At 62.3% G+C, this 114,623-nt stretch carries 106 protein-coding genes and 1 pseudogene (1 of these 107 running past the window's edge); 46 read left to right on the forward strand and 61 right to left on the reverse strand.

Annotated elements, in window-relative coordinates; all coding sequences use genetic code 11:
* Positions 1-184: 184 nt before the first annotated feature.
* From hpnK to M0D66_RS30680, 3 genes are read right to left on the reverse strand one after another with little or no spacing between them, the layout of a single operon-like run.
* The gene (gene hpnK, locus M0D66_RS30670) at positions 185-1,009 is read right to left on the reverse strand and encodes a hopanoid biosynthesis-associated protein HpnK (RefSeq protein WP_200619384.1); all 825 of its coding nucleotides are present in this window, start codon (positions 1,007-1,009) and stop codon (positions 185-187) included.
* On the reverse strand, positions 999-2,276 hold the full coding sequence (hpnI, locus tag M0D66_RS30675) for a bacteriohopanetetrol glucosamine biosynthesis glycosyltransferase HpnI (protein WP_266212442.1): 1,278 nt from the start codon (positions 2,274-2,276) through the stop codon (positions 999-1,001). The genes hpnK and hpnI (M0D66_RS30675) overlap by 11 nt, the downstream gene beginning before the upstream one ends.
* A 12-nt stretch (positions 2,277-2,288) precedes the next feature.
* Positions 2,289-2,798, reverse strand: a complete 510-nt coding sequence (locus M0D66_RS30680) for a hypothetical protein (protein ID WP_308112721.1) — start codon at positions 2,796-2,798, stop codon at positions 2,289-2,291.
* 183 nt (positions 2,799-2,981) lie between these two features.
* On the opposite strand from M0D66_RS30680, the gene M0D66_RS30685 reads away from it, so the two are divergent.
* Complete coding sequence (locus M0D66_RS30685; RefSeq protein ID WP_093642916.1) at positions 2,982-3,641, forward strand: response regulator transcription factor; 660 nt, start codon at positions 2,982-2,984, stop codon at positions 3,639-3,641.
* Entirely contained in the window at positions 3,641-5,041 is a 1,401-nt protein-coding gene (locus M0D66_RS30690) for an ATP-binding protein (protein WP_093642919.1), read from the forward strand. Before M0D66_RS30685 ends, M0D66_RS30690 begins: the two co-directional genes overlap by 1 nt.
* A 13-nt stretch (positions 5,042-5,054) precedes the next feature.
* Here M0D66_RS30690 and M0D66_RS30695 read toward each other — a convergent pair whose 3' ends face one another.
* The 3 genes from M0D66_RS30695 to hpnJ form a co-directional block, all read right to left on the reverse strand.
* Complete coding sequence (locus M0D66_RS30695; RefSeq protein ID WP_200619409.1) at positions 5,055-6,080, reverse strand: flippase-like domain-containing protein; 1,026 nt, start codon at positions 6,078-6,080, stop codon at positions 5,055-5,057.
* Between the two features lie 77 nt (positions 6,081-6,157).
* Entirely contained in the window at positions 6,158-7,342 is a 1,185-nt protein-coding gene (gene hpnI, locus M0D66_RS30700) for a bacteriohopanetetrol glucosamine biosynthesis glycosyltransferase HpnI (RefSeq protein WP_093642923.1), read from the reverse strand.
* A complete protein-coding gene (gene hpnJ / locus M0D66_RS30705; RefSeq protein ID WP_093642926.1) occupies positions 7,339-8,760 on the reverse strand; it encodes a hopanoid biosynthesis associated radical SAM protein HpnJ in 1,422 nt (473 codons plus the stop codon). Before hpnJ ends, hpnI (M0D66_RS30700) begins: the two co-directional genes overlap by 4 nt.
* Before the next feature lie 264 nt (positions 8,761-9,024).
* Here hpnJ and M0D66_RS30710 point away from each other — a divergent pair, with 264 nt between their 5' ends.
* From M0D66_RS30710 to M0D66_RS30720, 3 genes are read left to right on the forward strand one after another with little or no spacing between them, the layout of a single operon-like run.
* Positions 9,025-10,086 carry an aliphatic sulfonate ABC transporter substrate-binding protein gene (locus tag M0D66_RS30710; RefSeq protein ID WP_211701348.1) on the forward strand — a complete coding sequence of 354 codons (1,062 nt, stop codon included), beginning with the start codon at positions 9,025-9,027 and terminating at the stop codon, positions 10,084-10,086.
* A gap of 43 nt (positions 10,087-10,129) precedes the next feature.
* Positions 10,130-11,029 carry an ABC transporter permease gene (locus M0D66_RS30715; RefSeq protein ID WP_093642932.1) on the forward strand — a complete coding sequence of 300 codons (900 nt, stop codon included), beginning with the start codon at positions 10,130-10,132 and terminating at the stop codon, positions 11,027-11,029.
* Positions 10,981-11,799: an ABC transporter ATP-binding protein gene (locus tag M0D66_RS30720; RefSeq protein WP_266212443.1), complete on the forward strand. Its 819-nt coding sequence runs from the start codon at positions 10,981-10,983 to the stop codon at positions 11,797-11,799. The genes M0D66_RS30715 and M0D66_RS30720 overlap by 49 nt, the downstream gene beginning before the upstream one ends.
* Positions 11,800-11,899: 100 nt before the next feature.
* Here M0D66_RS30720 and M0D66_RS30725 read toward each other — a convergent pair whose 3' ends face one another.
* Positions 11,900-12,103 carry a cold-shock protein gene (locus M0D66_RS30725; RefSeq protein WP_007181784.1) on the reverse strand — a complete coding sequence of 68 codons (204 nt, stop codon included), beginning with the start codon at positions 12,101-12,103 and terminating at the stop codon, positions 11,900-11,902.
* A gap of 311 nt (positions 12,104-12,414) precedes the next feature.
* On the opposite strand from M0D66_RS30725, the gene M0D66_RS30730 reads away from it, so the two are divergent.
* Both M0D66_RS30730 and M0D66_RS30735 read left to right on the forward strand, forming a co-directional pair.
* A complete protein-coding gene (locus tag M0D66_RS30730) occupies positions 12,415-13,860 on the forward strand; it encodes an NAD-dependent succinate-semialdehyde dehydrogenase (protein ID WP_093642937.1) in 1,446 nt (481 codons plus the stop codon).
* A gap of 152 nt (positions 13,861-14,012) precedes the next feature.
* Positions 14,013-14,588, forward strand: a complete 576-nt coding sequence (locus M0D66_RS30735) for a GNAT family N-acetyltransferase (RefSeq protein WP_266212444.1) — start codon at positions 14,013-14,015, stop codon at positions 14,586-14,588.
* Between the two features lie 75 nt (positions 14,589-14,663).
* Here the strand turns inward: M0D66_RS30735 and kdgT are convergent, their stop codons facing one another.
* Positions 14,664-15,686, reverse strand: a complete 1,023-nt coding sequence (gene kdgT / locus M0D66_RS30740) for a 2-keto-3-deoxygluconate transporter (protein WP_266212445.1) — start codon at positions 15,684-15,686, stop codon at positions 14,664-14,666.
* Between the two features lie 303 nt (positions 15,687-15,989).
* On the opposite strand from kdgT, the gene kduI reads away from it, so the two are divergent.
* The 3 genes from kduI (at position 15,990) to kdgR (ending at position 18,645) form a co-directional block, all read left to right on the forward strand.
* Positions 15,990-16,826 carry a 5-dehydro-4-deoxy-D-glucuronate isomerase gene (gene kduI, locus M0D66_RS30745; protein WP_266212446.1) on the forward strand — a complete coding sequence of 279 codons (837 nt, stop codon included), beginning with the start codon at positions 15,990-15,992 and terminating at the stop codon, positions 16,824-16,826.
* 61 nt (positions 16,827-16,887) lie between these two features.
* Positions 16,888-17,643, forward strand: a complete 756-nt coding sequence (gene kduD / locus M0D66_RS30750; protein WP_266212447.1) for a 2-dehydro-3-deoxy-D-gluconate 5-dehydrogenase KduD — start codon at positions 16,888-16,890, stop codon at positions 17,641-17,643.
* A gap of 120 nt (positions 17,644-17,763) precedes the next feature.
* Positions 17,764-18,645 carry a DNA-binding transcriptional regulator KdgR gene (gene kdgR / locus M0D66_RS30755; protein WP_211701343.1) on the forward strand — a complete coding sequence of 294 codons (882 nt, stop codon included), beginning with the start codon at positions 17,764-17,766 and terminating at the stop codon, positions 18,643-18,645.
* A 67-nt stretch (positions 18,646-18,712) separates the two neighbouring features.
* On the opposite strand, the gene M0D66_RS30760 is transcribed toward kdgR, so the two are convergent.
* The 3 genes from M0D66_RS30760 to M0D66_RS30770 form a co-directional block, all read right to left on the reverse strand.
* Positions 18,713-19,645, reverse strand: a complete 933-nt coding sequence (locus M0D66_RS30760; RefSeq protein WP_256455058.1) for a TauD/TfdA family dioxygenase — start codon at positions 19,643-19,645, stop codon at positions 18,713-18,715.
* Positions 19,646-19,816: 171 nt separating this feature from the next.
* Entirely contained in the window at positions 19,817-20,671 is an 855-nt protein-coding gene (locus tag M0D66_RS30765; protein ID WP_200619393.1) for a Crp/Fnr family transcriptional regulator, read from the reverse strand.
* Between the two features lie 260 nt (positions 20,672-20,931).
* Complete coding sequence (locus tag M0D66_RS30770) at positions 20,932-21,486, reverse strand: cytochrome b (protein WP_234486674.1); 555 nt, start codon at positions 21,484-21,486, stop codon at positions 20,932-20,934.
* Between the two features lie 541 nt (positions 21,487-22,027).
* Here M0D66_RS30770 and M0D66_RS30775 point away from each other — a divergent pair.
* The 3 genes from M0D66_RS30775 (at position 22,028) to M0D66_RS30785 (ending at position 22,935) form a co-directional block, all read left to right on the forward strand.
* The gene (locus tag M0D66_RS30775) at positions 22,028-22,153 is read left to right on the forward strand and encodes a hypothetical protein (RefSeq protein ID WP_266212448.1); all 126 of its coding nucleotides are present in this window, start codon (positions 22,028-22,030) and stop codon (positions 22,151-22,153) included.
* Between the two features lie 60 nt (positions 22,154-22,213).
* Complete coding sequence (locus tag M0D66_RS30780; protein ID WP_093642955.1) at positions 22,214-22,612, forward strand: hypothetical protein; 399 nt, start codon at positions 22,214-22,216, stop codon at positions 22,610-22,612.
* A gap of 74 nt (positions 22,613-22,686) precedes the next feature.
* A complete protein-coding gene (locus M0D66_RS30785) occupies positions 22,687-22,935 on the forward strand; it encodes a hypothetical protein (RefSeq protein ID WP_093642958.1) in 249 nt (82 codons plus the stop codon).
* A 139-nt stretch (positions 22,936-23,074) separates the two neighbouring features.
* On the opposite strand, the gene M0D66_RS30790 is transcribed toward M0D66_RS30785, so the two are convergent.
* The 3 genes from M0D66_RS30790 to M0D66_RS30800 all read right to left on the reverse strand — a co-directional run bounded on the left by M0D66_RS30790 (position 23,075) and on the right by M0D66_RS30800 (position 25,572).
* Positions 23,075-23,323, reverse strand: coding sequence for a hypothetical protein (locus tag M0D66_RS30790; RefSeq protein WP_093642961.1), 249 nt, complete (start codon positions 23,321-23,323; stop codon positions 23,075-23,077).
* A 268-nt stretch (positions 23,324-23,591) separates the two neighbouring features.
* The gene (locus M0D66_RS30795; protein WP_093642964.1) at positions 23,592-24,764 is read right to left on the reverse strand and encodes a 4-hydroxybenzoate 3-monooxygenase; all 1,173 of its coding nucleotides are present in this window, start codon (positions 24,762-24,764) and stop codon (positions 23,592-23,594) included.
* 175 nt (positions 24,765-24,939) lie between these two features.
* On the reverse strand, positions 24,940-25,572 hold the full coding sequence (locus M0D66_RS30800) for a TetR/AcrR family transcriptional regulator (protein WP_200619394.1): 633 nt from the start codon (positions 25,570-25,572) through the stop codon (positions 24,940-24,942).
* 270 nt (positions 25,573-25,842) lie between these two features.
* Here M0D66_RS30800 and M0D66_RS30805 point away from each other — a divergent pair, with 270 nt between their 5' ends.
* The gene (locus M0D66_RS30805; RefSeq protein WP_200619395.1) at positions 25,843-26,157 is read left to right on the forward strand and encodes a hypothetical protein; all 315 of its coding nucleotides are present in this window, start codon (positions 25,843-25,845) and stop codon (positions 26,155-26,157) included.
* A 65-nt stretch (positions 26,158-26,222) separates the two neighbouring features.
* Here M0D66_RS30805 and ilvA read toward each other — a convergent pair whose 3' ends face one another.
* The 3 genes from ilvA to mprF all read right to left on the reverse strand — a co-directional run bounded on the left by ilvA (position 26,223) and on the right by mprF (position 31,896).
* A complete protein-coding gene (gene ilvA, locus M0D66_RS30810; protein ID WP_266212449.1) occupies positions 26,223-27,794 on the reverse strand; it encodes a threonine ammonia-lyase, biosynthetic in 1,572 nt (523 codons plus the stop codon).
* A 287-nt stretch (positions 27,795-28,081) separates the two neighbouring features.
* A complete protein-coding gene (locus M0D66_RS30815) occupies positions 28,082-29,347 on the reverse strand; it encodes a virulence factor family protein (RefSeq protein ID WP_266212450.1) in 1,266 nt (421 codons plus the stop codon).
* Positions 29,344-31,896, reverse strand: a complete 2,553-nt coding sequence (gene mprF / locus M0D66_RS30820) for a bifunctional lysylphosphatidylglycerol flippase/synthetase MprF (RefSeq protein ID WP_266212466.1) — start codon at positions 31,894-31,896, stop codon at positions 29,344-29,346. Before mprF ends, M0D66_RS30815 begins: the two co-directional genes overlap by 4 nt.
* Positions 31,897-32,145: 249 nt before the next feature.
* Here mprF and M0D66_RS30825 point away from each other — a divergent pair, with 249 nt between their 5' ends.
* The 3 genes from M0D66_RS30825 (at position 32,146) to M0D66_RS30835 (ending at position 33,211) form a co-directional block, all read left to right on the forward strand.
* The gene (locus tag M0D66_RS30825) at positions 32,146-32,298 is read left to right on the forward strand and encodes a hypothetical protein (RefSeq protein WP_211707459.1); all 153 of its coding nucleotides are present in this window, start codon (positions 32,146-32,148) and stop codon (positions 32,296-32,298) included.
* A gap of 112 nt (positions 32,299-32,410) precedes the next feature.
* Complete coding sequence (locus tag M0D66_RS30830; RefSeq protein ID WP_266212468.1) at positions 32,411-32,542, forward strand: hypothetical protein; 132 nt, start codon at positions 32,411-32,413, stop codon at positions 32,540-32,542.
* A 126-nt stretch (positions 32,543-32,668) separates the two neighbouring features.
* On the forward strand, positions 32,669-33,211 hold the full coding sequence (locus tag M0D66_RS30835) for a PaaI family thioesterase (RefSeq protein WP_200652108.1): 543 nt from the start codon (positions 32,669-32,671) through the stop codon (positions 33,209-33,211).
* A gap of 104 nt (positions 33,212-33,315) precedes the next feature.
* Here the strand turns inward: M0D66_RS30835 and M0D66_RS30840 are convergent, their stop codons facing one another.
* Entirely contained in the window at positions 33,316-33,462 is a 147-nt protein-coding gene (locus M0D66_RS30840; RefSeq protein ID WP_167378516.1) for a hypothetical protein, read from the reverse strand.
* A 236-nt stretch (positions 33,463-33,698) separates the two neighbouring features.
* On the opposite strand from M0D66_RS30840, the gene M0D66_RS30845 reads away from it, so the two are divergent.
* Positions 33,699-35,096: an MFS transporter gene (locus tag M0D66_RS30845; RefSeq protein WP_266212451.1), complete on the forward strand. Its 1,398-nt coding sequence runs from the start codon at positions 33,699-33,701 to the stop codon at positions 35,094-35,096.
* Between the two features lie 22 nt (positions 35,097-35,118).
* Here M0D66_RS30845 and M0D66_RS30850 read toward each other — a convergent pair whose 3' ends face one another.
* The 9 genes from M0D66_RS30850 to M0D66_RS30890 all read right to left on the reverse strand — a co-directional run bounded on the left by M0D66_RS30850 (position 35,119) and on the right by M0D66_RS30890 (position 46,083).
* Entirely contained in the window at positions 35,119-35,772 is a 654-nt protein-coding gene (locus tag M0D66_RS30850) for a glycosyltransferase family 2 protein (protein ID WP_200652109.1), read from the reverse strand.
* The gene (locus tag M0D66_RS30855; protein ID WP_266212452.1) at positions 35,769-36,371 is read right to left on the reverse strand and encodes a class I SAM-dependent methyltransferase; all 603 of its coding nucleotides are present in this window, start codon (positions 36,369-36,371) and stop codon (positions 35,769-35,771) included. The genes M0D66_RS30850 and M0D66_RS30855 overlap by 4 nt, the downstream gene beginning before the upstream one ends.
* 24 nt (positions 36,372-36,395) lie before the next feature.
* Entirely contained in the window at positions 36,396-37,565 is a 1,170-nt protein-coding gene (locus M0D66_RS30860; RefSeq protein WP_266212453.1) for an acyl-CoA dehydrogenase, read from the reverse strand.
* A gap of 183 nt (positions 37,566-37,748) precedes the next feature.
* A complete protein-coding gene (locus M0D66_RS30865) occupies positions 37,749-39,722 on the reverse strand; it encodes a PAS domain-containing sensor histidine kinase (RefSeq protein WP_266212454.1) in 1,974 nt (657 codons plus the stop codon).
* 159 nt (positions 39,723-39,881) lie between these two features.
* On the reverse strand, positions 39,882-41,444 hold the full coding sequence (locus M0D66_RS30870; protein WP_093644909.1) for a DHA2 family efflux MFS transporter permease subunit: 1,563 nt from the start codon (positions 41,442-41,444) through the stop codon (positions 39,882-39,884).
* A 79-nt stretch (positions 41,445-41,523) separates the two neighbouring features.
* A complete protein-coding gene (locus M0D66_RS30875; RefSeq protein WP_200619405.1) occupies positions 41,524-42,765 on the reverse strand; it encodes an HlyD family efflux transporter periplasmic adaptor subunit in 1,242 nt (413 codons plus the stop codon).
* Positions 42,766-42,807: 42 nt separating this feature from the next.
* Positions 42,808-44,331, reverse strand: a complete 1,524-nt coding sequence (locus tag M0D66_RS30880; protein ID WP_266212455.1) for an efflux transporter outer membrane subunit — start codon at positions 44,329-44,331, stop codon at positions 42,808-42,810.
* Between the two features lie 71 nt (positions 44,332-44,402).
* Positions 44,403-44,840, reverse strand: a complete 438-nt coding sequence (locus tag M0D66_RS30885) for a MarR family winged helix-turn-helix transcriptional regulator (RefSeq protein WP_093644915.1) — start codon at positions 44,838-44,840, stop codon at positions 44,403-44,405.
* Positions 44,841-45,033: 193 nt separating this feature from the next.
* Positions 45,034-46,083 carry an NAD(P)/FAD-dependent oxidoreductase gene (locus tag M0D66_RS30890; protein WP_266212456.1) on the reverse strand — a complete coding sequence of 350 codons (1,050 nt, stop codon included), beginning with the start codon at positions 46,081-46,083 and terminating at the stop codon, positions 45,034-45,036.
* A gap of 260 nt (positions 46,084-46,343) precedes the next feature.
* On the opposite strand from M0D66_RS30890, the gene M0D66_RS30895 reads away from it, so the two are divergent.
* Positions 46,344-47,453 carry a porin gene (locus M0D66_RS30895; protein ID WP_266212457.1) on the forward strand — a complete coding sequence of 370 codons (1,110 nt, stop codon included), beginning with the start codon at positions 46,344-46,346 and terminating at the stop codon, positions 47,451-47,453.
* Positions 47,454-47,455: 2 nt separating this feature from the next.
* Positions 47,456-48,574, forward strand: a complete 1,119-nt coding sequence (locus tag M0D66_RS30900; RefSeq protein ID WP_266212458.1) for a nucleoside hydrolase — start codon at positions 47,456-47,458, stop codon at positions 48,572-48,574.
* 62 nt (positions 48,575-48,636) lie between these two features.
* Here the strand turns inward: M0D66_RS30900 and M0D66_RS30905 are convergent, their stop codons facing one another.
* Complete coding sequence (locus M0D66_RS30905) at positions 48,637-49,563, reverse strand: LysR family transcriptional regulator (RefSeq protein WP_054039623.1); 927 nt, start codon at positions 49,561-49,563, stop codon at positions 48,637-48,639.
* 83 nt (positions 49,564-49,646) lie between these two features.
* Here M0D66_RS30905 and M0D66_RS30910 point away from each other — a divergent pair, with 83 nt between their 5' ends.
* Positions 49,647-50,993, forward strand: coding sequence for an NCS2 family permease (locus M0D66_RS30910; RefSeq protein WP_266212459.1), 1,347 nt, complete (start codon positions 49,647-49,649; stop codon positions 50,991-50,993).
* Between the two features lie 111 nt (positions 50,994-51,104).
* On the forward strand, positions 51,105-52,202 hold the full coding sequence (gene add / locus M0D66_RS30915; protein ID WP_266212460.1) for an adenosine deaminase: 1,098 nt from the start codon (positions 51,105-51,107) through the stop codon (positions 52,200-52,202).
* A gap of 44 nt (positions 52,203-52,246) precedes the next feature.
* Here add and M0D66_RS30920 read toward each other — a convergent pair whose 3' ends face one another.
* Positions 52,247-53,107 carry a LysR family transcriptional regulator gene (locus M0D66_RS30920; RefSeq protein ID WP_200652121.1) on the reverse strand — a complete coding sequence of 287 codons (861 nt, stop codon included), beginning with the start codon at positions 53,105-53,107 and terminating at the stop codon, positions 52,247-52,249.
* Between the two features lie 165 nt (positions 53,108-53,272).
* On the opposite strand from M0D66_RS30920, the gene M0D66_RS30925 reads away from it, so the two are divergent.
* Positions 53,273-54,673, forward strand: a complete 1,401-nt coding sequence (locus M0D66_RS30925; protein WP_093644925.1) for a DHA2 family efflux MFS transporter permease subunit — start codon at positions 53,273-53,275, stop codon at positions 54,671-54,673.
* 3 nt (positions 54,674-54,676) lie between these two features.
* On the opposite strand, the gene M0D66_RS30930 is transcribed toward M0D66_RS30925, so the two are convergent.
* The gene (locus M0D66_RS30930) at positions 54,677-55,450 is read right to left on the reverse strand and encodes an SDR family NAD(P)-dependent oxidoreductase (protein ID WP_211701326.1); all 774 of its coding nucleotides are present in this window, start codon (positions 55,448-55,450) and stop codon (positions 54,677-54,679) included.
* 251 nt (positions 55,451-55,701) lie between these two features.
* On the opposite strand from M0D66_RS30930, the gene M0D66_RS30935 reads away from it, so the two are divergent.
* Positions 55,702-56,631 carry a LysR family transcriptional regulator gene (locus tag M0D66_RS30935; protein WP_093644929.1) on the forward strand — a complete coding sequence of 310 codons (930 nt, stop codon included), beginning with the start codon at positions 55,702-55,704 and terminating at the stop codon, positions 56,629-56,631.
* Between the two features lie 180 nt (positions 56,632-56,811).
* The gene (locus tag M0D66_RS30940; protein ID WP_093644931.1) at positions 56,812-57,054 is read left to right on the forward strand and encodes a hypothetical protein; all 243 of its coding nucleotides are present in this window, start codon (positions 56,812-56,814) and stop codon (positions 57,052-57,054) included.
* Between the two features lie 63 nt (positions 57,055-57,117).
* Here the strand turns inward: M0D66_RS30940 and M0D66_RS30945 are convergent, their stop codons facing one another.
* From M0D66_RS30945 to M0D66_RS30955, 3 genes are all read right to left on the reverse strand, one after another.
* A complete protein-coding gene (locus tag M0D66_RS30945) occupies positions 57,118-57,834 on the reverse strand; it encodes a Crp/Fnr family transcriptional regulator (RefSeq protein WP_093645034.1) in 717 nt (238 codons plus the stop codon).
* A gap of 228 nt (positions 57,835-58,062) precedes the next feature.
* On the reverse strand, positions 58,063-58,305 hold the full coding sequence (locus tag M0D66_RS30950) for a hypothetical protein (protein WP_200621712.1): 243 nt from the start codon (positions 58,303-58,305) through the stop codon (positions 58,063-58,065).
* 117 nt (positions 58,306-58,422) lie between these two features.
* The gene (locus tag M0D66_RS30955; RefSeq protein WP_093644935.1) at positions 58,423-58,674 is read right to left on the reverse strand and encodes a DUF1488 domain-containing protein; all 252 of its coding nucleotides are present in this window, start codon (positions 58,672-58,674) and stop codon (positions 58,423-58,425) included.
* A gap of 136 nt (positions 58,675-58,810) precedes the next feature.
* Between M0D66_RS30955 and M0D66_RS30960 the strand changes: the two genes are divergently transcribed.
* Together M0D66_RS30960 and M0D66_RS30965 are read left to right on the forward strand one after the other, a co-directional pair.
* Positions 58,811-58,990 carry a hypothetical protein gene (locus tag M0D66_RS30960; RefSeq protein WP_093644937.1) on the forward strand — a complete coding sequence of 60 codons (180 nt, stop codon included), beginning with the start codon at positions 58,811-58,813 and terminating at the stop codon, positions 58,988-58,990.
* 223 nt (positions 58,991-59,213) lie between these two features.
* The gene (locus M0D66_RS30965; protein WP_266212461.1) at positions 59,214-60,302 is read left to right on the forward strand and encodes a glycosyltransferase family A protein; all 1,089 of its coding nucleotides are present in this window, start codon (positions 59,214-59,216) and stop codon (positions 60,300-60,302) included.
* 29 nt (positions 60,303-60,331) lie between these two features.
* Here the strand turns inward: M0D66_RS30965 and M0D66_RS30970 are convergent, their stop codons facing one another.
* From M0D66_RS30970 to M0D66_RS30980, 3 genes are all read right to left on the reverse strand, one after another.
* On the reverse strand, positions 60,332-61,057 hold the full coding sequence (locus M0D66_RS30970) for an amino acid ABC transporter permease (protein WP_266212462.1): 726 nt from the start codon (positions 61,055-61,057) through the stop codon (positions 60,332-60,334).
* A 2-nt stretch (positions 61,058-61,059) separates the two neighbouring features.
* Positions 61,060-61,785 carry an amino acid ABC transporter permease gene (locus tag M0D66_RS30975; protein ID WP_266212467.1) on the reverse strand — a complete coding sequence of 242 codons (726 nt, stop codon included), beginning with the start codon at positions 61,783-61,785 and terminating at the stop codon, positions 61,060-61,062.
* Between the two features lie 106 nt (positions 61,786-61,891).
* Positions 61,892-62,713: an ABC transporter substrate-binding protein gene (locus M0D66_RS30980; RefSeq protein WP_266212463.1), complete on the reverse strand. Its 822-nt coding sequence runs from the start codon at positions 62,711-62,713 to the stop codon at positions 61,892-61,894.
* Between the two features lie 303 nt (positions 62,714-63,016).
* Between M0D66_RS30980 and M0D66_RS30985 the strand changes: the two genes are divergently transcribed.
* The gene (locus M0D66_RS30985) at positions 63,017-63,238 is read left to right on the forward strand and encodes a hypothetical protein (protein WP_054039606.1); all 222 of its coding nucleotides are present in this window, start codon (positions 63,017-63,019) and stop codon (positions 63,236-63,238) included.
* A gap of 127 nt (positions 63,239-63,365) precedes the next feature.
* On the opposite strand, the gene M0D66_RS30990 is transcribed toward M0D66_RS30985, so the two are convergent.
* From M0D66_RS30990 to M0D66_RS31035, 10 genes are all read right to left on the reverse strand, one after another.
* Complete coding sequence (locus M0D66_RS30990; protein WP_200652126.1) at positions 63,366-64,679, reverse strand: MFS family transporter; 1,314 nt, start codon at positions 64,677-64,679, stop codon at positions 63,366-63,368.
* Between the two features lie 424 nt (positions 64,680-65,103).
* Positions 65,104-66,822 (reverse strand): SpoVR family protein, encoded by a 1,719-nt coding sequence (locus M0D66_RS30995; RefSeq protein ID WP_200621706.1) that lies wholly within the window; start codon positions 66,820-66,822, stop codon positions 65,104-65,106.
* The gene (locus tag M0D66_RS31000) at positions 66,819-68,090 is read right to left on the reverse strand and encodes a YeaH/YhbH family protein (protein ID WP_054039600.1); all 1,272 of its coding nucleotides are present in this window, start codon (positions 68,088-68,090) and stop codon (positions 66,819-66,821) included. Before M0D66_RS31000 ends, M0D66_RS30995 begins: the two co-directional genes overlap by 4 nt.
* A 187-nt stretch (positions 68,091-68,277) precedes the next feature.
* Positions 68,278-70,200 (reverse strand): PrkA family serine protein kinase, encoded by a 1,923-nt coding sequence (locus M0D66_RS31005; RefSeq protein WP_054039598.1) that lies wholly within the window; start codon positions 70,198-70,200, stop codon positions 68,278-68,280.
* Between the two features lie 826 nt (positions 70,201-71,026).
* On the reverse strand, positions 71,027-71,788 hold the full coding sequence (locus tag M0D66_RS31010; protein ID WP_211707467.1) for a hydratase: 762 nt from the start codon (positions 71,786-71,788) through the stop codon (positions 71,027-71,029).
* 315 nt (positions 71,789-72,103) lie between these two features.
* The gene (locus M0D66_RS31015) at positions 72,104-73,906 is read right to left on the reverse strand and encodes a methyl-accepting chemotaxis protein (RefSeq protein WP_211707468.1); all 1,803 of its coding nucleotides are present in this window, start codon (positions 73,904-73,906) and stop codon (positions 72,104-72,106) included.
* Between the two features lie 483 nt (positions 73,907-74,389).
* Positions 74,390-75,430, reverse strand: coding sequence for a LacI family DNA-binding transcriptional regulator (locus M0D66_RS31020; RefSeq protein WP_093644957.1), 1,041 nt, complete (start codon positions 75,428-75,430; stop codon positions 74,390-74,392).
* A 435-nt stretch (positions 75,431-75,865) separates the two neighbouring features.
* Positions 75,866-76,828, reverse strand: a complete 963-nt coding sequence (locus tag M0D66_RS31025) for a sugar ABC transporter substrate-binding protein (RefSeq protein WP_211707469.1) — start codon at positions 76,826-76,828, stop codon at positions 75,866-75,868.
* A gap of 348 nt (positions 76,829-77,176) precedes the next feature.
* Positions 77,177-78,154: a magnesium/cobalt transporter CorA gene (gene corA / locus M0D66_RS31030; protein WP_093644961.1), complete on the reverse strand. Its 978-nt coding sequence runs from the start codon at positions 78,152-78,154 to the stop codon at positions 77,177-77,179.
* 247 nt (positions 78,155-78,401) lie between these two features.
* Positions 78,402-78,842 carry a hypothetical protein gene (locus tag M0D66_RS31035; RefSeq protein ID WP_211701320.1) on the reverse strand — a complete coding sequence of 147 codons (441 nt, stop codon included), beginning with the start codon at positions 78,840-78,842 and terminating at the stop codon, positions 78,402-78,404.
* Positions 78,843-79,117: 275 nt separating this feature from the next.
* Here M0D66_RS31035 and cydX point away from each other — a divergent pair, with 275 nt between their 5' ends.
* Both cydX and M0D66_RS31045 read left to right on the forward strand, forming a co-directional pair.
* A complete protein-coding gene (gene cydX, locus M0D66_RS31040; protein ID WP_093645038.1) occupies positions 79,118-79,267 on the forward strand; it encodes a cytochrome bd-I oxidase subunit CydX in 150 nt (49 codons plus the stop codon).
* On the forward strand, positions 79,264-79,884 hold the full coding sequence (locus tag M0D66_RS31045; RefSeq protein ID WP_211708996.1) for an ATP-binding protein: 621 nt from the start codon (positions 79,264-79,266) through the stop codon (positions 79,882-79,884). The genes cydX and M0D66_RS31045 overlap by 4 nt, the downstream gene beginning before the upstream one ends.
* Before the next feature lie 192 nt (positions 79,885-80,076).
* Here the strand turns inward: M0D66_RS31045 and M0D66_RS31050 are convergent, their stop codons facing one another.
* From M0D66_RS31050 to M0D66_RS31060, 3 genes are all read right to left on the reverse strand, one after another.
* The gene (locus M0D66_RS31050; RefSeq protein WP_093644967.1) at positions 80,077-81,174 is read right to left on the reverse strand and encodes a saccharopine dehydrogenase family protein; all 1,098 of its coding nucleotides are present in this window, start codon (positions 81,172-81,174) and stop codon (positions 80,077-80,079) included.
* A 224-nt stretch (positions 81,175-81,398) separates the two neighbouring features.
* Positions 81,399-81,857, reverse strand: a complete 459-nt coding sequence (locus M0D66_RS31055; protein WP_054039581.1) for an Lrp/AsnC family transcriptional regulator — start codon at positions 81,855-81,857, stop codon at positions 81,399-81,401.
* Between the two features lie 151 nt (positions 81,858-82,008).
* Positions 82,009-82,893 carry a LysR substrate-binding domain-containing protein gene (locus M0D66_RS31060; protein WP_200621325.1) on the reverse strand — a complete coding sequence of 295 codons (885 nt, stop codon included), beginning with the start codon at positions 82,891-82,893 and terminating at the stop codon, positions 82,009-82,011.
* A gap of 187 nt (positions 82,894-83,080) precedes the next feature.
* Here M0D66_RS31060 and M0D66_RS31065 point away from each other — a divergent pair.
* Positions 83,081-83,597 (forward strand): annotated as a pseudogene (locus M0D66_RS31065) (Spy/CpxP family protein refolding chaperone).
* Positions 83,598-83,775: 178 nt separating this feature from the next.
* A complete protein-coding gene (locus M0D66_RS31070) occupies positions 83,776-84,213 on the forward strand; it encodes a PGDYG domain-containing protein (RefSeq protein WP_200621327.1) in 438 nt (145 codons plus the stop codon).
* A gap of 110 nt (positions 84,214-84,323) precedes the next feature.
* Here M0D66_RS31070 and M0D66_RS31075 read toward each other — a convergent pair whose 3' ends face one another.
* The 8 genes from M0D66_RS31075 to M0D66_RS31110 all read right to left on the reverse strand — a co-directional run bounded on the left by M0D66_RS31075 (position 84,324) and on the right by M0D66_RS31110 (position 92,312).
* A complete protein-coding gene (locus M0D66_RS31075) occupies positions 84,324-84,692 on the reverse strand; it encodes a DUF3022 domain-containing protein (RefSeq protein ID WP_093644975.1) in 369 nt (122 codons plus the stop codon).
* A gap of 100 nt (positions 84,693-84,792) precedes the next feature.
* Positions 84,793-85,596 (reverse strand): YhfC family intramembrane metalloprotease, encoded by an 804-nt coding sequence (locus M0D66_RS31080; protein ID WP_266212464.1) that lies wholly within the window; start codon positions 85,594-85,596, stop codon positions 84,793-84,795.
* Between the two features lie 82 nt (positions 85,597-85,678).
* On the reverse strand, positions 85,679-86,788 hold the full coding sequence (locus tag M0D66_RS31085; protein ID WP_211708994.1) for a LacI family DNA-binding transcriptional regulator: 1,110 nt from the start codon (positions 86,786-86,788) through the stop codon (positions 85,679-85,681).
* Positions 86,785-87,750 carry a D-glycerate dehydrogenase gene (locus M0D66_RS31090; RefSeq protein WP_211708993.1) on the reverse strand — a complete coding sequence of 322 codons (966 nt, stop codon included), beginning with the start codon at positions 87,748-87,750 and terminating at the stop codon, positions 86,785-86,787. Before M0D66_RS31090 ends, M0D66_RS31085 begins: the two co-directional genes overlap by 4 nt.
* A gap of 4 nt (positions 87,751-87,754) precedes the next feature.
* Positions 87,755-89,050: an MFS transporter gene (locus tag M0D66_RS31095; protein WP_211708405.1), complete on the reverse strand. Its 1,296-nt coding sequence runs from the start codon at positions 89,048-89,050 to the stop codon at positions 87,755-87,757.
* A gap of 231 nt (positions 89,051-89,281) precedes the next feature.
* Positions 89,282-90,265 carry a sugar kinase gene (locus M0D66_RS31100; RefSeq protein WP_211708404.1) on the reverse strand — a complete coding sequence of 328 codons (984 nt, stop codon included), beginning with the start codon at positions 90,263-90,265 and terminating at the stop codon, positions 89,282-89,284.
* A gap of 143 nt (positions 90,266-90,408) precedes the next feature.
* Positions 90,409-91,182 (reverse strand): sugar phosphate isomerase/epimerase, encoded by a 774-nt coding sequence (locus M0D66_RS31105; protein WP_211708403.1) that lies wholly within the window; start codon positions 91,180-91,182, stop codon positions 90,409-90,411.
* Positions 91,183-91,331: 149 nt separating this feature from the next.
* Positions 91,332-92,312, reverse strand: a complete 981-nt coding sequence (locus M0D66_RS31110; protein WP_211708402.1) for a LysR family transcriptional regulator — start codon at positions 92,310-92,312, stop codon at positions 91,332-91,334.
* 120 nt (positions 92,313-92,432) lie between these two features.
* Here M0D66_RS31110 and M0D66_RS31115 point away from each other — a divergent pair, with 120 nt between their 5' ends.
* From M0D66_RS31115 to M0D66_RS31150, 8 genes are all read left to right on the forward strand, one after another.
* Positions 92,433-93,524: a YeiH family protein gene (locus M0D66_RS31115; protein ID WP_093644989.1), complete on the forward strand. Its 1,092-nt coding sequence runs from the start codon at positions 92,433-92,435 to the stop codon at positions 93,522-93,524.
* Between the two features lie 145 nt (positions 93,525-93,669).
* Positions 93,670-94,407, forward strand: coding sequence for a glutathione S-transferase (locus M0D66_RS31120; RefSeq protein WP_211708401.1), 738 nt, complete (start codon positions 93,670-93,672; stop codon positions 94,405-94,407).
* A 112-nt stretch (positions 94,408-94,519) separates the two neighbouring features.
* Positions 94,520-96,253: a ClcB-like voltage-gated chloride channel protein gene (locus tag M0D66_RS31125; protein ID WP_211708400.1), complete on the forward strand. Its 1,734-nt coding sequence runs from the start codon at positions 94,520-94,522 to the stop codon at positions 96,251-96,253.
* Between the two features lie 132 nt (positions 96,254-96,385).
* On the forward strand, positions 96,386-97,723 hold the full coding sequence (locus M0D66_RS31130) for a C45 family peptidase (protein WP_093644996.1): 1,338 nt from the start codon (positions 96,386-96,388) through the stop codon (positions 97,721-97,723).
* A gap of 338 nt (positions 97,724-98,061) precedes the next feature.
* Positions 98,062-98,316: a hypothetical protein gene (locus M0D66_RS31135; protein ID WP_211708399.1), complete on the forward strand. Its 255-nt coding sequence runs from the start codon at positions 98,062-98,064 to the stop codon at positions 98,314-98,316.
* A gap of 22 nt (positions 98,317-98,338) precedes the next feature.
* Positions 98,339-98,569 carry a DUF2795 domain-containing protein gene (locus tag M0D66_RS31140; RefSeq protein WP_093644998.1) on the forward strand — a complete coding sequence of 77 codons (231 nt, stop codon included), beginning with the start codon at positions 98,339-98,341 and terminating at the stop codon, positions 98,567-98,569.
* Positions 98,566-99,435 carry an AraC family transcriptional regulator gene (locus M0D66_RS31145; RefSeq protein WP_266212465.1) on the forward strand — a complete coding sequence of 290 codons (870 nt, stop codon included), beginning with the start codon at positions 98,566-98,568 and terminating at the stop codon, positions 99,433-99,435. Before M0D66_RS31140 ends, M0D66_RS31145 begins: the two co-directional genes overlap by 4 nt.
* Positions 99,436-99,570: 135 nt before the next feature.
* Positions 99,571-99,960, forward strand: a complete 390-nt coding sequence (locus M0D66_RS31150) for a cupin domain-containing protein (protein ID WP_211708397.1) — start codon at positions 99,571-99,573, stop codon at positions 99,958-99,960.
* Between the two features lie 16 nt (positions 99,961-99,976).
* Here the strand turns inward: M0D66_RS31150 and M0D66_RS31155 are convergent, their stop codons facing one another.
* Entirely contained in the window at positions 99,977-101,026 is a 1,050-nt protein-coding gene (locus tag M0D66_RS31155; RefSeq protein ID WP_211708396.1) for a LysR family transcriptional regulator, read from the reverse strand.
* A 256-nt stretch (positions 101,027-101,282) separates the two neighbouring features.
* Here M0D66_RS31155 and M0D66_RS31160 point away from each other — a divergent pair, with 256 nt between their 5' ends.
* A complete protein-coding gene (locus M0D66_RS31160) occupies positions 101,283-101,495 on the forward strand; it encodes a hypothetical protein (RefSeq protein ID WP_175052980.1) in 213 nt (70 codons plus the stop codon).
* Between the two features lie 47 nt (positions 101,496-101,542).
* Here M0D66_RS31160 and M0D66_RS31165 read toward each other — a convergent pair whose 3' ends face one another.
* Positions 101,543-102,160 carry a TetR/AcrR family transcriptional regulator gene (locus M0D66_RS31165; RefSeq protein WP_054039549.1) on the reverse strand — a complete coding sequence of 206 codons (618 nt, stop codon included), beginning with the start codon at positions 102,158-102,160 and terminating at the stop codon, positions 101,543-101,545.
* 219 nt (positions 102,161-102,379) lie between these two features.
* Between M0D66_RS31165 and M0D66_RS31170 the strand changes: the two genes are divergently transcribed.
* Genes M0D66_RS31170 through M0D66_RS31180 form a run of 3 tightly spaced genes read left to right on the forward strand, consistent with a single transcriptional unit; the run spans position 102,380 to position 108,235 of the window.
* Positions 102,380-103,573, forward strand: a complete 1,194-nt coding sequence (locus tag M0D66_RS31170) for an efflux RND transporter periplasmic adaptor subunit (RefSeq protein ID WP_211708395.1) — start codon at positions 102,380-102,382, stop codon at positions 103,571-103,573.
* Positions 103,570-106,692 (forward strand): efflux RND transporter permease subunit, encoded by a 3,123-nt coding sequence (locus M0D66_RS31175; protein ID WP_200652140.1) that lies wholly within the window; start codon positions 103,570-103,572, stop codon positions 106,690-106,692. The genes M0D66_RS31170 and M0D66_RS31175 overlap by 4 nt, the downstream gene beginning before the upstream one ends.
* Positions 106,693-106,696: 4 nt before the next feature.
* Positions 106,697-108,235 carry an efflux transporter outer membrane subunit gene (locus M0D66_RS31180; RefSeq protein WP_211708393.1) on the forward strand — a complete coding sequence of 513 codons (1,539 nt, stop codon included), beginning with the start codon at positions 106,697-106,699 and terminating at the stop codon, positions 108,233-108,235.
* Between the two features lie 758 nt (positions 108,236-108,993).
* Here M0D66_RS31180 and M0D66_RS31185 read toward each other — a convergent pair.
* Both M0D66_RS31185 and M0D66_RS31190 read right to left on the reverse strand, forming a co-directional pair.
* Entirely contained in the window at positions 108,994-109,845 is an 852-nt protein-coding gene (locus M0D66_RS31185) for a lipid A biosynthesis lauroyl acyltransferase (RefSeq protein ID WP_234475406.1), read from the reverse strand.
* 443 nt (positions 109,846-110,288) lie between these two features.
* A complete protein-coding gene (locus M0D66_RS31190) occupies positions 110,289-112,790 on the reverse strand; it encodes a penicillin-binding protein 1A (protein ID WP_200621343.1) in 2,502 nt (833 codons plus the stop codon).
* A 443-nt stretch (positions 112,791-113,233) separates the two neighbouring features.
* Between M0D66_RS31190 and M0D66_RS31195 the strand changes: the two genes are divergently transcribed.
* Positions 113,234-113,848 carry a hypothetical protein gene (locus M0D66_RS31195; protein ID WP_211708392.1) on the forward strand — a complete coding sequence of 205 codons (615 nt, stop codon included), beginning with the start codon at positions 113,234-113,236 and terminating at the stop codon, positions 113,846-113,848.
* A 472-nt stretch (positions 113,849-114,320) separates the two neighbouring features.
* Positions 114,321-114,623, forward strand: the 5' end (the start) of a protein-coding gene (locus M0D66_RS31200) for a PspA/IM30 family protein (RefSeq protein ID WP_093645018.1). It continues 378 nt past the right edge of the window; only the first 303 of its 681 coding nucleotides appear in the window; the start codon lies at positions 114,321-114,323; the stop codon falls past the right edge of the window.

Consider the following 114,623-nt stretch of genomic DNA (forward strand, 5'->3'; position numbering starts at 1 on the left):
CCTCAGTTGGAGAATTATCCCCTTTAGAGGTGTCCAGGTTCATTGAACCACTACAGTGCCCCCCCGCACAGGGGGAACGCTAATAGACCACTAACAAAGCAAGGAAAGGCACCAAGGCCAGAACAAGGAAAAGCCAAAACCCTAAGAACACTGACAAACAAGCGTCGCGCAGACAACAAAAAAATCAACTACTGAGCACATCTCCAAACCCACCAACCCGAACCCCCACCCCCCGAATCGCCTCAGCAACCCTCGGCGACAACAGCGCCTGTAACTCCTCGACGTGTCGATAATCCCTCATCCCATGACTCAAAACCCGATCCCCCGCAAACGCCGGATGACAATAAATCTCCCCCACCCCACGAGGCAAATCGGCAAGCGCAGCAAGCCACACCTCCTCATCCATACGCCCACTATTGGCAATTCCAACCACATAATCGTTGTGCACGATTCCGGCCCGGTTCAACCTCGCCCGCACCCATGAAATCCACGGCCGCAACCACAGCGGCGCACCAACCTCGAACGGCAAGCGCATCGCCCGCATCCCGTACTCGCGGCCAATCTCCAGAATCAACTCGAGCACCGTCGGATGCAAATGAAAATGCTTGTGCGTGTTGACGTGATCGAGCGTCAACCCCGTCCGCGCAAAAGCGTCGAACTGCGCGCGAATCTCTCGCGCCAGCTGTTTGCGAACGTGCGGCAAAAAGAAAAACCGCACCCCGTCCCGCACCATGTTGTCGCCAAAGCGGCCATGCTCGTCGAGCAATGCCGCAATCCCCGCGCGCGGCGTGACCGCGTCGCCGTCCGCCAGTACCAGATGCAGACCGACCCGCAGCCCCGGGAGTTCGCGGGCACGCGCCACCGCATCGGCCGCGGCAGGCGCGCCGATCATCAGGCTCGCGGCCGTCAGCACGCCGTGCCGGTGCGCCTGCTCGACCGCCAGATTTACCCGTGAATGCAGGCCGAAATCGTCGGCAGTAACGATCAGGCCGCGCGGCTCAACCACCATCCGAAGTCTCCATGACATCCATCACGCCCATTGCCTTCGCGCGCGTCGTCGACGCGGAGGCCTCAACGGGAACGCGTGCGCCGCGCCACACCACATGCGAGCCGAACGCGCCCGCGAGCCATTGCAATGCCAGCAAGGTATCGCGCAACGGCACGAGCGGCAAGTCGTGCCAGAAAGTACGTTCGTGACGCGCGGAACGCAAATGCAGCAGCATGCGCGCGGCAAAACCGGCCGCCGTGCCGGTGCCGCTCACCAGCGCCGCCCACAAATGCACGCCGCCGGATGGTCCGCTCGCGAGACTGCCGGTGAGCCAAGCGCCGGCCAGGAGCCACGGCGTCGGAAACGTGATGAACAGAAATGCAAAGCCAAGCGGGTTCACCGAGCGGATCGTGCGCAGCCAACGCGTCTCACGCTGCCACAAGGCGGAAAAAGTCGGTTCGATAACATCGGTGGCCACCATCACGCGCGAAAGCACCGTGCTAAGGCCGAGCGCGCGCACGTGCTCGGCAAGCCAGTAGTCATCCGCGAGGCAGTTTTTCAGCGCGTCGAAACCGCCAATGCGCTCGAGCGTCGCGCGGCGCAAGGCCAGCGTCGCGCCGAAACCGAAGCGGCGCGAGCCGGCCGCGTGCGCGACCCGCACCGACGGCGCGAACCACTCGTTGATGAAGAGCGCGCCGACCCGCGGCCAGAAACCGCCCACACCTTGCGCCACGTAGAGGCAGGTCACCACGCCCACGCGCGGATCGGCGAGCGGCGCCGCCACGGTGTCGAGATAGTCGGCTTCGACAGCGATGTCGCTATCCGCGATCACGATCACGTCATGGCGCGCCCGCTCGGCCATATTGATCAGATTGCTGACCTTGAGATTGCTGCCGTGCACGCGTGTATCGACGGCGAGCTCGATGTCGTGCATCGGATAGGCGGCCTGCAAACGGCGCACCACGGCGATGGCGGGGTCGTCCGGCGACGAGACCCCTAGTACGAGCTGGAAATGCCCGTGGCGCTGGTCGCAGAAGGTTCTGAGATTTTCGTAGAGACGCGGCTCGGCGCCGCACAGCGGCTTGAGCACGCTGACGCCGACATTCGTGAAAGGAGGTAGGGAATCCGAAGCCCGGGCGGCAGCCGGGACGCTAGCGGCCCTCGCGCGCGCGCCGCGGCGCACTGCGAAGAACGGCATCGCCACCGCGGCCAGCATCGCATAGAGCGAGGCCGAGACGCAGCCGGATAACAGGATCCATTGGCATGCTGTCAATGCGTGCGCCGCCATCGCCTGTTGCCTTCAGTGCCCGGCGAGCATGAATGGTTTGCCGGTGAAGCGTAGATGAAGAACGACGAACCAGCGCCGCGGGCAGTCCGCTTCAATCAACATGGGGCGGCCGGCAGGCGTGGCGTAGTGGCCCTGAATGGCGAGATTGAAAGCGGCCTGCGCGAATTGGCGCATCACGATGACGCCGCTCACGATCAGCGCCAGAGCAAGAGCCTGAAACCCCGTGGAACTGAAAACCTGCTGCGAAATCGGCAGAACCAGCAGTGCCAGCAAGGCGAGCACTTCGGTAACCATGGCCGTGAGCGAAGCCGCCATTAGATGGGCTCGCAGCATGTCGGTGGTGACTGGCTTCATGGCATGGTCTCGTGACCTGAAGGAACGCGCGGCATCATGCAGTGACGCGATTCGCCGGCACATGCACCGGTAAATCGCGCCGACAAAGGCGCCAACCGTACATTCCATCGATGTGCTTACGATTAAGTTGCGATGATCTGACAACATGACGTAGTTTCGCGCGCCCATGTCGGCCACGCGACAGTAACCTGCTGAGGGGCGATAGTAGCGATTCAAGCTGAAGGAAACCTTAAGGAAGAAAGAGGTATAAAGCGTCCAACGAACATGATCGCTACACTTCGGATGTGTGACTCGGCGCTTGCTTAAAAACCGTCGCCGCTATGCAATAGACATCAAACGGAATCTCTCCCCATGCGCGTACTCCTCGTAGAAGACGACGACCTGATCGGCTGCGGTATTGAAGCGGGACTGCGTCAAGCCGGTTTCACGGTCGACTGGGCTCGCGACGGCCACAAGGCCGGTCTCGCCCTTGACACCACCGCCTATGCGCTCGTCCTGCTCGATCTCGGCTTGCCCAGGGTGTCGGGTATGGAATTGCTGAAGCGGCTGCGCGACGCCGGCAAGGATGTGCCCGTGCTCGTGCTAACCGCCAAGGGCACGGTGGTGGATCGCGTCGGCGGCCTCGAAGCGGGAGCCGACGACTACCTCGGCAAACCCTTCGACCTGACCGAACTGATCGCCCGTTGCCGGGCCCTGCTGCGCCGCGCGCAGGGGCGCAGCGTCGAGGTGATCCGCTATCAGGATCTGACGGTCAATCCCACCGCGCAAACCGTCGAAATCGGCAATACGCGCGTGCCCCTCACCTCGCGCGAATGGGCGATCCTGATGCAGCTGCTGACCAATCAGGGCATTCCCCAGTCGCGCTCGCGCCTCGAAGAGAGTTTGTATGGATGGCAGGAAGAAATCGAGAGCAATGCGATCGAGGTCCATGTGTCCAACCTGCGCAAAAAGCTCGGCGCCAAGCTGATCAGAACCGTGCGTAATATCGGCTACGTGGTGGAGAAAGCGTAATGTCGGCATCGATACGCCGCCGTCTGATGATGCTGGTGCTGACCAGCATCGTGCTGATCTGGGGCATCGCGCTGATCTCGAGCTATCGTCAGGCCACGCGCGAAGTCGGCGAATGGGAAGAAGCACGTCTTGCGGAACTCGCGCAAATCCTCGCGCTGCTCGACGAGCGCAATCTGACCACGCTGGCCAATGCGCGCATCGACGTGCGCGAAGAAGAAAAAGGCGGCGAACCCGGCGCGAACAATAGCGACGACGACGATTCCTTGCCGCGCGACGCGCTATTTCAGGTGCGCAGCGCGAACGGCGACGTGCTGGCGGGCAGCCCGCAATTGCGCGTGCTGCAAGCCTGGGATTTGCCTGTGCCGCCCGCAAGCGGCGCGCAAAACATGACGCTGGGTGGCCAGATGTGGCACACGTTCACCTTGCGCGATACTGCGCTCGGCCACACGGTGCGCGTGTTCGAACCGGCCAATACCCGTAGCGATCTGGTGAGCGGCGTCGCGAGCCGGATCGCCCGCCCTACGCTGATCGCGCTGCCGGTGCTGGCGCTGCTGGTGTGGTTCAGCATCGGCTGGAGCCTGGTGCCGCTCAAGGTCCTCTCCGGCGCCATTCGCGCGCGCGATATCAACCGGCTGGAACCTGTCGATATTGGCCGCGCGCCGACCGAGGTGCGCCCGCTCGTCGACGCAATCAATCTGGTGCTATCGCGCTTGCGGCACTCTATCGAACGCGAGCGCGCGTTTACCGCCGACGCGGCGCATGAACTGAAAACGCCGCTTGCTGCCATCAAGGTGCAGGCGCAAGTCGCACTGGCCGAACCGGACACGGCGCTGCAGCGGGTGGCGATGGAACGCGTGGTGCAAGGCGTCGATCGCAGCGCGCGGCTCGCGGAGCAGTTGCTGCTGCTTGCGCGCCTGGATGCGCACGAAACGCTCGCCACGTCGCCACTCAGGCCCGCGGCCGTGGCGAAAGACGCACTGCTCGCCAACGAGCCCAATGCGCAGCAAAAGGACATTCGCGTAACGCTCACCGGCGACATGCGCGCCGAGATCAATGCGGAGCCCGTCTTGATGGGCATCCTGCTCGACAATCTGCTCGATAACGCGATCAAGTATGGACGCACCGGCGGCAGCATCGAAGTCGCCGTGCGGTATGACGCCGGCCGGGTGCAGCTCACCGTGCGCGACGACGGCCCTGGTGTCGCGCCCAGCGATCTCGCACGCCTCACGAACCGGTTTTTCCGCGCCACCGGCAATCAGGCCACTGGCAGCGGACTTGGCCTCTCGATCGTCGCGCGAATCGCGGAGCATTTCGGTGCGAGCCTGCATCTCGGCGCAGGGGTCGGCGAGCACGGCCTCGCCGTGGAAGTGTCGTTTCCTGCTTATGCGGGCGTGGAGTAATGACGGTGGTGTACTAACGCTGGCTGGCTTCGCCCACGACCGCCCGCCCCGCGGATTCCGCCCGCTTCGGCTCGCGATTGGCCGACTCGGCAAATTGCCACGCAATGAGTCCGGGTACGAAGATCAGCAGATCGCGAATGCGCCGCGCGCCGGCAAGCGCAAGGCAGATGGAAGGATCGAGGCCGAACGCGCCGCCGATCAGAATGAAACCACCCTCCTGCACGCCCAGACCGCCGGGCACAAAGAACGCCGCACTGCTGATCGCCTGGATCAACGATTCGATCACCACCGCCTCGACCAGCGTGACGTGCACGCCGAGAAAGTACAGCGCGAGCCAGATTTCGAGCGAGGTCAGGAAGCATTGCAGCGGTTGCCAGAAGAACAGATAGCGCAGCACCACGCCGCGCCGGCGCCAGATCAGCTTGATGGCCTGGTCGATCTGAGCGGATTGTCCGACGAGCGCGGCGAGCTTGCCGCTTGTCATACGATTGAGCACGCGCGTGATGCGCTCGAACGGGCTGGCATGCTGCACGAGTGCGAACAGCACCAGCAGCGGCGTGAGCACCACCACGCCCCACGCCAGTTGCCCGGCGAGCCGCAGCGTGTCGGACTGCGCATGCGCGAACAGAAAACCGATGCCGACCATCGTGAACAGCAACTGGCTGATCACCGTGAGCTGCATATCGACGATGATGCTGCCGACCGCCGTAGAGGGCCGTACGCCCCAACGCTTGAGCATCCGGAACGACACCACCTCGCCGCCGATACGCGCCACCGGCAACATGCAATTGACGGATTCGCGCACCCAGACCAGATGCAGCATATTGGCAATACTGGGCCGGTTCGCGCCGCGAATCAGCGAGCGCCAGTCGCAGGCATTGGCGATCATCGGCAGCACGTGCGCGAGCGCCGCGAGAACGAGGCCGGCTCCCGCCGCGCGCAGTGCGCCAAGCACGGCGCCGGGATTGTCCTGCCAGACCAGCCACAGCGACACCAGCAAGCCGGCAAGCGCGGCGAAGCGGCCGAGATGCTTCATCATGCGGCCACCCTTTGCACGTGCTTCAGGCACGCTGCATCGTCCTCATTACGCCCTTCCGGATACCCGCGCATCATTGCTTACCCAGCCTGCTGTTCATCCGTCATTCCGTCCTGCGCCGCCGACAGCAGGCCGTCGCCATCCACTTTGAAACTGAAACCGCGCCAGATCACGCGCGAGGACCAGAAGCTCGCCACGAAAATCGAAAACGATACGATATCCCATAACGGCAACAGCCACAGGTCGCGATGCGCCTGCTGCAGCGCACGATCGGACACCAGTTTCAATACGAGTCGGACGCAGACGGCGACCAGTGCAAGCGACCACGCCCACCATGCGCCATCCGAGAACGCGGTGGCGAGCAGCGCAAAGGCTAGCGGGAAAATCAGCACCGAGCCGAGGTGGCCGAGCGGATCGATGCTGCGGATCGTGCGGCTCCAGCGCAGTTCATGCGCGATCAATTTCGTCGCGCTGTTTTCAACGCAGGCATGCGAGATCGTGAACGGCGGAATCACCACTTTCTCGCCGATCATGCGCACGGCCTCGCCGATCGCATGATCCTCGGCCAGGTGCTGCACGAATGGCGTGAAGCCACCAATTTTTTCCAGCGTATCGCGCCGCATCGCGATGCTCTGTCCAAAGCAGGGGCGCGCGAGACCGAGCGCAAGCCCCGTCACCACGCCGGGCAGGAACTGATAGTTGGTCGCCTTGGCCGACAATCTCGGCCAGAACCCGGGATCCGGCGCGCCGCGATACACGCAGGTGACGAGACCGACGCCAGGCTTCTGCAATTCGCCGACTACATTGCGCAGATAATCCGGCCCGACGCTCACGTCACTGTCGGCGAATACCAGCACGTCGTGCCGGGCCTGCGGCAGCATGTTGAGGATGTTGCTGATCTTGCGGTTCGGGCCGTACAGACGTGCGTCGGCGACCACGGTGATGTCCGCTTCCGGATGCAGCCGCCGCAGATCGTCGACGGCCTGCAATGCGGGGTCGGCCGAATCGTGCACGCCGAACAGGAATTGCACCGGGCCCGGATAGTCCTGCTGACAGAAGCTCGAGAGATTGGTGAGTAACGCCCACTCGTTGCCGTGCAGCGGCTTGACAATCGTAACCGGCGGAAAGCTGGTCGGCTCGGACACCGCTCGCGCGAAGAACCGGCCGATCAGGGCACCCGCCAACACCGTGTAGGCGATGCCGAAAACCGCCCCCGCCGCACACGCATAGGCCAGCGTGACGGCGAGCAGATGCACGGCGTTCACGCCTCGTGGGCGCGCAGGAAGCGGAAGAATTCGACGCCTTCACGCAGGCGCCGTTTCATCATGTCCCAGCTCGTGAGCATCTCGCGCAGAATTTCCCAGATCTTCGACGGACGGAAATAGAAGCGCTTATAGAAGTTTTCGAGCTGGTGGTAAATCTCGTCACGCGACAGATGCGGATAGCCGATCGCGGCGAGCTGCACCCCTGACTTGCTGACGAGGTTGATGACCTTGTTCTCTTCCAGCCAGCCGTTTTCGACCGCCTGGTTGTAGAGCGTCGTGCCGGGATAGGGAGCCGCGAGCGACACCTGAATCGTATGCGGATTGATTTCCTTCGCGTACTCGATGGTCTTCTGGATCGTGTCCTGCGTCTCGCCAGGCAGGCCGAGAATAAAGGTGCCGTGAATCTTGATGCCGAGCTTGCGGCAATCTTCGCTGAAGCGGCGCGCAATGTCGGTGCGCAGACCCTTCTTGATGTTCAGGAGAATCTGGTCGTCGCCCGATTCATAGCCCACCAGCAGCAGGCGCAGGCCGTTTTCCTTCATGATCTTCAACGTCGCGTACGGCACGTTCGCCTTCGCATTGCACGACCACGTCACACCCAGTTTGCCGAGACCGCGGGCGATCTCCTCGACGCGCGGCTTGAAGTCGGTGAAGGTGTCGTCGTCGAACATGATCTCCTTGACTTCAGGCATGTTGTCGCGAATCCACTTCACTTCTTCGAGCACGTTCTCGGTCGAACGCGTGCGGTAGCGATGCCCGCCCACCGTTTGCGGCCACAGGCAGAACGTGCATTTCGAACGGCAGCCGCGGCCCGTGTAAATCGACACGTACGGGTGCTTCAGATAGCCGATGAAATAGTTGTCGATCTTCAGATCGCGCTTGTAGACGGGCGCCACGAACGGCAACTCGTCCATGTTCTCCAGGATAGGGCGCGCTTCGTTGTGCTCGATCGAACCGTCGGCCGCGCGATAGCTCAGACCTTTGATGCCGGCGAACGGCTTGCCTTCGGCAACTTCCTGGCAGGTGAAGTCAAATTCTTCACGGCAGACGAAATCGATCGCCTCGCTCGCGGTCAGCGAATTGTGCGGATCGACCGCGACCTTCGCGCCGACCATGCCGATCAGCACCGAAGGCTTGCGCTTCTTCAGGTCTTCGGCGAACAGTGCGTCGGTGGGGAAAGACGGTGTGCTGGTGTGGATCACCACCAGGTCATATTGCTGTGCTATGTCGAGCGACGCTTCGACGGACAAGCCGTCGGCGGGGGCATCGAGTACGCGGCTATCGGGCACGAGCGCGGCGGGCTGCGCGAGCCACGTCGGATACCAGAACGAGCGTACTTCACGCTTGGCCTGGTAGCGCGATCCCGCGCCACCATCGAAGCCGTCATACGACGGCGCTTGCAAGAAGAGGGTTTTCATGAATGCTCCAGCAAGCCTTAGATCGGCGCTTTCAGTTTTCTGTCGGAAAACTATCGGAACTATTGCCCGCGGGGATACGGGTGGTCGCGGAGATACTACGGAGCAAAGCTGAAGGAAACCTTAAGGAAAATACTCCCGGCCCGCCTGGCCACGTCCGCCATAGCGTCCAACCTGCTTTGATTGTGAGTTTTTATTCGTTCAGTTCGGCATGCGCATTGACTACATTGATCGGTCACAACTAAACGACCATCACAGGACCAGTCAATGAAAATCCCGCGGGGCACGGCGCGCTTTTCGCTTTCTTCGATTTCCTTACACCCGCGGCATGCGCGACGTCTGCAAGCCGGCCTGAGCGCGTTGCTGATCGCGGCAACGGCCACGCTCGCCCTCCTTGCACCGGGTATCGCACGCGCCGCGCCGCCGGCCGAACTGAAACTCGACTACGCTTACTATTCACCGGAAAGCCTCGTCATCAAGCGCAACGGCTGGCTCGAGCAGGAACTCGCGCCGCAGCACACCGAGGTCAAATGGGTGCTGAGCCTCGGCAGCAATCGCGCGCTCGAGTATCTGAACAGCGGTGCGATCGACATTGGTTCGACGGCGGGTCTGGCCGCCGTGCTCGCCAAAGCCAACGGCAACCCGATTCGCGCAGTGTACGTTTTCTCGCGCCCGGAATGGACCGCTCTCGTGGTGCGCAAGGACTCGCCGATCAAAACCCTCGCGGACCTGAAGGGCAAGAAGATCGCCGCCACCAAGGGCACGGACCCGTTCCTCTTCACACTACGCGCGCTGCACACCGCGGGCCTCTCGCGCGACGACGTGGAGATCGTCAACCTTCAGCATCCGGACGGGCGCACCGCACTCGCCAACGGCCAGGTGGACGCCTGGGCCGGCCTCGATCCGCACATGGCCGCCGCGCAAATCGACGACGGCGCGAAGCTGCTGTATCGCAACGTCGACTTCAATACGTGGGGCCTGCTCGACGCCCGCGAGGATTTCATTCGCGATCATCCCGAGACGCTCGCGCAGGTGCTCAAGGTGTACGAAAAAGCGCGCCTGTGGATCGCCGCGCATCCGGACGAAACTGCGAAGATCATCTCGGAAGAATCGAAGCTGTCGCTGCCGGTCGCCAAACTGCAACTGAGCCGCAACGATTTCAGTCATCCGCAGCCGGGCACTCAGCAACTTGCCGCGCTCAAGGCGGCCGCGCCGATTCTCACGCAGGAGCAACTGGTGAAACCGGGCACAGATCTGAATCAGGTCATCGACGCCTTGATCGACGTGAAGACGGCGCAACCTGTTATCGCCGCGAACAGCGGCCAGTGAGCCGGTGCGCCCACCGCTCCCGATGACCCTCCGACCGACTCCCATGGCTACTGACGAATCGCTCGGACTTCAGCACCGATCGCACACAACGGATGAACACGCGAGGCATCGCGCGCCGCAAGCCGCCGATGCAACGCGGGTCGCGCCGCGCCCGCGCGACCCGCTCAAGCGCTGGCGTATTGCCGGATTGATCCTGCCGCTTGCCTTTCTTGCCGCGATCGAAGTGCTGGTGCGTGCGTCGGTGTTGCCGGCGCACCTCGTGCCGGCGCCGAGCACGATTGCTGAAACGCTGTGGCAACTGGGCGGTGAGCGTCTGGCCCGCCACATCGGCGCCAGCTCGATGCGCGTACTCGCGGGTTTCGGCATCGGCTCCGCACTCGCCCTTCTGTTCGGTGGGGCGATGGGTTTGAGCCGCCGCCTCGACGCCCTTCTCGACCCTGCGTTTCAGGCCCTGCGCGCGATTCCGTCGCTCGCCTGGGTGCCGATTCTGCTGCTGTGGATGGGCATCGACGAGGCGCCGAAAATCACGCTCGTTGCCATCGGCGCGTTTTTTCCGGTGCAGTTGAGCGTCGTGGCGGGCATTCGTGGCGTCGACAGAAAACTGATCGAACTCGGCGAAGTCAACCGGTTGAGTCCGCGGGCGCTATTCACGCGCATCCTGTTGCCCGCGTCATTGCCGCAGATCTTCACCGGACTGCGCACGGGCTTGAGTCTCGCGTGGATGTTCATGGTCGCCGCCGAACTGATTGCCGCCACTCGCGGCCTCGGTTATCTGCTGAGCGATGGCCGCGAAACTGGCCGGCCCGATCTCGTGTTCGGCGCAATTCTGTTGCTCGCACTGCTCGGCAAGCTCAGCGACAGCATTCTTAAAACGATTGAAGCGCGCGTGCTGTCATGGCGCGATACCGCGGACGAACCATCTTCCTCGCGAGGTGCGCGTTGAACGCGGCAGATCTTTCAAGTCAGGCGCCGCTGCTCCAGGTTCGTGCCGTGAGCAAGCGCTACGAAGCGCGCGCGGTGCTCGAACGCGTGACGTTCGGTATCCGGCGTGGAGAGATCGTGAGCCTGGTCGGCCCGAGCGGCTGTGGCAAGAGCACGTTGCTGCGCGTGCTGGCCGGCCTCGATCGTGACTTCGAGGGAGAGATTTTGCTCGACGGGCTGGCGCAAGACGGCCCTTCGCCGCGCCTCGGCGTGATCTTTCAGGAGCCGCGGCTGCTGCCGTGGCTGAGCGTGGCCGACAACATCGCCTTTTCCGCCGGTCCACGGCGAGGTGCGGACCCGCGTGTGGACCAACTGCTCGATGAGGTCGGTCTGGCCGGCACCGGCGCGGCGTTGCCCAAGCAGCTTTCGGGCGGCATGGCGCAACGCGTGGCGCTCGCGCGCGGCCTCTTCTCCCAGCCCGACCTGTTGCTGCTCGACGAGCCGTTTAGCGCCGTCGACGCGATGACCCGCATGCGTCTGCAGGACCTCTTGCTGTCTCTGACGCGCGCGCACGGCACCGCGGCGCTGATCGTCACGCATGATCTGGATGAGGCGCTGTATCTGTCCGATCGCGTCCTGCTGCTCAACACGGCGGGTCAGCGTGGCGCCCGGCTGGTGCGCGACATCGACGTAGCCGCAGCGCATCCGCGTGACCGGCGCGACACGGCGCTCGCCGGCGTGCGAAACGAATTGCTCGATGGGATGGGTGAGACGCGAAACGCTTACGCGTAACCCGACTCGCGTCGTGCGTTAGAAGCGCGAGCACATCGCGGTTGGGCGCGATCAACCACTCCCGGTCCGCCCGCCTGCGCGCGCGGACCGGTCACTGCTTTTACACCGGCTTGATGTCCGCCGCCTGCTTGCCCTTCGGTCCCTGCTTGATTTCGAAGCTGACCTTCTGGTTTTCCTGCAGCGATTTGAACCCTTCGCTGCGAATTTCCGAGAAATGGGCAAACAGATCCTCGCCACCGTCGTCCGGTGTGATAAAGCCAAAGCCCTTTGCGTCATTGAACCACTTCACTGTACCGGTTGGCATGTCGATTCCTCGTTTGCACCTTGGTTGATTGGGTTGCATTCACCAGCTTGCGCCGGTTCTTGCTACTGCTGCTTGACTTTACGCCTGTTTGCGCGGCGCCGCTCACGTAACCCTCAGCTACCCGTTTGTCCACCGCGGCAATCGGAGTAGCAAAGCCCGTGCCGCCCGTCGCCCGTGGGCTCTGCGCCGATGCGATTGCGCGCAATCAGATAAGATGACTGCTATCGGCAGTCCATCCTTGGCCGCGCAGCGTCAGCCCAATGCATCACGGCCGCGCGACCTATCGTTCTCCCCACTTACAGGAACCCAGCATGGCCACCTCGAGCTATACCGACACCCGTCTTCTGATCAATGGCGAATGGTGCGACGCAGCCAGCGGCAAAACCCTCGACGTCATCAACCCTGCCACCGGCAAGCCCATCGGCAAGGTGGCTCACGCCAGCATCCCTGATCTGGATCGCGCGCTGGCCGCCGCACAACGCGGTTTCGAAGCCTGGCGCAAGATTCCGGCCAACGAACGCGCCACTACCATGCGCAAGGCCGCGGCGCTCGTGCGCGAACGTGCTTCCGACATCGCCCGCCTGATGGTGCAGGAACAGGGCAAGCCGTTCGCCGAGGCGCGCGTCGAAATGCTGTCCGCCGCGGACATCATCGAATGGTTCGCCGACGAAGGCCGCCGCGTCTACGGCCGGGTCGTGCCGCCGCGCAATCTCGCAGTGCAGCAAACCGTGCTCAAGGAGCCGATCGGCCCGGTGGCGGCCTTCACGCCGTGGAATTTCCCGGTCAACCAGGTCGTGCGCAAGCTGAGCGCGGCGCTCGCGAGCGGCTGCTCGTTCCTCGTCAAGGCGCCGGAAGAAACCCCGGCGTCGCCGGCGGCGCTGCTGCAGGCGTTCGTTGAAGCCGGTGTGCCGGCCGGTACGGTCGGCCTCGTGTTCGGCGACCCGGCGGAGATTTCCAGCTACCTGATCCCGCATCCGGTGATCCGCAAGGTCACGTTCACCGGTTCGACGCCGGTCGGCAAGCAACTGGCCGCGCTGGCGGGCTCCCACATGAAGCGCGCAACGATGGAGCTGGGCGGTCATGCGCCTGTCATCGTGGCCGAAGACGCCGACGTGGCGCTGGCCATCAAGGCCGCGGGCGCCGCGAAGTTCCGCAATGCCGGCCAGGTCTGCATCTCGCCGACGCGCTTTCTGGTGCACAACAGCATCCGCGAAGAATTCGCTGCGGCGCTCGTCAAGCATGCTGAAGGCCTCAAGCTCGGCGACGGTCTGGCGGAAGGCACAACCATCGGACCGCTCGCCAATGCGCGCCGTCTCACCGCGATGAGCAAGGTGCTCGACGACGCACGCAAGACCGGCGCGAAGGTCGAGACCGGTGGCGAACGCGTGGGCTCGGAAGGCAACTTCTTCGCACCGACCGTGCTGACCAACGTGTCGCTCGACTCGGACGTGTTCAACAACGAGCCGTTCGGCCCGATCGCCGCGATCCGCGGTTTCGACACGCTCGAAGAAGCGATCGCCGAAGCGAATCGCCTGCCGTTTGGTCTCGCGGGTTATGCGTTCACGAAATCGTTCCGCAACGTGCATCTGCTGTCGCAACAGATGGAAGTCGGCATGCTGTGGATCAACCAGCCTGCCACGCCCTGGCCGGAAATGCCGTTTGGCGGCGTGAAGGATTCGGGCTATGGCTCTGAAGGCGGCCCGGAAGCGATGGAAGCCTATCTGGTTACCAAGTCGGTTTCGGTGACTGCGGCTTAAACCGCCGAAGACCGTCGTCAGGTTTTCGGTTCAGGGCGAGGTTTCTGACTTCGCCCGCCTGATTGATTGCTGTGCCAGGTCCGCGAGCGCTCGTTCGCGGACTTTTTTGTTTATTGCAACTTCTCGCTCACGTTCCCCACATTCCTCACGTCATGCAACCCATACTGATCGGACAGGCCGTCGAACTCAGGCCACTTCTGCCGGAACACGCCCAGGCGCTGCTGGACGCCGCAGCGGATGGGCAATTGTGGAATATGAAGCTGACTGTCGTGCCGGGTCCTGAAACCGTCGGCAGCTATATGGCAACCGCGCTCGATGGGCGTGCGGCCGGCACCGTAATGCCGTTTGTGATCGTGAGGCGCGATACCGGGGCGATTGTCGGCAGCACGCGGTTCTGGAAAATCGACCGGGTGAACCGGAAGCTGGAAATCGGCCACACGTGGCTGGGCGAATCGGTGCAGCGCTCACCGGCGAACACGGAGGCGAAGTACCTACTGCTGAGTCATGCGTTCGAAGCAATGCAGTGCGTGCGCGTGCAGTTCACGACCGACGAGCTCAACGAGAAATCACGAGCGGCGATTCTGCGGATCGGCGCGAAACAGGAAGGGATTGTCCGGCACGAGCGGATCATGCCGGATGGACGCAAGCGCAATTCGGTGCGCTTTAGCATCATCGATGAAGAGTGGGCGGAGGTTAAGGCGATGCTGGAGAGGAAGCTGGGGCGGTGAAGCCCCGCCTCCACGTCATGTGACTCGTTGTACTTCATCGCGTTGAGGCGCAAACCAGCCGCCCGCCCTACTCCTTCAAACGTGCACGTCCCGCTCATTGAGTGGCTGCGGCGGCGTGGTCGCTACCGCAAACTCCTCACGCAGCGCATCGCGTGCATGATGCCGGCGCACCCAAAGCGCGGTCAGAATCGGCACCAGAATCGCGGTCACGAGACACGCCGTCGCCACCATTGCCGTCGCCGCCGGCACCAGCGGCTTGAAGCGCGGAATCATCTCGCCGATGATCGCCGGATTCGCCACCGCGGCCCCGGCCGTCGACGAAGCCGCCAACCCCGCCGCCCCATTGCCGCCCGCGATCCAGCGGTCCGCGAGGATCAGCGGAATGCCCGTCACGACGATCACCCCGAGGCCCAGCACGATGCCTGGCAAGCCGCTCGTGACGATCACATTCAGGTCGATACCGTTGCCGAGCGCGAAGCCGAAAAACGGAATCAGCGGATGCACGCAGCGGCCGAAGAACTCGCGCAATTCGCTGTCCAGGTTACCCAACGCGAAGCCGATCAGGAACGGTAGCACCGCGCCGACGAACAGCCGCGGCTCGAAGAATGCAACGCCCGTCGCGCCGAGAATAATCATGCTGACGAGCGGCCCCGATTCGATCGACATCAGGACGAACGCGCCCGCCTCCTCCTTGCTGCCGTATTGCTGCATCACGGCTGCATAGAGACCGCCATTGGTCATGTCCATCGACGTCGTGATCGCGAGCACCGAGAGGCCCGCGAACAGGCCCGCCTTGACGCCGTCGATCGGAATGAAGTGCGAAGCAACGATCGTCGCAATCCACGCCACCACCATTTTGGTCACGAGCAGCGTGCCCGACTTGCGCAGCACGACGCCGGTTGCCCGCAGGTCGATCGTCGCGCCCATGCAGAAGAACCACACCGCCAGAATCGGCACGGTGCCGGTAATCAAGCCATTGGTGAACGACCCGAGGTACTTCCCTCCTCCCGGCGCAAACGTGTGGACACAGGCGCCGAGCAGCAGCGGCACCAGCATCAGGCCGCCTGGAATGCGGTCGATGGCCTTCTTGAGCTTCATGCCTCCTCCATGGACTTTGCGTCCAGTTGCCGGGTGGATTACCCGATTAATGTCCCGTTCTTGCGCCGGGCGTCTCCCCTTTCGGCGCAATATAGCACCGCGATAGGAACAACGTTCCGTTTTTGATAGACTTCCTGATCATCGTTTACCCGCGTGTCATTAAGAAGGCTTGCCACGCTTGATGTGGCAGTGCAATATTTTCGGACCGCTGTTCCATATTTAGAATTCTGCGCTACAGTCGAGAACAGAACGCCGTCGTAAAACGGCACGGCTAGACACCCCATCCGATCGGAGACAAGAGCAATGGAAGTGCGACAGAGCATCAACAGCGAACACGCGAAGACGCTGGATACCGCCGGGTTGCGCAAGCAGTTCCTCATCGAAGACGTGTTCGAACGCGACGCGCTGCGGCTCACGTACAGCCATATCGATCGCATCATCGTGGGCGGCGTGTGGCCGGCTACGCGCGCAGTCGAGGTGCCTGGTTTGCTCGGCAAGGCAATTGGCGTCGGCTATCTGCTGGAGCGCCGCGAACTGGGCGCGATCAATATCGGCGGCGATGGTTGGGTCGACGTGGACGGCACGCGCTATACGGTGCGCAACGAAGAGGCGATCTACATCGGCAAGGGCAAACAGGCCGTCGCGTTCGGCAGCGACGACGCGGCGCGGCCCGCCAAGTTCTACCTGAACTGCGCGCCCGCGCACGAGTCGCATCCCACCCGCACGATCTCGCTCGCACAAGCGTCGCCCGAAACGCTCGGCGACCCCGCCACGAGCAATCGCCGCACCATCTACAAGTTCATCGTTCCCGAGGTTCTGCCTACCTGCCAGCTCTCGATGGGTATGACCAAGCTTGAGCCGGGCAACCTCTGGAACACGATGCCGTGCCACACGCACGAGCGTCGCATGGAGGTGTATTTCTATTTCAACGTCGCCGACGACGCAGCCGTCTTCCACATGATGGGCGAACCGAACCAAACGCGGCACATCCTTGTGCATAACGAGCAGGCCGTGATCTCGCCGAGCTGGTCGATTCACTCGGGCGTCGGCACGCGTGCGTACACGTTCATCTGGGGCATGGTCGGCGAGAACCAGGTGTTCAGCGACATGGATCACATTGCGGTGCGCGATCTGCGCTGACGGCACGCATGTTTCCATTCTGGATAGCAGATACCTCAACGGCATCGAGGACCTACGCATAGTGAACAGCTTCGATCTGACCGGTAAGGTCGCCATCGTCACCGGCAGCAATGCGGGCCTCGGTGCCGGCATGGCCATCGCGCTCGCCACGGCTGGCTGCGACATCGTCGGCGTGAGCCGCGCGGACGCCGGCGATACGGCCGCCCACGTCGCAGCGACGGGACGCCGCTTCGCGGATGTGCGCGCCGACCTCGCCTCGATCGCTCCGGTTGACGACATCGTGCGCGCCGCAGTCGAAGCGTTCGGCCGCGTCGACGTGCTTGTGAACAACGCGGGCATCATCCGCCGCGAGGACGCGCTCGACTTCAGCGAAGACGACTGGGACGCCGTCATGGACGTCAACCTGAAGAGCCTCTTCTTTCTTTCGCAGGCCGTGGCGCGGCAGTTCGTGAAGCAGGCAAGCGGCGGCAAGATCATCAACGTCGCGTCGATGCTGTCGTTTCAGGGCGGCATCCGCGTGGCGTCGTATACGGCGTCGAAAAGCGGCGTGCTCGGTCTCACGCGGCTGCTTGCGAACGAGTGGGCCGCGCAGGGCATCAACGTGAACGCAATCGCGCCGGGCTATATGGCCACCGCGAACACGGCGGCGCTGCGCAGCGACGCGCAGCGTAACGATGAAATCATCGGACGTATTCCGGCGGGCCGCTGGGGTACGCCGGCGGATCTCGCGGGACCGGTCGTGTTCCTCGCGTCGTCCGCGTCGGACTATGTGCATGGCCATACGCTTGCAGTGGACGGCGGCTGGCTCGCGCGCTAGCGTGATGGCTGCAGAGGTCACGCGGCTCGCGCGACGCGGTATGCTCTCGGCACTGAGGGCGATCGGCATCCGGCAGTGAGCGGACCTGGATCAGTTTGGCATCAACAGGGAATCACGGACATGGCAGCAATGGGCAAGCAGCGCAAAGACGATGACGACGCAAACATGCCGGAAGCGGATAGCGCGGGCGGCATGGCTAACGAGCGAGGCGAATCGGCCTCGTCGATCGGCAGAGTCTTCGCGATTCTTGGCGCGATCGGCGACAGCGGGCAGATCGGCATCAGCGAATTGTCGCAGCGGCTCGGCATGTCAAAGACCACCGTGCACCGCGTGATCCAGACGCTGAAAGCGCTCGGCTATGTGACGCAGGAAATCGAAACCGAGCGCTACCGCTTGACGATCCGCCTGTTCGAACTCGGCGCGAAGGCGCTGGAAAGCGTCGATCTGGTGCGCGAGGCAGACGTCGAGATGCGCCGCATCGGACAGGTGACGCGCGAGGCGGTCCACCTCGGCGCGTTCGACGAAGACGCCATCATCTACATCCATAAGATCGACGCCGATTACGGGCTGCGCATGCAGTCGCGCATTGGCCGCCGTAATCCCCTGCACAGCACGGCAATCGGCAAGGTGCTGCTTGCGTGGATGGACCCGGCCGAAGCGCGCGAAGTCCTCTCGCATGTCGAATTTCGCAAGTCGACGCAAAAGTCGCTCGCCTGTGCCGACGCCGTGTTGAGCATCCTGCCGCGCGTTCGCGAGCAAGGCTACGGCGAGGACAACGAGGAACAGGAAGAAGGACTGCAGTGTCTCGCGGTGCCGGTGTTCGACCGCTTTGGCCGCGTGATCGCCGGCCTGTCGATTTCGTTTCCGACGATGCGCTGCGGCGCCGACACGAAATCGCACTACGTTGCGCTACTCAAGGAATCGGGGCTCGCGATCTCGACGCGGCTCGGCTATCGTGAAGCAACGGCGCCGGAGCGTGTACCCGTTGAAGGGCTGGGCTGAAAACGCAGGCGCCCCGCAGAAATTCGATGAAATTCCGCGGGGCGCATTCATAAGCGGTCCGCGACGTTCAGGCAGCCTTCGCAGCAGGATTCGGTTCGACACTGCGCGTAAAGCTACGGCGACCGTCTACGCTCACCGGCACGTCACCCTTCAGCGTCACGCGACGCACCACGCGGTGAGCATCGCCGTAATCGTTGACCGCATAGTGCTGCGTCGCACGGTTGTCCCAGATCGCGACATCGCCCGTCTGCCAGCGCCAGCGCACGATGTTCTCGAGACGCGTCACGTAGGCCTGCAGCAGTTCCAGCACATGCGCCGATGCGCTCGGCGTGAGGCCGACAAAGCTCTTCACGAAATGACCGAGAATCAGCGTCTTTTCGCCGGATTCCGGATGCACGCGCACGACCGGATGCTCGGTCTCATAGCGTGTCGACACGAATACTTCGCGGTAGCGTTTGAGCGCTTCGGCATCTCGCCCGCGTTCGCCGACGTTGCCGTAGCTCGCGTAGTCGTATTCATTGCTGTGCACGGCCCACAGTTGCTCGGCGAGCGCTTTGAGCGGTGGCGGCAGATCGTCGTAGGCGGTGGCGGTGTTGGCCCAGACGGTATCGCCGCCCACTTCAGGAATCGTCACACCGCGCAGGATCGACGCTTGCGGATATGCATCGACGAAAGTCACATCCGTATGCCACGAGTTCGCGCGGCCGCCGCGATGTGAATCGAGTTCGAGCAGATAGTCGCTGCCGTCCACCACCGGCACCGTGGGATGCGAGACCGGTTCACCGAGCAGCTTGGCGAAGGCTTCCTGATCGGCATCCTGCAGATGCGTCTGGCCGCGGAAAAAGATCACCTTGTGACGTACCAGCGCGGCGCGAATCGCTTCTATCGTTGCCGATTCGAGCTGCCCCGACAGGCGCACGCCACGAATTTCCGCGCCGATGCGGCCGGTGACGGGATGAATGTCCAATGCGTTGGACGTCGCGAGACTGAGATTCGACATGCGATGCAACTCCTGGGTTTAAGGACGAGACAGGTCAGCGCACCGCTTGAATCAACATCTGGGCGGCTCGGCCTGCTGAATCGATGAACCATTATCGGCAGGGTGAGCGCCGCGAATCTATCGCGCTTTGGACACTTGATAGAAGCGCTTTTTATATCGTTATCAGTTTTCTCACGCGGCGTCGCTTACTTCCCGCAATGCGTCCATATCGATCACGGTGATCCGGCTATAGCGCACGTCCACGATGCCCTGCTGCACCAGCCAACGCAGTTCCTTATTGATGCTTTGCCGGGAAGCCGCCAATAACGCCGCGAGGTCCTCCTGCGAGAGCTTGATCGTCAGCTCCACGCCCCGCTCCGTTTTCTTGCCGTGCCATTCGGCAAGCCCGAGTAACTGATCAGCGAGGCGCGCGCGAAATCCGGCCAGCGCCGTCTTGCCCATCCGGCTATGCAACGCCCGGCTTCGCAGGCAGATCAGATCGAGCACGTTGCGCAACAACGCGGGCTCGCGAGCGAACAGCTCGAATAGTGCGCTGCCGGGAATGTGGAAGAGCGTCGTCGAGCCGTGCGCGCGCTGGTCGTGCATCGAGCCGCGCCGGTCCATCACCGGAATGAAGTTGATGACTTCGTTCGGCCACATGTACACCGCTACCGCGCGCACGCCGGCTGAGTTGGTCCAGCTCATTTCGATCGCGCCGGAGAGGACGACCTGGATGTCGTCGCAGGCTTCATCGCGTGCGAAGATCAACTCGCCGTTGGTCCAGGTGCGCAATTGGCCGGCGTCGCATAACGCGTCGATTGCGTGCGCGGGCCAACTTTTCAGGCACGGGTTGGCGGTGAACGCCGAGTGAATTGCAGCACGAACGCTCGCGTCGAGCGAGCGGCCGTCACGCCGCGATGGGAACAACGGCGCGGGCCATGCAGGAGGAAGGTGCACGGAAGCCGCTGCGGAACGCGCAGTGGACGGCCGCCCCACGGATGGCCGCCCCGCGGAATCCGGGTTGAATGCTTCGGTAAGTGTGCTCATGGCTGACCGGCAAGAGATGCGGTTGGACCTGAATGACTGACAAACAGTCGGTCCTCCGATCTAACCAGTGTTAGCGGCGCGCGTAAAAGACTTGTTTTTTATGTGCTTATCACGCACTCGGGAGTGGCGATCGCGCGCCGATGCAATGACGTCGAAACCGCCACGATCCAGGCATCGGGGAGGATATTGGTGGACGCAGCTAGCCGCGGACGGAACGCGACTCACACGAGAACGACAAACCGCTAACGCACGCTAACGAATCACGGCAGCATCCGCTGCAACGTCTGATCCTTGAGCACGAAACGATGAAACAGCGCCGCCACGATATGCAGTGCAATCAGCGCGAACAACACCCAGGCCAGATAGCCATGAATGTCGCCCATTTCATGCCCCACTGGCGAGCCGACCGCCGAGATGCTGGGATACGGCAATATGCCGAGCAGCTTGACGGACCATCCACGCGAAGACGCGTTGGCCCATCCAAGCAAAGGCACAGCCACCAGCGCAAGATAAAGAAGACCGTGCGTGATGTGCGAAACGACACGGAAGAAAGGTGACAGCGATGCAGGCGCGGGCGTGTGCGTGAGACGCCAGACGATTCTCACCACCACCGCTGCAATCAGCGTTGCCCCCACGCCGAGATGCCACGCGATCAAACCATCGGGCTTCGTGTCCTTATGAATATCCGGCATGGTCCAACCGATCACGAACTGCGCGGCGATCAATAAAACCACCAGCCAGTGAAGAAACCTGGCTACACCGTCATAGCCTGATGCATAGCGCGAGAAACTAGCCGGGTCCGTTCGCATGGTCATGAGAATGTGTTAGTGGCAGTGAAGCCATTGGGTGGAGAAAGCTTATTTGCACCGAAGATACACGCATTCTGGGCGCACTGACGCAAGATGCTACGGATCAAACCTTAAGAAAAGCTGATGCCGCGTTTGACCATTTCCTTCACGCGTATGAGACGGAAACACATCAGCGACCATCGAGAAAGTGCAAATCACAACACATCAGGTCCGCTCACATCCCTAGTCTGCAACTGAATGTATCCGTCAAGCATACGTGTGCAGAGCTGCCACGCTCTGCTCGCTCCAGTTGTTCATATGCATGTGTTTCAACCTGCCCGAGCACCGCGGATGCATGAAGGCCCGACGTTTTTCATAGCGCGCTCAACGGGTTGCCCACCGATTTCTTCCTGGCGGACCGACTAGTCGCAGCGCTGCAACGCGTCCCCATACCGTGTCACATGCGTGGCTGGCACGCGAATGAATCGACACGTCCTGTTACACACGAACACACCGGTAATCCAGTCGCTCAGTAGAGTTCGATCAAACGTAAAAGGAAGGCAACGTCATGAAACGAATTTTCGCGCTGGTGCTGTTGGCTGTCACCCTCGGGAGTGCATTGGGCGGTTGCATCGTCGTGCCGGAGGGCGGCTATCACGACCATGACCACTACCACGATCACGACCATTACTAATTACTAAGCGCTGCCCGAACGGCGCACTCCACTCTCAATCGTAAAACCCGAGAATAAAACATGAGCAATTCACGAAACCGCTGGCTGTCCATGGCGATCGTTGCAGGTCTGGGGATCGGTGCATCTTCTGTCGCGCTGGCGCACGTCGATGTCGGGGTCAACATCGGCATTCCGGGCGTGGCCTATGCGCCTGAGCCGGTCTATGCGCCGCCTCCGCCTGTCTACGCACCCCCTCCGCCAGTGGTCGTAGTGAGTCCGGGCTGGTACGGCGAGCGCTATTACGACGGCCACCGCTACTGGGAACGCCGAGAGTGGGAAGAACGCCATCACGAGCGCGAGTGGCATGACGCGCGCGGCTATCGCGACGGCCCGCACGGCGACTGGCACGGGCACGGGCACGACGGCGACCATGGCGATTGGCACGGCCATGGCGATGACCACGGTCGGGGCGACCACTAATGCATGGGCCGGAGCAGCGTCACTGACACCGGCACGCGCAGGCATTCGCGCCACACCTTTTTAGGAGCGACGATTTGCAACGCAGCGATCCACGGCGTGTAAGCGCACAAATCGACGGCACGCTCATCTCCGCCGAATACAGCGAACAAACCGGCCAATTGTGTTTGCGTCAGGACGGCGCCGTGCTCCGCGAATGGTTTCCCCCTCATTCGTGGATCGCGATTGCGTCAGTGGCCGGCGCGCGGCACTGGGGTACGCGGCCCACCGATGAAGACCTTCATGCCCTGCTGCGCAACGAGATGACCTTGTTGCGCACGCCATAACCGTGTGACGGCCATGAAAAAAGGCCGGTCATTGGACTTGTTCCAATGACCGGCCTCTTATTTTCAACTCGCAGATTTTGAACAAGCCTAACAGCGCCGCAATGATCCGCGCATTTCGTTGTGCGCTTTCGTTACGCCCTTACCGCGCGTTATAGATCGGCGGCGAATACGAGCTTACCGTCGTTTCACCGCCGCGACCTGCTTGCCACGTGCCGCGACTGGCCGAACCATAACCGCTAGTGTCGGCTTGAGCAGCGCCCTGCTGCGTGGAAACCTGCGCTTGCGTACCCTGCGCGTTTTGCGAGGCCGGTTGATTCGATTGCGCAAACGAAGCGATCGGGGCGCCGAGAACAACTGCAATAGCAACAGCTTTGATGAGCGATTTCATGAAACCACCTCTAGAGAGTGTCTTACACGCACTGCAGATGTCACATGTCGCGCAGTCGGTGGAAGGAGTCTAGGGGTCAATCAGGCGCGGATAAATCCTCCATTCCTGAATTCAGTGTTGCTTTTGACACGACAATGGCGGGAGCCTGCCCATCAAGGGTTTGCCGGCGTGCGCGGGGTTCGGCGGGGGTTCGTCTGAGCAAAGATTTGCAGCGCGCATTCTATAAACGCTGGCAATACAAAGCTGCGCGCGCAGATCTCCATCCTTCTTATACGACGGCGATGCCCACGTAGTTCTCCGCCATCGCGGTAGCCGCCGCACGCGACGTGGTCACGTATTCGAGTTCGGCCACCTGCAACTGCTGTTCGAACGGCGATGCACCTTCAATGCGGTGCATCATGCTCGTCATCCAGTACGAGAAATGCTCCGCGCGCCAGATGCGCTTGAGCGCGGTTGCACTGTAACTGTCGAGCAGATCGGTGCGATTTTCGACGTAGAACGCGTTCAGCGCCTGGGTCAGCACACGCACATCGGCAACGGCGAGATTCATACCCTTCGCGCCGGTGGGCGGCACAATATGCGCGGCGTCGCCGGCGAGAAAGAGCCGGCCGTGTTGCATCGTCGCCGACACGAAACTGCGCATGCCGACAATATTCTTCTGGAAGATCTTGCCGTCCACGATGTGCTGGCCGTCGTGCGAATCAACGCGCGCGTGCAGTTCGGCCCAGATGCGATCGTCGGACCAGTTGTCGACGGAATCCTTGGGATCGCATTGGAAATACATGCGCTGCACATTCGCCGAACGCGTGCTGACCAACGCAAAACCGCGATCGTGCCGCGCGTAGATCAATTCTTCCGACGACGGCGGCCCTTCGCACAGAATGCCGAACCAGCCGAACGGATAGACGCGTTCGAAATCTTTGCGCAAGGCTTGCGGAATCGATGCACGCGACACACCCTGCGAGCCGTCGCAGCCGATCACGAAGTCGCACTGCAATTCGCACGCTTCGCCTTCGTGGCGGTAGCGGATCGACGGCTGATCGGTATCGATGCCATGCAGCGACGTCTCTGTCACGCCGAAACGCAAGGCCCCGTCTGCAGCCAGACGCGCGGCGACCAGATCCTTAATGACTTCGTGCTGCGCGTAGACCGTGATCGAACGGCCGGTGAGCCCGGTCAGATCAATACGGCGCCGCTTGCCTTCGAAAGCAAGTTCAAAGCCGTGGTGCAGTGCCCCTTCGGCCTTCATGCGCGCGCCGACACCTGCCTCGGTGAGCAGGTCCATCGTGCCCTGTTCGAGTACGCCGGCACGGATGGTCGATTCGATCTGTTCGCGAGTGCGCGATTCGAGCACGACTGAGTCGATGCCGCGCAAGTGAAGAAGATGGGAAAGAAGCAGGCCTGCAGGCCCGGCACCGATGATGCCAACTTGGGTGCGCATGAGTTGTCTCCTGAATGCGGCGTTTGATATGCACGCAGTTTGACGATCATGCGCTGTATCGCGCAACGCGATATGGAGGATATGCAGTATCTAGTTTCGAGATAACCGGGGTGCCGGTTTGAGCAGGCGGGAGACGCGCAAATGCGCCATCCCGTTGCCCAGACGGCTGTTGCGCTTACTCGGCCGATAACCGATCGTCCGCGTCGCTTTGCGTAGCCTCGAGGTAAACCCTGGTCAATTTCCGGATCTCGGCAAGCAACCTCCGCCGCACTGCGGGCTTCTCGTCGTTGGCCCCGGCGACTGCCTTGAGCACATGCAGCAGCACCACCGCCTTCGTCTCGGACTGCGCCTTCGTCAGATGCGGAATCGCGTTACGCAAAATCGTGGCGATGCTGCCGCGCGTCGTTTCGCGAAAACGCGCGCGCCGCTCGTCGCTGCCACCGCGCGAATCGACAAGTGCGACAGCCAGACTGCGCTGCGATTGCAGCGACAGCATGAAATCGACGAACGCATCGGCGAGCTGCCCCGGCGTCATTGCCGACGCCTGATCGGCGAGCGCGGTAAAGCTGCTCGTCGTGTCCTCCACATAGCGCGAAAGCAATGCATCCGCCAACGATTCTTTGGACGGGAAAAACCGGTACAGCGAGCCAATCGCGGTGTTCGAGCGCGCGGCGATCTCAGTCATGGTGGCCGCGTCATAGCCCTTCTCGGTGAACACCGCGACGCCCGCTTCCATGATTGCCGCGACCCGCAGATGCCCCCGTTGTCGTTTCGGCTCCTGCGCGCCGCTGGAAAGTGTCGTTGCCATATCGGAGAGTTTTAACTGCTGTTTTTTGCGAGCGTCGCTTCGCATTGTGAGGTGAATTTCAGCGTGCATGTTAACCCCGCGGCTAGCGACGGCCAAGATTAATGACGCAGCACCCCGCGTGCGCCGTTGTTCGCCATCCGCAATCCGGTCTGGCCGGGTTTGACTTATGCGAGGGCATCCTCTACTATATTTTGCGAGGATATCCTCGCATAATTGCGGCGCAGCCCTTGCCGACCGATCACGTTTTTCGCTAACCAGACAAACCAATCCATGAGCTATCTCGCCCTGTTTTTCTCTGGCGCGTTTCTGTGCAATTGCGTCCCGCACCTCGCGAGCGGCCTGCGCGGCGAGCCGTTTCCGACACCTTTCGCGAAACCGCGGGGTGTCGGCGATTCGTCGCCACTGGTCAACGTACTGTGGGGATATTTCAATCTGCTGGCCGGCCTCTATCTGCTTACGCGGCAGCCTGTCACGATCGGTGTGAATGCAAACTGCCTCGCGGTATTTGCAGGCGCGCTGGTCTTAGGTGTGTATATGTCCGTGCATTTCGGCAAAGTCTGGCAGGGTAAGCACGCTCGCTCATAAGCGGAGCAGCGGCGCCTGTTGTCTTTTGCCAGGCGCCGTCTCCTGCCACGCTGCAATTCGCCTTTCTATGCGAGGAACAAGCGGTACACCGGGTTCTGCGTCTCTTCCCAGTACGGGTAACCAAGCGTCGTGAGAAAGTGTTCGAACTCGCTGTTCTCGCTCTCCGGCACCTGAATGCCCACCAGAATCGAACTGTAGTCCGCACCCTGGTTGCGATAGTGGAACAGGCTGATATTCCAGTTCGGCGCCATCGACGACAGAAACTTCATCAACGCGCCCGGACGCTCCGGAAACTCGAAACGGAACAGACGTTCGTCATGCGCCAGCGGCGAGCGGCCGCCGACCATATAGCGGATGTGCTGCTTCGACAGTTCATCGAAAGTCAGATCGACGGTGGCAAAACCATGCGCTTCAAATGCACCCGCGATCTGCGCCGATTCGCTGCGATTGCGGATCTGCACGCCGACGAAGATATGAGCTGAATTCGCGTCCGCAATCCGGTAGTTGAACTCGGTGACGCTGCGCGTGCCCACCAGTTCGCAGAAGCGGCGGAAACTGCCGCGCTCTTCCGGAATCGTCACGGCGAACACCGCTTCACGTGCTTCACCCACCTCAGCACGCTCGGCCACGAAACGCATGCGGTCGAAGTTCATGTTCGCGCCGGACGTGATTGCAATCAGCGTCTGGTCCTCGATGCCTTCACGCTCGGCGTACTGCTTGGCCCCGGCCACGGCCAGCGCGCCGGCCGGCTCCAGCACGCTGCGGGTGTCCTGGAACACGTCCTTGATCGCGGCGCACAGCGCATCGGTGTTCACGAGCAGCACGTCGTCGAGATATTCGCGGCACAGGCGGAAGGTTTCCTCGCCTACCAGTTTCACTGCCGTACCGTCCGAGAACAAACCCACTTCATTCAGCGTCACCCGTTCGCCGGCTTTCAAGGAAGCGGCCATCGCGCACGAGTCGTCGGTCTGTACGCCGATCACCTTGATCTCCGGGCGCACCGATTTCACGTACGCGGCCACGCCCGCGGCGAGTCCACCACCGCCGATCGGCACGAAGATCGCGTGAATCGGGCCCTGATGCTGGCTGAGAATTTCCATCGCGACCGTGCCCTGGCCGGCGATCACGTACGGATCGTCGAACGGGTGGACGAACGTCAGGCCGCGTTCTTCCTGCAGCTTCACGGCATGTCCATACGCGTCGCTATAGGATTCGCCGAACTGCACGACTTCGACCGTCGCGCCGCCATGCGCGCGTACCGCATCGACTTTCACCTGCGGGGTCGTGACGGGCACCACGATGATCGCCTTCACGCCCATCCGGGCCGCCGACAACGCCACTCCCTGCGCATGATTGCCCGCCGACGCGGTAATGACACCCCGTTCCAGCGCGTCCGCCGGAATATGCGCCATCTTGTTGTACGCGCCGCGCACCTTGAATGAGAACACCGGTTGGTTGTCCTCACGCTTCAGATAAACCGGATTGCGCAGCCGTGCCGACAGATTCGGCGCGCGTTCGAGTTCGGTCTCACGGGCCACGTCGTAGACGCGCGCGGTCAGGGTTTTCTTCAGGTAGTCGTGGCGCAAGGCAACGCTATCAGCGGCTTCGGCGACCCGATTGAGTTCGTGTAACGGCAAGGCATGCTCCTGTGCGGCAAGGACAAATCATCAAAGAGATCACCAGGAGGCAGGCAGAAAGCGGACATAAAAAAACCCGCCTCGTGGGGCGGGTTTTTGTCACTGCGTATCAGACGCGCGCTAACCCACCATTCGATGAATGGTGCTAATAATCAGCGCAATACGGATGTCGAGGCAGTTCATGCGTTCGATCTTCGTTGACTTGACGGGCTTTGTCAATCCCTGTTCGTTACATCGGGCAGCGTGGTCCAGAGGCCGCGCGAGGGCGGCCGCGCCGCGCAGCATCCTTAATTACGCACGCCGCTTTGCTTCCTGAAAGCGTCCAGAATGCGACGCTCCAGCGCGTTGTAGTCGCGGCCGAAGTGATGGTCGCCCGACGTACGAATCACCTCGACGCCGGTGCTGGCCAACGCCGGACACAAGGTGTCCTTCTCGTCTTCACCGTAGAAGCACTGCACGATCGTGGGCGGTACGCGTGCAAATTCCGGCTGCACCTTCAAGGCTTTGTCGCTCGCCGGCATACCGAGCCAACCGCCCACGCGAATCTGGAAATCGGCGTCGGGCGCGAAACCGAGCAACGCAATCAGCGACACTTTCGCGCGCAGCGCTTCAGGCAGGCGGTTATAGGCGAACGGCATCACATCGGCGCCGAACGAATAGCCGACGAGCGCAATATGCTCCGCATGCCAGCGCGCGCCATAAGTCTGCATCACGCGCGCGAGATCGCGACTCGTCTGCGCCGGAGTCTTTTCGCTCCAGAAGTAACGGAGGCTGTCGATGCCGATCACCGACACACCGTCTTTCTGCAAGGCGAGCGAGATGGTCTTGTCGAGATCGCGCCAGCCGCCGTCGCCGGAAATCACGATCGCCATGAGGCCGTTCGGATGCGCTGCGGGCAATTCGATCAGCGGCAGATCGGAGACGTCGTCGTCATTCGTCGACGCTGTCTGCAAATGCGGCGCGACCATGGCAACAAGCCGCGTGCGATCGCCGTTGCCAGGGGTCGCCTTTTCGACGAAGCCCGGCACCTTGTCGCGGATGATCGTCGGGTCCGGCGGGCACGGTTGGAAGCGCGAATCCAGCGTGCGCTCCGCATCGACCGAGACCGCGCCGGCAACCGTATTCGACGGCGCCTGTTCGAGCACATGCATCGCCAGCGTCGCGCCCTGCCCCGTACCCGCGACGATCGGCGCGAAATAGCGGCTCGATTGCGATTGCCGTTCGAGTTGATGGCTCAAGGCTTCAGCGTCGCCCACCAGTTGATGGCAGGCTTCCTTCTTCTCGCTCAGATTGGCCGCATAGCGCGCCGTATCCACGCCGACGGTCAACGCCCCGGCCTTGGCCAGCGCATCGGCGGTTTGCTGGTCGGCGGCACTCCAGCCGCTAGCTGCGGAGTAAAGCACCACGAAACCACGCAAGGGACCGGCCGGCTGCGTCACCGTCACGTCGCCATAACGGCCGCCGGACACGGTGGTGGTTGCGGCCAAAGCGGCCGCGCTGCCAACAACAAGGCCCGCCGCCACGGCGAGCCTGAAAAACGGATGCAATGTCATGAACGCCGGCCTCCTGCCAGCAATGACAGGTCCGCGAGCGTGAAGAACACGCCCACCGAACCTGACGCCGCGAGATAGCGCGGCTCCCAATGCGGCTGGAACTTGCTCTTGAAAGCACGCAGTCCGCGGAAGTTATAGAAGCGGCCGCCGAAGCGCCACACGATGCCCGCCAGCCGATGCCAGCGCGACGCGAGCGGTGTCGGCTGCATGCCGGAGAGCGGCGCAATGCCGAGACTGAGCGAGCGGAACCCCGCCTGCTTCAGATGCAGCGCCAGCTGGGTGAACAGATATTCCATCGCATACGGCGACGCGCTTTCCACGTGCCGCATCACGCCGACCGTCGCTTCGGTGTTCATATCGGTCGTCATGAAAGTCACGAACGCGGCCGGCTCGCCGTTCTGGCGCACCAGCATCACGGATTGCGCCGCAAGGTATTCGTCGGTAAACGCCGCCACCGAGAAGCTCTTTTCGCGCGCGTCACGGCTATCGAGCCAGCCGTCGGAAATCTCGCGCAACGTCTCGAGCGACGCCGGCACATCGGTCTGATCGATCACTTCGACGGTAAAGCCGTCACGCTCGCCACGCTTGAGCGCATAGCGCAGATGCGCGCGATGCGAGCCCTTCAGGTCGAAATCGTCGAGCACCACGTGGGCTTCTTCGCCGAGCTTCATCAGCGTGAGGCCGGCATCGAGATAAAGCGGCAAGGCATTGGCGCGCACCTGATAAAACGCGGCGCGGCCGCCGTGCGCATGCGCAAGCGCGACGAACTTGCTGATCAGGCCTGCCCACTCCTCGCGCGCTCCAACCGGATCGTGAAGCGCGGCCCACGTGCGGCCATTTTTTGCGTACATCAGGAAAGCTTCGCGCGATTCGGAAAAGAGGAAGCTCTTGTCGCCCATCAGCGCGAGGCCCGCGTCGCTGCGCTCCTGGGCACGCACGATGCGCGCCGCGTCCTGCAGATCCTGCGGAGCGGGCATGACGAAACGGCCTGCCGCGGGGCGCAGCAACTGCCAGAAGGAAAAAGTGGCGGCGAACAGGCTGGCGGCCAGGGTTGCGCGCAACGCACGCGGTGCACGTTCGTCGAAAGCGAATTGCCACCACAGGTCGCGCGTGTACGGCACGTCGCGGAACGCAAACAGCATCACCCACACGGCAAGCGCGAGCACCATCGCCACCGACACCAGCCAGCCCGCCGTAAAGCGCTCGGCAAACAGCGACGAATGACGGTTGAAACGGCGGCGCGTGGACAACAGCAGCGCGATCAGCATGCCAAGCACGCTCGCTTCCACGAACGCGAGACCTTTGGTGAGCGAGAGCGCGAGGCTCAGCACCGCCAGCAGCAAGGTCATCCACCACGCGGCATCCAGACGCCGCAGCAAACCGCGCGCGACGAACAACAGCAGCACGCCGAGCACGCTGCACAGCATCTGCGAGCTTTCGAGCACCCACAGCGGCAGCACGTCGCGCAGAATCCGGATGCGCTGCCAGAACGCGGGGGTCGCGCTGGAAATCACCAGCATGCCGCCCACGACGAAAGTCACGAGGCTCAGGAACAGCGGTGCGAGTTTGTAGGCGCCTGCCGCGTGCCGCAGCGGCAGGCGGCTTTTCAGCGCACGGCCTTCGAAGCCGGCGAGCAGCGCGGCCGAAACGATCAGCGGCACGCCGAAGTAAATCGCGCGATAAGCGAGCAGCGCGGCGACCATCTGATGCGTTTGCACGCTGCCGTTCAGCGTGAACACCATCGCGGCTTCGAACACGCCGACACCGCCGGGGGTGTGGCCGATCATGCCAAGCAGCATCGCGGCGGCATAGACGGTGATGAAGGTCACGAAGCTGACGTCCGCGTGCGGCAGCAGCGCCCACAGCGCGAGACCCGCAGCCACCACGTCGAGCACGGCGAGGGCCACTTGCGCGAGCAGATCGCGGCGCGCCGGGATATCGAATGACAGCCACTGCCAGCGCGTGCGGATCGGACGCGTGTCGCGACGGCAGGCCGCGGCCCCGAGTCCGAGCACGACGAGCAGCGCCGCGCCACCCCAGCGCAGCGTGAGCGGCGGCAGATGCAGCATCGTCGCCAACGAGTCGGCGAGGCACACCATGCCGAGCGCCGTCATCAGCACCAGCGCGAGCGCCAGCGACACGCTCGTGAACACGGTCATGCGGCCGATTTGTGCCGGCGTGACGTTCGACACCCCGTAGACGCGCACGCGCACGGCGCCGCCCGTCAGCGCCCCGAAGCCGGTCGCATTGCCGAGCGCGGAGCCCGCGGTCGCGCCAATCCACAATGCCGCGCGCGGCACCGCCACACCGAGGTAGCGCAAACCGACCGCGTCCCGCCCGATTAGCGCGATATAGCTGAGCGTGGTCGCGCCGAGCGCCGCGGCCCACTCACCTGCCGTCAGGTGACGCAGCTGGCGCATGATCGAACGATAGTCGACCACTTGTGAAAGATGTTGCAAGACGAGCAGCAGCAGCCCGCAAATAACGAGTGCGAGCACGGGCGAGAGAATGCTCCGCTTGCCAAGCGTCTTCGATATACGGTCGAACATCGCGCCTGGCTGGTCGAATTTATAGTTATATCGGTGGAACATGGTCAATGCGGACCTTCGAGAGCTGTCGTGGCGACGGGTCGTCTGTCACGGCGTCGCCTTACTTTGGCGATTACAAATGGATAACGGCAAAGTGTTGAAAAGGTTGACAGTGTCAGCCAATGCCAGTGAATTCGTCGGGTTTTAACCTGGGCCGGTCATTGAGGCGGAACGCACTTCACCGCATGACGGAGCGTATGGCAGAGCGATATGGCCGATAAAACGGTCGATATTGCCGATTGGCTTGGCGTGCTGATGAGGACCGCTGTGCTCGACAAGGGGATGGATTTTAAACGCTTATGGAAGATCGCGAGACAAAGATTCGACGTGGCGTCGATATCGCTCGATCGCGCACCGTTTTAAAGGCTGATTCGCTCCATCAAGATTTTCGCGTCGCGTGCCGTAATCGAGATCAATAGCACGGCGCAATGTTGGTTTTCGCGGCGGAAATGGTGGCAACTGAAGGAGAACGATGATGGCAGATCAGGATTGGGTGATGGCCGGTGTGTACCTGGTCGGGTTGGTATCGATGGCGCTTCTGATGAGCGCGTTGTCCGCGCGAGCGACCAGAATGCAGCGCGTGGTTGCGTCGCGTATCAGGAAGTAACGCACGGGCTCGGCGCGTGCCGGCAATCCAGAGGTAGCCCTCCAGCGTCCTGAAGCGGTTTGGTGCTCTAATCGATGACGATGCATCGATTCCGAAGCACGCTTCCCTCAGGACAGGAGACATGGATTGACGAACGAACAACAGCTGGAACGCTGGCTCGCACGCGAGCAGGAAGTATTGGCGACGCTTAACGCCGGCCCGGGCCCCGGCGTCGCAAGCCCCGAACAGGTGGCGGGCAAGACCGGTCTGGAAGTCATGCAGGCGATGATGAACGCAGAACTGCCCTACGCCGCGATTGCACGCACGCTCGACTTTACGATCGTCGAAGTCAGTGCCGGGCAAGCGGTCTTTCAGGGTACCCCGCTCGAGCAGCATCTGAATCCACTGGGCACCGTGCACGGCGGCTGGATCGCCACCCTGCTCGATTCGGCGCTAGGCTGCTCGGTGCATACGATGATGGCGCCGGGCCGCGGCTACACCACCGCCGAGCTGAGCGTGAATTACGTGAAAGCCGTCACGCCGCGCGTGCAACGCGTGCGCGCCGAAGGCAAGGTGATTCATTGCGGACGGCAACTGGCCACGGCGGAAGCTCGCCTCGTCGGCCCCGACGGCACGCTCTACGCGCATGCCACGACGACCTGTCTGGTGTTCGAGATCCCGAGCCGCTAAACGATACGGTTACGATCAAAACCGCCGGTTGCTTGCCACGGTCGGTGACCTGGCGGCAGTCCGGCTATGCAAGCGCCCGTGCTGACACTGGCGCGTCGCGATGCTTACTGCGGACGGCGATGCGCTTCAGCGATCACAGCGCAGTTTTGCAAATGCAGGTTCAGCGCATGCAGAGCCAGTGCGCGGAGCTTGCCCAGAAACGTGTTAGCGGCGGGTGCAGTGCGGACAGCGGCGTTGGAAGCGGTGTTCATGGTGGACTCCTGTATAGGGTTTATACCTAGGCAATAACCCGATTATAGTCCTCTCGTGCCGCACCGCAACAAATATCAATAATCTCGCAGGCATGTTGTGCGACGGTCACATCCGCGATCCTCGCAATCTCGAAAAGGGTCGGCATCAGGCGCTCCACTATTAACCATCCGCACCGTACAGGTGCAATAATGTCGCCTTTGCCTGCGGCCTTCCGCCGCAGATCGCCCGCCCCTCCATGACCGTCGTTCAGAAAGCCCTGATTGCGCCCCTTATCGTCGCATGTGCGATGTTCATGGAAAGCGTCGATGCGAATGTGATCGTCACCGCCTTGCCGGTCATGGCGCGCGACTTCGGGCGCGATCCGGTCACACTGAAAATCGCGGTGACGAGCTATGTGCTCGGTCTCGGCGTGTTTATCCCGGTGTGCGGCTGGCTCGCGGACCGTTTTGGTGCGCGCACGATTTTCCGCACCGCGATCGGCATCTTCGTGACCGGCTCACTCCTGTGCGCCGCGTCGAACTCGCTGCCCACCTTCACCCTCGCCCGTTTCGTGCAAGGCGTCGGCGGCGCGATGATGGTGCCGGTCGGGCGGATCATCATCTTTCGGGTGGTGCACAAGTCCGACTTCATCCGCGCGATGAACTATCTGAGCGTCCCGGCGCTGCTCGGACCGGCGGCCGGACCGCTGCTCGGCGGCTTCATCACCACCTATCTGCACTGGCGCCTGATCTTCTTCATCAATGTGCCGATCGGCATTCTCGGTATCTATCTGACCAACCGGTATATCGCCAACACGCGCGAACCGGATCCGGGACCGCTCGACTGGATCGGTTTTTTTCTGTCGGCGGCCGGCGCTGTGCTGCTTCTGCTCGGACTGTCGCTGGTCGGCGGCGAACTCATGTCGAATCGGGACGCGTTCGGCATGTGTGCGAGCGGCGCGGCTCTGCTGGTGGTCTACGTCGCGTACGCCCAGCGCGTCAAAATGCCCTTGCTCGATCTGCGCTTCTTCAAGGTGCCGACTTTTCAGGCGAGCGTGCTCGGCGGCTCACTGTTTCGCATCGGCCTCGGTGCGTTGCCCTTTCTGCTGCCGCTGATGCTGCAGGAAGGACACGGCATGAGCGCGTTCGAATCCGGCCTGATTACCTGTGCGTCCGCGTTCGGCGGCATGTTCATGCGTACGTTCGCCTCGCGCGTGCTGCATCGCTTCGGCTTCCGTTCGGTGCTGGTGGTCAACGCGGCGCTGTCAGGCATTGCGATCGCGGCGTGCGGACTGTTTTTCCCCGGCACGCCGACCTGGACCATCTGGTTCGTGGTGTTGCTGGGCGGCTTCTTCCCCGCGCTGCAATTCACGAGTCTCAACTCGCTGACTTACGCGGAAATCGCCAGTCGCGACGTAGGGCGCGCCACGAGTCTCGGCAGCGTCGTGCAGCAGATGTCGCTCGGCCTGGGCGTGACGGTGGGCGGTATCGTGCTGCAGATTTCACGCGTCCTGCACGGACATCCGGGCATCATGTGGTCGGATTTCTGGCCCGCGTTTCTGGTGGTCGGCCTGTGCTCATTCGCGTCGATTCCGGTCACGCTGCGCATGCCGCATCGCGCGGGTGAAGAGATCTCGCGAGGCGGTCGAGGCTAACGCCTGCGTTTATCCCCCGCGTCTATCCCGTCGCCCACGCGAGGAGCGTGTCGCCGAAGCCATCGCGTGCGCGCGTCACCGTGCGCGCGCTCGTGATCACGCGCGGTGCGGCGCTCCATGCGATGCTGGCCCCCGTCTCGATCAACCGGTCGACAAGCGCGACGTCTTCACGGCACGTGAGCGGTGGAAAGCCACCGGCTCGTCGATACGCCTCGGCTGAGACGCCGAGATTGGCGCCATGCACGTGGCGATGACCGTCCGCGTCCACATAGGTCTTGCGAAAATATTCGCGCACGCTATGCGGATGAGCGGTCCAGTCGTCGACGGCAATCGAGCCGCACACCGCGTCCGTGCCGAGCGACAACTGCGCGACCAGCCAGCCTGGTGACACGCGGCTGTCGGCGTCGGTGAAGGCTAGCCAGCGAGCGCCGTCCGCCAGCAGGTAGTCGGCGCCCGCCGCACGCGCGATACCGACATTGCGCGCCTTTAGCGTCAACGTCTCGACGCCATAAGCACGCACGATCGCCTCCGAAAAATCGCTGCAAGCGTCGAGCACGACGACAAGCCGCACGACCTCGTCAGCCAGATCCGCGTGTCGCGCTGCTTCGATCAACGCGGCAAGACAAGGCGCCAGCAACGCCTCTTCGTTATGCGCCGGAACGATTACGCCGATCATAGAAGCCCCTCGCGCTGTGCGACCGAACGTGCGTCGCGCGACCAGACGTCGATCAACAGATCGGCTTCGTCGTGATGCGCGAGACGTGATAGACCACAACGCGCATCGAACAACGCGTGCGCGGTATCGGCATTCTCCAGCGCCTCAGTAAACGGACGGCGCCAGTGGCAAGCGAGCAGCGTGCCGTCTGGCGTGAGCGACGCAGCGATGCGCGCGGCCAGCATTTCAAGGTCGGCGGCATCAAGGTAATAGGCAAATTCGCTGATGACGATCAGGTCGAACGGTGCCGTTGCGGTCGGCCATTCGTGCGGAACCGTGCACTGTTCGACGCGAACCTGCCGCATACCGGCAACACGTTCGCGTGCAAGACGCACCGCTGTTTCGTGCAGATCGGCGGCGAGCAGCCCATCACAGCGGGTCGCGAGTTCGGCCGTCAGTTCCCCGTTCGCACAGCCCGGCTCGAACGCGTTGCGATAACGCGGACGCGGCAACAGCGCTAGCGTGAGCGAACGCTTGCGGCGCTCGTACCAGCCCTGGCGCAACTTCCACGGGTCGTCGCTGCCTTTGTAGAGTTCGTCGAAGTACACCATAGAGGTCATGTCAGCGGCCCTCCATGCATCGCGTCAGAGCGTCCACGGCGCACCTCCGTCTGCAGCGTTGGCGTCGAACTTTGTCTTGGCGGTCAACTCGCCGAGCGCGGCAAGATCGCGTTCGGCGTGGCTCTGCCTCAGGAACACCGGCAGGTCCGCCAGCGCGCGGGCGAAGCGCGCATCGCGGCACAACGGACCCGCGCCGAGCGTGCGCGTGGCGTGACACATCACAGCTGTCGCCGCTTCTTCAACGACGAGGCGTGCGCGCATGACCTCACGCTGCGAGTCGGCTTGTGGGTTCGCGTCGATATGGGCGGCAGTTTCGCGCAGCACCGCTGCGGCGCCGGCCAACGCGACATCGACCGCGCCGAGGTGGGCGAGCCGATGTGCGTCGACACGTTGCGTGGACGCTTCGCGCAACGTCCGGCCGATCTGCGTGGCGGCGCCGTACCAGCACGCGGCAATGCCGGCGCCGCCGTGCCAGAAGCCCGGCCGGCGCACGTATGCATGGGCCGCGCCCACGCGTGTGGCCGGTGTCTGATCGAAGGTGACGTCAGCGCTAGCGGTTGCCTGCATGCCGATCGCCTGCCACTTCGATGTGTCGATCGAAATCGAGTCGTGATCCATCGCGACGGCCGCCAGCACGGGTTCATCGTCGAGCCAAACGGTGACGAGCGCGTGACTGACTACACCCGCGCCCGAACACCAGGCTTTTGTGCCACTCAGATACAGTTGCCCGGCGTCGTCTGTACGAGCCTCGCGATTGCTGGCCTTCACGCGCGCGTCAGGCGGCTCCGCGGCCCACACCCCCCAGCGGCTGCCCAGAAGCGGCGCGGGTCCGTGCAACTCGGCGAGAATCGCCAGCGCATCGGTATGCCCTTCGAACAGTTTGACCAGACCAAGATCGCACGCCGCAACCGCAGCCAGGGTACGCCAGCGCACCAGAGTCTGCCCGTGCCCGGGCAACGGCGCGAAGGGCAAACGGTCGTAGCCTCGCCGGATCAATGCGCGCAAAACATCGCCCAGTGCGGCAGGGTCGCTCGCATCGAAATGCCTGTCATGCAGAAAATTGTCGAGCGGCTCGGCAGAACGCGCAGCGTCCTCCCCCGCGAGTACCGCATGAGGATCACGAGTGCGGGTTCTGCTGATTTTTTCCGGCTGCCGCGCACTCACGCCGGCCGTATGATCACGCGTATCGAGCATCGCGCCTCCCTGAATCTGTTCGATCTGTGCGCACGGACTTTTGCTAGCCGCAGCGCGTGCAGACCGACAGCAAGCGGCGTGCCGCAGGCGTCTGACACCTGGGACACGCCGCAATATTTCAGGGCTTATAGCGCGCTAAGGACAGCGCACCGCGCACTCGTATGAGGAAGCGCGCATTGACGGCTAGCCGGGACCGCGCGGCCGGCGCCGCGTTTCCGCCTGCTCCAGCACCTCCTCGAATAGCGCGAGTTCCACCGGCTTGACGAGGTGGGCGTGAAATCCAGCTGATTGGGTCCGTTCGCGATCGCTTGCGTGACCGAAGCCGGTCATGGCGGCGAAGACCGTGTCGGACAGCGTGGGCATTGCGCGCAATGCCTCGAGCGTCGCGTAACCATCCATTTTTGGCATCGCAAGGTCGATCAAGGCAAGGTGGGGCACGAGGCGCGGCGCAACAGCGAGCGCCTGCGGGCCGTCGTAGGCAATGCGGACTTCGTGGCCTTTGAGTTCGAGCAGCATGGCGAGGCTGTCGGCGGAGTCGCGATTGTCGTCCACCAGCAGAATACGCAACGGTGACACCGCGTTTCCCGCCATGTCGGCCTGATCGGCCTGCTCTGCGGGCAGCGCTGCGGCAAACGGCAAACTGAGCGTGAACGAGCTGCCGCACCCCGCGCCCTCGCTGCTCGCGATGATGCTTCCGCCATGCAATTCGACCAGCGATTTGCACAGTGTGAGGCCGATGCCGAGGCCACCTTCGCCGAGGCTTTGCCCTTCCTTTTCCTGCGCGAACAGCTCGAAGATCGCATCGAGCGAACGTGCCGGAATGCCGCGGCCATGATCGCGCACCTCCAGCACGGCCATCTGATGATCGACCCGTCCGAAGATCTCGATGCGGCTGCCAGGCGGCGAGAACTTCGACGCGTTATGCAGCAGGTTTTGCAGCACCTGCACGAGCCGCGTTGTATCACCGTGCACGATCAGCGGCTCGACCGGCATATGCGTCCCCACACTCTGCTCCCGTGAGTCAGTAAACGGTCGTGCCGCTTCGATCGCACGCGCGACCACTTCGGCCAGATCGACGCGCGCGAGGCGCAACTCGACCTTGTCCGACATGATGCGGCCGACGTCGAGCAGATCGTCGACGAGACGCGTGAGGTGCGTGACCTGGCGGTCGATCAGATCGCGCGAGCGTGCCAGCGTTGGACTCACGCCCGCTTCGAGTTGCATCACGCCAATCGCGTTACGCACCGGCGCAAGCGGATTGCGCAACTCGTGCGCGAGGGTCGCGAGAAACTTGCGCATGCGCTCGCTGGAGCGCGCCAGTTCTTCGCGCTCACGGCGCTCGGTCAGATCGCGTGTGACTTTCGCGAAACCACGCAGCCGGTTCGATTCGTCATACACAGCGGTGATGTTGACGTTGGCCCAGAAGGTCGTGCCGTCCTTGCGCACGCGCCAGCCCTCGTCTTCGACCTGACCGAGCTGCCTCGCGATCGCCAGTTCGCGCGCGGGTTTGCCGGCCGCGGCTTCTTCGCGCGTGTAGAAGTTCGAGAAATGCTGGCCGATGATTTCGTCGCGCGTATAGCCTTTGATGCGCGCGGCGCCTGCGTTCCAGCTCACCACATAGCCGTCCGGATCGAGCATGAAAATCGCGTAGTCTTTCACGTTGTCGACCAATAGACGGAAGCGCTCCTCGCTCTGTCGCAACGCCTCCACAAACGCGCGCTGGGTGGTCAGATCGCGGGTAATCTTGGCGAAGCCGGTCAGCACACCCGACTCGTTGCGCACCGCCGTAATGACCACGTTGCACCAAAAGGTCGTACCGTCTTTGCGAACCCGCCAGCCTTCGTCCTCGAAGCGGCCAGTCAGCGCGGCCTGCTGCAACTCGTAAGCGGGCCAGCCGCGCGCCACGGCTTCCGCAGGGTAGAAACGCGAGAAGTGTTCGCCGATGATTTCGTGCGCCGCGTAGCCCTTCAGTTTTTGCGCGCCGGCATTCCAGCTGACGATATATCCCTTCGGATCCAGCAGGAAGATTGCGTAGTCTTCGATCGATTGGACCAGCGACCAGTAATCGACCTCAGCCGGCGCGTTCGCACGAAGCACGGGCGGCTCGTCAGCGGTCTCGCCGTTGTCTCCTGCGGGGTGGACGTCGGTCTTGTTCATGGTGAAAAGCGTCTATTTGTATGTTCAGGCAGCATACACTGGCTCACCTCCATGTTTGGGGTATTGCCCACTCATTGTCCAACGTCGTTGACCAACGTTAGTGGGCTGAATCAGACGACGACCACGTCAGACGACGACCACGCCGCGGAACCCCGACCCTCAATGCCCCCCGGCGCCAGCCGCCGCGGCCGCGCTCGCCTTGTCCGGTTTCGTTAACCAGATCAATGGAATGATCACCACGAAAATCACGGCGGAAAGCCAGAAAATATCGTTCAGACCGAGCATCGCAGCCTGTGCGTTCATCGACTGTTCGAAGAACGCCATCGCCTGAGAAGCGCTTCCGCCCAGCGCCGCTTGCGCGGCGTCCAGCGCGGAAGTGAACGTCGGATTGTTCACACTTGTCTGCTCGGCCAGCTGCGCATGATGCAAGATCGTGCGGTCATTCCAACCCGTAGTAGCAAGCGACGTTCCCGCTGCCCCCGCAAACACCCGCGCAAAGTTCGACAATCCCGCGGCGGCCGGAATCTTGTCGGGGGTGAGGCCGGAAAGAATGATCGCCGTCAGCGGCACAAAGAACAATGCGGTCGGAATACCTTGCAGCAGAGTCGGTAAAACCAGGGTCCACGTATCCACGCCCGTCGTGTAATGCGAGCGCATGAAAAACACGCCGGCGAACCCGAGAAACGCCAACGTTGCCAACACTCGCGCATCCGACTTCGGCATGATCTTCGCCATTACCGGAGCAAGAATTACAGCAAAAACGCCAAGCGGCGCGGTAGCCAGACCGGCGTCCACCGACCGGTAACTCAGATACTCCTGCATCCACTGCGGCAACAGAACAAGGTTGGAGAAGAACACCGCGTACGCCACCGAAATCGCAATCGTGCCGCCCAGAAAATTACGCCCTCCAAACAATCGCAAGTCGATGATCGGATTCTTTTCGGTCAACTCCCAGATCAGAAAGAACAGAAAACTGATCGCCGCGAATACGGTCAGCGCGACAATCACGGGCGAATTGAACCAGTCGAGGTCCTTGCCCTTGTCGAGCATGATCTGCAGCGAGCCCACCCATGCGATCAGCGAGAGCAGCCCTATCTTGTCGATCGGCAAGCGCTTGGTCGGGGTTTCGCGCGTGCGGTAGATCGCCCAGGTCACGCCTGCTGCAAAGAGGCCTACCGGAATATTGATGTAGAAGATCCATGACCACGAGTAGCTATCGGTAATCCAGCCGCCGAGCGCCGGACCGGCGATGGGGCCGACCGTCGCCGTCATGGCCCACAACGCCAAAGCGTGCGAGCTCTTTTCCCGCGGATACGAGCCGAGCAGAATCGCTTGCGACAGCGGAATCAACGGACCCGCCACCGCACCCTGCACGATCCGCGCCGCGAGCAGTACCGGCAGCGTCGGCGCTATGCCGCACAACCATGACGAGAGGACGAACAACAGAATTGCCCACACGAACAGTTTGATTTGCCCGACGCGCTGCGTGAGCCAGCCCGTTAACGGAATCGCAATCGCGTTGGCCGCGGCGAACAGCGTAATCACCCACGTCCCCTCGTCCACCGACACACCAAGATTGCCCGCAATGGTCGGAATCGCGACGTTCGCGATCGATGAATCAAGCACGTTCATAAACGTGGCCAATGCCACGGCAAGCGTCGCCAGCACGAGCTTGCCGCCGGTCAGAGGCGGGAGCGCTGCGGCGTTGGGCGATCCATTCATTTCGTCACCTATCGAAGAAGGCTAATGTCTGACTTGTCAGCTAATTGGTTAAAAAAACGGGCGTCGGGAGATCGCCCGTTCAACCTGCTATCCGTGCTGCGTTCTTTGGTGTCGCGCTTGCCGCTACAGCACGTGCCGATGGCATGTTCTGCGCGATGATCCTGGCGATTTCGGCGTCGGCGTCGGCGCCGTACTGGGCGAACACGTCCGTGCGATACGTGGTGTTGATTGCCGCGCCCAGTTGGGTGCCCGACTCGTCGCGCGTTTCGACATCGACTTGCATCGACAGGCCGATCCGCAGCGGATGCGCGTTGAGTTCGTTCTGGTCGAGCTGGATTCGCGCCGGGAGACGCTGGACGACTTTGATCCAGTTGCCGGTCGCGTTCTGCGCTGGCAACACGGCGAATGCTGCGCCCGTACCCGCCGAGAAACCGACCACGTGGCCGTGATACTTGACGCTTGACCCATATACATCGGCGGTCAGCGTGACTGGCTGGCCAATGCGCATGTGTTTCAACTGGCCTTCCTTGAAGTTCGCATCGACCCACACACCGTCGAGCGGCACGATCGCCATCAGCGGCGTGCCCGGCGCCACGCGTTGACCGACCTGCACCGAGCGGCGCGCCACATAGCCCGTGACCGGCGCGGGCAACGTGTTGCGCGCGTAACTCAGGTACGCGTCGCGCACTTTCGAGGCGGCGGCCTGCACGTTCGGATGCAGTTCGACCGACGTGCGGTCGGTCAGCGCGTGGTTAGCTGCGGCCTGCTGACGAGCGGCGTCGAGCGCGGCTTGTGCGGAGCTCACGGCGTCGCGCGCATGGGCGATGTCCTCACCGGATACCGCGCCCGTTTCGGCAACGGCCTGGCGGCGCTTGAGGTCGTCTTCGGCGCGCGCGAGATCGGACTGACGTTGCGCGACGGTCGCGGCGTAGAAATCGTTGTTCACGTAGAGGCCGCTGACCTGTCTCACGGTCTGGCCGAGCGTCGCTTCGGCGTTCGACAGCGCGACTTTCGCATCGGCGTTATCGAGCGTCACGACCGGTGCGCCCTGCTTGACGATCTGCGTGTCGTCGGCGTTCACCGCCACCACGGTGCCGCTCACTTGCGGCGTTAGCTGGACGAGATTGCCGTTGACGTAGGCATCGTCGGTCGACTGGTGGTACTGGCCGTTCGTGATGTAGTAGGCGCCGTAACCCGCGCCGGCCAACACGACGGTGGCGGCCAGCAAGGCAAGCAGCAGCTTGCGCTTCGCAGGCGCCCGCACCTGCTGGGGCTGGTCCGCGTCCGCCGTCTCGCGGTTGGTGGTGATCGTATCGCTCATTTTGTGGGTCCTGACAGAAAGTGAAAGCGTCGCGATGGCGTCTTAGCGGGTGGCGACGACGGGGTTGGTTTGTACTGCCGAAGTGGCCGACGCGGCCACGCTGCCCTGTGCGCTCGAATCGGCGTTGTCGGTATAGCCGCCGCCCAGTGCAGCAGCCAGCGCAATCTGCTGATCGCGACGGTTCATCTTCAGATTCGCGACCTGCTGGTCGGCAGCGAGCGCCGTGGTGTCGGCATTCAGTACCGTCAGCTGATTCGTAAGACCGGCCTTGTACTGCGTGAGCGCCAATTGATCGGCGCCGCGGGCGGCTTCCTGGGCGGCTTGCGCGTCGCCGAGTTGCTCGTCGGTCGAACGGATTTGCGCGAGTTGCGTCGCGACTTCTGAGAGCGCGGTGACGAGCGTCTGGTTATACGTCGCGACGGCATAGTCGAAGTCGGCATACCGGCCCTTCAGTTGCGCGCGCAACTGACCGCCGTCGAAGATCGGCAGATGGATCGCAGGACCCGCCGATGCCGTGCGGCTCGCTGCGGTCAGGAAGCGGCCGAAGCCAAACGCGTCGAGACCAATCGCGGCGCTCAGATTGATGTCGGGGTAGAACTCGGCCTTGGCTTCCTTCACGTCATGCGTGAGCGCGTCGACGCGCCATCTGGCGGCGACCAGATCCGGACGACGGCTCACCAGGTCGGCAGGCAGGTTGTCCGGCAGACTTACTTCGTCACCGATTCCGAGCGTTGGGCGCGCAATCGCGAGGCCACGGTCCGGGCCGGCGCCAAGCAAGGCGGCCAGTTGATAACGGGTGGTAAGGATGCTGCCGTCGAGCGACGCCAACGTCGCGCGACTCGTGGCGAGGTTCGCTTGCGCCGTCTTGCGCTCGACCTGGGTGTCGAGCCCTGTTGCAATGCGGCCGGCGGTGATGCGGTCGATCTGCTCGCGTTGCGTGACCTCCTGCTGCGCGATGTCGCGTAACGCGTACAGACGGGCCAACTGGTTATAGGCCCGTGCCGTTGCGGACGTCAGCGACAATCTGACGACTTCGGCATCCGCCTCGCTCGCCTGCAGTTGAGACAGCGAGGCCTTGAGCGCCTCGCGATTCTTGCCCCACAAGTCGAGATCATAGGAAGCGGATAACAGGCCCTGGTTCTCCGATTGCCATGAACCGCCATACGGCGGCGGCACCAGCGCCGTGCCCGAATACTGCTGGCGCGTGAACGAATAGGTGGCGCCGACTTTCGGCATCGTGCTGGCCTTCGCCGTGTCGCTATACGCAGCGGCCGCGGCAACGCGTGCCCGGGCCTGTTCAATCGACGGATTGCCCTTCAGCGCTTCCACAAGCAAGGCCTTCAGTTGCGCGTCGCCGAACTGATCCGCCCAATCGGCGGCGGGCCAATGGCCGTGATCCGCGGGGAGGCTTTGTTGCGTCGCGTAGGTCTGCGGCTGCGCCATCTGTTTGTCGCTCGAGATGCCGGCGTAGTTCACGCAAGCCGACAGCGTGGCCGCGAAGATTGCCGTCACGCCTGCCTTCGCGATGCGTGACCTGGCTGCCTGCCTATTTAGCTGCAATATCATTTGCTGACCTGTCAGATATTAGGGTAAAAAAATGGCTGCAATCGTTCGCAGCGCTGTTTGCCTCGTGCTTGCTAGTCTTCGAGAAACTTGTTCAGCAGGCGGCGCAATTCCTCAAATTCGGTTTTGGTGAATTTCCTCAAACGCGCGTTCAGCACCGTCGGCGCAATCCGCGGAAGTTGCTCCGCGACGCCCTCCCCGGTCTTCGTCAACTTCAGGTTGACGACGCGCCGGTCCTCGATGCTGCGCGAGCGCTCCAGCAGACCTTTGGTCTCGAGTTTGTCGAGCATGCGGGTCATCAAACCCGTGTCGATACCGAGATGTTTGGACAATTCGAACGGCGTGGTTGCAACGTCCTGACGCAACGACAGCAGGATGCCCATTTGCTGGCTGGTGATATCCAGATCCTTGAGCGCGGCGTCCATTTCCGTAATCAACACGTTGCGCGCCTTGTTGATGGCGAATCCCACGCTGTTTGTCAAACCGAAACTCTCCGGGGTGTAGTGCTCCATGTGCAGTTCCTCGATGGTTGAAAAGGAATATATCTGCACAGTCAGATACTGTAAAGTGCGAATTTGTGAAAATCAGAATTGTAAATTCGCGGACAAATACGAGGAATGTCCAGGCAAATCTGCCGCGCGGGCCGCTGTTCGTGGGACGGACCGCGGAACACCGCCGCCCGCGGTAACCCGACGGTGTAGCCCGTCAGCCCGCCGCGCCGACCTTTTCCGCCAGCTTCGCGTCGTAACTGGAATGGACGTGCACCCGTTTCTTCTCCGGATAGGCGTACGTGTACGCCTTGCGCAGCGCCAGCGACGCCTCGTGAAAACCGGACAGAATCAGCTTCTGCTTGTTCGGATAGTTGGCGATGTCGCCGACCGCGAAGATGCCGGGCCGCGAGCTCTCGTAGTTCGAGGTATCCACGTCGACGCGGCCGCCGTGAATCGACAGATTCCACTGCGCGATTGGCCCGAGATCGGCAACCAGGCCGTACAGCACGACGAGGTGCTCGGTGTCGAGTTGCGTTTCGCCTTCGATATGCCGCAGCGCGATCGATTTCAGCGTATCGCCCTCGACGTTGAGCCCCGAAATCGCACCGACGATGAAGTCCATCTCCCCTGCTTCGACCGCGCGCCGCATCGACTCGACGCTTGAATCGGCCGCACTGAAGCCGTTGCGACGATGCACTAGCGTCACGCGCCGCGCGACCTTGCGCAGTGCCAGCGCCCAGTCGAGCGCGGAATCGCCGCCGCCGGCCACCACGACTGTCTTGCCAGCGAAATCGGCGAGACGTTGCACGCTGTAGTGCACGTGACGCGATTCCAGCGGCACGGCTTCGGCCAGCGCCAGTCTTTGTGGCACGAACGCACCGTTGCCGGCGGCAAGCAGAATTGCGGCTACGTCGAATACGAGGCCATGGTCAGTGCGCACGGTCCAGCGCCCGTCGTCGCGCTGCTCGACCGACTCGACCTTTTGCTCAAGATGGATGGGCACATCGAACGGTTTGCATTGCGCCATCAAACGCTCGACCAGTTCGCGCGCGGTACACGAGGGAATCGCGGGAATGTCGTAGATCGGCTTGTCCGGATAGAGCTCGATGCACTGCCCGCCCACCTTGTCGAGCCCATCGACGATCTGGCACGACAGGCCGATTACACCGGCTTCGAAAGCGGCGAAAAGGCCGACAGGCCCGGCGCCGACAATCAGGACATCGGAGCGAATCGGTTGCAAAAGCGGGTCTGTTGCGGACGTCATTCGGAGTCTCATGGGGTAGATCGATGATCCACCATACAGAATCGCCCGAAGCCCGGCAACGATGCCATTACAGGCGATAAGGACGCTTGGGCTCAGCAGGCATCGGCCCTCCGGCGGCCACCGGAGGGCTCGTTGAATAGATTAAATTTATAGAACTATAAGAAAACAACATTATTTTTATAGCCGACGGCTTCGTATAGTCGAGCCCAGTTCGAATGCGCCCTCCGCTCGGCGCTCTCCTTTCCCGCTACTGGACCACGATGAAACTACTCAAGTTCGCCCCTCTCGCGATCGTCGCCGCGCTCTCCAGCGCCGCCCATGCGCAAAGCAGCGTGACGCTGTATGGCCTGATTTCGGCGGGCGTAGGCTATGCGACGAATCAGGGCGGCAAGAACGCGTGGCAGGCACTCTCGGGGACCAACCAGAACCCGCGCTGGGGCTTGAAGGGCGTCGAAGATCTGGGCGGCGGCACGACCGCGATCTTCCAACTGGAAAACGGCTTTAACGTGATGACCGGCACCGCGTCGCAAAACGGCCGCGAATTCGGCCGGCAGGCGTTCGTCGGGCTCGCCAGCAAGAAGTACGGTACCTTGACCTTCGGCCGTCAGTACGACACGGTGCACGACTACGTCGGCCCGGTGATCATCGCGAGCAACGGCGTGAACATTGGCGACAATGACAACGGTTATAACGACATCCGCGTGCAGAATGCGGTCAAGTACGTGACGCCCGACTATCGCGGCTTGAAAGCCACGGCCGAATACGGCTTCAGCAACGCCACCGGTTTCGCCAACAACAATGCGTACAGCTTCGGTGCCGGTTACGAGAATGGCCCGCTGAAGTGGAGCGTGGTCTACGCGCAGTACAACAACCCGTTTAGCGCGACCAATCCGGACGGCGCGATTTCGAACGACTACGCGTCGTCGCTGCTGATCTTCGCGAAGAGCGCGCTGCATCCGGCTGCGTACGCGAGCAAGCAGCGCATCTTCGGCACCGGCGGCTTCTATACGGTCGGCCCCGCGCAATTTGCAGCGCTTTTCACCGATGTCCGCTACGACTATCTCGACGGTTCGCATCTGCGTTTGCAGAACTACAACCTGAACCTGAATTACCACGTGACGCCCGCGCTCGTTCTCGGCGCAGCGTATGCCTTCACTGACGGCAAATACGATGTGATCAACACGAGCCCCAAATGGCATCAGGTCAATCTGCAAGCCGATTATTTCCTGTCGAAACGCACCGACGTCGCGCTGACGGTGATCGCGCAGCAAGCTGCTGGCGACGCGCAACACGCGCAGATTTTTGCCTATGCGCAATCCACCGGCATCCGTCAGATGGTCACGACGGTCGGCATGCGCCACGTGTTCTGACAATGATGAACGCCTTCGATCCAACGCAGAACCGTCGCGCGTTTTTGCGCACGGCCGTGGGACTGGCTGCGGGCGCCTCGGCGTGGCCGATGCTGGCCGCCGCTGCAAGTGGCCCCGGAGCGGCTGACGCGGCCAGTGGCACGGCCTCTTCAAACGCCTCCGCTTTGCAAAGCGGCGCGCGCCGCAGCGTGATCATCGATTGCGATCCCGGTCAGGACGACGCGATTGCGATCCTGTTCGCGCTCGGCGCGAGCGACCGGCTCGACGTGCGCGCGATCACGACAGTCGCGGGCAACGTGCCGCTCAACCTCACCGAACGCAACGCTCGTATCGTGCGCGACTGGGCCGAGCGCACGCAATCGCTGCCGGTCTACGCCGGCTGCCCGCGCCCGCTCACGCGCGAACTGATCACGGCCGCCAACGTGCATGGCAAGACCGGTCTCGAGGGCGTGCCGCTGCATGAACCGCTCGCGCCTCTCGCGTCGCAGCACGCGGTGGCTTTTCTGATCGACACCTTGCGCGCGGCGCCGCCGCGTAGCGTGACGCTGTGCGCGCTCGGGCCGTTGACCAACCTCGCCACCGCGTTCACCGAAGCGCCGGAGATCCGCAACGGCATCCGCGAAATCGTGCTGATGGGCGGCGCCTTCTTTGAGCGCGGCAACATCACGCCCGCGGCCGAGTTCAACATCTACGTCGACCCGCAGGCCGCGCAAGTCGTGTTTGCGAGCGGTGTGCCGATCGTCGTGCTGCCGCGCGACGTCGCCGTGAAAGCGCCGATCACGCCGGCCCGGATCGCACCGATTCGCGCGCTCGGTAATCGCTGCGGCGCGATGGCTGCCGATATCATGGCCGCGGAAGTCACTTATCAGAAGGGACGCCGGGGCATTGAAGAAGCGCCCATGTACGACCCCTGCGCGACGGGCTACCTGATCGAGCCGTCCCTGTTCAAGGGACGCGAGGTCAACGTGATGATCGAGACAGTCGGCGAATGGACGCTCGGTGAAACCGTGGTCGACTGGAGCGGACATAGCGGCCGCAAGCCGAACGCGACCTGGATCACCGAAGTCGACGCGGACGGTTTTTATGCCGCCTTGCGCGCACGGCTCGCCACGCTGCCGTGATCCGGCGAGCCCGCGAACCCGTGAAAGGCTCGGCAACGGTCATGCATACCGTCTGCGTTGCATCAGATATGCGCGGCGAGCCATTCGCGGCAAGCACGCACGTGCGGGCCGCGATCGTCGCCGGCCAGCGAAATCAGTGCGATCGAACGGGTGACGCGCGGCTTGTCGAGGCGCAACGCGACCAGTTCCGTGTCGTGCAGATGCATGGTGTAGAGACTGGGCAGCACCGCAATCGCCAGACGGTTGCGCACGAGTTCGTACAAGGGCTCGGTGTACTCGACGCGGTAGGCGACCGTCAGTTGCAGACCTTCGGCCCCGCCGGTGCGTTGCAACGCGTCGCTGACACTGCCGCGCACGAACACCGCGAGATCGCGGCCCACCAGCTTCGCCCACGCAAGGGTCTTTTTCTGCGCGAGCGGATCGTCGCGCCGCACCACCACTACGATCTGATCCTCGAACAGGTCCTGGTAGCGCAACGCGGCTTCGCCGTCGTTGTCCGCCGCGGCCGCATCGGGCTCGTGCACCCCCACGCCGAAGTCGACTGCCCCCTGCCGCACGGCATCGATCAAGGCGGTGTTCGGCATATCGTTCAGCGTAAAACGCAGCGACGCCTGCTTTGCGCGCAACAAGGTGAGCGCGGGCAACAGACGCGCCGCAGCCGACGGAATCAGTCCGATGCGCACCGTCTGCACCCGTTCGGCGAAGGTGCTCGCCATATCGTCGAAAGTGCCGCGCGCCTGATTGAGCAGACGCTCGGCGAGCGGCAACACGCTGGCGCCCGCATGCGTGAGCGTCAGCCGATGCGCGGACCGCGCGAACAACGGGCCGCCGAGCAGGAACTCGATCTGCCGGATCGCCGCGGTCAGCGCAGGCTGCGTCAAGGCGAGCGACTGCGCGGCCTGCGTGAAGCTGCGTGCATGCGCAAGCGTCACGAAGTACTGGATTTGCCGCAACGTGAGCGCGGGCAAGAGGGACGAACGGTCGGTCATGGAGAGCAATGCATCGACGCAATGCGCAGCAGTATAAATGGCGTGGTTACAGGATGAATCAATTGATCAATAACGAATCTTCAATGCCGACAGCAAACAACCCGGCAACCACGGCGCGTGGCGGCTGGCTCGAACAGCGTTTCGCGCTCGCCGAACGCAAGACCAGCGTGCGTATCGAAACGATCGCCGGCATCACGTCGTTTCTCGCGGCCGCCTATCTGCTAGTGGTGATTCCGTCGTTGCTGTCAGCGGGCGGCATGGATCGTGGCGCGGCGACGACCGCAACTATTCTGGTGTTCGTGCTGAGTACGGTGCTGATGGCGCTGTATGCGAATCTGCCGTTTCTGGTGGGGCCCGGCATCGGCGGCTCGGTGATTCTCGGCATTACGCTCGCAGGCGAGCATGTCGCGTGGCAAACGGGCTTGGGCATCGCCTTCGTGTCGGGCGTGCTGTTCCTGATCCTGACGCTGGTGGGCGCGCGCAGTCTCGTGGTGCGGCTGATACCGGCGCAAATCAAGCTGGGGCTCGGCGCCTCGATCGGTTTGTTCATCGCGGTGCTCGGTTTCCGCAATGCCGGGATGGTGATCGCCAACGCGAAAACCAATGCGCTTGCGCTCGGCGATTTCTCGCGGCCCGGCACCCTGGTCGCCTTGATCGGACTCGGCGCGGCTGTCGTGCTGCAAGGCCGCCGCGTGCCCGGCGCGATCTTGTGGGCGATCCTGATTGCGGCCGCCGCCGGTGTGCCGCTCGGCGTCACGCATATGCCCGCGTCGTTTCTCTCGTGGCCGCATAGCATCGCGCCGATCGCATTCAAGCTCGACATTGCGAGCGCCTTGAGCGTGGCCGCGATTCCGTATCTGTTCGTGTTTTTCGCGGCCGAGTTTTTCTCGACGCTCGGCACCACGCTCGCGGTCGGCGCCAAAGCGGATCTGCTCGACGAAAACGCGAATCTGCCGAACATCAACCGTCCGTTTCTGGTCGATTCGATTGCGGCGACGCTCGGTCCGGTGTTCGGTATTCCGGCGCTCACAGCGCTGGTGGAATCCGCGGCAGGTGTCGAAGCGGGTGGACGTACCGGCCTTTCTTCGCTCGCGGCCGCCGCGATGTTCGCGCTGATGCTGCTGTTCGTACCGGTCGCGCTGGCCATTCCGAAAGAAGCCACCGCGCCCGCGTTGATCCTGATCGGACTGTCGATGTTCAGCACGATTCGCCACACGCGTTTCGACGACTTCAGCGACTCGCTGCCCGTTCTCTCGATGGTGCTGCTCACGCTGATGTCGAACAGTTTCGGCACCGGCATTGCGGGCGGCCTGCTCTGCTACGTGCTCGTCAAGCTGCTCGCCGGACGTTTCCGAGAAGTACCGTGGGGTCTCTATGTGTTGGCTGTACCGCTCGGTTATTACTTCTATACCGTGGTGAAGCCGCATTGAAATTTGCACCCGAGCACCTCGACTACCCGACTTTGCCGCACATTGCTATCCTGCATTCGCACTAAACTGAATTAGCGTCGAGTTTTACGCACTACCGAAAACCATACCGACATGAAAGAGACATTGGGCAACGTGCCCGCATCGCGCCTTGGCATTAGGCTCACCGAAGCCCATCGCGCCTTCTTCACGGCCCTGCCGAAGGTCGAATTGCATTGCCACCTGCTCGGCGCGGTGCGTCACGAGACCTTTATCGCGCTCGCCGAAAAGAGCAACGCGCCGATCGCCCGCGAAGAAATCGACGCGTTCTATACACGCGGCGAAAAACCCGTCGGCGTGCTGCGTGTGCTGCGCGCGCTCGACGAGCATCTACTCACACATGCGGACGACCTGCATCGCATCGCCTACGAATATCTCGCTGACGCCGCCGCGCACCAGGTGCGTCATAGCGAATTCTTCTGGAATCCTACCGGCACGGTGCGCGTCTCGAAGATTCCCTATGCGGATGCGCAAGCAGCCATCGTCACCGCGATTCGCGACGCCGCGCGCGACTTCGGCATCAGCGCACGACTGATCCCGAGCATCGACCGCGAAGCCGATCCCGACGAAGCGGTCGCACTGGTCGACTGGATGTGCGCGCATCGCGCGGACGAAGTGGCGGGTCTCGGTATCGACTACCGCGAGAACGACCGGCCGCCTGAGTTATTCTGGAAGGCGTATCGCAATGCGCGCAACGCCGGCTTCAAAACCACCGCGCATGCGGGCGAATTCGGCATGCCATGGCGCAATGTCGAGACGGCCGTGGACCTGCTGCATTGCGACCGGATCGATCACGGCTATACGATCGTCGATAACCCGCAGTTGGCGGCCCAATACGCGGGACGCGGCATCGTGTTCACCGTGGTGCCGACCAACTCCTACTATTTGCGCACACTCGCCCCGGAAGTCTGGGCCGAACAGCATCCAATGCGGCGCATGCCAGGTCTGGGCCTGAAAATCCACCCGAACACCGACGACCCGACGCTGCACAAAGTGACGCCAAGCGAAGCATGGCAATTGATGTATAGCCACTTCGGCTTCAGCATTGCCGAGTTGCGGCAGTTCATGCTGAACGGCATCGACGGCGCATGGATAGACGAAGCGACACGCCACGCATGGCGCACGGCGTGGGGTGCGGAGTTTGACGCATTGGCAGCGGCCTTGCCCGCTTGAGTGCGGACACTGCTTCAAGTCAGGCTAGCCACTCCCGCACGGTTTCACTCACCAATCCACGAGCCGCGCAAATCGCTGTCGTGCAGCAATTGCAGCAACGTGCCCGCCGGACGGCTTAGCCGCTTGGCGGCCAGCGCGATAAATTCCACCGAGGGCAGCGTCGGCAGACTGGCCGCGTTGAGCGGCGGCGTCAGGCCTCGCGCGGCCAGATACTGCGGACGAACCGTGATTCCGAGCCCACCGCGCGCGGCCGCAATGCAGCCCGAATGACTACTGCTCGTACACACCACCTGCCAGCTGAAGCCGGCTTCGGCGAGCGCGTCGAGGACCACCGCCCGCGTCACACTCGGCTCGGCGACCAGAATCAGCGGCAACGGCTGGCTGAGATCGACCAGCGTGCCGGGGCGCGCCAGCCACTCCAGCCGCCCCGTGAAAAGCGGCACGCCGCGCCGGTCGCCCAGACGCCGCTTGCCGACCAGCAGGTCGATCGAACCGGCGTCCAGCAATTCATAGAGCTTGCCCGTCATACCGATCGTAATTTCCAGTTCGACGTCGGGATGCGCGTCGCGAAACGCCGCCAGCACCGTGGGGAGGGGCCCGAGCGCGACGTCGTCCGATGAACCGAGCCGCACGCGCCCTTTCAGGCGCGGCGCGCGAAACTGCGATTCGGCCCGCGCGAGCGCCTGCAGGATCACGCTGGCGTGCGCGAGCATGGCCTCGCCGTCCGGGGTCATCGCGAGCGAATGGGTGTCGCGCACGAACAGGCGCCGCCCGACGCTCTGTTCGAGCCGGCGGATATGTTCGCTGACGCTCGACTGCGTGAGATCGAGCTGCCGCCCCGCCTCGGTAAAGCTATGGCAGGCCGCGACTGTCGCGAAGGTCTTGAGCCAGATGGGATTGAGCATGCGTTATTGTGACCCTGGTCATCGGCAAAGTCGATAACAGTCAACAAGCCTAGTGGGGTTCCCGATTGACGAAGATGTCAATATCATGACGGAATCCCCCCAACGATCGCTCCGAGCTCGGCCCGCCGGTCCATCCGCCCCGCCGCCCCCGCAGCTCAATTGAACATGAACAAGGATTCCGCCCAGACCGCGCTACTCTGGATCGTCGCCGCCGGTTTTTTCATGCAGTCGCTCGACACGACCATCGTCAACACCGCGTTGCCGTCGATTGCGAACAGCCTGCACGTCGCGCCCCTCGCGATGCAGCCGATCGTGGTTGCCTACACGCTGACCATGGCGATGCTCACCCCCGCATCGGGCTGGCTCGCCGACCGCTTCGGCACGCGGCGCGTCTATTTCGTGGCGATTCTGATATTCGTGCTCGGATCGATCTGCTGTGCGAGCGCGCATACGCTCGGCCAACTGGTGATGGCGCGGGTCCTGCAAGGACTGGGCGGCTCGATGCTTCTGCCAATCGGAAGGCTCGCAGTCCTGCGCAGCGTCTCGAGCGAGCAATACGTATCGGCGCTCGCGTTCATTTCGATTGCCGGCCAGCTGGGGCCGATTGCCGGTCCGACGCTCGGCGGCTGGTTCGTCGAGGCCATCACGTGGCACTGGATCTTTCTCATCAACGTGCCGATCGGCGCGATCGGTCTCTACGCGGTGCAGCGATTTTTGCCGGCGCATGGCGAAACCCAGGCGCCGCCGTTCGACTTCGTCGGTTGCGGTCTGCTGTCCCTGTGCATGATCGCGTTTTCGCTCGCCGTCGAGGCGCCGGTCGCGACGCATCGCGCGGCATGGTCGGCGGGTCTCTTCGCGCTCGCGGTGGTCAGCGCGCTCGCCTACATTCCGCACGCAAAGCGCCGCGACAATCCACTCTTCAAACTCTCGCTCTTTAGCGAACCGAACTTCAGCGTCGGTCTGATCGGCAACCTGGTGTGCCGCATCGGCTCGAGCGCCGTACCGTTTCTCGTGCCGCTGCTGCTGCAATTGCAACTCGGCTACACACCGCTGCATTCCGGCCTGATGATGCTGCCTGCCGCACTTGCCGGCACCCTCACCAAACGCTGGATTGCGCCGCTCGTGCGCCGCTATGGCTATGACACGTTCCTGCTCGTCAACACGATCATCGTGGGGTCGGCGATCGTTGCGTTTGCATTGATTACGCGGGGTACGCCTCTCATCGTCGAGATCGTGATTCTGGCGGTGTTCGGCGGCGCCAACTCCATGCAATTCGCGGCGATGAACAGCGTCACGCTCAAAGGCCTCTCGCATGAAGATGCCGGCAGCGGCAACAGCCTCTTTTCGATGGTGCAGATGCTGGCGATCGGCTTGGGTGTCTCGATCGGCGGCGGCCTGGTAAATCTCTTCTCGGCACAATGGGGATCGGCGGCGCTCGGGTTCCGCCTGAGCTTCGTGTGCGTGGGCGTCATCACGCTGGTGTCCGCATGGGTGTTTCGGCATCTCGACGAAGCGCCCGTCACGCGCGACGTGCGTCGCCAGGCGACCCAGGGCGCGGGGCGTTGAATCTCAGTCCGGCAAACGGATGCCGGAAAATCCCTCGCACGCTTCGAGCAAGCGCTCTTGCACCGCGACGTCGTGGACCGCCGGATGCGTCTCGCGCGGCTTCTTATGATAGAAGTACGCGCCGCTGACGGTGGCCGACGGTTCATCGCTGGCAGCGAGCCACACCTGGGTTTTCGGCGCCGCTTGCAGATCGTCCGGCGCGCCTGCTCCACCCATTTTCGTCGCCACCCAACCGGGTTCCAGTGCGTTCGACAATACCGCCGGCCAGCGGCGCGCTATCGCAAACGCCAGCAGCGCATCATGCAGTTTCGAGTCGGAATAGGCCGCTGTGCCCCGCCATGGCCGCCGGTCCCATGCCAGATCGTCGAGGCTCGCGTCGCCGCTTCGATGCAGGCCTGAGCTGAGATACACGAGCCGCTTCGGCTTCCTGATCAGCGCGGTCAAGATGTAGGGGGCCAGCGTGTTGACCGCGAACACGTGCGGCAGGCCGTCCACGGTGGCAATCCGGCGCGGCTCCTGGTAACCGACCGCCGCGTTATGGATCACCGCGTCGAAGCGGCCGAGTGTGTTGACCTGCTCCGCCAGCGCGATTGTCGCTGCAATGCTCGACAGATCGCCTGTTAAAGCAGTTTCCGCCTCCGGTACGGCCTTCAACGCTTCCTCGGCACGCGCCGCATTGCGTGCATGCACAACCACTTGATGACCGGCGTCGACGAGCAGACGCGCGGCCATCTGGCCAAGACCGTCGGCGGAACCGGTGATAAAAACTCGCGACATGATGGTGCACTCCGTTGATCAGTCATCTATGCCTGACGCATGGTGAGAACCGCGTTCCATCGTGCGGCAGGCGAACCCGTGCAGATTAGCGCCAAACGAGTGCCTGACGCGATAGCGCGGCTGTCATTCCACTCATGACGCCGTGTCATTGATTGACCCGGACAGGTGGCGTTGCCCGGCGTCGTCGCGTGAATTCAAACACTATTTCGCGATAGCATGTCATGAATTAATACGTAACAAGGGAATATCACATGCCATTTGACGAGCGCATGCTGAACGGCATGGGCGTGCTGACGGCGATTGTCGACTGCGGCAGTTTTGCGGCGGCAGGCGAAGCACTCGACATGTCGCAATCCGGCGTTAGCCGTTCGGTTGCACGGCTCGAAGCACGCCTCGGCATCCGGCTATTCGACCGCACCACCCGCTCGGTTACGCTGACTGACGAAGGCCGGCGCTTCTACGAACAGATCGTGCCGCTGCTCGGCGGACTCGAAGAAGCCGCGGCTTCGGCAGCGCAGGGCGCCACGGCGGTTCGTGGACGTCTGCGCGTGAACATGGACCCGTTCTTTTCGCGTCTCGTGCTGGGGCCGAGGCTCGGCGGCTTCGTCGACAAGCATGCCGATCTGCATCTCGAGTTGATCACACGAGACCAGTTGGGCGATATGGTGGCCGACGGTTTCGATCTTGCGATCCGTTTCGGCGACCCGCCGGTTTCGTCGCTCATTGCGCGCAAGCTGCTCGACACACGGGTTCTGACCGTCGCCGCGCCCTCGTATCTGAAGAAACACGGTCATCCGGCAAGCCCGGCCGAACTCGAAAGCGGCAAGCACGCATGCATCAAGTTTCGTGATCCGCTAACGGGTTACCCGTTCAGTTGGGAGTTTCATCGCGGACGCAAGAAGACGACGATTACGCCGCAAGGCCGCCTGACCGTGAACGACGTCGGCACCTTGCATAGCGTATGCGCTGCCGGCCAGGGCGTCGCGCAGATTCTCGCGTTCGGCGCCGAGTCATTGTTCGCCAACGGCAAACTGGTCGAACTGTTTCCCGACTGGAGCGACGAGGTTTATCCGCTATATGCGCTCTATCCTTCGCGTCATCATCCGCCGGCCAAGGTGCGGGCATTCTTCGACTTCATCGTTTCGCTGACTGGCGGCCCGACACGCGAAACGGCCGCTTGAGTGACGGCCTGGCGAGCGTGACGTCTCGCCGCCAGCCATCGAGCGGCATCCGTGCGTTTATCGGCGTGGAGTATATCGGCGTGGAAAGCGCGACTTCGCATCTTGTACGGTAGCGTGCAGACACAATCTCACGATGCGCGCAGGCTATGTGAAGGCACTCACTGCCCGTACGGAAAAACTATGTCGAACTACCCATTTGAGAGCGAGCTCGCCCATCTCGAACAGATTATTCCCTTTCTCATGACTGCTCCGCCCTTGGGCCTGCCCTACTGGCGACGCCGGATTCTCGCCTTGTCTCCGCCTGAAGGACGTCTGCCGGCTGGCAGTGCCCAACGTATCGGCAGGTTAATGGACGTATTCGAAGAGATCGAGCGCAAGGCATCACCGGACGCAGCGTCTGCAGCAAGGACAACGGCACGCTAGCGCGCTGGACGGCGAACCGGATCAGCCAGCCGTGCTCGCCCTCGCTTCGCCAGAGAGCGTTCGCTAGATCGCCTGCAATGCCGGCAACAGCCGGTCGAATTCGCGCTTGACCACCGCGTAGCATTCACACACGTGGACTTCCAGACCGGGCCGGTCCAGCACGGTGATATGGCCGTGGCTATAGCGGATCAAGCCGGCGTTCTGCAGTTTCAGCGCCGCCGCGGTAACACCCGAGCGACGCACGCCGAGCATATTGGCAATGAGCTCCTGAGTCATACGTAATTCGTTCGACGGCAAGCGGTCGATGCTAAGCAGCAGCCAGCGGCACAATTGTTGATCGATCGAATGATGGCGGTTGCATACCGCGGTCTGCGCCATCTGGGTAATGAGCGCCTGCGTATAGCGCAATAGAAGGCGCTGCATGGGGCCGCCGCGATTGAATTCGTCTTTCAGCATGCGCGCATTCAAGCGCCAGGCGCGGCCCGCGCTTTGCACGATCGCGCGGCTCGGCGTGGTCTCGCCGCCCATGAACAGCGACACGCCGACAATGCCTTCATGTCCCACGATGGCGATTTCCGCCGAGGCGCCGTCTTCCATCACATAGAGCAACGAAATAATCGACGTAGTGGGGAAAAAGACGTGTTCGAGCTGACCGCCGGATTCGTAGATCACCTCACCTAAGGGCAAATCGACTTCGACCAGATGCGGCTCGATGCGCGCCCACTCCAATTCGGGCAACACCGCTAACAGTTGATTCGCTTTTGGGTCACCCTTAAGCATCGGTGGCTCCTTGCTGGGTTCCGGACGCGCCAGCGGCGCGGCTACGCATTGATCTGCGGAAACGGCGCAAGCACGCGTTCCGCTGCAACGGCGATTATGAACTGCGCTCAGTACGCGCGGAATCGGGTAAAGCGCCCGCTTCGCTGCGGCCGTGAGCGTCAACGGCTTCAACGCACACGGCACAAATAGAAAAACCGGCTCGACGCCGGTTATTTTCGTTCCGAATGCCTACAGAGCGATGGGTTTCTTTTTGAGCATCAAGGGTCGGCGCGTTTCCATCAGCGTGCGTTTCGCACCGAGCCACTTCGTCACGTGCTTGACCCATTGCTTCGGCGCGGTTTCAATTCCCTGCGCCTGCTGAGGCTCGTTTGCCGTGGGTGCGGCCGTTTTTTCGCTTTCGGCAAGGCGCTCTGCTTCGCGCCGGCGTTTGCTGTCGGCAATTTCTTCTAGATTGACCTGGTCATCATCCATGCTGTAACTCCCGCGACAAAGCACGACGAGGCGCCGGTGGGCGCCACATTGCTTCGGCTGTGGAACAAGGCGGCGCACGGCAGGTCCGGTTGGACCTACCGCGCCGCGCTCGCTGTATCAAGAAATCGTGTAGCGGTTTTGCGGACCGCCGACATACAGACCGCGAGCAAGCGTGAGAATTTGCTCGCGATGACGGTCGAAGGCTGCCAATACTGCCGGCTCGTCGGAGCCTGCGCTCGGGCTCAGATTCGAAATGACCGAATTATTGACAGTGAAGGCGATTTCGCGCGCATTGTCATAGCCCCAGAAATTGACACAATGACGGAAGGCGTCATAGCTGCGGCTTGGGTTCGGGAAGTTGAGGGACATTTCACGCTCCCGTGGTGTTTTCCTTCTTCACGGTGCGCTGAATATGGGGCGCGGTCAAGGTGTTGTTTGTAAGTGTGAATGTTTATCGGGTCCATGCCTTGCTGTTCTGTAGGTGTTCTCACACCAGGAGCATGCAATGAGCGAAACCAAAGAACACAAAGGCGCCAAACCTGCCGACATCGAACATCCGCAGCCCGCCACCCATAGCGACAACGAAAAGAGCAAGCTGCCCGAACGCCACGACGAAGGGCGCGATCAGTCGCCGGCGGACCGCCCAGGAAAAAAACCCGGCGAAGGCGAACCGTCAGTAAGCTAAATTATTAACCGCTAGCCCAACGCCTAGCCCAAGCGGCTTTGCTGCGTTTTTTGCATCAAAGCCGCATAAATTCTCCCCTTCGAACCGCTTTCACAGCGCGGACATTTCTTCCGATTTATTACGGATTATTTTTTCCCTGCAATGGACTATTTTGCTGCATGCAGCAATGTGTGCGCAAAGCGAACCGGCTGCCGCCCCTTAACAGATAAGAACGGAGACGCCCGTGTTCACCTTCTCCACTCCTACGTCCCGCCCTTCCCGCTCCTCTCCCAAGGTTTCCATTTGCCTGCCCACCTGCAATCGGCCTGAGTTGATCGTCGAGTGCATCGATTCGTGCCTCGCGCAGACGTATGGCAATCTGGAGATTGTGATCGGCGACGATTCAAAGGACGAACGCACCCGGCAGTTGATCGCGCAGCGCTACGCAAATGAGGCGCGCATCCGCTATGTGAAGAACCAGCCGGCACTCGGCCAGGCGCGCAACGTCGCGAGCCTGTTCGCGCGCGCACGCGGCGACAAGATCCTGCTGATTCACGACGACGACCTGCTCACCACCGACGGCGTCGAAAAGCTGGTGTCACTATGGAAGCTTCATCCACAGCTCGAAGTGGCCTTTGCCGATCAGTATGAGGCCGACCACACCGGCGCCATCGACTTTGAAGGCAGTGCACGCCTGAATACCGCATTTCGACGCACTCGGGAAGCTGAAGGCTTGCAGACTTTGCCGGGCAGAACCGGGCTGATCCAGATGTTCCCGAACAACGGCTGGATGGCGAACGCGGATCTCGTCAAACGGATCGGCTATAGCGACCAGTACGGCATGTGCTGCGATTTCGTGTTCGGCACCGAGCTCTGTCTCGCCGCGCGCGAGGTGTTCTATCTGCACGAATACGTGTCGGTGTATCGGAAGACCGCGACCTCGATCTCGCACAGCACGCGCGGCACGACGGTTGCCGCGACCGTGAGTGCGTATGCGTTCGTCAAGGCGCTGAAACTGCCTGCGCAACTGGAGCCGTCACGCAAGCTGGCGTTGCGCCGTCTCGCGCCGATCGTCGTCTCGGTTCATGCGAAGAATCGCCAGGCAATGCCGGGATTGAAGATCGCGTTCACGCATCTCTTCGCCTACAACTATGGTTTCAGCACGCGGCTCTATTACCACCTGCTCATCCTCTCACGCGCAGCCGTAAGCTTGCGACAGCGCGCTGCGGTGGCAGCAGTGGTCGCGGCAGCGCCGGCTGTCATTGCCGAGCCGGCCGCCGCGGTGACAGAGCTCGTCACGGATCTCGTGACGGATCGATCCGAAATGATCTGACGCAGCCGCAGTTGGAAGCGGCTGTCCGGTCAGTCGCCAGTCAATGCCTGGGTAGCGGCCGGTACGCGTGGTCGCACGATGCGCTTGCGCCGTGTCAACGCATAAGTGGCGATGCGGTCAAGCGCCGTGCACAACACCAGATAGATAAAGCCGACGAACAAAAAGATCTGCGCGGGATACACCATCAGCCGGTTGCTGACCTGCGTCGCGACGAACGACAACTCGCCGACGCCGACGATATACGCGAGCGAGGTGTCCTTCACCAGCGACACCCATTGATTCACGAACGACGGCGCCATGATGCGCATCGCCTGCGGCAGCGACACATAGCGCAGTGTTTGCATCCGCGTGAGACCGAGCGAGAGCCCAGCTTGCCACTGACCTTCGCCGACCGCGCGAATGCCTGCGTGCACCGAGTGCGCGAGGTACGCACCGCCGATCAGCGAGAGCGCGCAGACGACCGTCGCGAGTCCGGGTACATCGACATGGAAGACCATCGGCAACAGGAAGTACGTCCAGAAAATCAGCATCAGCACCGGAATCGCGCGGAAGAAACCGATCACTAGCAGCAACGGCACACGGGCGATGCGCCCCGTCAACGCCAGCGCAATCCCACCTGCGACGCCGAGCACGGCCGATGCAAGCGCGGAACATAATGCGAGCACCAGCGTGAGCGCCGCGCCGCCCAGCGGTCCCTGCGGAAATGCGCCGACCAGCAGATACGGCAGGTTATGGGCGAACAGTGTCCACGTCATGTTCAGTGCCTCGCGAATGAACGCTCACGCGCATGCGCCACCGTATGCGAGACAGCTTCGATCAACGCGATGGCGGCGATATACAACACGGTGGCCACACCGAACGCCTCGAAAGTCTTGAAACTCTCTGTCTCGACTTGACGCGACGCGTACGATAGTTCGGCCAGACCGATCGCCATGGTCAGCGATGAATTTTTCACGAGGTTCATGTATTGGCCGAAGAGCGGCGGCAGCGAAATGCGCACCGCTTGCGGCAAAACGACGTAGCGGAACGCCTGCAATGGCGTGAGACCAAGCGCCGCGGCCGCGGCATGCTGACCATCCGGCACGCCGCGCAAACCCGCCTGGAACTCTTCGGCGATGAAAGCCGCGGTATAGCACGTGAGCCCGAGCCATCCGGCGACAAACTCGAACGATGGCCAGCGCAACGCGTACACGCCGAGGTGCACGCCATGCGGCGTATTCAACCATTGCATCAACGCGTCAGGCATCAGCGTGGCCGCGCCGAAGTACCAGAAGAACAGTTGCACCAGCAACGGCGTGTTGCGAAACACCAGCACATACGTGGCCGTTGCGCGACGCAGCCAGCCATACCGCGCATGACGCGCGATCGCCAGCACGAAGCCGGACACCGTGGCCGCGAGCGCCACCGTCAACGCGAGACCGACGGTGACACCAAAGCCTTGCCACAGCCACATCAGATACTTCGGAGCGAGCCACGCTTGCATCTTTGAACCTGCTTCCTGAAACCTGCTTCTTTCGAAAATGCCGACGGGCACGTTGCCAACGTGCCCGTTCATTGCCGGGTGCCTGGGTGCTACAGCGACACGACGATCAGGTCTTGTCGCCGATCTTGAAGATGCGTGCGAGCGGGGTCTTCGTTTGCGGACCGAACCAGCGGTTGTAGATCTTCGCGGCCGAGCCGTCGGCTTCCAGCCCCTTCAGCGTGTCGTTCACGAAGCCGACCAGACGCGTCTCGCCCTTCGGGATGCCGACACCCATGTAGTCGTTCGAAATCGTGAACGCCGGAATCTCGTAGTTCTGCTTGTCCGGCACGTTCGCGAGCAGGCCGACCAGCTTCGGACCATCCTGCGTGATCGCCTGCACGTTGCCCGCACGCAAAGCCGCGAACGCGAACGGCGTGTCGTCGTACGCGACAATCGTGGCTTGCGGGAATTTCTCGCGGAGCGTGATCTCGTTGGTGGTGCCCTTGTCCGCGCCCACCCGCAGGCTGTTGATCTGATCCGTCGACTTCAGCACGCCCTTCTTCGCCAGGAACTGCTGGCCCGACGAGAAATACGGAATGCTGAAATCGACCTGTTTGGCGCGCTCGTCGGTGATCGTGAAGTTGGCGAGCACCAAGTCCACTTTTTTCGACGTCAGGAACGGAATGCGGTTGGCCGGATTGGTGGGTTGCAGTTCGAGTTTCACGCCGAGCTTGTCGGCGAGCGCCTTCGCGTAGTCGACGTCGAGACCGACAATCTGGTTGCTGGTTGCGTCGACGTAACCGAACGGCGGATTGCTGTCGAAGGTCGCGACGCGCAGTACGCCGGCCTTCCTGATGTCGTCGAGACGGTCGGCATAGGCGAGCCCCGGCGCCGTCAGCGAGAGTCCCGCCAGTGTCATTAACCAGGCAGCGAGTATTTTCGATTTCATTTTTATGGATCTCTTGGTTTGTGCGTGATGCTTGTTCAATATGCGTGCGATGTTTCTAAAAACGGATGCGTGTCGGCGATATCCTTCGTCAATCCGTCGCAACCGCGAGGTGCAACCGATGGCCACGCATGGGCGTCACATTAGCAGCGACGCCGCGCGCTCCGAACCAAGAAATGCTCCTGTAATAAGCGCGTTTTCTGCTAAGCATCCACTCATTAGCAAACGCGTATTTGTCGCTTGGGCTTGCACGCGCGGCTGATTAGGATGGGCCTCGAACCGTCATCAGCCCGGAGGTTATCCACCATGTCCGACAGTGCCTGTTTCAAGCCACGTGTGATCGAGCCGGTCGTCGTCAATCAGCCGGAAGGATTGGGGCTTGCCGTGGAATTGTGGCTTGCGCATCCCGTCGATGGGATTGCGGGGCGCGCCGTGCAGATTCATCTGCGCAGCGATGCGAAGATGGCGCAAGCCGAGTCGCTACGCGACCTGCTTCATGCGCTGGGAACGGAGATCGTGGTGGCGTGAGCGTGAACTCGCGCTGTGCTTGCCGTGCTTGCCGGCGGGATAAAAAAACGGCGGCCGGGTTGCCCCAGGCCGCCGTTTTCAAAGAGCGCTCATGCGCGCTGTTCGAGCTTATCGCCTGAACTCAAGCTCAAGGCTCGTTGCGCAGATAGCCTTCTTTCGAAGGATCGCGCATGCGCAGCGACACGAGACCCGCAATCGCGCACAGCGCGGTCACATACCAGTAGAACGTCGTCTCGCTGCCCACCGATTTCAGCCACAGCGCGACGTATTCCGCCGAGCCGCCGAAGATCGCATTGGCCACGGCATACGACAACCCTACGCCCAGCGCGCGCACTTCCGGCGGGAACATTTCAGCCTTGATCAGGCCGCTGATCGACGTATAGAAGCTGACGATCGCCAGCGCCACGACAACAAGGGCGAAGGCCACATACGGGCTCGTCACGTCTTTCAACGCATGCAGCAGCGGCACCGTGCCAATAGTCGCGAAGAAGCCGAAGAACAGCATCGAACGACGGCGGCCGATGCGATCCGACAACGCGCCGAACGCCGGCTGCATGATCATGTAGACGAACAGCGCCGCGGTCATCACGTTGCTGGCCGTCTTGGCGTGCATACCGGCCGTGTTGACCAGGTACTTCTGCATGTAAGTCGTGAACGTGTAAAAAATCAGCGAACCGCCAGCCGTGAAGCCGAGCACCGTCGCGAATGCACCCTTGTGCTGCCACAAGCCACGCAGCGTGCCGGCTTCCTTGCGTTGACGCGTTTCGGCCGTGGTCGTTTCTTCGAGCGATTTACGCAGATACAGCGCGACCAACGCCGCTAACGCACCGATCACGAACGGCACACGCCAGCCCCACGCTTTCAGTTCTTCGGTGGAGAGGGTTTGTTGCAGGATCACCAGCACCAGCAGCGCGCACAACTGGCCGCCGATCAGCGTGACGTACTGGAACGACGCGAAGAACCCGCGACGGCCCTTGAGCGCGACTTCACTCATATAGGTGGCGCTGGTGCCGTACTCACCGCCCACCGACAGGCCCTGGAACAGCCGCGCGACCAGCAGCAGCGCCGGCGCCAAGGCGCCGATCTGCGCATACGTGGGCAGCACGGCGATGACGAGCGAGCCGCCGCACATCATGAACACCGACACCATCATCGCGGTCTTGCGGCCGTGCTTGTCCGCAAGCCGGCCGAAGAACCAGCCGCCGATCGGGCGCATCAGGAAGCCCGCTGCGAAGACGCCGGCGGTGTTGAGCAACTGCGTGGTGGTGTTGCCGCTCGGGAAGAAGGCCGGCGCGAAATACAGCGCGCAGAACGAGTACACGTAGAAATCGAACCACTCGACTAGATTGCCCGATGAAGCGCCAACGATCGCGAAGATGCGGCGCCGGGTGTCGTGTGCGTCGTAAGTGGTGGCCACGGTTTGGTCGGTCAGGTCGGTCATGCTGTTGTCTTTCCTTGTCTTTAAACGGAGGTAGCGGTCGTGGCGCCGCTTTCACAACACGCGCATCGAGGTGCCGCGCTGGCACCTATAGCGCGCGTGCGCGAATTTTACAGAATTGCAAGGGAGAGATGGGGGTTTGTTAGGGACTATCCCGAGAGGCTCGTTGCCAGGTCTCCGAGTGCTGCTTAGTGAGCGCCTCAGGGAGGAGACCGATACGAGGTTGATATCGGTCTCCTTGGGCATCACGAGAATTCTGCCTTCCGGAACGGATTGTGGGTTTTTCAGTACTTTTTCAAAAATTACTGAAAAAAGGAGGCGACGCGACCCGCCAGACTCCAAATGACAAAAGCCCCTGTTCGTCATAGACAAACAGGGGCTTCGGACAGATCAGAAAACAGCCTCTACGCAATAAGGCCGAGCGAACTCAAACCCTTATCGCCGGCGGCACATACTTGCACTCATACCGCTTCCTCACCGTGCCGTTCTCATCGACGCTTTCCAGGTAGACGTCGAACTGCCACAAGCGCGCCATGTGCTTGAGCACTTCATCGCTATCGCCGGACAGATGCCGGTTGTCGCTCATGAAATGCCGCAGCGTCAGGCTCCGGTCACCACGCGTATTCACCGCCCAAACCTGAATATTCGGCTCCCGATGGTGCATGTCGTACTGCCGCGACAACGCCTGACGCACGTACTGATAGCCGCTGTCGTCGTGAATCGCGGACACTTCGAGCGCATCACGCATGTCGTCGTCGAGCACCGAGAACAGACGCATCTCGCGGATCAGATGCGGAGACAGATACTGCGCGACGAAACTCTCGTCCTTGAAGTTGCGCATCGCGTAGTGCATCGCCTGCAGCCACGGACTGCCGGCCAGCTCGGGGAACCATTTGCGGTCCTCCTCCGTTGGCGATTCGCAGATCCGGCGGATGTCGCTCATCATCGAAAAGCCGAGCGCATACGGGTTGATGCCGCTGTAGTACGGTTTCGTGACCGGCGGCTGGTAGACCACATTGCTGTGCGAATGGAGAAACTCCATCATGAAACCGTCTTCCAGCTTGCCCTGGGCATACATCGTATTGAGCAAGGTGTAGTGCCAGAACGTCGCCCAGCCTTCGTTCATGACCTGGGTTTGCCGCTGCGGATAGAAATACTGGCCGACCTTGCGCACGATGCGGATCACTTCCCGCTCCCACGGCTCGAGCAGCGGTGCGTTCTTCTCCGCGAAATACAGCAGGTTTTCCTGCGGCTCGGGCGGATAACGCTCCTCGATTTCCTCCGGCAACGGCGTATGCCGGGTCGGCAAGGTGCGCCACAGTTCGTTGACCTGCGATTGCAGATAAGCCTCACGTTCGCGACGCGCCGCAAACTCCTTTTCCAGCGACAGTTTCTGCGGACGTTTGTAACGGTCCACGCCGTAATTCATCAACGCATGGCACGAGTCGAGCAGCTCCTCCACCCGGTCGAGCCCGAAGCGCTCTTCGCACTCCGCGATGTAATTCTTCGCGTAGACGAGGTAATCGATGATCGCGTGTGCATCTGTCCACAGCCTGAACAGATAGTTGCCCTTGAAGAAAGAATTGTGGCCATAGGCCGCGTGCGCGATGACGAGCGCCTGCATCGTCATCGTGTTCTCTTCCATCAGATACGCGATACAAGGGTTCGAATTGATGACGATCTCGTACGCGAGCCCCATCTGCCCGCGACGGTAGCTTTTTTCGGTAGAGAGAAAGTGTTTGCCGAACGACCAGTGACGGTAGTTCACCGGCATGCCGACGGACGCGTAAGCGTCCATCATCTGTTCGGCGCTGATGAGTTCGAGCTGGATCGGATACACGTCGAGTTCATATTGCTCTGCAACACGGGCAATATGCGAGTCGTACTCTTCGATCAATTCGAAGGTCCAGTCGGACGGGCACGGCAGAGGCCGTCTATCGGCTACGTTCATACGGACTTCCCTTTGCCCCTCAGTGGGCGTTCCGGTGTGTCCCCGTGCTGCAGCGGCGTCGACTGCTCCGGCTGCGGCGGCTCCCGTATCGTCCGCCTTCGCCTCGGCATGCCCCGACTTTTGCTGCTGCGGCACGCCTTTTCCGCGCGCCGGCTGATCGCCGCGCGCTTCGTTGGGCAGGTGCTTTGCCGTCATGAAGACGCCACCTGCTTTTCAAACAACTCCCGAAACACCGGATAAATGTCAGCCGCGGTCTCGACCTTCTTCATCGCCATGTGCGGCTGGCTCAGCGCCAACTGTGCATATTCGAGCCACAGGTTCTGCTCTTCCGGCGTCACCTGGATATACGCAAAATAGCGCACCTTCTCCAGGATGTCATCCGAAAGTATCTTGCGGCACTTGGGCGAATCGTCGGTCCAATTGTCGCCGTCAGACGCCTGAGCGCCGTAAATATTCCATTCAGTCGGCGAATAGCGCTCGTCCATCACCTTCTGCATCAGCTCCAGCGCGCTCGACACCACCGTGCCGCCGCTTTCCGTCGAATGAAAGAACGTGTCTTCATCGACCTCTTCAGCGCGGGTGTGGTGGCGAATGAACACCACCTCGATCTTTTCGTAGTTACGCTTGAGGAACAGATACAGCAGGATGAAAAAGCGCTTGGCGAGATCCTTGCGCTGCTCGTCCATGGAACCGGACACATCCATCAGACAGAACATTACCGCCTGGCTGGACGGCGTAGGCTGCTTCACCCGGTTCACGTAGCGCAGATCGAACGGATCGATAAACGGAATGCGCCAGATGCGCCCGCGCAAATGGTGGATTTCCTCTTCGAGCAGTTTGATCTCGTCGCGACGGTCGTCCGGATCGGCCTTCATCACTTCGAGTTGCCGTTCCATCTCGTGCAACTGATTGACGAGCGGCGCACCAAGCGCAATCCGGCGGCCGAGCGCGCTGCGCAGCGAACGGACCACGTCGATATTGTTTGGCGTGCCTTCGGCCGCCCAGCCGGCGCGGATGCTTTTCCACGTGGGCACGGCCATCAGATGGGTTTTGACGAGACGCGGCAGTTCAAGGTCGTCGAAGAAATACTGCATGAATTCTTCGCGGCTCAACTCGAACACGAAGTCGTCCTGACCCTCGCCCTCGTTGCTCGCCTGGTTGCCCCCGCCTCCGCCGCCGCCCCCTTGCGGGCGCTGGATCTTGTCGCCGCGGATGTAGTCGGAATTGCCCGGATGCACCATTTCCCGCTTGCCGCCGGGGCCATGCCGGAACGACGGTTCCGCAATGTCCTTGCGTGGGATGGTGATGCTCTGGGTGTTCTGAATATCCTTGATGCTGCGATCGCGAACCGCTTCCGAGACAGCGCGACGAATGTAGTTTTTAACGCGGCGCAAAAAACGCTCGCGGTTTGCAATGCTCTTGTTCTTACCAGCTAACCTGCGGTCGATGATTTGATGAAGCACGCCCGGTCTCCAGTATCGACCGGAGTTGGCGCTTTAGCGCTTACTCCGGTCCTATGCAGTCGCAATTTCCGCTGCGCGAGACGTACGTTGCAATAGGCATGTCGGCAAACGCAACGCTATGTCCATGCAACTTGCGGCTCGCAAGGTGCCCGCGCGGTCAGACCGCGCGGGCGGCACGCAGTGCGTATCATGACGACTTGCGCACGCGCAGATACCAATCACACAGCAAGCGCACCTGCTTCGGCGTATAGCCCTTCGTCACCATGCGGTTGACGAAGTCTTCGTGCTTGCGCTGCTCTTCCGCCGAACCCTTGGCGTTGAACGAGATCACCGGCAACAGCTCTTCCGTGTTCGAGAACATCTTCTTTTCGATCACGACGCGCAGCTTCTCGTAGCTGATCCACGCGGGATTCTTCCCCGCGTTCGCTGCCCGCGCACGCAGCACGAAGTTCACGATCTCGTTGCGGAAGTCCTTCGGGTTGCTGATGCCCGCAGGTTTCTCGATCTTCTCCAGTTCGGCGTTCAGCGCCGCGCGGTCGAAACTCTCGCCGGTGTCGTGGTCGCGGAACTCCTGATCCTGAATCCAGAAGTCCGCATACGTCACGTAGCGATCGAAAATATTCTGACCATACTCGGAATACGACTCCAGATACGCGGTCTGAATCTCCTTACCGATAAACTCGGCATAGCGCGACGCCAGCACGTCCTTGATGAACGACAGATACTTCTGCTCGGTTTCCGGTGGGAACTGCTCGCGCTCGATCTGCTGTTCGAGCACGTACATCAGATGCACCGGGTTCGCCGCGACTTCCGTCGAATCGAAGTTGAATACGCGTGACAGGATCTTGAACGCGAAGCGCGTCGACACACCGGTCATCCCTTCATCCACGCCCGCGAAATCGCGGTACTCCTGATACGACTTCGCCTTCGGATCGGTGTCCTTGAGATTCTCGCCGTCGTACACCTGCATCTTCGAGAACAGGCTGGAATTTTCCGGCTCCTGCAAGCGCGTGAGCACCGACATCTGCGCCATCATCTTCAACGTACCTGGCGCGCATATCGCACTGGCCAGCGACGAATTGCGCAGCAGCTTCTCGTAGATCTTGACCTCTTCGCCATAGCGCAAGCAGTACGGCACCTTCACGACGAAGATCCGGTCGAGCAGTGCTTCGTTGTTGCGGTTATTGCGGAACGCCTTCCATTCCGACTCGTTCGAGTGGGCGAGGATCACGCCATCGAACGGGATTGCACCGAAGCCTTCCGTGCCCTTGAAGTTGCCTTCCTGAGTCGCGGTAAGCAGCGGGTGCAAGACCTTGATCGGCGCCTTGAACATTTCGACGAACTCGAGCAAGCCCTGGTTCGCAAGGCACAGGCCACCAGAGTAGCTATATGCGTCCGCATCGTCCTGCGCGTACTGTTCGAGTTTGCGGATATCGACCTTGCCGACCAGCGACGAAATATCCTGATTGTTTTCGTCACCAGGCTCCGTCTTGGCGATACCGATCTGACGAAGGATCGATGGGTAGCGTCGCACCACGCGGAATTTGCGGATGTCGCCGTTGTATTCGTGCAGGCGTTTCACCGCCCACGGGCTCAGAATGTTTTTCAGGTAGCGGCGTGGAATACCGTATTGCTCTTCGAGGATCGGACCGTCCTCGTCGTAATCGAACAGACCGAGAGGCGACTCGTTCACGGGCGAGCCCTTGATCGAGTAGAACGGCACGCGTTCCATGAGTTGCTTCAGACGTTCCGCGATCGACGATTTACCGCCGCCGACCGGTCCCAACAGATACAGAATCTGTTTCTTTTCTTCGAGCCCCTGGGCCGAGTGCCGGAAGTAGGCGACCACCTGCTCGATCACCTCTTCCATTCCGTAGAACTCACGGAATGCGGGGTATACCTTGATGACCTTGTTCGCGAAGATACGCGACATGCGCGGATCGTTGCGAGTGTCGATCTGTTCTGGTTCACCGATTGCCGTCAACATGCGTTCGCCAGCCGTAGCGTACGCGGCGGGATTGTCTTTGCAGAGCGCGAGATACTCCTCGAGCGAGAGTTCATCTTCTCGCGTTTTCTCGAAGCGGGTCGCGAAACTGCTGTAGATATCCATGCTACCTCCTCGCCGAAGTCTAGACCGATGTCGTGCGCGGCGCGCTATTCGGAAACGACATCGCTCGAATTCATCCTAAACCCTTTTAAATTTTTTTTCACGAACTACGTTGCGAAAATCGCGCCGTACCCGCCTCCCAACATTCCTCACTTGGAAACACAGATTCGCTCACCTACAATCTTCCGCTCACATCACAGCGAATGTGCAGCGATTGCCGGCTCATGTTACTGCCGCTCCTGCGCCCTCTGCTCGCCATACTGACCAGCACTGACCAGCACGGTTCGCCATGCTCCGTTACACGAATCGTCTCGTTCATCGAACGATCCCACTGCTCTACCGGACAGCCTGTCTGCATGCGCACACTTTCGTGCATCGAGCACGGACGTCATGCGTTTTCTGTGCCCGGGACCTTTTTTCATCAACGCGCGGCTTCGCTGTTTGGTCTACAGCGACATGCGCAGTGTTACATGTTCGTTCGCCGTGATCACCTGCGACGCGCTTCACCGACGCAGCGTCAAGCGGTTCGTCAACGCGACGGCTGTATTGTTCCGCACTATTTCGCATGAAGTGCGGTGTGTTGCCGCTGCTTGCTGCCCATGCCTGCCTCGCGTATTAACCGCGTCGGCGACATGGTTAGCCGCGTGTATAACTGGATCACGGCAGCGCATCGGGCCACTTCATAGGTGTATACGGCTAAGCGTGCAGTGCAGATGCGCCGGCAAATGTAAAACGGCCGCCCGCGGGCAGCCGTTTGCGTGATGCTTCGTAATCAGCGGTTACAAGCGGCCCCTCACACGCGCGCCGTTACAAGTACGCGATGACTCGCTCAGGTCAGTTCAATCTCCACTTCCCCAAGGCCGTCGATGTGGCCGCGCACGATGCCCGCCTTGTCCACATTGTGCGCACCGACGTACGAACCGGTGGTGATCGTCCATTCCGGCTCGATGGTGATGCCCATGGCGGCGCAATGGTTGACGAACCACACCAGCAGTTCACGCGGATCGCCGGCCGGATTACCCGTGGCTTCGGGCACCAGCGAGTTGCCGTCGAAACTCAGCTCGAGCTCCGGCGATACGAAATCGAAGCTGCGCGCAAGACCCGCATAGGCAACCGGACGACCGGTGATCAAGGCGCCGTTGTTCTGTGCGTCGGCCAGTTGTGCGAGCGGCGCGACATTGGGCCACTCGGCAAAGCGGCTATCGACGATCTCGATGGTCGGCAGCACCACGCCGACCTTCGACAGCACCTCATCGCGCGCATAAGCCCGGCCGCGCGGTTCGATCGCCTCGGCGAAACGGAAGGCGACCTCCAGCTCCACCAACACCCGGAAAAAGCCGGTATGGGCCACCCGCGCGGGCGACGGCAGCACCAGCGAAGCCGGAATCGGCGCGCCCGCGGCGGCCCCGCCCGGCGCTCTGGCGCCGATCTTCCACGCACCGGTCGAGTCGCCGAGGCCCACGATCACGGCCTGCTGGATCGCGTACGCGGTTGCTGCGTCAGGCGGCAGGCTGTCGAGTGGGGGCGCATCGATCGGGCGATGCTGCCGGCGGGCTTCGACGAGGCGGTGCGCGAGGTCGTATTGCGTCATGTCGGTCCTTTATGGCTGGCGCGTTGAGCGTTGGGTTGCCGCGCTGAGTTGCAGCAGTTGGGAAAAGCGGGCTCACGGTCCGCGCGTTGACTGCCTTTGGCGGCGATTTGCCGATACAAGCGGTAGTCGCGCCCGTCAATGTACCGGATCATGACGCTTGCCAGGGTGTCGACAACGCATGTGAACGTTACTTAGTGCGCAGACCATGAAAAAAGACCGCGGTTGCATGCGCAATCGCGGTCTTTATCGTCATGCGGCCGATCCGCACAAGCGCCGTTCCGTCTGATGCATCATCGGGAACGAATGTTGCAACGATCAGAAAGTTTCCCAATCCTGATCGCTTCCGGCGCTCGCCACTGCCCGTGCGGGTGCCTTCGTCGGCGCGGCGGCAGCCGGTGCCTGTGTCGCTGCGGGCGCAGCAGACGTCCTCGCTGCCGGGGTGGCTTGTGAAGCGGAATGTGACACGGCGTGTGACACCGCATGTGACACCGCATGTGGCGCTTTACGTGCCACCGCCGGGCGAACCGGCGCGGCCGCGCGCTTCGGCGCCGCGCTCACCGGCGCCTTGAAACCGCTTTCTTCGAGTTGGAACACCGCGACCGCCGAACGCAGTTTGCCGGCCTGATCTTCGAGCGAAGACGCTGCCGCAGCGGCTTCTTCGACCAGCGCGGCGTTCTGCTGCGTCACCTCGTCCATCTGCGTGACCGCGCGCGCGACCTGGTCGATGCCGCTGCTTTGCTCTTCCGAGGCCGCCGCGATCTCGCCCATGATGTCGGTCACGCGCTGCACCGCACCGATGATCTCGGTCATGGTGCGGCCGGCTTCGTCGACCAGCGCCGAGCCGGACTGCACGCGCTCCACCGAGGTGTCGATCAGTTCCTTGATTTCCTTGGCCGCCGCCGACGAGCGCTGCGCGAGGCTGCGCACTTCGCCTGCCACCACCGCGAACCCGCGCCCTTCTTCGCCGGCCCGCGCCGCTTCCACGGCCGCATTCAGGGCCAGGATGTTGGTCTGGAACGCAATCCCTTCGATGATCGAGATGATGTCGGCAATCTTCGCCGAGCTCTGATTGATGTCGCCCATCGTGCCGACCACCTGGCCGACCACCGCGCTGCCCTTGTTGGCAATCTCGGACGCATTGGCCGCCAGCGAGCTCGCCTGGCGGGCGTTGTCGGCGTTCTGCTTGACCGTGCCGGTCAGCTCTTCCATGCTCGACGCGGTTTCCTGCAACGCCGACGCCTGCTCTTCCGTTCGCGAGGACAGGTCGATATTGCCGGCCGCGATCTCGCGCGTGGCCGTCGCAATCGATTCACTGCCGCTGCGCACCGTACGCACCGTTTCGGTGAGACTGCGCTGCATCTTGGCGATACCTTCCAGCAGTTGCCCCATTTCGTCGCGCGAGGTGACCACGACGGGGCGGCGCAGATCGCCGGCGGAGATCGCGTCGAAATGACCGAGGGCGGCCTCGAGCGGGCGGGCAATCGCGCGGCTGAGCGTCAGGTAGGACAGCACGGCGGCGAGCACGCCGACGAGCAGTGCGCCAACGCTCACCATACGGAACACTTCGAAACTGCTTTGCGCGGAGTCGTAACCTTGCTTGGCCGATTCGAACTGGAACTTGCGCAGCGCGTCGTCCGCCGTGGAGAGGTCGTTGTATGCCACCTGCAGGCGCTTGGCGCCGTCGACAACCTTGCCTTGGTCGTTCGCCGTAATGATTGCCGCAAACGACTCCAATTGCTGATGCAGTGCATCGCGCCTGGCGATCACGTCCTGCGCGAGACGGTCTTCACCGGTGTCGCGCGGCAGGTCCATATATTTTTTCCACCACATGTCGGACGCCGCGCGCATCGCACGCGCACGTTCGATCGTCGAGGCCACCTCCGGCGTGCCCATCATGAACGCGGCCCGGTCGAGCGCCAGCCGCTCGCGCGCGGCAAACAACTCGGCGTTGCCGATATTGACCGCGCTCGGCATTGCGTTGGCGAACGTATCCTTGTAAGCGTCGTTCGAACGGCTCATGCCGAACAAACCGAAAACGCCGATGGCGACCAGCAGCGCGGCGAGGAAAGCCATCGTGAGGCCAATCCGCGCCTTGATCGTGATGCCTTTGTTCAACATGCTCGTTCCTGTACTTAACAAATAAGAGGCTGCGTGCGCAGCGCGGGGTAGCGTGTGGCTCTGCGTACATGGCGCTGATCTGAGGCGGCGCTCTAATAGTTTTGTTTACGGCACCTGATCGGCATACTTGAAGGATTTATATGGTATGAAGAAAGACGTTGTAAACAATTGGAAGAAATTACAAAACACTGACAGGCCGTGTCTGTGCGGCGCTCGCACGGCGTTTTGGGCATTCGGGGAATTGCATTCACGCGGCGCGAAAGCGCCGAACGCGGATAGGCGAAACGGATTCAGACGGGGTTTAAAGCGGGACTTTCGATCCGGGACCTTGGGCGCGCAATGGCGCGCTCGAAGACGGGTGGGAAGCGCTTAAGTCCGGGTCGGCGCTCAACTCTCGCGCGCGATTCAGCAGCCCGCAAAAAGCCGCATGGAAGACCGGCCGCGAAGCCTTCCGGCTCACGCCCGGGAACACGACAAGCGATATCAGGCCGCCATATCGCGTCTCGCCAAGCCGGCCCATGTTGCGGTCGATTCGCGCACGATCAGGCGCGGCGACACGACACGCCGGCGACCCAGCGCTCGCGGACTGCCCGACGAGGTACCCGCAATGCGTTCGATCAGCGTCTGCGCGGCCATATCGCCGAGCGCGCGGACTGACTGCCCGACTGTCGAGAGCGCCGGATAGGTGAATCGTCCCAGTTCGATATCGTCGAATCCGATGATCGAGCAATCGCGCGGCACGCTGATATTGCGCTCCGCCGCGGCGCGCAACGCGCCGATGCCCATCATGTCGTTGCCGGCAAAAATCGCCGACGGCTTCACGGTGTCGAACAGTTGTCCCGCCGCGCGATGACCGCCCATTCCCGAAAAATCGCTTTCGACAATGGCCCCGGCCGGAATCTCGATACCGCGTTCGGTCATGGCGCGGATGAAACCGTGTACCCGCATGGCGCTCACGGCCGTCTTGACAGGCCCGGTGATGCAGCCGATCCGCACGTGTCCCAGCTCGAGCAGATGACGCGTCGCAAGATAGCCGCCCTTCTCGTGGTCGATCTGCACCAGATCCGCGTTCACGCCCTCGATATTGCGGTCCACGACGACCAGCGGCTCGCGGGCGTCGGCAAGCGCCTGCGCCAGCACCGCGTCGTCGCCCGCGGAGGCGACGATCAGTCCGTCGATACGCTTTTCCTGCAGAACACGCAGATAGTTACGCTGCTTGGCCGGATCGTCGTCGGAATTGCAGAAGAACAGACAGTAACCGTTGCGCGAGCAACCATCCTCGATACCACGCGCCATCTCCGCGAAATACGGGTTCGTACTGTTCGGCACCACCAGACCGATCGTCGCCGTCGCCCGCGCCTTGAGCGAGCGAGCCACCGCCGACGGTACATAGTGAAGCTGACGGATCGCGTGTTCGACCTTCGCGCGCACGTCGGCCGACACCGGCCGTGAGTTGTTCACCACGTGCGATACCGTCGTGAACGACACGCCTGCCACGGCCGCTACATCCTTGATCGTCGCCATAACCTGTTGCTCTCCTGCCTGTTGTTCCCGCCGGCCACGCCATCTGGCGACCCACCGGACGTCTTCCTCGAAGACAGACCACACCCATGAACACTTGTTCTTTGCCGCACCGATTGGTGATCGCGCTGAACGTCTCGCACGTCAGAAAGGCGACCCAGCAGCGAGAACAGCGCGATCATCGCCAGTAGCTCACCGGCGAGGCCCCAGGTAATTCGAAAAGCCGAGCCACGTGTCGGCAGACTTGTCGCTTACCTCTGGATTTAACGGCGGCGCAGGAGGTTTCTTGAGCGTTTATTGAATTGACGCGGGTTCGCGCGCCTTTTGTCATGCATTCCGCATGCAGCGGCGTAAGCGCGAACCCGCGTGCTTCGGCGTGTTGCGGTGCTTCTTGTGGTGCTTCTTGCGGTGCGTATTTCGGCACCTACTGCCCGACGCTTACCTGGTCACGAGGTCGCACGGCGTTTCCACCACGCCGGACAGCTGCGACTGCTTCTTGTGCTCGCTGATCGCCTTCAGCGCGGTGTCGATACCGAACACGGCCTGCTTGGCGGCGTACTGGTCGGCGGTGGCGAGCACGCGACCGTCCTTGAGCATCGGCTTGATCGCGTTGATGTTGTCGTAGCCGACCACCAGCACCTTGCCCTGCTTGCCGGCCGCGCGCACGGCCGAGACCGCGCCGATCGCCATGTTGTCGTTGCCGGCGAGGAGCGCCTTCAGGTTCGGATACTCATTGAGCATGGCCGACGCCACCGCGTTGCCCTTGTCGATTTCCCATTCGCCCGACTGCACCGACACGACCTTTGCACCGGCGGTCTGCATGGCGTCCTTGAAGCCCGCGGTGCGCTGCTGCGCGTTGGTGGTGGTCGACACGCCTTCGATAATGCCGACCTCATCGCCCGCCTTCAGCTTTTTGGCCAGATAGTCGCCGACCTTCTGCGCGCCCTTGCGGTTATCCGGACCGACGAACGGCACGTTCAGGTCTTTCGACTTGAGCACGTCCGGGTCGAGCCGGTTGTCGATATTCACGACGATGATGCCCGCGTCGATGGCCTTCTTGACGACCGGCACCAGCGCCTTCGAATCAGCCGGTGCCAGCACGATCGCATCGACCTTCGAGACGATCATCTGTTCGACGATGCGGATCTGGTTCGCCGTGTCGGTTTCGTCCTTGATGCCGTTGGTGATCAGGTCGAACTGCGAGGCATTGTGTTTCTGATAGTCCTTCGCGCCGGTTTCCATGGTCAGGAAGAACTCGTTGGCGAGCGACTTCATCACCAGCGCGACCTTCGGCTTATGAGCGGGCGTGGATTGCGCGTAAGCAGAGGAAAACGGAAAAGCGGCGGTAGCGGTGACGAGAACAGCGGCCGCCAGCATGCGGCGGCGAATGCGATGGCTCATGCCAATCTCCAGGGTTTGTTGGGCTCGCGGCGAGCCGTATTTTTAGTAGTGCGCAAACGTTTGCGAGGCCTATTCTCAGCGTGCCATTTCCGCAGTGTCAACGATTCGCAGTGTTGCGGTGCGTCGGCTCGCAGAAAATGCGTCGATGCGATGCGCTCGATGGCGTCGGCGCGGTGCGGCGAACAGGCGCACCGGCAGGCTGTGTTCTGGCAACGGTTCCTCGCTCAGTCTGTGCATGGCGGATTCACCGCCAGCTGCAAGCTTAGCGGCCGGCGGGCCGCCTATGCTGGACTTTTATTGCGCACGGTGCAAGCGGGAAACCACGCGGGGCGATGGGCTGGCGGCGCGTCAGAGCCAGCCGGACTTGCGAAAGCGCCAGTACAGGATCAGATCCACGATCACCATCACGGCAAGACAGATTGGATAGCCGAACTTGTAATGCAACTCCGGGATGGTCTCGAAGTTCATCCCGTAGATACCGGCGATCATGGTCGGCACGGCGAACAATGCGGCAAACGAGCCGAGCCGCTTGGTCACCTCGTTTTCGACCAGCGAGATCATCCCCAGATTGACCTGCACCGCGGTCACAACCAGTTCGCGCCGGCCATCGATGATCCTGACGATCCGATCGAGATGGTCGTAGACGTCACGGAAATAGGCTTGCATGCCGCCGCAGACGCTCGGAATCCGGCCGCCCGTCAATTTGCCGACCGCCTCCTGAAGCGGCGCGATGTGATGCTGCAGGATCACGAGCCGGCGTTTCAGCGAATACAGATCCTCAATGATTGCCCGTGATGCCACCGAATTGTTGCGCTCGAAAATGCGGTCCTCGAGTGCTTCGATCTCGTTGTTCATCGTCTCGAGGATCGGAAAATAACGATCGACAATGTCGTCCATTAGCGCATACAGCACGAATGCCGAGCCCTCCTTGAGCAATTCCGGCTCGCGCTCGCAACGGGCGCGAACATTCTGGAACCCGGTGCGCGTACCGCGGCGCACCGACAGCACATAGTTGTGTCCCACGAATACATCGACCTCGCCGATCAGCAGTTCACCCGCTTCGTCCATTTCCACCGTATGTATGACGGCGAATAGCGACTCGCCGTACTCCTCGATTTTCGGACGCTGATGGCCGTTTTGCGCATCTTCGATCGCAAGTTCGTGCAGACCGAACTCGTGCTGCATCACAGCCAGTTCTTCCGGCTCCGGGTCTTTCAGCGCAACCCAGACGAAGCACTCGGGCCGCGCCACATAGTCGCTGATGCTATCGATATCGATATCGGCCAGCTTCCGGCCGTCCTGATAGGCGGCGCAATTGATTAGCATGTTGGATTACCTTGAAAACGGAACAGACCGGCCGGCTTCGCACCATGCGTAAGCCCGGTGGCGAATCTGAGTGAACGAATACACGACAGCCGACATGTTAAGGGCTCTGCATGACTGTCATGTATCCAATTGTTAAATGATCAGACTGGAAACGTCGTTAACGCTTACGTAGGGCCGCGGGTGCGGTTCGACACCGTTCAACACGCTCTCGCGCCGCAATCCCGCGCTTGTCAGACCCTCCCCTGCGTTATTGCGCAACCCGGCGCAAAGCGATGCCGTGATCGTCGTCGAAGGTAACCGAGGCACGGTTTGTATAGCGTGTATCGGCCGTGACCGTAAAGCGCATTTCCACGACCGGATCGAATTGCGTGGAGACGCCGATGCGATGCACGCCCGGGCTTAGATAGAAGACCACATGTTCACCGTTCATCAGATCGGTGACCTGCTCGCCGTCGATATACACCAGCGCATCGCGAAACCGGACGATAACGTCGCGGGAACGTTCGCGCCGCACGTCCACGGCGACCAGCCCGGTTCCGGGCTCCGTATAACCGGGCTGGACGATGCGCGCCTGCGGCACCTCCTTGAACGGGACGGGCTCGGCAGGTGTCGAGGCGCAACCGGCGAGCGACGCGATAGCCAGCGCAAGCAGCGCGGCTTTGCAGTGGAAGTGCGGACGCATCGGCATGCTGGGTCTCCCGTGTTGTTGGTGGTGTTGCTCTTGTTATAGGCGCATTGTGCGATCCTGGCCGAACGGCCAACTGTCTTTGCGCCCTCTTGCGCGCTGCTGCGTTCTTCTTCATGATCGCTGCAAAGTGCTGCGCTGTGGGTGCCGCGCGCTGCGGATTTACCCTCGGATCCGCCGCATGCTACCTTTATCTGCCAGCATGTTTGCTTCTCTGTACCGGCTATACGTAGAGCCTCACCGGCAGCCTCGCCGGACACACGATCAAGGAGACCGCGATGTGGTATTTCACCTGGATTCTCGGCATTGGCGTGGCATTGGGCTTCGGCATCATCAATGTGATGTGGCTGGAGGCCAGCGGCAAATTCGCGCGTGACCCGCAGCACGCCGGCACCCCGGCCGCGGCACCCGAGGACACGTCTTCGTGACCCACCTGGTTTTCTTCTGCGGTCACGCCGGCACCGGCAAAACCACCCTGGCGAAGAAGCTGATCGGCCCGCTGATGCAGGCGAGCGCGACGCCCTTCTGCCTGCTCGACAAAGATACGCTGTTCGGCGGCTACAGCGCGGCCGCCATGGCCATGCTGACCGGCGATCCGAACGACCGCGACAGCCCGCTTTTTCTGCAACACCTGCGCGATCCCGAGTATCGCGGCCTGCTCGATACCGCCCGCGACAATCTTGAGCTCGGCATCAGCGCGCTGGTGGTCGGGCCGCTCTCGCGCGAAGTGCGCGAGCGGCGCCTCTTCGATCGCGCCTGGCTTGGTATCGGCGCGGACGTGACACTGCGGGTCGTATGGGTCTACACGTCGGAAGAGATGGCGCATCAGCGCATCGTCGCGCGCGGCAATCCGAACGATGCCTACAAACTCGCGCACTGGGACGAGTATCGGCAGCGCCGCTTCGTGCCGAGCGGCGATATTTGCGAAGACCTGTTGATGTTCGACAACACCGCCCCAACCCGCGCGGATTACGAAGCGTTGCTCGCACGCCTCGTGGGCGAGCCGCCTGCGCCGCCGGCGATGCTGCCGCCGCTGCCTGTGTAGCAGCCCATGTCACAGCCAGTGCAACTGCGTGCATAGCACCGGCGTTTCAAACGAAAAACGCCCCGCATAACGGGGCGTTTTTCAAGCGGCCTTCTACGAGACCTGCTTCGTTGCTCGCGGCAATCACTACCGCGTCGTCGCACGGCCCTCGGTATTGAGCCTCTTTTGCTACCTCAACGCGACAATCGCGGCTTACACCGTTGCCATCGCATCCAGCGACTGCCCTTCGTACAACTGGCCAAAGCGGTTCGCGAGGAAGTCGCGCAGCGACACCTGTTCCTGACGCACGAAACCGCTTTGCGGCAGCTTCTGCTCACGGAACAGATCGAGCACCGCGCACATCGCGCCGGCCGTGGTGATCTGAATGGCGCTCATCGGCACGCCGCACACGGTCTTCGCGAAGATCTTGCGGGTGAAGACTTCCTGCACCAGTTGACCGTCACGCATACCGCTCACAGTGATGAACACCAGCACGACGTCTTGCGCGGTCGCGGGCACCGAGCGGCGCATGATGGTCTTGAGCGTATCGCGGTCGCTCGAAAGACGCAGGTCTTCCAGCAGGAACTGCATCAGGTTGCGGTGGCCCGGATAACGCACCGACTTGTAGTCCAGCGATTCGACGCGGCCCGCCAGCGTTTCGCATAGCGTACCCAGCCCGCCGGACGTATTGAAGGCTTCGTATTCGGTACCGTCGAGAGAGAAGTGCTCGAGGCCTTCCAGCGGCTGCACCCACTGCGTCCGGCTGTCGCGAATCGCTTCGCACGGCTGGCAGTACTCGTTGATCAGACCGTCGACGCTCCACGTCAGGTTGTACTTCAGCGCGTTGGTCGGGAACTCCGGCAGCGCGCCGACGCGCATTTTCACGTCGCGGATTTCGGTGAAACGGTTCGCCAGTTCATGCGCGGCGATGCCGATGAAACCCGGTGCGAGACCGCATTGCGGCATGAAGGCGTGATCGGCGTCGTCGGCGATTGCACGAATCGCGCTGGTGGCGCGCACGTCTTCGGTCAGATCGAAGTAATGGACGCCCGCGCCCTTGGCGGCCGAGGCCACGTTCACCGCCAGGTAATACGGCAGTGCGTTGATGAGCGCGTCAAAGCCCTGAATGGCGGCTCGCAGTGCGGCGGCATCGGCGGAATCGACACGGCGGGTCGGGATACCCTGGGCGGCGAGCTTATCGAGCGCATGCTGATCGCGGTCGAATGCGACGACGTCGTAATCGCCCGTTTCGCGCAACATATGGGCGATGGTGTGACCGATCAAACCTGCGCCAACGATGGCTACTTTCATGCGCTTCTCCTTGTTCTGTGTATGCTGTCTCCAGCTTGGGAAGTGCGCTGCGCTAAGGCGCTGCGCCCGGCGGGCTGAACCCTTGAGACACAGTTTAGGGAGAAGCAAAAACAGTTCATACGCGCAAAGTGCTGCGCTATGACCATGAATTTCGACGTTATGACGACGTGATTAGTCGATATGTCGAAAACATGTCAAAACGGCGTAAAAATCTGGCCGTAGGATCACACCATGCCGCGGTCGATCTTGCGCGCAAGAATGATCGACGTGGTGGTTCGCTCCACCCCTTCCAGGCCGCCGATCTCGTCGAGCAGATCGTTGAGGCGGTCGGGCGAATCGGCGCGCAGCCACGCGACGTAGTCGAACTCGCCGCTCACCGCGCATAGCAGTTGTACCTCGGGCATCTTGCCGAGACGTTTCTGCACGGCCGGCCCGTACTTCGGCGCGATGATGATGCCGACGTACGCCTGGATGCTCGAGTCGAGTACGTCCTGGCCGAGCCTCACGCTATAGCCGCCAATCACGTTGCTGCGCTCGAGCCTGGCGATCCGGGCGATCACAGTGGTACGCGCCACATCCAGTTGACGCGCGAGGTTGGCGACGCTCTCACGGGCGTTGGCTTGCAGCAGCGCAACGAGGTTGCGGTCGAGATCGTCGAGTTGGTCGAGGCGCGGAGGTCTCATCGGGGGCGAAGGAAGTTGGTCGGTTGTGAAGGATTATCGCGCGTCCTGGGCATCGGGCGGCAGGCAGAGGAACCCCGAGCCATGCGTGACGCAATGATGAACGGCTAACAACGAGCGCGAAACGGGAAACGAAGCCTGGCAAGCGGCACGATCACGCCCCGAACCGCTCGATCACGAAATCGATGAAGCTGGTGAGCTTGGGCGTGGCGCGGCGGTCGCGTGAGTAAAGCAGATGGACGGGCGCGCCCTCCGGCAGATAGTCCTCCAGCACCGACACCAGTTCGCCACTGGCGATCTCCCTCGCAAGCAGCGCCTCCGGCTGCAACACCAGCCCGAAGCCACGCAATGCCGCAACCTTCAGCGCCTGGCCGTTGTTCGCCCGGAACCGTCCGGCGCGCAGCTGGTTTTCGTCCGCGTCCTCGCCGCCTAGCCGCCACAAGCCCTCACGGCCCCAATGCAGAAAGCCGAGGCATTCGTGCTGCACGAGATCGGCCGGCGTACGCGGTGTGCCGGCCCGCGCCAGATACGCCGGCGACGCGCACGCGCGCATCCGGTAAGGCTTCAACGGCCGCGCGACGAAACTGGAATCCGGCAAGCGGCCGATGCGCACCGACGCATCGAAGCCCTCTTCCACTAGGTCAATCACACGATTCGACAGATCCAGTTCGAGGCTCACGTCCGGCCACGCACTCAGGTAGTCGGTCATCGCCGGGGCAAAGACCTCGACGCCGTAGGTCAGCGGCACCGTCACTTTCAGCACCCCGCGCGGCGCGGCCGCCATGGCCTCGGCGAGCGACTCCGCCGCCTTGACGTCGGCCAGAATGCGCCGGCACTGCTCGTAGTATTGACGGCCGATTTCGGTCAGGCTCTGACGGCGCGTGGTACGCGTCAGAAGCCGCGTCGCGAGCCGCGTTTCAAGCGAGCGGATGTGCTTGCCCACCATCGCCGACGAAATGTCAAAACGCTCGGCAGCCGCCGTGAGACTGCCCGCCTCGACCACCGCAACGAAGATTTCCATGCTGACGAATTTGTCCACCCGCTATTTCCTGTTCGTTTCGGTTGTAAGCGTTTGTCGCACTGCAGCCGCATTGTAGGGATATCGTGATACTAATAGCGGCGACGGCGAAGTGGGCAGCCGGTCGCCTTGCGTCGCTATGCGAACGCGCGTTGGGCCGCTCGCCATGCTCGCCTTGTCATAATTCGAACAGACATCAGGAGTTTCGATGAAAAAAGCACTCGTAATGCTGGCCACCGCAGTCGCCATGAGCGGCGCATTCGCACAAACTTCCGCACCGGCCTCGGCACCGACGGGCACCCCGGCTTCGGCGCCGGCCGCCAAAGCAGGCCACGAGCGCAATGTCGAAGACCGCATCGCCTATCTGCACACGCAATTGAAGATCACGCCGGCGCAGGAATCGCAATGGAACGCGTTCGCCGATGTCATGCGCGGCAATGGCGAGACGATGGGGCAGTTGTTCCAGCAGCGCAAGGCCAACACGAATCTGTCGGCGATCGACGACATGAAGCAATACGCCACGATCGCGCAAGCGCATGCGGACGGCATGAAGAAACTGGTCGATGCGTTCGATCCGCTGTACAGCAGCTTCTCGCCTGAGCAGAAGAAACTTGCCGACGTGACGTTCCATCAGGGCGGTCCTGAAGGCGGCCATCGTCACCAGGGCAAGGGCGGCGCCAAGAAGGCACCGGCCGCTGCGGAATGATGCGACTCTGAAGCCGTAAGAAATTAGTTACGTTACACGGTTGATGGCGCGCGGCGCGGGTTTCCGCGCTGCGCGCAGTTCTATTGCCCTTGGCAAAAGAACCCGATCTTCAAATGCATCTGGCATGATTGCGAGTATGCAGCGTCGGGACGCAAGGTCCTGGCCAGGCTGTTCATCTCTCCACATCCACTCGCTTCATGACCGAACTCAAAAATCTCGATCTGAGTCAAGATGACGACGCCCAGCGCGTCGTCAAAAACGAAACCGTGCGCGTTGAATTTGCTGCTGCCGAAGGCGAACTGATGAGCCTGGAAGGCCCGAACCGCTATGCCCGCGGCGACGCGCTGATCACCGGATCGACCGGCGACCGCTGGGTCGTCTCACGTGAACGTTTCGATGCCAAATACCTGCCGGAAGACGCCGCGCTCGCTCACGGCGAAGCGGGCGCATACCGTAACCGTCCCGCTGTCGTGCTGGCAAAGCAGATGAATGAAGCGTTTTCACTGGCACGTTCAGCGAGTGGCGGCGACGTGCTGCACGGCGCGGCCGGCGACTGGATCATGCAGTACGCCCCCGGCGACTACGGCGTGGTGCAGGCCGCCCGCTTCGCGAAGGTTTATCGGCTCGCGGACTGAGTCACAGCCTATGAGTCACAGCCTATGATTCACTGCCGCTGAATCGTGGCCGGCTGGGCGCGAAAAGGCCGCCTTCTACCCAATGGCCCGGCTGTCTCGAGCCAATCGCTTCAGGCAAACTCGTCGCCGAGATCCACCGTCACATCGCGCGGCACCGCGTCGCCGTTCGCGTACTGTTCTTCAAGCGAGCCAATACTCGCTTCGACATATGCCCGTAACACGGCGAAACTCCGGCCTCGCAGCCGCGCCGGCAAGGCACGATAACGCGCCAACGCCGTCGGCGCGATCAGCACGGTCATCACAATCCGGCGCGCGGTCGAACCGAAACGCATGGCAACCCAGTGAATCGCCAGCGTCGGCGTGCCGTCTTCGCCCGCACGCTGGATGAACTGCGTCTGCTCGGGAAACAGATCGCTGATAACGCGCGCCAATTCCTCGAACTCGGGATTCGCGCAGTCGTATTGGTAAGCTTCTTCCATGAAGTGTGCCGAAAGGATGAGCCTGAACTGCGTACCGCAAGGGTACGCCGAAAGTTAGAAAATCACGGATGGCTACTGTAACAAGCGGCCAACAACAGACTCACGCGACAAGCGCCGGGCGACGGAACGCTCTGAACAACAAGCCCGCGACGATCACCGCCCCCACCGCATACACGCCGTCCACGGCAGCGAGCGGCACGAGCTGCGCCTGGAACAACGTAGCCGGCACGTCGACCAGCGCGTGCAGGACAATCGCGAGCGGCAGGATGCCGCGCCAGCCAGCCCGCAACCCACGCCACATCAGCACCGACAAGCCGATCTGGAACACCAGCGCGGCCACACGTTCGAGCGCGAAAATGCCGGCCGTCTGCGGCGTCAGGCTGGCGAGAATCAGGTGGATGCGCATCACCGAGTCGGTCGGCAGATTGCTCAGGTAGCCGTCCAGCTCGCCGCGGTTTTCGAAGATGGCGAACAGGATCCATTGAATCTGCACCAGCACGCCAACCAGCCACGCTTCAGCGCCGCCGTGGCCGAGGCCATAGGTCAGCGCCGTGCCGTCGCCCGTGCCCGCAGCGGACTTCGCTGCCGCGCGCTTGAGCAGCAGCCGCATCCCGATGAACCGCCCCACTTCCTCGCAGATACCCGCCGCCAGCGCGCCATACACCACGAAGGCCACCGGATTGGACAGGAAGGTGGCGGTCGCTTCGTTCCGATGCAGCACGTAGTCGTTCAGCGCGCGCTCGATCACCATCGCGAACAGCGCGAACACGGCGATGCCGGTGATCGCGTCGCGGGGGTTCAGCGCGAGCGGCCGACGCAAACGGCGGTAGATCAGGAACGGTAAAGCGGCGATGAACAGCGTCGCGACGGCGAGGCTCGAGAGGGTAAGCGGTGCAACAACCATGGGTTTCCTTGCGATAACCGGCGCGCACCCGCTGCGCGCCGCAGCCCGAATGATCGCAGATCAGCGCGAAGTCAGCGCAAAGTCAGCGCAAAGTTGAGGCGCGGACGATCAATTCGCCTGGCAGGAGGCAGTCGCGCGCGGTGGCCTGAACCCCTTCGATGCGCTCGTGGAGGAACTCGACCGCGCGATAGCCGATCTCGTAGGTCGGCTGGCGGATCGCGGTGATACCCGTCAATTCGGCCCATTCGGGATCGTCGATCGACAGCAGCGCGACGCGCGCCTGCCAATCCGCGCCGTAGCGCGCTTTCAAATGGAGAGCGAGGCACAGCGCGACGGGCGCGTTGGCCGCGAACAAGGCGATGCGGCTGGCTTTGCCACCGGTGCGAACTGTGACGCTGCTTGTCGCGTTACCTGTCACGCTGGCCACGGCATCGCCAAGGCCGCCATCCGCGTCAATTGCGCGGTCCAGTTCGGCAAGAGCGCGCTCGACGGCTGCCGGCTCCGCAAGATTCAGCACCAGCGTATGCCCACCCGCGCCGCCCACGCCGCTTATCACCTCGCGAAACGCCGCCTCGCGCAGTTGCCGTGAACTGACTTGCTCGAAAGGCTGGACGACAAACCAGATATCGTCGAACCCATTGTCGAGCAGATGCCGCGTGCCGAGCTCGGCCGCCGCCCGGTTGTCCAGCCCAACCATGTCGGCGACGAGCCCATCCACCGAACGGTCGACCAGCACCGCCGGAATCCCGCCGCCGCCCACCGGCCGCAGGGTTTCCTCGCGCACGCCGAGTGCGTTGACGATCACGCCTTCCACGCGATACGTGGTCAGCAGTTGCAGATAGCGCCGCTCCATTTCGACTTCGTTGGCCGCGTGGCAGATCAGCGGCATCAGCCCAAGCGCATGGCAAGCGGCTTCCACCCCTTGAAGCACTTCGACGGAATACGGGTTGGTCAGGTCGGCGAGCAGCATGCCGATCAGGCGATTGCGGCCACGCTTGAGGCCGCGCGCCATCTGGTTCGGCTGATAGTTGAGACGCTCGATAGCCGCCTCGATGCGCGAGCGCAATTCCGGCGACAGCACGCTCATCTCGCCATTCAGATAGCGCGAGATGCTGGTCTTGCCCGTGCCGGCTTCGCGCGCGACGTCCGTAATCGTCGCGCGGCGCGGGGCGGCAAGCGGCGTCGTGCTCATTTCTTCAGCACTTCACGGTTGACGATATTAGTCGCGAGCGTACCGTCAAGCGCGGCAACGAGGTTTTCCGCTGCGTTAAGCGCCATCGCATGGCGGGTCTCGTGCGTCGCCGAGCCGATGTGCGGCAACGCGACCACGTTGGCCATTTTCAGCAGCGGCGAATCAGCCGGCAGCGGCTCGGTCTCGAACACGTCCAGACCCGCACCGTGAATCGTGGCGTTTTGCAGAGCTTCGATCAGCGCCTGTTCATCGACCGTGGCGCCGCGCGATGCGTTGATCAGAATCGCGCTCTTCTTCATCGACTTGAATTCGGCCGCGCCGATCATGTGCTTCGTCTCGGGCGTGAGCGGCACTTGCAGGCAGACGAAGTCAGCGGTGGCGAGCAACTCCGCCAACTCGACGCGGCGCGCGCCGTATGCCTGTTCTGCCTGCGCATTCGCGCTGCGATTCGTGTACAGCACCTTCATGTTGAAACCGAGCGCCGCGCGCCGCGCAACCGCGCCGCCGATCCGGCCCAGCCCGACGATGCCGAGCGTCTTGCCCTGCACGTCGACACCGAAATGTGCCGGCCCGATGCTTTGCTTCCACTCGCCCGCCTTCACCCAATCCGCGAGCTCGACCACGCGCCGCGCCGACGCGAGGATCAGCGAGAACACCGTATCCGCCGTGGACTCGGTCAACACGTCCGGCGTGTGCGCGAGCACGATGCCGCGGCGCGTGAGGTCGGCAACATCGAACTGATCGAAACCCACCGAGATGGTCGACAAGGCCTTCAGCCTGCTTGCGCCTTCGAGCATCGCCGGCGTGATTTTCACGCTCGAACCGATGCCGCCGTCCGCGTCCTTCAATGCGGCGACGAATGTGTCGTGCTGCGCAGGATCGACCTGCACGACTTCCGCATGCTGTTGCAGATACGCGAGCACATCCTCGGGCAGCGATTTCCAGGCGACGATCTTTTTCATCAGCTTATTTTCCTTGCAACGGTGTAGCGAGCGTGGCGCCCTTGGTTTGCGGCTGTACTTGCGCCTGCGGTTTGACGATCAACGTCAGAATCACCGCGGCGATCAGGGCTACGCTCATAAACGCATAGGATGCCGCGGGTGAACCAGTCGCGCCATTCAGATAGCCGACCACGTACGAGCCGACGAACGAACCGAGCGCGCCCATGCTATTGATCAGCGCCATCGCGCCGCCCGCGACGTTCTTCGGCAGCAGTTCCGGCACGATCGCAAAGAACGGCCCGTACGGCGCATACATTGCGCCACCGGCAATCACCAGCAACGCGTATGAGATCCAGAAGTGCGTGGAGCCGAGCGCGTACGACGCGGCGAACGCGATCGCGCCGACCAGCAGGAACGGCCACACGAACACTTTACGGCGGTTGAGTTTATCCGATGCCCACGAAGCCGCAAGCATGGCGATCGTTGCAGCCAGATACGGCAGCGCCGAAAGCCAGCCGGTTTCGACCATGCCGAGCGTCGAACCGTTCTTCAGAATCGACGGCAGCCACAACACGAAACCATACACGCCAATGCTCCAGCAGAAATATTGCGCGCACAGCTTGATCACGGCGGGCGTGCGGAACGCTTCGCTGTAATTGCGCATCGGTTTGATAGCGGCCTGTTCGGCGCGCAAGGTTTCGGCGAGATCGTCCTTCTGCTGCTGCGTGAGCCACGATACCTGCTGCGGCTTGTCCTGCACGATGAACCACCAGCACACCGCCCAGAGAATCGCCGGCGCGCCTTCGGCGATGAACATGTGACGCCAGCCAAACGAATGCACCAGATAGCCGGAGACCACCGACATCCACAGCACCGTCACCGGATTGCCGAGAATCAGGAAGGTGTTGGCGCGGGAGCGCTCGCTCTTCGTGAACCAGTTGCTGATGAAAATCAGCATCGCCGGCATCACCGCGGCCTCGACCACGCCGAGCACGAAGCGGATCACCATCAGCGAGGGGATATTGCTGACCATGCCGGTCAGCGCCGCGCACCCGCCCCACAGGACCAGGCTCCAGAATACGAGCTTTTTCACGCTACGGCGTTCCGCGTAAATCGCGCCGGGAATCTGGAAGAAGAAATAACCGAGGAAGAACAACGCGCCGATCAGCGACGACAAGCCCTTACTGATGCCGAGATCCTGATTGATGCCGGCGGCCGATGCGAAACCGAAGTTCGCGCGGTCGAGGTAAGCGAGGCTGTATGTGATGAATACGATCGGCATGATCGTCCACCAACGGCGAATCGCAAGCGATGAAGTCATGGAAGTCTCCTTTGTCGACCTGAGTTAGTGCAAAGCACTTACTCGGGTCCCATGCAGTTGCGGTCGACCAGAGTTGGCGCTTTAACGCTTACTCTGATCCCATGCAAGAAAGTTGCTAACGGCTTCCCGAAGCAGTGATGGACGGTCACGGGGCGCTGTTCGAGCGCTCTTGCTGTTATCGAGCCAGCTAGTGCTGAACGATTGAACGCTCGTTATACGAGGCCCAGACGCTCAAGCCGCGGTTGCGATGTGCGGCACGTCGGCGCGTTCGAGCGCGTCGAGTTCGGCGCGGCTCGGCAGGCCTTCCGAATCGCCGATCACCTGAATCGCCAGGGCGCCGATACGGTTGCCGCGTGCGACCGCTTGCGGCAGTGTCTTACCTTCGAGCAATGCACTGACCACGCCGACGGCGAAACCATCGCCCGCGCCCACCGTATCCACTACCTTCACGACCGGCTGACCGGCGATCACGGCGGCATCGTCGGCGGTGCGGAAGTACGCGCCTTCTGCGCCGAGCTTGATAATCACGCCACGCGCGCCTCGGTCCAGATAAAACCTGGCGATGTCGTCCGGCTGCGTGTAGCCGGTCAGAATCTCGCCTTCGCCGATGCCGGGCAGCACCCAGTCAGCCAGTGCGGCGAGCGCATTCAAACCTTCGACCATCGCGGCGCGCGAGGGCCACAGCGTCGGGCGCAGATTCGGGTCGAACGAGATCGTCTTGCCTGCGGCACGCATTTCACGCGCCAGATGGAATGCGAGTTCGCACGAGCTGGCTGAGATGGCCGGCGCCACGCCCGTCAGATGCAAGTGACGCGCGGGCAGCACGTAATCGGCCACGTAGTCAGCCAAGGACAAATGGCTTGCCGCGGACCCTTTGCGGAAGTATTCGATGGCCGGATCGCTGCCGTCGTCGTTCTTCGACTTCAGCTGGAAACCGGTCGGGTAGCGCTCGTCGGTGGTCACGCAGCGCTGGTCGATGCCTTCTTTCGTCAGCGTGTCGCGCACGTATTGGCCGAACGAATCGTTGCCGACGCGGCTCATCCAACCCACCTTGAACCCCAATCGCGACAGGCCGATCGCCACATTCAGATCGGCGCCCGCGACGCGCTTGGTGAATTGCCCGACACCGGCGAGTGCTCCGGTTTCGGCGGCCACGAACATGGCCATCGCTTCGCCGTAGGTGATGACATCGAGTGCTGCGTTTGTGTTGCTCATGCTCGCTCCTGCGTGTTCCTGTTTGCTGCCTGTCTTTTGCTTGCGCTTCTCTGCACGCTTCCGCCCGTGCCGCGTGCACTGCTCCGCACACGCTTTCTGCCAGGCATTTATTGGGTACCGCTCTCTCAGGTCCTACGCGCCGCTTACGCGGCGGCCAACCATGCGACGTAGTGCGCCGCGTCCGCATCGATACGGTTCGCATCGAACGGAAATTCAATGCCGCGCGGCACGTGGCGCGGCAGCTTGTCGAGCACCGCGGCGAACTGCGTGTCACCGGCGGCCGGCGCGACGGGAAAGCGTCGTGCGCCCTCGCCCACCGTCGTCTTGCAATGGATGTATTCGACGTGCGCAGCCAGCGACCCGGCGGCATCGAGCGGCGCGACATCGCGCCAGGCCCAGTTGCCGATGTCGAAGGTCATGCCGAGCAGGCCGGCGTGGCCTTCACGCTCCAACGCCTCGAACAGGCCAGTGAATTGCCCAAGCGAACCGCCTTCGGCCAGTTGACCGTTTTCGACGACGAGCCGCACGTCCGCGCAGCGCATGTAATCGGCAATCACTGCGGCGTTAGCCTCGGCGCCAAACCCGCCAAGTTGCAGCTTCACGAAGCGCGCGCCCAGCGCGATCGCTTCTTCAATCGAGACGCGCAGTGCGTCGGCGTCGAGCCCGCCGTCCGGCGTGTACAGCGACACGGGCGTCGAGTAGACCGACCACAACCCGAGGGCCGCAATTTCCTTGCCGAGCGCGCGTAAAGCCTGCGGCGCGACGTCGGCCTCATCCGCGAAGAGTTCGCGACGCACTTCGAAGCCGGTGGCGCCGGCCCGTTTGCTCGCGCCGGCCCACTTCAGATGACCGTGCGTGCGAACCGCGTCCATCCCGAATGCGCTTGCGACGATCACCACGTCCACTGCATCAGTCATGTCGAATTTACTCAAACCAGTCTCACGATCGGCATTTGGAACCGGTTCCAAACACGTTTCGAAAAAAAGCGCCGAGGCGCTTGCGATGCCCGAATAGTGCGCCGGGCGAGGTGTCATGCACCATAGTGGAAATCCCCAGGAAACCTCCATCAGGGTCCATCAGCAAGGCACAGCGCGAGGAACTGCTCGACCACCCGCGACGGCGCACTCGCATGTGGCACCAGAATCGACAGCCGCCGCGTCAGCGGCTCCGGGCTCAACGAGAACAGACACAGCGCGCCGTCCTCGTGTCGCATCGACATCGCCGAAACGAAACCGATACCCATGCCTGCCCGCACCGCCTCCTTGACGCCTTCGACCCCGGCAATCTCCAGCGCCACCCGCATCGGCACGCCCGCCCGGGCAAAGGCCCGCTCGACGATCTGCCGCACGCCCGACCCGGCCTCGCGCAGCACTAGCGGATGCGTGCCAAAGGCCGCCAGATCCACCCGTCCGCCGTTGACAGCCGCTCCGCTTTCCACCGCTCCCGACGCTCCGCCCCCATCCACTCCACCTGCCGCGCCAGCGGTACCCGTACCCGTGCCACCCGTCTGCGCCACCGCCAGTGGATGCGTGCGCGGCATGATCGCGACGATCTCATCCTCGCGCCACGCGTGCACCGCGGTGTCCGGCGGTAGATCCGAGCCCACAGGACCTTCGATCATCGCGATATCCACTGAGCCCAGCGCGCCGACGATCTCCGTGGTGTTGCCGTCGGCGGTATGCAGCGTCACGTCGGGATAGTGGCGATGAAAATCGGCGATCAGGTACGGCAGCAGATAGCTCGCCGGCGTGGTGCTTGCGCCGATGCGCAAGGTGCCCTGCTCGAGGCCGCGCAGCGCGTCGCGATACGCATGCGCCTGCCGCCACGTATCGCGCAGCCGCGTCGCATAGCTGGCGAGTTGCTCGCCGGCGGGCGTCAGGCGCACGCCACGCCCGTCGCGCAGATAAAGCGGCTCGCCGAATTCGTCCTGCAACTGGCGCAATTGTCCCGATACGGCCGGCTGCGACAGATGCAACGCCACAGCCGCCCGGCTGATATTGCGATGCTCGGCGACAGCGGCGAACGTTATAAGTTGATCCGGGGTCATGGCAGGATAAATATCCGTTGAACTGATACTTCACATTCTAAATCACGATTTTTCATATCGATATATCTAATTTAGGATTGGGACTATCGAATCACGACAGTCATAGGAAGGCGCTACGCCATGTCCACCGCTCACCTCACCGCTTCCGCCGCCCCCGCCGGGTCATCGACCCGCGGCCAACTCAACGGCATTCTGTTCGTTGCGCTCTTCGCCGCGGCCGTGACCCGCATCGCGTCGATCCCGGCCATCGCCGGCCTGGGTCTGAGCCCGCTGATCGTCGGCATCGTAGCCGGCGCCATTTACGGCAACGCGCTGCGCGACGGCATGCCCGAAAGCTGGGCGGCCGGCGTCAACTTCTCGGCGCGCAAACTCTTGCGCATCGCCGTGGCGTTTTTCGGGCTGCGGGTCAGCCTGCAGGAAATCGCCCAGGTCGGCTTGCCCGGTCTCGCTGAATCGGTGCTGATCGTCGTGAGCACGCTGGTAATCGGCACGTGGGCCGGCATGAAGATCATGAAGCTCGACCGCGACACCGCGCTGCTGACGGCGGCGGGCAGCGCGATCTGCGGCGCGGCGGCTGTGCTCGCGTTCGAGTCGACGTTGCAATCCAAGCCGCATAAGAGCGCGATGGCGGTAGGCAGCGTGGTGCTGTTCGGCACCCTCTCGATGTTCCTTTACCCCGTGCTGTTCAAGGCAGGTTGGCTGCATCTCGACACGGTTGGCGCCGGCCTGTTCTTCGGCGGCACTATTCACGAAGTGGCGCAGGTGGTCGGCGCGGCCAGCAACGTGAGCCCGGAAGCGACCCACATCGCCACCATCGTCAAGATGACCCGCGTAATGCTGCTGGTGCCGGTGCTGCTGGTCGTCGGCATGTGGGTGAACCGCTCGGCGCGCAACGCGGCCGCCTCCGCAACGGCCGAAGACGGCAAGCAACACGCCCCGCGCAAGCTGGCGATTCCCTGGTTCGCGCTCGGTTTCCTCGCCTTCGTCGTGATCAACTCGCTGCACGTCCTGCCGGAAAGCACGACCAGCACGCTGAACATGCTCGACACCTTCGCGCTCACCATGGCCATGACCGCGCTCGGTATCGAGACCCGTATCGCGCAGATCCGTCAGGCCGGCCCACGCGCATTGACCACCGGCTTCATCCTGTATGTGTGGTTGATTGCCGGCGGACTGGGTATCACATGGACCGTCCAGCACCTGTTCGGCTAAGACGCTCCCGCCTCCCCGTCAACCCCGCCGCGTGCGGGGTTTTGTGCGTTCAGGAGAACCATCTGTCACTCATGCGCGGCATACTGGTTGCTAACGTTATCCGTTCGCACACACCTGTTCATGCAACTGGAATGAGGACTGATCGATGAGCCTGGAACTTTACTATTGGGATGGCTTGCAAGGCCGTGGCGAATTCGTGCGGCTGGCCCTGGAAGAAGCCGGCGCAGACTACGTGGAAGTGGCGCGCGGCGAACCATCTGACGGCCTCGGCACGAACGCGATGATGGCGCTGATGAAAAGCAAGGACGAGCCCTATCCACCGTTCGCCCCGCCGTTTCTCAAGGACGGCGATCTGGTGATCGCGCAGACCGCCAACATCCTGTTCTACCTTGGCCCGAAGCTCAATCTCGCGCCGTCGGCCGAAAGCCTGCGCTATGTCGCCAACGGACTGCAACTGACGATCGCCGACATGGTGACCGAAGCGCACGACACGCATCATCCGCTCGCCAGCGCCTTGTATTACGAAGACCAGAAAGACGCCGCCAAAGTGCGCGCGCACGACTTCATCGACCACCGGATTCCGAAGTTCATGAAGTACTTCGAGCGCGTGCTGAAACAGAACCCGGCCGGCGACTCGTTCATGGTGGGCGACGCGCTCACTTACGTCGACCTGTCAATGTTCCAGCTGATCGACGGCCTGCTGTACGCGTTTCCGCGCGCGCTCAAGCGTTTTGGCGAACACTATCCGCGTCTCGCGGCCTTGCACGACGCGGTGATCGAGCGGCCGAACATCGCCGCTTATCTGCAGTCCGACCGGCGCATCGCGCATAACGAAGCCTGCATCTTCCGGCACTACCCGGAACTCGACAAGGCGGCGACTTGATCCACGCCGCACTCCTTCGCGAACCCTCTGCATTGCGCCCGCTTCCGCCAGCGGGCGCAATGCTGTTACCGTACGCGCATCCCATCCACCCATCACGCCCACTCCTGCCGACGTGCTTTCATTCCTGCTGAAGCTGCGCACCCGCGCCCAGACCCTGTTCCGTCTCTCCGACGCCCATACGATGCTGGTCTGGTCGGTGGTAGTCGGCGTCGCGGGCGCGTTCGCGACGATTGCCTTTCGCGAAGGCATCGCGCTGCTGCAACTGGCGGCGGTCGGCAAATCCGGCAGTTTCGTCGAAATGGCGCGCAGCTTGCCGTGGACGGTGCGCGTGTGGCTGCCCGCCGCGGGCGGCCTGATCGCAGGCTTGTTTCTGTTGATCGCGCAACGTCACGTCGACAAGTGCAATCACATCGACTACATGGAAGCGGTCGCAATCGGCGACGGCGTGGTGCCGGTCAAGCTGAGCTTCTGGCGCAGCGTGTCGTCGCTGTTCACGATTTCGAGCGGCGGCTCGATCGGCCGCGAAGGTCCGATGGTGCAACTGGCGGCGCTGGCCGCGTCGCTGATCGGCCGCTGGGTGCATCTGGATCCGCCGCGCCTGCGCCTGCTCGTCGCCTGCGGCGCCGCAGCCGGCATTACCTCCGCGTACAGCGCGCCGATTGCCGGCGCATTTTTCGTCACCGAAATCGTGCTCGGCTCGATCGTGATGGAAAGCTTCGGCCCCGTCGTAGTCTCGGCGGTGGTCGCCAACATCACGATGCGTGAGTTCACCGGCTACAAGCCGCCGTACGAAATGCCGGTGTTTCCGCCCGTGGCGGGCGCTGAAGTCCTGTTGTTCGTTGGGCTTGGACTGCTGTGCGGTGCGGCCGCGCCGCAGTTTCTTCGGCTGATGGACTTCTCGAAAGCAAACTTTCGCAAACTGCCCGTGCCGTTGCCCATCCGGCTGGCGCTAGGCGGTCTGATCGTCGGCATTCTGTCGATCTGGACGCCTGAGGTGTGGGGCAACGGCTACTCCGTCGTCAATTCCATCCTGCATTCGCCGTGGACGTGGAGCGCGCTCGTCCTCGTGCTGGTGTTCAAGATCGTCGCGACATCGGCGACTGTGGGTTCAGGCGCGATCGGCGGGGTATTCACGCCGACGCTCTTCGTCGGCGCGGTGGTCGGTTCGCTGTTCGGTCTGGGCATGCACGCGTTGTGGCCACACGGCACCTCGGCGCCGTTCGCTTACGCAATGGTCGGCATGGGCGCGTTTCTGGCCGGCGCCACACAAGCACCGCTGATGGCAATCCTGATGATCTTCGAAATGACGCTCAGCTATCAGGTGGTATTGCCGCTGATGCTGTCGTGCGTGGTCGCGTATTTCGTGTCGCGCGCGATCGGCAAAACGTCAATGTACGAAATCACGCTGCGTCGCAATCAGGAGGAACAGGAACGCACCCGTCTGCGCGCGACGCAGATGCGCGAGCTGATCCGTCCCGCCGAAACCGTCGTGCCGCCCAACGCGACCGTGCAGGATATGACGCGCGTGTTCCTCGAATATCCGGTGAAGTATCTGTACGTCGCCAACGAGTCCGGCGCGTTTCTCGGCGTGGTCGCGCTCAAGGACATTACCTCCGATCTACTCGACAAGCGCGACACCTCCGCAAAGACCGCCGCGGATTATCTGCAGCCGCACTTCGATGTGCTCACGCCGGATATGCCGCTCGGCGTTGCGTTGCAGCACTTCATGGCGTTTCAAGGAGAGCGATTGCCGGTGGTTGAAAGCACCGCGGATCCGAAGCTGGCGGGGGTGGTGTACAAGACTTCGCTGCTCGATGCGTACTTCCGCATGAATCCGACGCGCTGAGGCCTAACACACCCTCATCGTGCAAAGCGCGGCAGATTCTCTACAATGAGGAAACCGCTGCCGCGCTTGCGAGCAGCGCGCGTTACGCCAAGACGGGCGCACCGAGACGCCCGCCCTTCGATCGGAGCGAAGATGAGCGAACCGTCCCTCGATGCCGTCCGCCGTGATCAGGCCGGCTGGATTTTTCTGCATATCGAAGGCGAGCCGTACGATCGCGGCGAGCAGCATGGCCAGTTGCTAGCCACCGAAATCCAGAACGCGATCCGCACCGCCCGCTACCTCGCGAAATGGGATACCGGCGAAGACTTCGATACCTTCACCGACGCCGCCGTGTCCCAGTTCGCCAACAAACTCGACACTGAATTCGCCGACGAAATCCAGGGCATCGCCGACGGCGCGAAGTTGCCGTTCGCCGAAGTGCTGGCCTGGAATGGCTACATGGATCTGCTGCAAAGCTGGTGGCCGAGCCACGCGGCGGCCCAGAAACCGCAGCTCGGCATGAAACCCTGGCGCGGCCGCCGCGGCCATCACTGCAGCGCGTTCATCGCCACCGGCAACGCCACCCGCGACGGCCGCATCGTGATGGCGCACAACTCGTGGGACCGCTACGCCGCGGGCGACGCGTTCAACGTCGTGTTCGACATCGTGCCCGACCGCGGCAACCGCATCCTGATGCAGGGCCTGCCGGGCTGCATTTCCAGCCTCACCGATTTCTGGGTCACCGAAGCCGGCCTGATGGTCACCGAAACCACCATCTCCAACTTTGTCGGCTACAACGCAGCGGGTGCGCCGGAGTTCTATCGCTCGCGGCGCGCGTCGCAGTACGCCAACAACATCGGCGAATGGTGCGAGATGTTCGCGGTCGCCAACAACGGTGGCTATGCGAATAGCTGGCTGCTCGGCGACACCAAGACCGGCGAGATCGCGCGCTACGAACTGGGGCTGCACTATTCGGGCTTCGAGAGTACGAAAGACGGCTTCTATAGCGGTTACAACACCGCGACCGATCTGAAAATCCGCAACCAGGAATGCATCGGCGAAGGCGAAGACTATACGGACGTACGCAAGAACGGCGCGCGCCGCTTGCGCTTCATGCAGCTCGAAGAAATGCATCACGGCAAGATCGACGTCGAACTTGCGAAGGAGATGATCGCCGACCATCACGACGTCTATCTCGACCGCAACGACAACCCCTGCTCGCGCACCATCTGCGGGCATCTGGAACTGGACGACGCGCGCTTCGGAGGTTCCGACCAAGGACCGTTTAATCCGTGGGGCGCCAACGACGGCAAGGTGGTCGACAGCGAGATGGCGCGCAAGATGGCGTTCACCGCGCGCTGGGGCCACCCGTGCGGCCGGCCGTTCGACGCCCAGGCGTTCATGAAGCGGCATCCGCAGTGGAACTGGCTCAACGGTTATATGCGCGACCGGCCGTCGTGGCCGTGGACACAATTCGACGTGCTGCGCTAGAAGCCCGTTCTTAGCGGTCTCTGAACCGTTGTTGGCCCAGACTGTTATCAGGCAGATTGAGGTTCGCACGCGACCTGGGCATCAGCCGTTACCGCACTGCAACATAAACGCAGCACGACCGTTCGCGACTGCGCTGCCTTTTTCCTGCCATCATGTGAAATCTACAATTAGGTTTTGTCTCTTTTGGGCGCGCGTCGCAGCCGTTTGCCATCTAAGATGGTAGATGCACGTCGCCCGCCTGTATCAACGCCGCGTGTAGGTTGCGCCGTCCTTACGACGCGGGGACGGCACAACGCTTGCTCAACTGTCAGCGCCGCATGAGCTTAGGAGGTCGGGCGATGAAAACCTCGACACTGTTGACCATGGTGACGCTGTCAGCCTCGTGTTTTGCCGCGCCGGTTCATACCGCGCCGGACAGCACAGCCGCCAATAGCCTTGCCGAACGCGCCAACGCCGCACCGGTCGCTCCCGCGGCGCCGGACATCGCTGCCACGGACGACAATCGTCCGCAACAATGGCAACACATCGCACTGCCCAAGTCGCGGCATCTGGAGCGAAGCTTCACGGGCCAGAACGAGCACCTGCAGACCTGAAAACAGTACCTTTGGAGCGCGCATGACCGCATCGGCTATCCCCGGCGAATCGATTGATCTGCAAATCGCCGACGTTCTGCGCGAAGTCCGTTTCCCGACCTACAAGGACGCGCTAGTCGACGCCGCGCGCGAAGCCGGCGCGAGCAACGAAGTCGTGTCGATGCTCGACGGTTTGCCGGAGCAGGATTACGCCGACGTGGCGTCGGTCACGCGCCTCGTCGGCGGCAACTATGGGCCGGGTCTGGGGGCATGAGCGGAAAGCAGGTCTTGACGCTGGGTTCGCTTTCGTCCGCTCCGAAGCCCGCTGCCGACTGGATTCATCGCTCGCCGCATTCGGGCGGCACGAGCGGCATCGAGCGAATCGAAGCCTTCTTTCATCATGCCGGCTATGCGATGCACCGGCACGATACCTATGCAATCGGCCGCACGCTGGCAGGCGTGCAGAGCTTCCGCTACCGCGGCAGCATGCGTAACAGCTTGCCTGGCGGCACGATGGTGCTGCATCCCGACGAACCGCACGACGGCCAGGCCGGCACGCGTGACGGCTTTCACTACCGCATGATCTATGTCGACCCGGCGCTGTTCCAGCAGGCGCTCGGCGGCAAGCCGCTGCCGTTCATTGAAGGCGGACTCTCGAGCGACCCGCGTCTGTTTGCGGCAACCGAGAGCCTGCTGCGCACGATGGATCGCGCGATCGATTCGCTCGAACAGGACGACGCGCTCTACGAACTGGCCATCGCGCTCGACGCCGTGGCAGGCGGTGCGGCGACGCGCCGTCCGGTGGATTACCTCGCGGCTGAACGGGCACGCGAGTACATGCTTGGTTCGCTCGATAGCGCCGTGACACTCGACGAACTGGCGGCAGCCGCCGGCCGCGACCGCTGGAGTTTGTCGCGGGATTTTCGTGCGCTGTTCGGCACGAGTCCGCATCGCTATCTGACCATGCGCCGGCTCGATCTTGTGCGCCGACTCGCGATTCAGGGCGTGTCGCTCGCCGACGCATCGGCGGCGGCCGGCTTTACCGACCAAAGCCATATGACGCGACACTTCAAGCGCGCTTGGGGCGTTGCGCCGGCGCATTGGCTCAAGATGCTGGGGCCTTCGACACGGTGCGCGTAAACGGTAGCTCGACGGATATCCCACCGTCCATCGCCCGCAGCCCAGCGCCCCCGCGCACAAACGTACAAGACCCGCTAGCGCCTCCCGCCCTACGCTCCTGCCTGACACACCTACTCCTCAGGAGGGAGCACCGCGATGTCCACCCATCAAACGATTCAACGGCCTTACCGCGCCATTAATTTCGCTGAGAAGCTGGAGCTCTTCAGCGACCAGTGGCAAGCACGCGTGGTCGCTGAAATGAACGACTACCAGTTCAAGCTGGTACGCATCGAAGGCGACTTCATCTGGCACGAACACGCCGACACGGACGAAACGTTTATCGTGCTCGACGGACAGTTGCGCATCGACATGCGCGATGGCTCCGTGCTGCTCTCTGCAGGAGAAATGTTCGTGGTGCCCAAAGGCACGGAGCACAAACCGTATGCCGAACGCGAGGTCAAGCTGCTATTGATCGAACCACGCGGCGTAAAGAACACCGGCGAAGAAAGCAGTGAACGCACCGCGGCAAACGACGTGTGGATCTAGGCTTACCTCGCACCCGTCAAAGCGACGACGACGCTACGATCCGCGCGCGTGAAACCGGGAGCGTCGGCAGTGTCGTCTCGCCCGGCAAGGCGGACACCGGCAGGTCGTCGGCATAAACCGGCGAGCCGGCCACGGCGCGCCGTGGCATCCTGGCCCGTGGATCGCGCACGTGTTCGTCGGTACGCTGGAAATGCGCAACGAGATGGTCGATAAACGTGCGCACTTTCGCCGGCAAATGAAGGCGGCTTGGATACGCGATCGTGATTTCGATTTGCGGCAGACGGTAATCGCCGAGCAACGGGACCAGGCGCCCGGACGCCAGATCGCGACCGATCAGGTAGCTCGGCAAAATAGCTACGCCCATTCCCAGCAAAGCGAACTGCCTCAGCATCTCGGTGTTGTTCGCCGCAATCGCATTGGTGGGTCTCACACGGACTTCACCCTGCGGCCCGGTAAACACCTTTTCGTCGCCGCCCTGCTCCGAAGGCCGGCTCAGACACGGATGCTTCAACAGATCCTCAGGACGGGTCGGAGTACCGTGCTGCTCAAGATAAGCGGGCGTCGCGCACACCGTCATATAGCCGGTGGTCAATCGCCGCGTGACGATGCTCGCGCTGCGCATCTGCCGCGCGACCATAATGCCGACGTCGAACCCCTCTTCCACCAGATCGACGTGGCGATCCGCCAGCGTGACATCAGGCATGACTTCCGGATAACGCTCCGCGTAAGACTGCACCACCGGCGCGAGGCTATGCAGCCCGAACACCACTGGCGCAACAATGCGCAGGGTCCCGACCGGTTCGTGATTGCGCGCCACCACCATCTGCTCGACGCCTTCCAGGTCGTCGAGAATATGGCGCACGCGTTCCAGATAGGTGGTGCCGGATTCGGTCAGCGAGAGACGCCGTGTCGTGCGATTGAGCAGCCGGGTACCAAGGCGCGCCTCCAGATCCGCGACGTGGCGCGTGACGACGGCAGTGGAAAGATCCAGCGCGCCCGCCGCGCGGACGAAACTGCCAAGGTCGGCAACCTTGACGAATACGCGCATCGACTGCAATTGATTCATGGGACGACTCCTGCCTCGGTAAAGCCGGGCCGGCGCAACGCTGCCGCCTGTGTCGACCCGCGCGACAAGGCGCGCGCGGATTTGCCCAACGATTCGATTGTATCGACCCGATCATGTCCCAACCCTGACCTGAACATGACAATCCGGTCAGGTTTCTGAGGCGCTCGCGACACTATTGCGAGGCTTATTGCGGATATTAGGTAGGTATAAACCCTTAGATGCTGGTAAGATAGCGGCCGAAAGGAAATCAATCGCTATGCCACATCGTTTTCAGCTTTTCGAAAAAATCGCGTTTTCACTGGTTTGCTGGTCTGCCGCAGCCTGTTCGGCCTTCATCGCTTACGAGCGGTGCCCGGAACTCAAGGTTGCCCTGCACGTCGGTGAAGAAGTCCTGCGCTACAGCGGGCAGTATTCGTTCGTCTGCGCCACGCCGGTGGCAGACGCCTGCGCTCAGTTGCCGGCGAGCTGATCCGCCGGCATTCGTCATATTGCGCGGGTATCACGCCCGCATTCGTATTACGGATCGCGCCCGAACACCACGCGCGCGAAAAATCCTGCCAGCACCGTTTCAGCCATCTCCGACGACACGTTCTGCGGGTCGACCGTGTAGAAGAACTGCACGCCGTCGCACAAGCCCATCAAACCCATCGCTAACGTCTCCGCCGGTAGCGGCAGCGGCGTGCCGACCCGCGTCGAAAACTCGCGGATGTACGCGCTCAACTGTTCAAGCTTCTCGTGCAGGAACGCGTTAAAGCGTATCCGGAAGCGGCCGTCGCGCACGGCAAGCAGCTTCGCCTCCACCCACAGCAGGAAGCACTTGTTCTCGCGATGCAGGTTGCTGTAGTAGCGCAGCACGCGCTCTTCCATCTCCTCGCGCGTGGCCGCGTTTTCGAAGATGGTCTGCAAGCCCGCTTGCATGGCCTCGTGGTCGCGCCGCAGTAACTCGAGAAACAACTCGTTCTTGCTGCGGAAGTTCGAATAGAACGCGCCGCGCGTATATCCCGCCGCCCCGGCGATGTCTTCGACACTCGCCGCGACAAAGCCTTTCTTCATAAAAATCGCTTGCGCAGCGTCGAGCAGACGCAGGCGCGTCTGGTCTTTGCTCTGCTCGCGAGTAAGTCGTTGCCGTTTCATGGGCGCAAGTCTAGCACCGAAAAGAATTCCAATTCACATCAACATTCAAATACAGGTGTGTATTAGAATGCGACCAATCATTCGAAGTCAGACGCGTATGCTAATTGCATGTTTCGGCCCTCGTGTCTTCGCTGGCGAGCCGCTGCGGCTTGCCGTGTTCGTTCGCTGTCTCCAGTTGGGGTAATTGTGAAGCGTCCCGGTCCTCCCGCATCGTCTGCGATGCGCCAGCAATCTCATCGGTATGCCCGTTCCGCGCGCTTGCGCCGCGCAGCATTTGCCCTCGCGCTCGCCGGTATGGTCACGCTCGCCGCGTGCTCGAAGAAAGAAGCGGCTGCGCCCGCGCCGCGTCCGGTAGTCGCCGTCGCCGTGCATGCGGACGGCAGCGCGGCAGCCGCGGCATCGTTGCCCGGCGAAGTGCAGGCGCGTTACTCCACTCCGCTGTCGTTTCGCGTCGGCGGCAAGATCATCGAGCGGCGCGTACGCTTAGGCGACGTCGTGAAGAACGGGCAGATCGTCGCCCGGCTCGATCCGGCGGATGCGCAAAAGAACGCCGCCAGCGCGCAGGCTCAGCTCGAAGCCGCGCAGCACAGTCTCGTATATGCGAAGCAGCAACTCGATCGCGACCAGGCACAGGCGAAAGAAAACCTGATTGCGCCCGCTCAGCTCGAACAGACCACCAACGCGTACGCCTCAGCCGCCGCGCAGCGCGACCAGGCCGCGCAGCAGGCGGCGCTGTCGAAAGACCAGTTGCAGTACACCACGCTCAGTGCCGATCACGCCGGCGTGATCACCGCCGAACAGGCCGACACCGGCCAGAATGTGTCCGCGGGACAAGCCGTCTACAACCTCGCATGGAGCGGCGATATCGACGTCGTCTGCGACGTGCCGGAAAGCGCGCTCGCCGCGCTCTCGGTCGGGCAGACCGCGCAGGTCACGCTGGCTGCGCTGCCGGGCCGCAGCTTCAAGGCGCGTGTGCGCGAACTGTCGCCCGCCGCCGATCCGCAAAGCCGTACTTACCGCGCCAAGCTCACGCTCGACAATCCCGGCCCGGACGTACGCCTCGGCATGACCGCTGATATCGCACTTGCCGCGCCGTCACCCTCGGACTCATCGGCCAACGCATCGGCCAACTCCATGGCCAACCCCTCGGCAAACCGGAACGGTTCCTTCACCGTGCCCGCCACCGCCCTGTTCCACGATGGCACGCAGCCGGCCGTGTGGGTCGTGCGTGCCGCGGACAACGCGCTGGAACTGCGTCGCGTAACGGTCACGCGTTACAACGAGCGCACGATCGTGATCGGCCAGGGGCTCAAGGATGGCGAGCGTGTCGTACTGCAAGGCGTGCATACCGTGACCGCCGGCGAAAAAGTTCACGTGATCCCGCCGCTGCATCCCGAGGACTTCGCTTCATGAGCACCACGCATGAAGAAGGACGCTTCAACCTGTCCGCATGGGCGCTGCGCCATCAGGCGCTGGTCGTTTTCCTGATCGCGCTCGCTACCGCATTCGGCGTTCTCGCCTATACACGTCTCGCGCAATCCGAAGACCCGCCCTTCACGTTTCGCGTGATGGTGATCCGCACCTTCTGGCCCGGCGCAACCGCGCGTCAGGTGCAGGAACAGGTCACCGACCGTATCGGCCGCAAATTGCAGGAAACGCCTGCCATCGATTTCGTGCGCAGCTACTCGCGCCCCGGCGAATCGCTGATGTTCTTCTCAATGAAAGACTCGGCGCCGGTCAAGGACGTGCCCGAAACCTGGTATCAGGTGCGCAAGAAAGTCGGCGATATCGCGGCGACCTTGCCGCAAGGCATTCAGGGCCCGTTCTTCAACGACGAATTCGGCGACGTCTACACCAACATCTGGACGCTCGAAGGCGACGGCTTTTCCGCCGCACAACTGCACGACTACGCCGACCAGTTGCGCACGGTGCTGCTGCGTGTACCGGGCGTCGGCAAAGTCGATTATTTCGGCGATCCGGACCAGCACATCTATATCGAGATCGCCAACACGCAGCTCACGCGCCTCGGCATCTCGCCGCAGCAACTCGGCCAGGCCATCAATTCGCAGAACAGCGTTTCGCCGGCAGGCACGCTGACCACCACCGACGACCGCGTGTTCGTACGCCCCACCGGCCAGTTCAAGGACGTCAATGCACTCGCCGACACGCTGATCCGCATCAATAACCGCTCGTTCCGTCTCGGCGACATCGCGACCATCAAGCGCGGCTACGACGATCCGGTCGCCACGCAGATGCGCGCCGGCGGCAAGGAAGTGCTCGGCATCGGCGTAACGATGCAGCCGGGCGGCGATGTGATTCGTCTGGGCAAGGCGCTCGATCAGCAGATGGTCACGCTACGGGCCTCCCTGCCCGCCGGCTTGCACCTGGTCGAAGTGTCGAGCATGCCGAACGCGGTGGCGCATTCGGTCGATGATTTTCTCGAAGCCGTCGCCGAGGCGATTGCGATCGTGCTGGTGGTCAGTCTGCTGTCGCTGGGCGTGCGCACCGGCATGGTGGTCGTAATCTCGATACCTGTCGTGCTCGCCGTCACGGCGCTGTGCATGTATCTGTTCGATATCGGCCTGCACAAGGTGTCGTTGGGCACACTGGTGCTCGCTTTGGGGCTATTGGTCGACGACGCGATCATCGCCGTCGAGATGATGTCGGTGAAGCTGGAGCAAGGCTGGAGCCGCACGCGCGCTGCTGCCTATGCGTACACGAGCACCGCTTTCCCGATGCTGACCGGGACGCTCGTGACCGTCTCCGGCTTCCTGCCGATTGCGCTCGCCAAGTCGAGCACCGGCGAATACACGCGCTCGATTTTCGAAGTGTCGGCGATCGCGCTGATTGCGTCGTGGCTGGCCGCCGTTGTGCTGATTCCGTTGCTCGGCTATCACATGCTGCCTGAGCGCAAACGGCAGGCACACGAAGCGGAAGATCACGAACACGATATCTACGACACGCGGTTTTACAAGCGCCTGCGTGGCTGGATCGGCTGGTGCATCGAGCGGCGCTTCGTCGTGCTGGCGATCACCGTCGTGCTGTTCATTCTGGCCATGGCAGGCTTCACGCTGGTGCCGCAGCAGTTCTTCCCGAGCTCCGACCGTCCCGAGTTGCTGGTGGATGTGCGTTTGCCCGAAGGCGCGTCGTTCGAAGCGACGTTACGGCAAGCGGAGCGGCTGGAGAAAGTCCTCGTGGGCCGGCCGGAAATCGATCATACGGTGAACTTCGTCGGCACCGGTGCGCCGCGTTTCTATCTGCCGCTCGATCAGCAATTGCCGCAGCCGAATTTCGCGCAGTTCGTGATCACGGCGAAATCCGTGAAAGATCGCGAGAAGCTTGCGCAATGGCTCGAACCGGAATTGCGCAACAACTTTCCGGCGATCCGCACACGTCTGTCGCGCCTCGAGAATGGGCCGCCGGTCGGCTACCCTGTGCAGTTCCGCGTGAGCGGCGACGATATCGCTACCGTGCGCTCGATCGCGGAGCGCGTCGCCGCGACCATGCGCGCCGACGGCGGCACCCGCAACGTCCAGTTCGACTGGGACGAACCCGCCGAGCGCTCGGTGCGCTTTGAAGTCGATCAGAAGAAGGCACGCGAACTCGGCGTGACCTCCGAAGACATCTCGAGCTTCCTCGCGATGACGCTATCCGGCTATACCGTCACGCAGTATCGCGAGCGCGACAAGCTGATCAGCGTCGATCTGCGCGCCCCCAAAGCGGAGCGCGTCGACCCCGCGAAGCTCGTCACGCTGGCTATGCCGACGCCGAACGGCCCGGTGCCGCTCGGCACGCTCGGTCATTTGCGCAACGACCTCGAATACGGTGTGATCTGGGAACGCGACCGGCAACCTACCATCACCGTGCAGTCCGATGTCGCGCCCGGCGCGCAAGGGATCGACGTCACGCATGCCGTCGACAAAGCCCTCGGCCAGATTCGCAGCACGCTGCCGGTCGGCTACCGGATCGAGATCGGCGGCTCGGTCGAAGAAAGCGGCAAGGGACAGACGTCGATCAACGCCCAGATGCCGATCATGATCATCGCCGTACTGGTGCTCCTGATGGTCCAGTTGCAGAGTTTCGCGCGCGTGCTGATGGTGGTGCTGACCGCGCCGCTCGGCCTGATCGGCGTGGTGTTGACGCTGCTGTTGTTCGGCCAGCCGTTCGGCTTCGTCGCGATGCTGGGGGTGATCGCCATGTTCGGCATCATCATGCGCAACTCGGTGATTCTGGTCGATCAGATTGAGCAGGACATTGCTGCGGGGCATAAGCGCTTCGACGCGATCGTCGGCGCGACGGTGCGACGCTTCCGGCCAATCACACTGACCGCGGCCGCTGCCGTCCTCGCGTTGATTCCGCTGTTGCGCTCCAACTTCTTCGGCCCGATGGCAACCGCACTGATGGGCGGCATTACAAGCGCGACCATCCTCACGCTGTTCTATCTGCCGGCCCTGTACGCGATGTCGTTCAGAGTACGCAACGACGAGCGCGAGCCGCCGGCGCCGTCCGCCACGACGCATTCGGGGAACTGAGATCATGGCTATCCTTGCATTCCCTCGACACGCGCGCCTCACCCTTCTCGCCGGCGCTACGCTGACGCTGGCCGCCTGCTCGTTCGGCCCGAACGGCGAGCCGCCTGCCATGCCGCAACCGGCTCACTACGGCGCCGAAGCGCAACCGACGCAAACCGTGCCGGCACAAGGCGTCACCCAGCAATTCGCGGTCGGCGCGAAGCCCGTGCCCGAATGGTGGAAGCTGTATCAATCGGAGGCGCTGAACGCGCTGGTCGACGAAGGCTTGCGCAACAGCCCGACGCTCGCCGCGACGGACAAGAGCCTCGCTGCCGCGCGCGAGCAACTGCGCGCGCAGATCGGCAGCTCGATGCTGCCGACCATCGACCTGGGCGGCCAGGCCACCCGCAACCGCGCGCTGGCGATCCCCGAGGCAGGTCCGAACACGTTCCTGTACAACATCTTCGTCGGCCAATTGCAGGCGCACTACACGTTCGACCTGTTCGGCGCCGCGCGTCTCGCCGACGCCGCCCTCGCCGCCCGCGTCAACGTGCAGGCCTATCAGTTCGACGCCGCACGCCGCGCACTGGCCGCCAACATCGTAACGGCCGCGATCACGAGCGCCGCATTGCGCGCGCAGATCGACACGACCGAGCGCCTCGTGACGCTTGCCAACGATCAGGCGCGCGACACACAACGGCGCTACGTATTGGGCGCGGTCTCACACGCCGACCAGTTGAGCGCACAACAAACTGCCGCGAGTCTGTCAGCAAGTTTGCCGGGCTTGAAGCAGCAATGGCTGACGACGCGTCATGCCTTGGCCGTCCTACTCGGCCGCACACCGGACGCCGCCCCGGACGACCTCGAGCTTGCGCAACTACACGTGCCTGAACAGGTGCCCGTCGTAGTGCCCTCCGAGCTGCTGCGCACCCGCCCCGACATCCAGGCTGCGGACGCCGCCCTGAAGGCCGCGGCGGCCGACGTCGGCGTGGCGACGGCGCAGATGTTCCCGAGTCTCTCGCTGAGTGCATCGATGGGACAAGGCGGCTTTAGCTGGCCGGTGGCGCTATCCGGCGCGGGGGCGATATGGAGCATTGGCGCGTCTTTGTCACAACCGCTGTTCCATGGCGGCGCCTTGTTCGCACAGCGCCGCGCGGCCGTCGACACGTACGACGCCACGGTTTCGCAATACAAGCAGACCGTACTGACCGCATTCCAGAACGTCGCCGACACGCTCGCTGCACTCCAGCACGACGCACAAGCGCTCGACGCCGCGAACATTGCAGCGCGCTCGGCGCAAGGGATTTTCGACGAAACATCGGGACGCTACCGACTGGGCGCGTTACCGATCGCATCGACGCGCTCGAGCGAGCAACAGTTCCGCAACGCGCAGCTCGACGAGATCCGCTACACCAGCGCACGGCTAACGGACACGGCGGCCCTGTTCCAGGCGATGGGGAATCCACCATTGGAGGCGGAGCGGTCTGCATCCACAGCGTCTGCATCTACGACGGCCTCGGCGACGCCGGGGGTTCCTACGGCCAACGTGGGCGCCTCGAACTAAACCTGGGATTCCGTAGTTATGGCTGGGGACTTATCCCCAGTTTATGTTGAAGAGGCTGTTGAAAACTATCTGACAAGCGGGCTAACGCGTTGAACGCGCTGTGATTTTTGGTCACGGTGCGGAATGAACCAGGGGATGCTGAACGTGCCTCTTGACTTTGGTTAAAGCCGTTGGGATGCCTCACCATGCCAAAACGTTATCCCCAGTTTATGTTGACAGGGCTGTTGATAACTACGGGGCTACGCGCTTAAGTGCTTGATGCAGATCGGTTTGTTGCGTGGGGTGCAGGCTGATGCAGAGGATAATCGACTACGCGGGCGCGACGCCGGGCCGTATTGCGAAGAGCCGCCTTATCCACAGATTTTGTTGAAAGGCATGTTGATAACACCGGGACATCCGGCGTAAGTGCTTGAGCGCGCAACGAAATCAAACGTAGATCTTTGAAACGCCGTCCGACCAGCGCATGGTTTTAGGAATGACTCTTCGGCGCGCGTAGCGCCGCCGGAAGTATGACTCCCTTGTCACAAGCACGTGCAGGGGCACGAACCCAGATTCCAGATGCACCACTACCCGTTGCAAGCTACGGTGCCCACTTAGCATTAGCGGTTTGAGCTGCTTTCTTTTGCCTACTTTTCTTTGCAGCCGGCAAAGAAAAGTAGGTGCCGCCCCGCACAGGGGCAACGCTAATAGACCACTAACAAAACAAGGAAAGGCCAAAGCCCCAGGAACACGGACAAAAGCGCCGCAAAGGCAAAAATTCAGTAAACCCCAGCCTCCCCAGCAGGCCGATGCTTAAACCTCTTATGCACCCAATAATACTGATCAGGAATCCGACGCACCTGCGTCTCAAGAAACTCCGTGATCCTCCGAGCATCAACAGCAACATCCTCCGAAGGAAAATCCTTTAACGCTTCGAAGATAGTCAACTTATAGCCCCGATAGTCGGGCAAGACTTCAGTCACAAACGGCACAACCCGAGCATTCCCAGCCTTAGCCATGCGCGAAACGGAAGTAAGCGTACAAGCAGGCACACCAAAAAACGGCACAAACACCGAATCCCGCAACCCAAAATCCATATCAGCAGCCAGCATGACAGGCTTGCCATCCCGCAGAACCCGCAACGCGCGCCGCACGCTATCGCTACGCGGAATCATCTCCGTACCAAAACGCCCACGCTGCCGCTTAGCCATCGCATCAAGCAACAAATTCGACATCGGCGTGTACAAAGACGCAACGGGATGCCGCGTCGAATACATCATGCACCCCGCCTCGATACCGACAAAATGGAAGCCGACAAAAATCGTCGGCTGCCCCTCCATATCGGTCAGATCGATCGCGCTCTCCACTTCGACCAGGCGCGCCAACGCCTGCGCGTTGCCGAACCATTGGGGACCGCGCTCGACATAACTACGGATCACATGACAGAAATGCGCACGCGCGAGACGCTCGCGTGCGTCGTCGCTCATGTCGGGAAAGCACAGTTTCAGATTGGTATGCACGACGCGCCGGCGCGCGCTGGGAATCCGGTACAGCAACGCACCGATGCCGGTGCCGATGCGCGCGACAACGCCGTATGGCAGGAAAGCAAACGCGCGCAGCAGACCTGTCATCAGACAGATGAGTATTCGACTTTTCACGAGGCAACGACCCGGTGGATGCTGTATGACAAACACGCCGGCCGCGGCAACCTGACAGTTGCCCACAGACGAAGTGGCATGCGCGCGCGTCAAACGGGTCTTGCGCGGCGGGACTTTCGAAGACGTGCGCCTCGCTCGCGGCGAGACGCAGCAGTGGTGGAGGCCGAAACCGCTTAGGAATCGAGCGTCCGTATAGGACCCAATAAAAAAGCACCGCAGGCGTGATTAAAACACACTGCAGAAGGCGGGCACAAAATCTGCTCGGCGAGGCCCGCGTAGCGCGATAGAAATCCGCGTCAGCGCGTGGTTTCCCCCGCCCTTTCAAAAACTTGCGCGTGCGGCCACAGGCAAGCCGCACACTCGCTACGCCCCTAAGCGAACCCCGAAGGAGGTCCCCTTTGGAGCGCTGGCAGACATCAAGGCTTGTTCGTCTCGAACAAATCCATGATCTGCTTCTTCTCATTCGACGAGACGTTCGGCGGCGGCACCGCCGGCGGCGTCATACCCGCCGGCCCTACGCCGCCCACCGCGTCGCTCACACCGGCGGTCGGATTCGCCGAATCCAGACCGATGCTGGCCACGAAACCATTGCCCGGCGTCATGTCCGTATAGAACAGTTCGCCGTCGACCGCGGTCACGCCGTCCGGCTGCGCCGGCTCGCTTTGCGGCACGCCACGCAGCGCGCGCTGCATGTACTCGACCCAGATCGGCAACGCGAGCTGCGCACCGAACTCGCGGCTGCCGAGACTCTTCGGCTGGTCGTAACCCATCCACGCCACGGCAACCAGCGATTGCTGATAACCGGCGAACCAGCCGTCCTTGGCGTCGTTGGTCGTACCCGTCTTGCCCTGCAGGTCCGAACGATGCAGCGCGTTAGTGCCCGCACCCGTGCCGGCCGTGGCCACCGAATGCAGCAGGCTGTTCATGATGTATGCGTTACGCGGCTCGAGCGTGCGCGGCGCATCCTGCCCTGCGGTCAACGGCTGCGCCTTCGAAAGCGGTACGCCGCGAGCATCCGTCACCTCGTTGATCAGATACGGATTGATACGGTAGCCACCGTTCGCGAACACCGAGTAAGCGCCCGCCGATTGCAGCGGTGTGACGAGGCCGGCGCCGAGCGCCATCGGCAGATACGGCGGGGTCTTGTCGGCGTCGAAACCAAAACGCTGCGTGACAAAATCTTGTGCGTACTTGGTGCCGATGAACGACAGGATACGGATCGACACCAGGTTCTTCGATTTCTGCAGCGCGAGGCGCATTGGCATCGGACCGTCCGGCTGGTCGTCGTCCTTCGGTTCCCACGCGTCACCGCCCGGCGTGCTCGGCGGGAAGTACAGCGGCGCGTCGTTAATGATCGTAGCCGGTCCGAGACCCTTGTCGAGCGCGGCCGAATAGATGAACGGCTTGAAGCTCGAACCCGGCTGACGCCACGCCTGCGTGACGTGGTTGAACTTGTTCTTGTTGAAGTCGAAGCCGCCCACCAGCGCACGAATCGCACCGTCCTGCGGCGTGAGCGAGACCAGTGCGCCTTCCACTTGCGGAAGCTGCGTGATCTGCCAGTTGCCCTTGTCGTCGGCGACGAGGCGCACGATCGAACCCGGCTTGATCTTCGTGGCGGCCGCCGCGCGCGCGGAGAGCGCACCGGCTGCAAAGCGCAGACCGTCGCCGCTGATGGTCACTTCGGTGCCGTCGACCAGTTGCGCCTTCACCTGCTTCGGATTTGCGTCCGTCACCACGGCGGCGATGATTTCGCCATTGTCGGGGTGATCGGTGAGCGCGTCGTCGATGGTCTGATCGCGGTCGTCACCAGGTGCGGGCAGTTGCACGAAGCCTTCCGGCCCGCGGTAGCCGTGGCGCCGCTCGTAGTCCATCACGCCCTTGCGCACTGCGCGATAGGCAGCGTCCTGGTCGGCAGAATCGATAGTGGTGGTGACGTTCAGGCCGCGCGTATAGGTTTCGTCCTTGTACTGTGCATACATCATCTGGCGAACCATTTCGGCGATGTACTCAGCATGCACGCTGTATTCGTTGCCCGGATTCTTGGTGTGAATCTCTTCCTTGACGGCCTGGTCGTACTGATCCTGACTGATGTATTTCAGCTCGAGCATGCGCTTCAGAATGTATTCCTGACGGATCTTCGCGCGCTTCGGATTGACCACCGGGTTATACGCGGAAGGCGCCTTCGGCAAGCCGGCCAGCATCGCGGCTTCAGCGAGCGTGATGTCTTTCAGATCCTTGCCGAAGTACACGCGCGCGGCCGCGGCAAAACCGTACGAGCGCTCGCCCAGATAAATCTGGTTCATGTAGACCTCGAGGATCTGATCCTTGGTCAGCGCGCGCTCGATCTTGTACGCCAGCATCATTTCGTAAATCTTGCGCGTGTAGGTCTTCTCGCTCGAGAGGAAGAAGTTGCGCGCCACCTGCATGGTGATCGTGCTCGCACCCTGCGAGGCGCCGCCGTGCGTGATGTCGGAAATGCCCGCGCGCAGAATGCCCACGAAGTCGACGCCGCCGTGCTCGTAGAAGCGATAGTCTTCGATCGCGAGCACCGCCTTCTTCATCTGGTCCGGAATGTCCTGGAAGCGCACGATGCTGCGCCGCTCTTCGCCGAACTCTCCGATCAGCACGTGATCCGCGGTGTACACGCGCAGCGGCACTTTCGGGCGATAGTCGGTCAGCGCGTCGAGCGACGGCAGTTGTGGCCCCATCACCACGAGCGCGTAACCGACGATCAGCGCACCCACCACGGCGATGGTTGCCAGCAGACTGACAAACCAGATGGTGATGCTCGCGCCAATCGAACGGCGGCCAGGCTCGGCGTCGCGCGAAGCAGCGTTGCGTCCTGGGGTGCGGTGGTAGGCGTCCCGGTCTTCACCAGCCGGAGAATTTGAAGAATGCGGTCGTTTGATGATTGGCATGACTGGAATAGTGGGCGTGCAACTGAACGCGTGAGGCGCAAAACACCGCGCGGCCCTATGCCCCCGGGCGACCGCACGGCACGCCTGTGACAGCGTCCGGCGCAACGTAACAGCGCATTTTAAAGAAATCAAGCGCCGTCCAAGACAGTTTTTTTGTAAGAATTCCCTTCGTGCTTCGTTATACAGGTAGATCACGGCAGTCGCGCAAGTGCTCCGCGCCGCCTGCCAGGGTTATCAACAGAAAATGTTGAAAGGCCTGTGGACAAGCCCGCCGCAAACGCTACAAGCCGTTGATGTCACGGGATTTTCATGTCGCGCCCGTTCCGCATCGGTGCAACTCGTCATATGATGGACTCGGCGCGGGAGTCGTAACCGATACGCGCGACGGCGTACGCCAGATTCACGCCTTGATTCGCCAATGCCAACAAGTATGCGAGCCGACCATGAACAAGCCCAGCGAACGCATCGTCGTATTCGTCACGACCGCGCAGAAACGCGCGATCGCCGCCACCGCCGAAAATCTGGGCATTAGCGTCAGCGAACTGATGCGCCGCGCGGTGTTGAGCTTCGGCGCGACCAGCGAACAGGTGAAAGCGGCCAGCATCGTCGACCGGCTGCGCGCGCCGCGCGCACCGGACGCGCTCGACGCGGCGCTGCAGCGGGTTGCACGCGGCACGCGCAACGCACGGGCGGCGCTCCCCGAGGCCTTGCAGACTCACGGTGACAACGAATCCGCTGCGTCGGCGGAAAGCGCGGCCGCATCGAACGCGGATGATTTGTTGGGCACAGCCGCCGGCGCGGGCCCGGCGCCGTTGCTGCCGGCCGGCGTACTGGCCGCCCTCACCGCCACCGCCGAGGAACTGGAAGCGGCTGCGGCAGCCGAAGCCGTGGCGCGCGTCGCCGCTGCCGAAGCGGCGTCCATTGCCGGTTCGGCGCAGAAACCCAACGACGTGGATACGCCTTTGCGCAACGTGCTTAAACGCCCGCGCCTCGACGCGAAGCGCGACGAAGACGATCCGCAAAGCGATCCGAGCACGGAAGGCGGCCGCTTCGCCTGAATCGGAAGTGTCACGGTCAAGCGCCCTAACCCAACGCGCATCGAAGCGCAGTTGAAGCGGTGTTGGAACGCAAGCACGCCGTCCACACACCACGCCTGTTCACATCCGCGACACCCGCCGCGCGGACACTCGCCATGTCGATGCGCGCCGCGCAGATGCCCGTCGAACGGGTGCTCGCAGCGCACAAAGTTAGCGATTATGTCATCGCGCCCTTTAAGGCGGTTTTAAGAGAATGCGTGGTGTAATATCCGCGAACGGCTGGATAAGCCAACCCACGTTTTAACCACTGAGGCCGTTGGCCATTTGTTTTCAAAACGTAAATTTGTGGCGCCGCTATTGCAATTGGCGGGTGTGCCCCGAACTCCGGTCCGAACGTTGCGCAGCTTCTCGCGCAGCGGCGTAAAGTAGCATTTGAAAGCAGTTAAAGCGCGTGGGAATTATTCAGCGCCGATTTCATTCTTTGGAGGTTTTCATGTCGCTTTTTGACAGCATTTCGCGCACGCTTAAAGGTCTCCTGAACGACGCAGCCGATTCCGTGCAGGACCCGTCGCGCGATTCGCGCCAGATCGTGCGCGAACTCGACGAGAGCATCGCTAAAGCCGAGAACTCGCTGATCGAGATTCAGGCACAGGTCGCCACGCAGCAAAGCAAGCGCGATGTCGCCGCCGACAAGGCGAAGAAGTACGAAGACGGCGCGAAGCGCGCGCTGCAGTCGGGCGACGAAACGCTCGCGCGCGAAGCCCTCGGCGCGCAAGCCACGGCTGAAGCTGAACGC

The organism is Paraburkholderia sp. SECH2, assembly GCF_030464795.1.
GTDB lineage: Bacteria > Pseudomonadota > Gammaproteobacteria > Burkholderiales > Burkholderiaceae > Paraburkholderia > Paraburkholderia aspalathi.

Coding starts and splice junctions, on each gene's coding strand:
- M0D66_RS30890 (WP_266212456.1), bottom strand. CDS start 46,083: ATGACGTCCGCAACAGACCCGCTTTTGCAACCGATTCGCTCCGATGTC.
- M0D66_RS31140 (WP_093644998.1), top strand. CDS start 98,339: ATGACCGCATCGGCTATCCCCGGCGAATCGATTGATCTGCAAATCGCC.
- M0D66_RS31145 (WP_266212465.1), top strand. CDS start 98,566: ATGAGCGGAAAGCAGGTCTTGACGCTGGGTTCGCTTTCGTCCGCTCCG.
- M0D66_RS31115 (WP_093644989.1), top strand. CDS start 92,433: ATGTCCACCGCTCACCTCACCGCTTCCGCCGCCCCCGCCGGGTCATCG.
- M0D66_RS30970 (WP_266212462.1), bottom strand. CDS start 61,057: ATGACGTGGACACTGTTCGCCCATAACCTGCCGTATCTGCTGGTCGGC.
- add (WP_266212460.1), top strand. CDS start 51,105: ATGAAAGAGACATTGGGCAACGTGCCCGCATCGCGCCTTGGCATTAGG.
- M0D66_RS31095 (WP_211708405.1), bottom strand. CDS start 89,050: ATGACTTCATCGCTTGCGATTCGCCGTTGGTGGACGATCATGCCGATC.
- M0D66_RS31165 (WP_054039549.1), bottom strand. CDS start 102,160: ATGAAACGGCAACGACTTACTCGCGAGCAGAGCAAAGACCAGACGCGC.
- M0D66_RS30695 (WP_200619409.1), bottom strand. CDS start 6,080: ATGATGAAGCATCTCGGCCGCTTCGCCGCGCTTGCCGGCTTGCTGGTG.
- M0D66_RS31195 (WP_211708392.1), top strand. CDS start 113,234: ATGAACAAGCCCAGCGAACGCATCGTCGTATTCGTCACGACCGCGCAG.
- hpnK (WP_200619384.1), bottom strand. CDS start 1,009: ATGGTGGTTGAGCCGCGCGGCCTGATCGTTACTGCCGACGATTTCGGC.
- M0D66_RS31100 (WP_211708404.1), bottom strand. CDS start 90,265: ATGAGCAACACAAACGCAGCACTCGATGTCATCACCTACGGCGAAGCG.
- M0D66_RS30985 (WP_054039606.1), top strand. CDS start 63,017: ATGTCCGACAGTGCCTGTTTCAAGCCACGTGTGATCGAGCCGGTCGTC.
- M0D66_RS30870 (WP_093644909.1), bottom strand. CDS start 41,444: ATGAATGGATCGCCCAACGCCGCAGCGCTCCCGCCTCTGACCGGCGGC.
- M0D66_RS31150 (WP_211708397.1), top strand. CDS start 99,571: ATGTCCACCCATCAAACGATTCAACGGCCTTACCGCGCCATTAATTTC.
- M0D66_RS30805 (WP_200619395.1), top strand. CDS start 25,843: ATGAGCTATCTCGCCCTGTTTTTCTCTGGCGCGTTTCTGTGCAATTGC.
- M0D66_RS31190 (WP_200621343.1), bottom strand. CDS start 112,790: ATGCCAATCATCAAACGACCGCATTCTTCAAATTCTCCGGCTGGTGAA.
- mprF (WP_266212466.1), bottom strand. CDS start 31,896: ATGTTCGACCGTATATCGAAGACGCTTGGCAAGCGGAGCATTCTCTCG.
- M0D66_RS30775 (WP_266212448.1), top strand. CDS start 22,028: ATGAAACGAATTTTCGCGCTGGTGCTGTTGGCTGTCACCCTCGGGAGT.
- hpnJ (WP_093642926.1), bottom strand. CDS start 8,760: ATGAAAACCCTCTTCTTGCAAGCGCCGTCGTATGACGGCTTCGATGGT.
- M0D66_RS30715 (WP_093642932.1), top strand. CDS start 10,130: ATGGCTACTGACGAATCGCTCGGACTTCAGCACCGATCGCACACAACG.
- M0D66_RS31055 (WP_054039581.1), bottom strand. CDS start 81,857: ATGAGACCTCCGCGCCTCGACCAACTCGACGATCTCGACCGCAACCTC.
- M0D66_RS30840 (WP_167378516.1), bottom strand. CDS start 33,462: ATGAACACCGCTTCCAACGCCGCTGTCCGCACTGCACCCGCCGCTAAC.
- M0D66_RS31020 (WP_093644957.1), bottom strand. CDS start 75,430: ATGGCGACGATCAAGGATGTAGCGGCCGTGGCAGGCGTGTCGTTCACG.
- M0D66_RS31035 (WP_211701320.1), bottom strand. CDS start 78,842: ATGCCGATGCGTCCGCACTTCCACTGCAAAGCCGCGCTGCTTGCGCTG.
- M0D66_RS30710 (WP_211701348.1), top strand. CDS start 9,025: ATGAAAATCCCGCGGGGCACGGCGCGCTTTTCGCTTTCTTCGATTTCC.
- M0D66_RS31160 (WP_175052980.1), top strand. CDS start 101,283: ATGCCACATCGTTTTCAGCTTTTCGAAAAAATCGCGTTTTCACTGGTT.
- corA (WP_093644961.1), bottom strand. CDS start 78,154: ATGCTAATCAATTGCGCCGCCTATCAGGACGGCCGGAAGCTGGCCGAT.
- hpnI (WP_266212442.1), bottom strand. CDS start 2,276: ATGGCGGCGCACGCATTGACAGCATGCCAATGGATCCTGTTATCCGGC.
- M0D66_RS30950 (WP_200621712.1), bottom strand. CDS start 58,305: ATGGATGATGACCAGGTCAATCTAGAAGAAATTGCCGACAGCAAACGC.
- M0D66_RS30975 (WP_266212467.1), bottom strand. CDS start 61,785: ATGCAAGCGTGGCTCGCTCCGAAGTATCTGATGTGGCTGTGGCAAGGC.
- M0D66_RS30925 (WP_093644925.1), top strand. CDS start 53,273: ATGAACAAGGATTCCGCCCAGACCGCGCTACTCTGGATCGTCGCCGCC.
- M0D66_RS31070 (WP_200621327.1), top strand. CDS start 83,776: ATGACCGAACTCAAAAATCTCGATCTGAGTCAAGATGACGACGCCCAG.
- M0D66_RS30760 (WP_256455058.1), bottom strand. CDS start 19,645: ATGTCGAATCTCAGTCTCGCGACGTCCAACGCATTGGACATTCATCCC.
- M0D66_RS31120 (WP_211708401.1), top strand. CDS start 93,670: ATGAGCCTGGAACTTTACTATTGGGATGGCTTGCAAGGCCGTGGCGAA.
- M0D66_RS30945 (WP_093645034.1), bottom strand. CDS start 57,834: ATGCTTAAGGGTGACCCAAAAGCGAATCAACTGTTAGCGGTGTTGCCC.
- M0D66_RS30780 (WP_093642955.1), top strand. CDS start 22,214: ATGAGCAATTCACGAAACCGCTGGCTGTCCATGGCGATCGTTGCAGGT.
- M0D66_RS30825 (WP_211707459.1), top strand. CDS start 32,146: ATGGCCGATAAAACGGTCGATATTGCCGATTGGCTTGGCGTGCTGATG.
- kdgT (WP_266212445.1), bottom strand. CDS start 15,686: ATGAAGCTCAAGAAGGCCATCGACCGCATTCCAGGCGGCCTGATGCTG.
- M0D66_RS30680 (WP_308112721.1), bottom strand. CDS start 2,798: ATGGGCGCGCGAAACTACGTCATGTTGTCAGATCATCGCAACTTAATC.
- M0D66_RS30865 (WP_266212454.1), bottom strand. CDS start 39,722: ATGAACAAGACCGACGTCCACCCCGCAGGAGACAACGGCGAGACCGCT.
- M0D66_RS30795 (WP_093642964.1), bottom strand. CDS start 24,764: ATGCGCACCCAAGTTGGCATCATCGGTGCCGGGCCTGCAGGCCTGCTT.
- M0D66_RS30690 (WP_093642919.1), top strand. CDS start 3,641: ATGTCGGCATCGATACGCCGCCGTCTGATGATGCTGGTGCTGACCAGC.
- M0D66_RS30880 (WP_266212455.1), bottom strand. CDS start 44,331: ATGATATTGCAGCTAAATAGGCAGGCAGCCAGGTCACGCATCGCGAAG.
- M0D66_RS30815 (WP_266212450.1), bottom strand. CDS start 29,347: ATGACATTGCATCCGTTTTTCAGGCTCGCCGTGGCGGCGGGCCTTGTT.
- M0D66_RS31175 (WP_200652140.1), top strand. CDS start 103,570: ATGAGCACCACGCATGAAGAAGGACGCTTCAACCTGTCCGCATGGGCG.
- M0D66_RS30990 (WP_200652126.1), bottom strand. CDS start 64,679: ATGACCGACCTGACCGACCAAACCGTGGCCACCACTTACGACGCACAC.
- M0D66_RS30935 (WP_093644929.1), top strand. CDS start 55,702: ATGCCATTTGACGAGCGCATGCTGAACGGCATGGGCGTGCTGACGGCG.
- M0D66_RS31005 (WP_054039598.1), bottom strand. CDS start 70,200: ATGGATATCTACAGCAGTTTCGCGACCCGCTTCGAGAAAACGCGAGAA.
- M0D66_RS30895 (WP_266212457.1), top strand. CDS start 46,344: ATGAAACTACTCAAGTTCGCCCCTCTCGCGATCGTCGCCGCGCTCTCC.
- M0D66_RS30845 (WP_266212451.1), top strand. CDS start 33,699: ATGACCGTCGTTCAGAAAGCCCTGATTGCGCCCCTTATCGTCGCATGT.
- M0D66_RS31080 (WP_266212464.1), bottom strand. CDS start 85,596: ATGGTTGTTGCACCGCTTACCCTCTCGAGCCTCGCCGTCGCGACGCTG.
- M0D66_RS30940 (WP_093644931.1), top strand. CDS start 56,812: ATGTCGAACTACCCATTTGAGAGCGAGCTCGCCCATCTCGAACAGATT.
- M0D66_RS30855 (WP_266212452.1), bottom strand. CDS start 36,371: ATGACCTCTATGGTGTACTTCGACGAACTCTACAAAGGCAGCGACGAC.
- M0D66_RS31015 (WP_211707468.1), bottom strand. CDS start 73,906: ATGTTGAACAAAGGCATCACGATCAAGGCGCGGATTGGCCTCACGATG.
- kdgR (WP_211701343.1), top strand. CDS start 17,764: ATGGCAGCAATGGGCAAGCAGCGCAAAGACGATGACGACGCAAACATG.
- M0D66_RS30850 (WP_200652109.1), bottom strand. CDS start 35,772: ATGATCGGCGTAATCGTTCCGGCGCATAACGAAGAGGCGTTGCTGGCG.
- M0D66_RS31025 (WP_211707469.1), bottom strand. CDS start 76,828: ATGAGCCATCGCATTCGCCGCCGCATGCTGGCGGCCGCTGTTCTCGTC.
- M0D66_RS30910 (WP_266212459.1), top strand. CDS start 49,647: ATGCCGACAGCAAACAACCCGGCAACCACGGCGCGTGGCGGCTGGCTC.
- M0D66_RS30735 (WP_266212444.1), top strand. CDS start 14,013: ATGCAACCCATACTGATCGGACAGGCCGTCGAACTCAGGCCACTTCTG.
- M0D66_RS30930 (WP_211701326.1), bottom strand. CDS start 55,450: ATGTCGCGAGTTTTTATCACCGGTTCCGCCGACGGTCTTGGCCAGATG.
- cydX (WP_093645038.1), top strand. CDS start 79,118: ATGTGGTATTTCACCTGGATTCTCGGCATTGGCGTGGCATTGGGCTTC.
- M0D66_RS30800 (WP_200619394.1), bottom strand. CDS start 25,572: ATGGCAACGACACTTTCCAGCGGCGCGCAGGAGCCGAAACGACAACGG.
- M0D66_RS31085 (WP_211708994.1), bottom strand. CDS start 86,788: ATGAGCACGACGCCGCTTGCCGCCCCGCGCCGCGCGACGATTACGGAC.
- M0D66_RS31105 (WP_211708403.1), bottom strand. CDS start 91,182: ATGACTGATGCAGTGGACGTGGTGATCGTCGCAAGCGCATTCGGGATG.
- M0D66_RS30905 (WP_054039623.1), bottom strand. CDS start 49,563: ATGACCGACCGTTCGTCCCTCTTGCCCGCGCTCACGTTGCGGCAAATC.
- M0D66_RS30725 (WP_007181784.1), bottom strand. CDS start 12,103: ATGCCAACCGGTACAGTGAAGTGGTTCAATGACGCAAAGGGCTTTGGC.
- M0D66_RS31075 (WP_093644975.1), bottom strand. CDS start 84,692: ATGGAAGAAGCTTACCAATACGACTGCGCGAATCCCGAGTTCGAGGAA.
- M0D66_RS31050 (WP_093644967.1), bottom strand. CDS start 81,174: ATGAAAGTAGCCATCGTTGGCGCAGGTTTGATCGGTCACACCATCGCC.
- M0D66_RS30960 (WP_093644937.1), top strand. CDS start 58,811: ATGAGCGAAACCAAAGAACACAAAGGCGCCAAACCTGCCGACATCGAA.
- M0D66_RS30995 (WP_200621706.1), bottom strand. CDS start 66,822: ATGACGGCAAAGCACCTGCCCAACGAAGCGCGCGGCGATCAGCCGGCG.
- M0D66_RS31185 (WP_234475406.1), bottom strand. CDS start 109,845: ATGACAGGTCTGCTGCGCGCGTTTGCTTTCCTGCCATACGGCGTTGTC.
- M0D66_RS30770 (WP_234486674.1), bottom strand. CDS start 21,486: ATGACCATGCGAACGGACCCGGCTAGTTTCTCGCGCTATGCATCAGGC.
- M0D66_RS30730 (WP_093642937.1), top strand. CDS start 12,415: ATGGCCACCTCGAGCTATACCGACACCCGTCTTCTGATCAATGGCGAA.
- M0D66_RS30790 (WP_093642961.1), bottom strand. CDS start 23,323: ATGAAATCGCTCATCAAAGCTGTTGCTATTGCAGTTGTTCTCGGCGCC.
- M0D66_RS30920 (WP_200652121.1), bottom strand. CDS start 53,107: ATGCTCAATCCCATCTGGCTCAAGACCTTCGCGACAGTCGCGGCCTGC.
- M0D66_RS31135 (WP_211708399.1), top strand. CDS start 98,062: ATGAAAACCTCGACACTGTTGACCATGGTGACGCTGTCAGCCTCGTGT.
- M0D66_RS30980 (WP_266212463.1), bottom strand. CDS start 62,713: ATGAAATCGAAAATACTCGCTGCCTGGTTAATGACACTGGCGGGACTC.
- kduI (WP_266212446.1), top strand. CDS start 15,990: ATGGAAGTGCGACAGAGCATCAACAGCGAACACGCGAAGACGCTGGAT.
- M0D66_RS31155 (WP_211708396.1), bottom strand. CDS start 101,026: ATGAATCAATTGCAGTCGATGCGCGTATTCGTCAAGGTTGCCGACCTT.
- M0D66_RS31170 (WP_211708395.1), top strand. CDS start 102,380: ATGCGCCAGCAATCTCATCGGTATGCCCGTTCCGCGCGCTTGCGCCGC.
- M0D66_RS30900 (WP_266212458.1), top strand. CDS start 47,456: ATGATGAACGCCTTCGATCCAACGCAGAACCGTCGCGCGTTTTTGCGC.
- M0D66_RS30720 (WP_266212443.1), top strand. CDS start 10,981: ATGGCGCGATACCGCGGACGAACCATCTTCCTCGCGAGGTGCGCGTTG.
- M0D66_RS30875 (WP_200619405.1), bottom strand. CDS start 42,765: ATGAGCGATACGATCACCACCAACCGCGAGACGGCGGACGCGGACCAG.
- M0D66_RS31180 (WP_211708393.1), top strand. CDS start 106,697: ATGGCTATCCTTGCATTCCCTCGACACGCGCGCCTCACCCTTCTCGCC.
- M0D66_RS31130 (WP_093644996.1), top strand. CDS start 96,386: ATGAGCGAACCGTCCCTCGATGCCGTCCGCCGTGATCAGGCCGGCTGG.
- M0D66_RS30860 (WP_266212453.1), bottom strand. CDS start 37,565: ATGCTCGATACGCGTGATCATACGGCCGGCGTGAGTGCGCGGCAGCCG.
- M0D66_RS31090 (WP_211708993.1), bottom strand. CDS start 87,750: ATGAAAAAGATCGTCGCCTGGAAATCGCTGCCCGAGGATGTGCTCGCG.
- M0D66_RS31110 (WP_211708402.1), bottom strand. CDS start 92,312: ATGACCCCGGATCAACTTATAACGTTCGCCGCTGTCGCCGAGCATCGC.
- M0D66_RS30955 (WP_093644935.1), bottom strand. CDS start 58,674: ATGTCCCTCAACTTCCCGAACCCAAGCCGCAGCTATGACGCCTTCCGT.
- M0D66_RS30765 (WP_200619393.1), bottom strand. CDS start 20,671: ATGAGCACACTTACCGAAGCATTCAACCCGGATTCCGCGGGGCGGCCA.
- M0D66_RS31010 (WP_211707467.1), bottom strand. CDS start 71,788: ATGACGCAATACGACCTCGCGCACCGCCTCGTCGAAGCCCGCCGGCAG.
- M0D66_RS30885 (WP_093644915.1), bottom strand. CDS start 44,840: ATGGAGCACTACACCCCGGAGAGTTTCGGTTTGACAAACAGCGTGGGA.
- M0D66_RS30830 (WP_266212468.1), top strand. CDS start 32,411: ATGGCAGATCAGGATTGGGTGATGGCCGGTGTGTACCTGGTCGGGTTG.
- M0D66_RS30685 (WP_093642916.1), top strand. CDS start 2,982: ATGCGCGTACTCCTCGTAGAAGACGACGACCTGATCGGCTGCGGTATT.